The sequence below is a fragment of the Actinomadura sp. DC4 genome (assembly GCF_030406325.1).
Classification (GTDB): domain Bacteria; phylum Actinomycetota; class Actinomycetes; order Streptosporangiales; family Streptosporangiaceae; genus Actinoallomurus.
The window spans coordinates 112697-225625 of the sequence record NZ_JAUEQY010000002.1 but is presented as its reverse complement, the minus strand read 5'-3'; the positions used below and the strand labels follow the sequence as shown (position 1 = coordinate 225625).

Annotated in this window: 104 protein-coding genes, 3 pseudogenes and 1 riboswitch (2 of these 108 only partly in view); of the genes and pseudogenes, 53 read left to right on the top strand and 54 right to left on the bottom strand. The window is 70.8% G+C overall.

Features of this window, described 5'->3' with window-relative positions; translation table 11 throughout:
- The 9 genes from QWU11_RS03590 to QWU11_RS03550 form a co-directional block, all read left to right on the top strand.
- A protein-coding gene (locus tag QWU11_RS03590; RefSeq protein ID WP_290103537.1) for a M20 family metallopeptidase crosses the window boundary here: on the top strand, positions 1 to 963 show its 3' portion. Its footprint begins 231 nt before the window's first position; the window shows 963 of its 1194 coding nt (coding positions 232–1194); its start codon lies beyond the left edge, outside the window; its stop codon occupies positions 961 to 963.
- Positions 964 to 1074: 111 nt separating this feature from the next.
- Complete coding sequence (locus QWU11_RS03585) at positions 1075 to 1617, top strand: DUF4352 domain-containing protein (RefSeq protein WP_290103536.1); 543 nt, start codon at positions 1075 to 1077, stop codon at positions 1615 to 1617.
- 104 nt (positions 1618 to 1721) lie between these two features.
- Complete coding sequence (locus tag QWU11_RS03580) at positions 1722 to 2912, top strand: lipase (protein ID WP_290103535.1); 1191 nt, start codon at positions 1722 to 1724, stop codon at positions 2910 to 2912.
- Positions 2913 to 2985: 73 nt separating this feature from the next.
- A riboswitch (glycine riboswitch) is annotated at positions 2986 to 3083 on the top strand.
- Positions 3084 to 3258: 175 nt separating this feature from the next.
- Complete coding sequence (gene gcvT, locus QWU11_RS03575) at positions 3259 to 4365, top strand: glycine cleavage system aminomethyltransferase GcvT (RefSeq protein WP_290103534.1); 1107 nt, start codon at positions 3259 to 3261, stop codon at positions 4363 to 4365.
- Positions 4362 to 4745, top strand: a complete 384-nt coding sequence (gene gcvH / locus QWU11_RS03570) for a glycine cleavage system protein GcvH (RefSeq protein WP_290103533.1) — start codon at positions 4362 to 4364, stop codon at positions 4743 to 4745. The genes gcvT and gcvH overlap by 4 nt, the downstream gene beginning before the upstream one ends.
- 1 nt (position 4746) lies before the next feature.
- Positions 4747 to 6003 carry a serine hydroxymethyltransferase gene (glyA, locus tag QWU11_RS03565; protein WP_290103532.1) on the top strand — a complete coding sequence of 419 codons (1257 nt, stop codon included), beginning with the start codon at positions 4747 to 4749 and terminating at the stop codon, positions 6001 to 6003.
- A 10-nt stretch (positions 6004 to 6013) separates the two neighbouring features.
- Positions 6014 to 6946, top strand: a complete 933-nt coding sequence (gene lipA, locus QWU11_RS03560) for a lipoyl synthase (RefSeq protein WP_290103531.1) — start codon at positions 6014 to 6016, stop codon at positions 6944 to 6946.
- The gene (locus tag QWU11_RS03555; protein ID WP_290103530.1) at positions 6946 to 8319 is read left to right on the top strand and encodes an L-serine ammonia-lyase; all 1374 of its coding nucleotides are present in this window, start codon (positions 6946 to 6948) and stop codon (positions 8317 to 8319) included. Before lipA ends, QWU11_RS03555 begins: the two co-directional genes overlap by 1 nt.
- Before the next feature lie 107 nt (positions 8320 to 8426).
- Positions 8427 to 9209 carry a class I SAM-dependent methyltransferase gene (locus QWU11_RS03550; protein WP_290103529.1) on the top strand — a complete coding sequence of 261 codons (783 nt, stop codon included), beginning with the start codon at positions 8427 to 8429 and terminating at the stop codon, positions 9207 to 9209.
- Positions 9210 to 9622: 413 nt separating this feature from the next.
- Here QWU11_RS03550 and QWU11_RS03545 read toward each other — a convergent pair whose 3' ends face one another.
- Positions 9623 to 9778, bottom strand: a complete 156-nt coding sequence (locus tag QWU11_RS03545) for a hypothetical protein (RefSeq protein ID WP_290103528.1) — start codon at positions 9776 to 9778, stop codon at positions 9623 to 9625.
- Positions 9779 to 9885: 107 nt separating this feature from the next.
- Positions 9886 to 11274 (bottom strand): DUF222 domain-containing protein, encoded by a 1389-nt coding sequence (locus QWU11_RS03540; RefSeq protein ID WP_290103527.1) that lies wholly within the window; start codon positions 11272 to 11274, stop codon positions 9886 to 9888.
- Between the two features lie 885 nt (positions 11275 to 12159).
- Here QWU11_RS03540 and QWU11_RS03535 point away from each other — a divergent pair.
- Positions 12160 to 12924, top strand: coding sequence for an SDR family NAD(P)-dependent oxidoreductase (locus QWU11_RS03535; RefSeq protein ID WP_290103526.1), 765 nt, complete (start codon positions 12160 to 12162; stop codon positions 12922 to 12924).
- 55 nt (positions 12925 to 12979) lie between these two features.
- Here the strand turns inward: QWU11_RS03535 and QWU11_RS03530 are convergent.
- From QWU11_RS03530 to QWU11_RS03485, 10 genes and pseudogenes are all read right to left on the bottom strand, one after another.
- A pseudogene (locus QWU11_RS03530) lies at positions 12980 to 13599 on the bottom strand (gamma-glutamyl-gamma-aminobutyrate hydrolase family protein).
- Between the two features lie 135 nt (positions 13600 to 13734).
- Entirely contained in the window at positions 13735 to 14424 is a 690-nt protein-coding gene (locus tag QWU11_RS03525) for a gamma-glutamyl-gamma-aminobutyrate hydrolase family protein (RefSeq protein ID WP_290103525.1), read from the bottom strand.
- Positions 14421 to 15185 carry a 3-oxoacyl-ACP reductase gene (locus QWU11_RS03520; RefSeq protein ID WP_290103524.1) on the bottom strand — a complete coding sequence of 255 codons (765 nt, stop codon included), beginning with the start codon at positions 15183 to 15185 and terminating at the stop codon, positions 14421 to 14423. The genes QWU11_RS03525 and QWU11_RS03520 overlap by 4 nt, the downstream gene beginning before the upstream one ends.
- 22 nt (positions 15186 to 15207) lie before the next feature.
- On the bottom strand, positions 15208 to 16554 hold the full coding sequence (locus QWU11_RS03515) for an aldehyde dehydrogenase family protein (protein ID WP_354670805.1): 1347 nt from the start codon (positions 16552 to 16554) through the stop codon (positions 15208 to 15210).
- Entirely contained in the window at positions 16551 to 17918 is a 1368-nt protein-coding gene (locus QWU11_RS03510) for a glutamine synthetase family protein (protein ID WP_290103817.1), read from the bottom strand. Before QWU11_RS03510 ends, QWU11_RS03515 begins: the two co-directional genes overlap by 4 nt.
- 137 nt (positions 17919 to 18055) lie before the next feature.
- On the bottom strand, positions 18056 to 18442 hold the full coding sequence (locus tag QWU11_RS03505) for a hypothetical protein (RefSeq protein ID WP_290103522.1): 387 nt from the start codon (positions 18440 to 18442) through the stop codon (positions 18056 to 18058).
- Entirely contained in the window at positions 18439 to 21192 is a 2754-nt protein-coding gene (locus QWU11_RS03500; protein ID WP_290103521.1) for a hypothetical protein, read from the bottom strand. Before QWU11_RS03500 ends, QWU11_RS03505 begins: the two co-directional genes overlap by 4 nt.
- Positions 21193 to 21290: 98 nt before the next feature.
- Entirely contained in the window at positions 21291 to 22697 is a 1407-nt protein-coding gene (locus QWU11_RS03495) for a hypothetical protein (RefSeq protein ID WP_290103520.1), read from the bottom strand.
- A 200-nt stretch (positions 22698 to 22897) separates the two neighbouring features.
- Complete coding sequence (locus QWU11_RS03490; protein ID WP_290103519.1) at positions 22898 to 25339, bottom strand: FAD-dependent oxidoreductase; 2442 nt, start codon at positions 25337 to 25339, stop codon at positions 22898 to 22900.
- Positions 25336 to 26082 (bottom strand): GntR family transcriptional regulator, encoded by a 747-nt coding sequence (locus QWU11_RS03485; protein ID WP_290103518.1) that lies wholly within the window; start codon positions 26080 to 26082, stop codon positions 25336 to 25338. Before QWU11_RS03485 ends, QWU11_RS03490 begins: the two co-directional genes overlap by 4 nt.
- A 187-nt stretch (positions 26083 to 26269) precedes the next feature.
- Between QWU11_RS03485 and QWU11_RS03480 the strand changes: the two genes are divergently transcribed.
- The 5 genes from QWU11_RS03480 (at position 26270) to QWU11_RS03460 (ending at position 31970) form a co-directional block, all read left to right on the top strand.
- Positions 26270 to 27202 (top strand): choline/ethanolamine kinase family protein, encoded by a 933-nt coding sequence (locus QWU11_RS03480; RefSeq protein ID WP_290103517.1) that lies wholly within the window; start codon positions 26270 to 26272, stop codon positions 27200 to 27202.
- Positions 27203 to 27303: 101 nt separating this feature from the next.
- Positions 27304 to 28866: an amino acid permease gene (locus tag QWU11_RS03475; RefSeq protein ID WP_290103516.1), complete on the top strand. Its 1563-nt coding sequence runs from the start codon at positions 27304 to 27306 to the stop codon at positions 28864 to 28866.
- 83 nt (positions 28867 to 28949) lie between these two features.
- Complete coding sequence (locus QWU11_RS03470) at positions 28950 to 29681, top strand: FCD domain-containing protein (protein ID WP_290103515.1); 732 nt, start codon at positions 28950 to 28952, stop codon at positions 29679 to 29681.
- A 96-nt stretch (positions 29682 to 29777) separates the two neighbouring features.
- Positions 29778 to 31076, top strand: coding sequence for a site-2 protease family protein (locus QWU11_RS03465; RefSeq protein WP_290103514.1), 1299 nt, complete (start codon positions 29778 to 29780; stop codon positions 31074 to 31076).
- Positions 31077 to 31262: 186 nt separating this feature from the next.
- Positions 31263 to 31970 carry a hypothetical protein gene (locus QWU11_RS03460; RefSeq protein ID WP_290103513.1) on the top strand — a complete coding sequence of 236 codons (708 nt, stop codon included), beginning with the start codon at positions 31263 to 31265 and terminating at the stop codon, positions 31968 to 31970.
- A gap of 12 nt (positions 31971 to 31982) precedes the next feature.
- Here QWU11_RS03460 and QWU11_RS03455 read toward each other — a convergent pair whose 3' ends face one another.
- On the bottom strand, positions 31983 to 33494 hold the full coding sequence (locus tag QWU11_RS03455) for an ATP-dependent DNA ligase (RefSeq protein ID WP_290103512.1): 1512 nt from the start codon (positions 33492 to 33494) through the stop codon (positions 31983 to 31985).
- A 222-nt stretch (positions 33495 to 33716) separates the two neighbouring features.
- Here QWU11_RS03455 and QWU11_RS03450 point away from each other — a divergent pair, with 222 nt between their 5' ends.
- From QWU11_RS03450 to QWU11_RS03400, 11 genes are all read left to right on the top strand, one after another.
- On the top strand, positions 33717 to 34466 hold the full coding sequence (locus QWU11_RS03450; RefSeq protein ID WP_290103511.1) for a hypothetical protein: 750 nt from the start codon (positions 33717 to 33719) through the stop codon (positions 34464 to 34466).
- A gap of 48 nt (positions 34467 to 34514) precedes the next feature.
- Positions 34515 to 35714, top strand: a complete 1200-nt coding sequence (locus tag QWU11_RS03445; protein WP_290103510.1) for an acetyl-CoA C-acetyltransferase — start codon at positions 34515 to 34517, stop codon at positions 35712 to 35714.
- A gap of 85 nt (positions 35715 to 35799) precedes the next feature.
- Positions 35800 to 37053: an FUSC family protein gene (locus QWU11_RS03440; protein ID WP_290103509.1), complete on the top strand. Its 1254-nt coding sequence runs from the start codon at positions 35800 to 35802 to the stop codon at positions 37051 to 37053.
- Positions 37054 to 37133: 80 nt separating this feature from the next.
- Positions 37134 to 37325 (top strand): hypothetical protein, encoded by a 192-nt coding sequence (locus QWU11_RS03435; RefSeq protein WP_290103508.1) that lies wholly within the window; start codon positions 37134 to 37136, stop codon positions 37323 to 37325.
- 584 nt (positions 37326 to 37909) lie between these two features.
- Positions 37910 to 38536, top strand: coding sequence for a hypothetical protein (locus tag QWU11_RS03430; protein WP_290103507.1), 627 nt, complete (start codon positions 37910 to 37912; stop codon positions 38534 to 38536).
- On the top strand, positions 38523 to 39167 hold the full coding sequence (locus tag QWU11_RS03425) for a class F sortase (protein WP_290103506.1): 645 nt from the start codon (positions 38523 to 38525) through the stop codon (positions 39165 to 39167). The genes QWU11_RS03430 and QWU11_RS03425 overlap by 14 nt, the downstream gene beginning before the upstream one ends.
- Positions 39168 to 39248: 81 nt before the next feature.
- Positions 39249 to 39677, top strand: a complete 429-nt coding sequence (locus QWU11_RS03420) for a CBS domain-containing protein (protein WP_290103505.1) — start codon at positions 39249 to 39251, stop codon at positions 39675 to 39677.
- Positions 39678 to 39685: 8 nt separating this feature from the next.
- On the top strand, positions 39686 to 40456 hold the full coding sequence (locus QWU11_RS03415; protein ID WP_290103816.1) for an alpha/beta fold hydrolase: 771 nt from the start codon (positions 39686 to 39688) through the stop codon (positions 40454 to 40456).
- 133 nt (positions 40457 to 40589) lie between these two features.
- Entirely contained in the window at positions 40590 to 41198 is a 609-nt protein-coding gene (locus QWU11_RS03410) for a hypothetical protein (RefSeq protein WP_290103504.1), read from the top strand.
- A 48-nt stretch (positions 41199 to 41246) separates the two neighbouring features.
- Positions 41247 to 41849, top strand: coding sequence for a bifunctional 4-hydroxy-2-oxoglutarate aldolase/2-dehydro-3-deoxy-phosphogluconate aldolase (locus tag QWU11_RS03405; protein WP_290103503.1), 603 nt, complete (start codon positions 41247 to 41249; stop codon positions 41847 to 41849).
- Entirely contained in the window at positions 41849 to 42769 is a 921-nt protein-coding gene (locus QWU11_RS03400; protein ID WP_290103502.1) for a sugar kinase, read from the top strand. The genes QWU11_RS03405 and QWU11_RS03400 overlap by 1 nt, the downstream gene beginning before the upstream one ends.
- 3 nt (positions 42770 to 42772) lie before the next feature.
- Here QWU11_RS03400 and QWU11_RS03395 read toward each other — a convergent pair whose 3' ends face one another.
- Genes QWU11_RS03395 through QWU11_RS03370 form a run of 6 tightly spaced genes read right to left on the bottom strand, consistent with a single transcriptional unit; the run spans position 42773 to position 48489 of the window.
- Positions 42773 to 43525 carry an IclR family transcriptional regulator gene (locus QWU11_RS03395; RefSeq protein ID WP_290103501.1) on the bottom strand — a complete coding sequence of 251 codons (753 nt, stop codon included), beginning with the start codon at positions 43523 to 43525 and terminating at the stop codon, positions 42773 to 42775.
- Positions 43526 to 43567: 42 nt separating this feature from the next.
- The gene (locus tag QWU11_RS03390) at positions 43568 to 44338 is read right to left on the bottom strand and encodes a DUF1295 domain-containing protein (protein WP_290103500.1); all 771 of its coding nucleotides are present in this window, start codon (positions 44336 to 44338) and stop codon (positions 43568 to 43570) included.
- Positions 44335 to 45516 carry a cyclopropane-fatty-acyl-phospholipid synthase family protein gene (locus QWU11_RS03385; protein WP_290103499.1) on the bottom strand — a complete coding sequence of 394 codons (1182 nt, stop codon included), beginning with the start codon at positions 45514 to 45516 and terminating at the stop codon, positions 44335 to 44337. Before QWU11_RS03385 ends, QWU11_RS03390 begins: the two co-directional genes overlap by 4 nt.
- Positions 45513 to 46676, bottom strand: a complete 1164-nt coding sequence (locus QWU11_RS03380) for a cyclopropane-fatty-acyl-phospholipid synthase family protein (protein WP_290103498.1) — start codon at positions 46674 to 46676, stop codon at positions 45513 to 45515. Before QWU11_RS03380 ends, QWU11_RS03385 begins: the two co-directional genes overlap by 4 nt.
- Entirely contained in the window at positions 46673 to 47299 is a 627-nt protein-coding gene (locus QWU11_RS03375) for a DUF1365 domain-containing protein (RefSeq protein ID WP_290103497.1), read from the bottom strand. The genes QWU11_RS03380 and QWU11_RS03375 overlap by 4 nt, the downstream gene beginning before the upstream one ends.
- Positions 47296 to 48489 carry an FAD-dependent oxidoreductase gene (locus QWU11_RS03370; protein WP_290103496.1) on the bottom strand — a complete coding sequence of 398 codons (1194 nt, stop codon included), beginning with the start codon at positions 48487 to 48489 and terminating at the stop codon, positions 47296 to 47298. The genes QWU11_RS03375 and QWU11_RS03370 overlap by 4 nt, the downstream gene beginning before the upstream one ends.
- A 182-nt stretch (positions 48490 to 48671) precedes the next feature.
- Here QWU11_RS03370 and QWU11_RS03365 point away from each other — a divergent pair, with 182 nt between their 5' ends.
- A complete protein-coding gene (locus tag QWU11_RS03365; RefSeq protein ID WP_290103495.1) occupies positions 48672 to 49376 on the top strand; it encodes a hypothetical protein in 705 nt (234 codons plus the stop codon).
- A 14-nt stretch (positions 49377 to 49390) separates the two neighbouring features.
- Here QWU11_RS03365 and QWU11_RS03360 read toward each other — a convergent pair whose 3' ends face one another.
- Positions 49391 to 50179: an SAM-dependent methyltransferase gene (locus QWU11_RS03360; RefSeq protein ID WP_290103494.1), complete on the bottom strand. Its 789-nt coding sequence runs from the start codon at positions 50177 to 50179 to the stop codon at positions 49391 to 49393.
- A 171-nt stretch (positions 50180 to 50350) separates the two neighbouring features.
- On the bottom strand, positions 50351 to 50599 hold the full coding sequence (locus QWU11_RS03355) for a hypothetical protein (protein WP_290103493.1): 249 nt from the start codon (positions 50597 to 50599) through the stop codon (positions 50351 to 50353).
- Positions 50600 to 50927: 328 nt separating this feature from the next.
- Here QWU11_RS03355 and QWU11_RS03350 point away from each other — a divergent pair, with 328 nt between their 5' ends.
- Positions 50928 to 52577 carry an APC family permease gene (locus tag QWU11_RS03350; RefSeq protein ID WP_290103492.1) on the top strand — a complete coding sequence of 550 codons (1650 nt, stop codon included), beginning with the start codon at positions 50928 to 50930 and terminating at the stop codon, positions 52575 to 52577.
- A gap of 68 nt (positions 52578 to 52645) precedes the next feature.
- On the opposite strand, the gene serA is transcribed toward QWU11_RS03350, so the two are convergent.
- Together serA and QWU11_RS03340 are read right to left on the bottom strand one after the other, a co-directional pair.
- Positions 52646 to 53863 carry a phosphoglycerate dehydrogenase gene (gene serA, locus QWU11_RS03345; RefSeq protein WP_290103491.1) on the bottom strand — a complete coding sequence of 406 codons (1218 nt, stop codon included), beginning with the start codon at positions 53861 to 53863 and terminating at the stop codon, positions 52646 to 52648.
- Between the two features lie 76 nt (positions 53864 to 53939).
- Entirely contained in the window at positions 53940 to 54734 is a 795-nt protein-coding gene (locus tag QWU11_RS03340) for a helix-turn-helix domain-containing protein (protein ID WP_290103490.1), read from the bottom strand.
- An 82-nt stretch (positions 54735 to 54816) separates the two neighbouring features.
- Between QWU11_RS03340 and QWU11_RS03335 the strand changes: the two genes are divergently transcribed.
- Positions 54817 to 55398 carry a TIGR03086 family metal-binding protein gene (locus tag QWU11_RS03335; protein ID WP_290103489.1) on the top strand — a complete coding sequence of 194 codons (582 nt, stop codon included), beginning with the start codon at positions 54817 to 54819 and terminating at the stop codon, positions 55396 to 55398.
- A 24-nt stretch (positions 55399 to 55422) separates the two neighbouring features.
- Here QWU11_RS03335 and QWU11_RS03330 read toward each other — a convergent pair whose 3' ends face one another.
- A complete protein-coding gene (locus tag QWU11_RS03330; protein WP_290103488.1) occupies positions 55423 to 55569 on the bottom strand; it encodes a hypothetical protein in 147 nt (48 codons plus the stop codon).
- 205 nt (positions 55570 to 55774) lie between these two features.
- Between QWU11_RS03330 and QWU11_RS03325 the strand changes: the two genes are divergently transcribed.
- The 3 genes from QWU11_RS03325 to QWU11_RS03315 all read left to right on the top strand — a co-directional run bounded on the left by QWU11_RS03325 (position 55775) and on the right by QWU11_RS03315 (position 59188).
- Positions 55775 to 56728 (top strand): LLM class F420-dependent oxidoreductase, encoded by a 954-nt coding sequence (locus QWU11_RS03325; protein WP_290103487.1) that lies wholly within the window; start codon positions 55775 to 55777, stop codon positions 56726 to 56728.
- A 181-nt stretch (positions 56729 to 56909) separates the two neighbouring features.
- Positions 56910 to 58280, top strand: a complete 1371-nt coding sequence (locus QWU11_RS03320) for an APC family permease (RefSeq protein ID WP_290103486.1) — start codon at positions 56910 to 56912, stop codon at positions 58278 to 58280.
- A complete protein-coding gene (locus QWU11_RS03315) occupies positions 58280 to 59188 on the top strand; it encodes an acetamidase/formamidase family protein (RefSeq protein ID WP_290103485.1) in 909 nt (302 codons plus the stop codon). The genes QWU11_RS03320 and QWU11_RS03315 overlap by 1 nt, the downstream gene beginning before the upstream one ends.
- Before the next feature lie 85 nt (positions 59189 to 59273).
- Here QWU11_RS03315 and QWU11_RS03310 read toward each other — a convergent pair whose 3' ends face one another.
- The 3 genes from QWU11_RS03310 to QWU11_RS03300 form a co-directional block, all read right to left on the bottom strand.
- Positions 59274 to 60149, bottom strand: coding sequence for a DUF3037 domain-containing protein (locus QWU11_RS03310; protein ID WP_290103484.1), 876 nt, complete (start codon positions 60147 to 60149; stop codon positions 59274 to 59276).
- Between the two features lie 698 nt (positions 60150 to 60847).
- Positions 60848 to 61420 (bottom strand): TetR-like C-terminal domain-containing protein, encoded by a 573-nt coding sequence (locus tag QWU11_RS03305; protein ID WP_290103483.1) that lies wholly within the window; start codon positions 61418 to 61420, stop codon positions 60848 to 60850.
- Positions 61413 to 62249, bottom strand: coding sequence for an alpha/beta hydrolase (locus tag QWU11_RS03300; protein WP_290103482.1), 837 nt, complete (start codon positions 62247 to 62249; stop codon positions 61413 to 61415). Before QWU11_RS03300 ends, QWU11_RS03305 begins: the two co-directional genes overlap by 8 nt.
- A gap of 261 nt (positions 62250 to 62510) precedes the next feature.
- Here QWU11_RS03300 and QWU11_RS03295 point away from each other — a divergent pair, with 261 nt between their 5' ends.
- Positions 62511 to 62891, top strand: a complete 381-nt coding sequence (locus QWU11_RS03295; RefSeq protein WP_290103481.1) for a hypothetical protein — start codon at positions 62511 to 62513, stop codon at positions 62889 to 62891.
- Between the two features lie 67 nt (positions 62892 to 62958).
- Here the strand turns inward: QWU11_RS03295 and QWU11_RS03290 are convergent, their stop codons facing one another.
- From QWU11_RS03290 to QWU11_RS03280, 3 genes are all read right to left on the bottom strand, one after another.
- Positions 62959 to 64569: an AMP-binding protein gene (locus QWU11_RS03290; RefSeq protein ID WP_290103480.1), complete on the bottom strand. Its 1611-nt coding sequence runs from the start codon at positions 64567 to 64569 to the stop codon at positions 62959 to 62961.
- A gap of 142 nt (positions 64570 to 64711) precedes the next feature.
- Positions 64712 to 65110, bottom strand: a complete 399-nt coding sequence (locus QWU11_RS03285) for a hypothetical protein (RefSeq protein ID WP_290103479.1) — start codon at positions 65108 to 65110, stop codon at positions 64712 to 64714.
- Between the two features lie 253 nt (positions 65111 to 65363).
- Complete coding sequence (locus tag QWU11_RS03280; protein WP_290103478.1) at positions 65364 to 67691, bottom strand: bifunctional salicylyl-CoA 5-hydroxylase/oxidoreductase; 2328 nt, start codon at positions 67689 to 67691, stop codon at positions 65364 to 65366.
- Positions 67692 to 67800: 109 nt separating this feature from the next.
- Here QWU11_RS03280 and QWU11_RS03275 point away from each other — a divergent pair, with 109 nt between their 5' ends.
- Both QWU11_RS03275 and QWU11_RS03270 read left to right on the top strand, forming a co-directional pair.
- Positions 67801 to 68556 carry an SDR family NAD(P)-dependent oxidoreductase gene (locus tag QWU11_RS03275; RefSeq protein WP_290103477.1) on the top strand — a complete coding sequence of 252 codons (756 nt, stop codon included), beginning with the start codon at positions 67801 to 67803 and terminating at the stop codon, positions 68554 to 68556.
- Positions 68553 to 68963, top strand: a complete 411-nt coding sequence (locus tag QWU11_RS03270; RefSeq protein ID WP_290103476.1) for a RidA family protein — start codon at positions 68553 to 68555, stop codon at positions 68961 to 68963. Before QWU11_RS03275 ends, QWU11_RS03270 begins: the two co-directional genes overlap by 4 nt.
- Here the strand turns inward: QWU11_RS03270 and QWU11_RS03265 are convergent.
- The 3 genes from QWU11_RS03265 to QWU11_RS03255 form a co-directional block, all read right to left on the bottom strand.
- Positions 68941 to 69777 carry a PaaX family transcriptional regulator C-terminal domain-containing protein gene (locus tag QWU11_RS03265; protein ID WP_290103475.1) on the bottom strand — a complete coding sequence of 279 codons (837 nt, stop codon included), beginning with the start codon at positions 69775 to 69777 and terminating at the stop codon, positions 68941 to 68943. The genes QWU11_RS03270 and QWU11_RS03265 overlap by 23 nt on opposite strands.
- Positions 69778 to 69800: 23 nt before the next feature.
- A complete protein-coding gene (locus QWU11_RS03260; RefSeq protein WP_290103474.1) occupies positions 69801 to 70160 on the bottom strand; it encodes a hypothetical protein in 360 nt (119 codons plus the stop codon).
- A 99-nt stretch (positions 70161 to 70259) separates the two neighbouring features.
- Complete coding sequence (locus QWU11_RS03255; protein ID WP_354670804.1) at positions 70260 to 71711, bottom strand: sulfatase-like hydrolase/transferase; 1452 nt, start codon at positions 71709 to 71711, stop codon at positions 70260 to 70262.
- A 5-nt stretch (positions 71712 to 71716) separates the two neighbouring features.
- On the opposite strand from QWU11_RS03255, the pseudogene QWU11_RS47185 reads away from it, so the two are divergent.
- Positions 71717 to 71764: pseudogene (locus QWU11_RS47185) on the top strand (hypothetical protein); the annotation flags it as partial.
- 49 nt (positions 71765 to 71813) lie between these two features.
- Here the strand turns inward: QWU11_RS47185 and QWU11_RS03250 are convergent.
- Positions 71814 to 72881, bottom strand: a complete 1068-nt coding sequence (locus tag QWU11_RS03250) for a hypothetical protein (protein ID WP_290103472.1) — start codon at positions 72879 to 72881, stop codon at positions 71814 to 71816.
- 327 nt (positions 72882 to 73208) lie between these two features.
- Between QWU11_RS03250 and QWU11_RS03245 the strand changes: the two genes are divergently transcribed.
- Complete coding sequence (locus QWU11_RS03245) at positions 73209 to 74768, top strand: GMC oxidoreductase (protein ID WP_290103471.1); 1560 nt, start codon at positions 73209 to 73211, stop codon at positions 74766 to 74768.
- A 40-nt stretch (positions 74769 to 74808) separates the two neighbouring features.
- On the opposite strand, the gene QWU11_RS03240 is transcribed toward QWU11_RS03245, so the two are convergent.
- Positions 74809 to 76101, bottom strand: coding sequence for an RICIN domain-containing protein (locus tag QWU11_RS03240; protein WP_290103470.1), 1293 nt, complete (start codon positions 76099 to 76101; stop codon positions 74809 to 74811).
- A 197-nt stretch (positions 76102 to 76298) separates the two neighbouring features.
- On the opposite strand from QWU11_RS03240, the gene QWU11_RS03235 reads away from it, so the two are divergent.
- Positions 76299 to 77903, top strand: coding sequence for an amidohydrolase (locus tag QWU11_RS03235; protein WP_290103469.1), 1605 nt, complete (start codon positions 76299 to 76301; stop codon positions 77901 to 77903).
- A gap of 88 nt (positions 77904 to 77991) precedes the next feature.
- A complete protein-coding gene (locus QWU11_RS03230) occupies positions 77992 to 78144 on the top strand; it encodes a hypothetical protein (RefSeq protein ID WP_290103467.1) in 153 nt (50 codons plus the stop codon).
- A gap of 70 nt (positions 78145 to 78214) precedes the next feature.
- Here the strand turns inward: QWU11_RS03230 and QWU11_RS03225 are convergent, their stop codons facing one another.
- Together QWU11_RS03225 and QWU11_RS03220 are read right to left on the bottom strand one after the other, a co-directional pair.
- On the bottom strand, positions 78215 to 78610 hold the full coding sequence (locus tag QWU11_RS03225) for an HIT family protein (protein WP_290103466.1): 396 nt from the start codon (positions 78608 to 78610) through the stop codon (positions 78215 to 78217).
- 62 nt (positions 78611 to 78672) lie between these two features.
- Positions 78673 to 79659, bottom strand: coding sequence for a DUF2637 domain-containing protein (locus tag QWU11_RS03220; protein WP_290103465.1), 987 nt, complete (start codon positions 79657 to 79659; stop codon positions 78673 to 78675).
- A gap of 143 nt (positions 79660 to 79802) precedes the next feature.
- Here QWU11_RS03220 and QWU11_RS03215 point away from each other — a divergent pair, with 143 nt between their 5' ends.
- Positions 79803 to 82052 (top strand): penicillin acylase family protein, encoded by a 2250-nt coding sequence (locus tag QWU11_RS03215; RefSeq protein WP_290103464.1) that lies wholly within the window; start codon positions 79803 to 79805, stop codon positions 82050 to 82052.
- A 56-nt stretch (positions 82053 to 82108) separates the two neighbouring features.
- Here QWU11_RS03215 and QWU11_RS03210 read toward each other — a convergent pair whose 3' ends face one another.
- Together QWU11_RS03210 and QWU11_RS03205 are read right to left on the bottom strand one after the other, a co-directional pair.
- Positions 82109 to 82501, bottom strand: a complete 393-nt coding sequence (locus QWU11_RS03210; protein ID WP_290103463.1) for a hypothetical protein — start codon at positions 82499 to 82501, stop codon at positions 82109 to 82111.
- On the bottom strand, positions 82501 to 84345 hold the full coding sequence (locus tag QWU11_RS03205; RefSeq protein WP_290103462.1) for a DUF4132 domain-containing protein: 1845 nt from the start codon (positions 84343 to 84345) through the stop codon (positions 82501 to 82503). The genes QWU11_RS03210 and QWU11_RS03205 overlap by 1 nt, the downstream gene beginning before the upstream one ends.
- 222 nt (positions 84346 to 84567) lie before the next feature.
- Here QWU11_RS03205 and QWU11_RS03200 point away from each other — a divergent pair, with 222 nt between their 5' ends.
- The 7 genes from QWU11_RS03200 (at position 84568) to QWU11_RS03170 (ending at position 91999) form a co-directional block, all read left to right on the top strand.
- Positions 84568 to 84765 (top strand): hypothetical protein, encoded by a 198-nt coding sequence (locus tag QWU11_RS03200; protein WP_290103461.1) that lies wholly within the window; start codon positions 84568 to 84570, stop codon positions 84763 to 84765.
- A 155-nt stretch (positions 84766 to 84920) separates the two neighbouring features.
- Positions 84921 to 85964, top strand: a complete 1044-nt coding sequence (locus QWU11_RS03195; RefSeq protein ID WP_290103460.1) for a LacI family DNA-binding transcriptional regulator — start codon at positions 84921 to 84923, stop codon at positions 85962 to 85964.
- A complete protein-coding gene (locus QWU11_RS03190; RefSeq protein WP_290103459.1) occupies positions 85961 to 87247 on the top strand; it encodes an extracellular solute-binding protein in 1287 nt (428 codons plus the stop codon). The genes QWU11_RS03195 and QWU11_RS03190 overlap by 4 nt, the downstream gene beginning before the upstream one ends.
- Before the next feature lie 9 nt (positions 87248 to 87256).
- Positions 87257 to 88135 carry a sugar ABC transporter permease gene (locus QWU11_RS03185; protein WP_290103458.1) on the top strand — a complete coding sequence of 293 codons (879 nt, stop codon included), beginning with the start codon at positions 87257 to 87259 and terminating at the stop codon, positions 88133 to 88135.
- 1 nt (position 88136) lies between these two features.
- Positions 88137 to 88961 carry a carbohydrate ABC transporter permease gene (locus tag QWU11_RS03180; protein ID WP_290103457.1) on the top strand — a complete coding sequence of 275 codons (825 nt, stop codon included), beginning with the start codon at positions 88137 to 88139 and terminating at the stop codon, positions 88959 to 88961.
- Positions 88962 to 88967: 6 nt separating this feature from the next.
- Entirely contained in the window at positions 88968 to 90032 is a 1065-nt protein-coding gene (locus tag QWU11_RS03175) for a hypothetical protein (protein ID WP_290103456.1), read from the top strand.
- Positions 90032 to 91999 carry a hypothetical protein gene (locus QWU11_RS03170; RefSeq protein ID WP_290103455.1) on the top strand — a complete coding sequence of 656 codons (1968 nt, stop codon included), beginning with the start codon at positions 90032 to 90034 and terminating at the stop codon, positions 91997 to 91999. The genes QWU11_RS03175 and QWU11_RS03170 overlap by 1 nt, the downstream gene beginning before the upstream one ends.
- 28 nt (positions 92000 to 92027) lie before the next feature.
- On the opposite strand, the gene QWU11_RS03165 is transcribed toward QWU11_RS03170, so the two are convergent.
- From QWU11_RS03165 to QWU11_RS03125, 9 genes are all read right to left on the bottom strand, one after another.
- A complete protein-coding gene (locus QWU11_RS03165; RefSeq protein WP_290103454.1) occupies positions 92028 to 92663 on the bottom strand; it encodes an MBL fold metallo-hydrolase in 636 nt (211 codons plus the stop codon).
- A 23-nt stretch (positions 92664 to 92686) separates the two neighbouring features.
- Positions 92687 to 94564 carry a serine/threonine-protein kinase gene (locus QWU11_RS03160; RefSeq protein ID WP_290103815.1) on the bottom strand — a complete coding sequence of 626 codons (1878 nt, stop codon included), beginning with the start codon at positions 94562 to 94564 and terminating at the stop codon, positions 92687 to 92689.
- 90 nt (positions 94565 to 94654) lie between these two features.
- Positions 94655 to 95731 carry an ice-binding family protein gene (locus tag QWU11_RS03155; RefSeq protein ID WP_290103453.1) on the bottom strand — a complete coding sequence of 359 codons (1077 nt, stop codon included), beginning with the start codon at positions 95729 to 95731 and terminating at the stop codon, positions 94655 to 94657.
- Between the two features lie 185 nt (positions 95732 to 95916).
- On the bottom strand, positions 95917 to 97089 hold the full coding sequence (locus QWU11_RS03150) for an NADH:flavin oxidoreductase (RefSeq protein WP_290103452.1): 1173 nt from the start codon (positions 97087 to 97089) through the stop codon (positions 95917 to 95919).
- A gap of 42 nt (positions 97090 to 97131) precedes the next feature.
- A complete protein-coding gene (locus QWU11_RS03145) occupies positions 97132 to 97647 on the bottom strand; it encodes a GNAT family N-acetyltransferase (RefSeq protein WP_290103451.1) in 516 nt (171 codons plus the stop codon).
- 4 nt (positions 97648 to 97651) lie between these two features.
- On the bottom strand, positions 97652 to 98581 hold the full coding sequence (locus QWU11_RS03140) for a MerR family transcriptional regulator (RefSeq protein WP_290103450.1): 930 nt from the start codon (positions 98579 to 98581) through the stop codon (positions 97652 to 97654).
- Positions 98578 to 99318 (bottom strand): alpha/beta hydrolase, encoded by a 741-nt coding sequence (locus tag QWU11_RS03135; RefSeq protein ID WP_290103449.1) that lies wholly within the window; start codon positions 99316 to 99318, stop codon positions 98578 to 98580. The genes QWU11_RS03140 and QWU11_RS03135 overlap by 4 nt, the downstream gene beginning before the upstream one ends.
- 59 nt (positions 99319 to 99377) lie before the next feature.
- Positions 99378 to 99707 carry a helix-turn-helix domain-containing protein gene (locus QWU11_RS03130; protein WP_290103448.1) on the bottom strand — a complete coding sequence of 110 codons (330 nt, stop codon included), beginning with the start codon at positions 99705 to 99707 and terminating at the stop codon, positions 99378 to 99380.
- Positions 99691 to 100134: an ATP-binding protein gene (locus QWU11_RS03125; protein ID WP_290103447.1), complete on the bottom strand. Its 444-nt coding sequence runs from the start codon at positions 100132 to 100134 to the stop codon at positions 99691 to 99693. The genes QWU11_RS03130 and QWU11_RS03125 overlap by 17 nt, the downstream gene beginning before the upstream one ends.
- Between QWU11_RS03125 and QWU11_RS47180 the strand changes: the two are divergent.
- Both QWU11_RS47180 and QWU11_RS47175 read left to right on the top strand, forming a co-directional pair.
- Positions 100098 to 101059 (top strand): annotated as a pseudogene (locus QWU11_RS47180) (helix-turn-helix transcriptional regulator). The gene QWU11_RS03125 and the pseudogene QWU11_RS47180 sit on opposite strands and share 37 nt — an antisense overlap.
- Positions 101056 to 101154 carry a DUF397 domain-containing protein gene (locus QWU11_RS47175; protein WP_354670797.1) on the top strand — a complete coding sequence of 33 codons (99 nt, stop codon included), beginning with the start codon at positions 101056 to 101058 and terminating at the stop codon, positions 101152 to 101154. Before QWU11_RS47180 ends, QWU11_RS47175 begins: the two are co-directional and overlap by 4 nt.
- A 5-nt stretch (positions 101155 to 101159) precedes the next feature.
- Here the strand turns inward: QWU11_RS47175 and QWU11_RS03110 are convergent, their stop codons facing one another.
- Positions 101160 to 102005, bottom strand: coding sequence for an SAM-dependent methyltransferase (locus tag QWU11_RS03110; RefSeq protein WP_290103444.1), 846 nt, complete (start codon positions 102003 to 102005; stop codon positions 101160 to 101162).
- An 832-nt stretch (positions 102006 to 102837) separates the two neighbouring features.
- On the opposite strand from QWU11_RS03110, the gene QWU11_RS03105 reads away from it, so the two are divergent.
- A complete protein-coding gene (locus QWU11_RS03105; protein ID WP_290103443.1) occupies positions 102838 to 104631 on the top strand; it encodes a hypothetical protein in 1794 nt (597 codons plus the stop codon).
- Between the two features lie 280 nt (positions 104632 to 104911).
- On the opposite strand, the gene QWU11_RS03100 is transcribed toward QWU11_RS03105, so the two are convergent.
- A complete protein-coding gene (locus QWU11_RS03100; RefSeq protein WP_290103442.1) occupies positions 104912 to 105703 on the bottom strand; it encodes a polysaccharide deacetylase family protein in 792 nt (263 codons plus the stop codon).
- Between the two features lie 199 nt (positions 105704 to 105902).
- On the opposite strand from QWU11_RS03100, the gene QWU11_RS03095 reads away from it, so the two are divergent.
- From QWU11_RS03095 to QWU11_RS03085, 3 genes are all read left to right on the top strand, one after another.
- Complete coding sequence (locus QWU11_RS03095) at positions 105903 to 107120, top strand: hypothetical protein (protein WP_290103441.1); 1218 nt, start codon at positions 105903 to 105905, stop codon at positions 107118 to 107120.
- Between the two features lie 405 nt (positions 107121 to 107525).
- Positions 107526 to 108770, top strand: coding sequence for a molybdopterin-dependent oxidoreductase (locus tag QWU11_RS03090; RefSeq protein WP_354670796.1), 1245 nt, complete (start codon positions 107526 to 107528; stop codon positions 108768 to 108770).
- Between the two features lie 59 nt (positions 108771 to 108829).
- Positions 108830 to 109453, top strand: a complete 624-nt coding sequence (locus tag QWU11_RS03085) for a fasciclin domain-containing protein (protein WP_290103439.1) — start codon at positions 108830 to 108832, stop codon at positions 109451 to 109453.
- Positions 109454 to 109537: 84 nt separating this feature from the next.
- On the opposite strand, the gene QWU11_RS03080 is transcribed toward QWU11_RS03085, so the two are convergent.
- The 4 genes from QWU11_RS03080 to QWU11_RS03065 form a co-directional block, all read right to left on the bottom strand.
- Positions 109538 to 111592 carry a catalase gene (locus QWU11_RS03080; protein WP_290103438.1) on the bottom strand — a complete coding sequence of 685 codons (2055 nt, stop codon included), beginning with the start codon at positions 111590 to 111592 and terminating at the stop codon, positions 109538 to 109540.
- Positions 111593 to 111708: 116 nt separating this feature from the next.
- Positions 111709 to 111873 carry a hypothetical protein gene (locus QWU11_RS03075; RefSeq protein WP_290103437.1) on the bottom strand — a complete coding sequence of 55 codons (165 nt, stop codon included), beginning with the start codon at positions 111871 to 111873 and terminating at the stop codon, positions 111709 to 111711.
- A gap of 90 nt (positions 111874 to 111963) precedes the next feature.
- Positions 111964 to 112317, bottom strand: a complete 354-nt coding sequence (locus QWU11_RS03070; RefSeq protein ID WP_290103436.1) for a hypothetical protein — start codon at positions 112315 to 112317, stop codon at positions 111964 to 111966.
- Positions 112318 to 112342: 25 nt separating this feature from the next.
- A protein-coding gene (locus tag QWU11_RS03065; RefSeq protein WP_290103435.1) for a siderophore-interacting protein crosses the window boundary here: on the bottom strand, positions 112343 to 112929 show its 3' portion. Its footprint extends 100 nt past the window's final position; only the last 587 of its 687 coding nucleotides appear in the window; its start codon lies beyond the right edge, outside the window; it ends in the stop codon at positions 112343 to 112345.

Genomic DNA, 112929 nt, shown 5'->3' with positions numbered 1-112929 from the left:
ATGGACGCGCTGCCGCTCACCGAGCGCACCGGCCTCCCGTTCGCCTCCGAGACGCCCGGCACGATGCACGCGTGCGGTCATGACCTGCACACGGCGATGCTCGTGGGGGCGGCGCGCCTGCTGTCCTCGGCGGAGTTCGCGGGCAGCGTCGTCTTCATGTTCCAGCCGGGCGAGGAGGGCGAGGCCGGCGCGCGGTACATGATCGAGGAGGGCGTGCTGGACGCCGCCGGACAGCGGCCCGTCGCCGCGTACGCCCTGCACGTGGCCTCGTCGCTCGTACCGGCCGGCATGTTCGTCACCCGGCGCGGCCCGATCATGGCGGCGGCCGACGAGCTCCACATCCGGATCATCGGCGCGGGCGGCCACGGGTCCCAGCCGCACCGGGCCCAGGACCCGATCCCGGCCGCGAGCGCGGTGGTGACCGCGCTGCAGACCCTCGCGACGCGTGCCTTCGACGCCTTCGACCCGGTCGTGATCACGGTCGGCAGCTTCCACGCGGGCACGGCGGCCAACATCATCCCGGACGAGGCACGCCTCGGCGTGACCGTACGGTCCTTCTCGGCGGACGCGCGCACCCGGGTGCTCGACGGCATCCGCGCGCTGGTCGGCGGCATCGCCTCCGCCCACGGCCTGACGTCGGAGGTCGACTACGACATCGGCTACCCGGTGACGGTCAACGACGCGGGGGAGACCGAGTTCGTCGCCTCGACGGTGGGAGAGCTGTACGGCCCGGAGCGCTTCGTCTGGGCCCCGGACCCGATGACGACGGCGGAGGACTTCTCGTTCGTGCTGGAGGAGGTGCCGGGCTCGTTCGTCTTCCTGGGCGCCTGCCCGCCCGGCCGCGACCCGAACACCGCCCCGTTCAACCACGCCGCGACGGCGGTCTTCGACGACGCGGTCCTGTCCGACGGAGCCGCCCTGCTCGCCGAACTGGCGCTGCGCCGCCTCGCCGCGGCGACCTGACCGCCGCCGGGTTTTCCTCGGCCGACCGCGGCCATTCCGGTCGCCCGACCCGCCCGGCGGCCCTAACATGATCATCCGGTTCTGGCGGATCGGGTGATGGGGGACCGGGGCGTGCGGAGGCTGGTTCTCGCGGCCGGGATGGCGGCGTTGCTCACCGGGTGCGGAACGGCCGCCCAGACGGCCAAGAATCCCGAACCGACCACGACCCCCATCCACCTGCACGCCGCGAACGTCGGCGAGGCGATCACCCTGACCGGCGTGGACGACGCCGGTGTCACGGGAACCCTCACGCTCGCCGTCAAGGTCAAGAAGGTCATCTCCACCGCCGTAGGCCGGGGCACGTTCGAGAAGCCGCGCAAGGGCGAGCGGTTCGTGGCCGTACGGTTCGTGTTCAAGAACATCGGCTCCACGGCGTACCAGGACAGCCCGACCTTCGGCGCGAAGGTCATCGACGAGGCCGGGCACGGCTACGACCCGACCGTGGCGACCGTGACCGCGGGCCGGGGCTTCCCCCGCGTCGTGACCCTGCTGCACGACCAGATCGGGGCCGGTTTCATCGTCTTCGCGGTCCCGCGCACGGCCCGGATCGTCTCCGTCCAATACGCCCTCAACGCCGGATACGCCACCGAGCTCGGCCAGTGGCGCGTGCACTGAGCACGGTGGGGTGAACCGAACCCCGGCCGGCGTGGTGGCACGATCGCCCCGGCGGGCGCGGGCGACCAGCATGAATGACGTCCCCGAAACACGGAGGTCGTCACATGCGCAGGACCATCATCGCGGCCGGTCTGGTCGCGGCCGGCCTCGTCGCCCCCGGCCCGGCCCCCTCCGAGGCGGTGCCTCACAAGGCCGCCGCCCAACGGCTGCGGCTGCCCGCCCCGACCGGCCCGGACGCGGTCGGCGCCGTGTCCCTGCGGCTCGTCGACCGGTCGCGGCCCGACCCCTGGGTGCCCGCCCGGTCGTACCGCGAGCTGATGGTCAGCGTCTTCTACCCGGCGCACGACGCCGCCGCCCACCCGGTCGCCCCGCAGATGACCCCCGCGGCGGCGAGACACTTCGACGCATCCCTCGGCACACCCGTGCACCAGGGCTGGGGCATCCCCGTGGGCGCGGTCGACTGGGGCGCCACACCGACCCACGCGCACACCGGCGCGCCCGCGCTGCCCGGCCGGCGCCCCGTCCTGCTCTACTCACCCGGCCTGGGCGACCCTCGTACGCTCGGCACCACGCTCGCCGAGGAGTTCGCCTCCCGCGGCTACGCGGTCGTCACGATCGACCACACCTATGACGCCTCGGAGGTGGAGTTCCCCGGCGGCCGGGTCGAGCCGTTCGCGCTGCCGCTGGACGGCGACGTCCTCGCGACGCTGAAGAAGGTCATGACCGTAAGGGTGGCCGACACGCGCTTCGTCCTCGACCGGCTGCCGTCGGTCCTGCCACAGGGGCTGACCCCGGGCCGGATCGGCATGTACGGCCAGTCGGCCGGGGGGTTCACCGCCCTGCAGACGGCGCACGACGACCCGCGCGTCGTGGCGGCGGCGGATCTGGACGGCACGGTCGGCTTCGACCAGGACGACGGCGGCCCCGGCCTGTCGCCGCTCGCCGAGGAGGGCCTGCGGCGGCCGTTCCTGCTGATGGGCAGCCAGGTGAGCGACCACCACACCGTACGGTCGTGGGAGGCGCTGTGGTCCAACAGCAGCGGATGGCACCGCGACCTGCACCTGCGCGGCTCGAAGCACCACACCTACACCGACATGGAGTCCCTGGTGCCGCAGGTGACCGGGCTGCCGGCCGAGGCGAAGTACGAGGACATCGGCTGGATCGACCCGGCGAAGGCCGTCGCGGACCAGCGGGCGTACCTCACGTCCTTCTTCGACCACGAGCTGCGCGGCCACGACGACGGCCTGCTCGGCGGGCCCTCCCCGGGCCACCCGGACGTGACCTTCGTCCGCTGACCGGCTTCGCCGATCGTGCGCCGAGGCGGACCTACCGTGCCACGGCGGGCGCTGCTAGCCTGGCCGGAGCCATCGATCCCGCGCGGGAGAGCGCCCCGGCCGCCAGCCTGGGCCGCCGAAGGAGCAACTCCTCCCCGGAACCTCTCAGGCGAAAAGTACCGCGTGGGTCAGGCGACCTCTGGAAAGCGGAGCGAAGCTCCCGCCGAAGGTGCAAGCCCCCCAAGGGGGGTGAAGCTCTCAGGCACCGATGACAGAGGGGGAGGCGCCGAGACCGCACGCCCCGTGCCGGTGGGACGATATGACCCCGCCAGTGCGCGAGCGTCTGCGCGATAAGGAGCCTGCCGCGATGTCCGTCCCGGACACCAAGAAGACACCACTCCACGACGTCCACGACGACCTCGGCGCCACCGTCACCGAGTTCGCCGGCTACCGGATGCCGCTGCGCTACGGCAGCGAGACCGCCGAGCACCAGGCCGTCCGTACGAGCGCCGGGCTGTTCGACCTCTCCCACATGGGCGAGATCTTCCTCACCGGGCCTCAGGCCGGAGCCGCGCTCGACCACGCGCTCATCGGGCACCTGTCGGCGCTCGCGGTCGGCCGGGCGCGCTACACGATGATCTGTGACGCCGCCGGTGGCGTGCTGGACGACCTGATCGTCTACCGGCTCGCGGCCGAGACGTTCATGGTCGTGGCCAACGCCGCGAACGCCGCGACCGTACGCGCCGAGCTGACGAAGCGGTCCGAGGGCTTCGAGGAGGCCGTGGTCGACGACCGGTCCGACGCGTACGCGCTGATCGCCGTCCAGGGGCCGAAGGCCCAGGGGATCCTCGCCGCGCTGACCGACGCCGGGCTCGCCGGCCTGAAGTACTACGCGATCCTGCCCGGCACGGTGGCCGGGGTCGACGCGCTGATCGCCCGTACCGGCTACACCGGCGAGGACGGTTTCGAGCTGTTCGTCTCCGCGGGCGACGCCGTGCCGACCTGGGGGGCGCTGACCGACGCCGGCGGCGACGACCTGCGGCCCTGTGGGCTCTCCTCGCGCGACACGCTGCGCCTCGAGGCCGGCATGCCGTTGTACGGCAACGAGCTCACCACCGAGACGACGCCGTTCGACGCGGGCCTCGGCCGTACCGTGAAGTTCGACAAGCCCGGCGACTTCGTCGGGCGTACGGCGCTCGCCGCACTGGCCGACAAGGCCCCGGAGCGCACGCTCGTCGGACTCGTCGCCCGCGGACGCCGGGTGCCCCGGCACGGGTACGACATCGTGGGATCAGACGGCACGCCGTGCGGTGTGGTGACCAGCGGCGCGCCATCCCCGACACTGGGCAAGCCCATCGCCATGGGCTATATCGACGCGGGTCACACCGAAGACACCGATCTGTCAGTGGACATCCGCGGTAAACACGAGCCGGTCGACAAGGTCGCCCTGCCTTTCTATAGGAGGACCCCGTGAGCAACGTGCCCGAGACCCTTTCCTACACCGAAGAGCACGAGTGGATTACCGAGCCCGCCGACGGCGTTGTCACCATCGGGATCACGGAGTACGCCGCTGGGTCTCTTGGGGACATCGTCTACGTCTCGTTGCCCCAGGAGGGTGCCTCGGTGGAGGCCGGTGAGCCCTGTGGTGAGGCTGAGTCGACCAAGTCGGTGAGCGACATCTACGCGCCGGTGACGGGAGAGGTGGTGGCGGTCAATGGTTCGGTCGAGGAGGACCCTGCCGTGATCAACTCTGACCCGTACGGCGAGGGCTGGCTGTTCAAGATCCGCAAGGACGGCGACTCGCCCGATCTGCTCGACGCCCCGGCCTATTCCAAGCTGATCGAGGAGGCGTGAGATGAGCCTGACCAACGCGTCGCTCGCCGACGTCGATCCCGAGGTGGCGGCGGCCATCGCCGACGAGCTGCACCGTCAGCAGTCCACCCTGGAGATGATCGCCTCGGAGAACTTCGCGCCGGTCGGCGTGCTCGAGGCCCAGGGCTCGGTGATGACGAACAAGTACGCCGAGGGGTACCCGGGCCGGCGCTACTACGGCGGCTGTGAGTACGTCGACGTCACCGAGCAGCTCGCGATCGACCGCGCCAAGGCGTTGTTCGGCGCCGACCACGCCAACGTGCAGCCCCACTCGGGCGCACAGGCCAACATCGCGGTCTACTTCGCGCTGCTGCAGCCCGGCGACACCATCCTGGGCCTGGACCTGGCCCACGGCGGGCACCTGACCCACGGCATGAAGATCAACTACTCCGGCAAGATGTTCAACGTCGCCGCGTACCACGTCGGCGACGACGGCCTGGTGGACATGGACGAGGTCTCCCGGCTGGCCCACGAGCACCGGCCGCAGATGATCGTCGCCGGCTGGTCGGCGTACCCGCGCCGGCTCGACTTCGCCGCCTTCCGCCGCGTCGCCGACGAGACCGGCGCGCTGCTCATGGTCGACATGGCGCACTTCGCGGGCCTGGTCGCGGCCGGCCTGCACCCCTCGCCGGTACCGCACGCCGACATCGTCACGACGACGACGCACAAGACGCTGTGCGGGCCTCGCGGCGGGCTGATCCTGTGCCGCGAGGAGTTCGCCAAGAAGATCAACTCGGCGGTGTTCCCGGGCACGCAGGGCGGGCCGCTGGAGCACGTCATCGCCGCCAAGGCGGTCGCCCTGAAGATCGCCGCCTCCGAGGAGTTCGCCGAGCGCCAGACCCGTACGGTCGAGGGCGCGCGGATCCTCGCGGCGCGGCTGTCGCGGGAGGACTCCGCCAAGGCGGGCGTGAAGGTGCTGACAGGGGGCACGGACGTGCACCTCGTGCTGGTCGACCTGGTCGACTCCGAGCTGACGGGCCGCGACGCCGAGGACCGCCTGCACGGCATCGGCATCACGGTGAACCGCAACGCCGTACCCAACGACCCGCGCCCGCCGATGGTGACCTCGGGTCTGCGGATCGGCACCCCGGCGCTGGCCACCCGCGGTTTCCAGGAGGCCGACTTCACCGAGGTCGCCGACATCATCGCGCTCGCGCTCCAGCCGTCCTTCGACTCCACCGCGCTCTCGGCACGGGTCAGCGCCCTCGCCGAGAAGCACCCGCTCTACCCCAGTTTGTGAGATGTGACCGATGACCATCGCCCCGGAGGGCCGCAAGCTGCTACGGGTCGAGGCGCGTAACGCCGAGACCCCGATCGAGCGCAAGCCGCCCTGGATCAAGACCCGGATGAAGATGGGCCCGCAGTACCGCGAGCTGACCGATCTCGTGCGCAGTGAGGGCCTGCACACGGTCTGCCAGGAGGCCGGCTGCCCCAACATCTACGAGTGCTGGGAGGACCGCGAGGCCACCTTCCTCATCGGCGGTGACCAGTGCACGCGCCGGTGCGACTTCTGCCAGATCGACACCGGCAAGCCCGCCGCGTACGACCCGGACGAGCCGCGTCGCGTCGCCGAGTCCGTCGAGCAGATGGGCCTGAAGTACGCCACGATCACCGGCGTCGCCCGCGACGACCTGGCCGACGGCGGCGCCTGGCTGTACGCCGAGACCGTACGCCAGATCCACTCGCGCCTGCCCGGGTGCGGCGTCGAACTCCTCATCCCGGACTTCAACGCGATCCCGTCCCAGCTCGCCGAGGTCTTCTCCGCGCGCCCGGAGGTGCTCGCGCACAACCTGGAGACCGTGCCGCGGATCTTCAAGCGGATCCGCCCGGCGTTCCGGTACGAGCGGTCGCTCTCGGTCATCACACAGGCGCGTGCGGCCGGGCTGGTCACCAAGTCCAACCTCATCCTCGGCATGGGCGAGACCCGCGAGGAGGTCACGCAGGCCATGCGCGACCTGTACGACGCGGGCTGTGAGCTGCTCACGATCACGCAGTACCTCCGCCCCACGCCGCGCCACCACCCGGTCGACCGCTGGGTCAAGCCGGAGGAGTTCGTCGAGCTGAAGGCCGAGGCCGAGAGCATCGGCATGGTCGGCGTCATGTCCGGCCCGCTCGTACGCTCCAGCTATCGCGCCGGACGGTTGTACCAGCAGGCCATGGAGGCCCGGGCCGCGGCGAAGTAATGGCGATCAGTGTCTTCGACCTGTTCAAGATCGGCATCGGCCCGTCCAGCTCGCACACCGGCGGGCCGATGGCGGCCGCGCACCGTTTCGCCTCGAGTCTGGCCGCCGACGGCCTGCTGGAGAAGACCGCGTCCGTACGGACCGTGCTGTACGGCTCGCTCGGGCTGACCGGCAAGGGCCATGGCAGCGACAAGGCCGTTCTTCTCGGCCTGGAGGGCGACAAGCCGGAGTCGGTCGACGTCGCGGGAGTGGACGCGCGGGTGGCGGCGGCGCGTTCCAGCGGTGTCATCTGCCTGTTCGGCGACCACTCGGTGCCCTTCGTGGTCGGCACCGACCTCGTCTTCGAACGCAAGAAGTCACTGCCGCACCATCCGAACGGCATGCGCTTCACGGCCTCCGACGACTCGGGGACCGTACTCCGGGAGAAGGTCTACTACTCGGTCGGCGGCGGTTTCGTCGTGGACGAGGACGCCACCGGCGCGGACCGCATCAAACCGGACGACACCGTGGTGCCGTACCCGTTCTCCAGCGGCGCCGCCCTGCTCGCGCTGACCGAGGAGACCGGCCTGTCGGTGTCGGCGCTGATGATGGAGAACGAGAAGGCGTTCGGCCTCTCCTCAGAAGAGATCCGTACGCGCCTGCTGGAGCTGTGGCAGGTCATGCGGGAGAGCGTCGCGCGCGGCTGCACCCAGGAGGGCCTGCTGCCGGGTGGCCTGAAGGTCCGCCGCCGGGCCCACCACCTGCAGCGCAAGCTCGTGACGGAGCCCGCCGGAGACCCGCTGCAGGCGATGGACTGGGTGACGCTGTTCGCCCTGGCGGTCAACGAGGAGAACGCCGCCGGCGGCCGGATCGTGACGGCCCCCACCAACGGCGCCGCCGGCATCGTCCCCGCCGTGCTGCACTATTACGACAAGTTCGTCCCCGGCGCCTCGGACGAGGGCGTGGTCCGCTTCTTGCTGACGGCGGGCGCGATGGGCGTACTGATCAAGGAGAACGCCTCGATCTCAGGTGCCGAGGTGGGGTGCCAGGGAGAGGTGGGGTCGGCCTGCTCGATGGCCGCCGCGGGTCTGACCGAGGTCCTCGGCGGCACGCCGGAGCAGGTGGAGAACGCCGCGGAGATCGGCATCGAACACAATCTGGGCCTGACCTGCGACCCGGTCGGCGGCCTGGTCCAGGTGCCGTGCATCGAACGCAACGCGGTCGCCTCGATCAAGGCCATCAGCGCGGCGCGCCTGGCGTTGCGCGGCGACGGCCGGCACTTCGTGTCGCTGGACAAGGCGATCAAGACCATGCGGGACACGGGCCGCGACATGCTCGACAAGTACAAGGAGACGAGCCGCGGCGGCCTCGCCGTGAACGTCATCGAGTGCTGAGCATCGCCTGATCTGTCCCCATAGGTGGAGCGAGGTGTCGCTTTGCCTTTGCCGACGAGGTGCACCTTGTTGACGGCGGCCTGAGCGTGTCTGGTTACGGTGAGGGCATGGCCCCACCCTCGGAGAGTTCGCCGGAGCTCGTTGCGCGGCGGGCGGCGTCGTTCGGCGCGGAGGCGGCCGCCTACGCCGCCGAGCGGCCCGATTACCCGGAGACCGCGATCCGCTGGGCGCTGGAGCCCGTACGGATGCGGACGCCGTTGCGGGTTCTCGACCTGGCCGCCGGAACCGGAAAGCTGACCCAAGGGCTCGTACGCGCCGGCGCCGAGGTCGTCGCGGTCGAGCCGGACGAGGCCATGCTCGCCGAACTGCGCCGGCTCCTGCCCGGTGTGCCCGCGCTGGCCGGTACCGCCGAGAGCATTCCGCTCGGTGACGGAGCCGTGGACGCGATCCTCGTCGGCCAGGCGATGCACTGGTTCGACCTGGACCGTGCCATGCCCGAGATATCCCGCGTGCTGGCTCCCGGTGGTGTGCTCGCAGGGCTGTGGAACACCGACGACGACCGGGTGCCCTGGGTGGACGGGCTCAAGGAGGTGGCGCGCAGCAGCGTCTCCTACACCCGGTGGGAGGGGCACGCGAGGCTCCGCCCGACGCCGCACTTCCCCGAGCTCGAGGAGAAGTCCTTCCCGCACGCGCAGCGCCGTACGGCCGAGTCGCTCGTCGCCACCCTCGCCACCCACTCGCATGTCCTCGTCCTGCCCGACGACGAACGCGAAAAGCTCATGGGGCGCGTCCTCGCCTACCTGCGGGCGAACCCCGCGACGACGGACGGCGAGTTCGACATGCCCCTCGTCACCGTCACGGTACGGGCCGTCGCACAGAACCGGCTGTAACGCACGCCGACCCATACGCTGCGCGGCCGGCCCCGCAGCCCGCAGCCCGTACCCCGCAGTTCACCGTCCGCGTTCGGCGCTGGGCTGCGCTGCTGGGTACAGGGCCATGTAGTTTCGGGCCGCGCCGGACCTGGAGCCGTCGAGTCTTAAGCCATCGAGCGCTGACCGACAGGACCGACGGTCCGATGGCCATGCCTGTCCGGCGCAAGCCCATGAGTTGGTCGATCGCGCTCACCGAGCCCCGGCGTCGCCGCGGGCCCGCCGAGCCACCTCACCGTGCCCGCCGAGCCTCGGTGGGATGCCGCCGACCGCCGGCGTCGGGTGCGGGGCCACCTCACCGTGCCTGCTGAGTCGCCCCGCGGGGCGCCAGTCCCGCGACACTCAGCCGATACCCTCCCGCAGCGAGAGCCCCGTCACTCGCGATCCGCGGGTGCGGTGATCCGCCAGTGGCCGCTCGGGCCGATCCACAAGATGACGCCGGGCCAGATGTGCTCGATCCGCCAGCCTGGGGTCTGTTTGAGCCGGTGGTGGTGGCGGCAGAGCATCGCGAGGTTGCAGGGGCAGGTCACACCGCCACGATGAAACGGAATTGAATGGTCTGCGTCGCAGTGCCGGACCGGCCGGCGGCACCCCGGGAAACAGCACCTCCGGTCCCGGTGCTCGACCAACCGCCGAATCACCGCCGGTGGCCGATGGCCGGCCCGACTCTGATCAACATCACGTGCACCCGTACGACCGGGCGCCCCGCGAACGGAGACGTCTCGGCAGGAGTCATCGCGGCGGCGCCCGGATCCGTCGAGTCGGCCACGATCGAGGTTGTGCTGATCGAGCCGTGCTGATTTGGGTTGTGTTGGCCGGGAGGGCACCAGGGGGTGCGCAAGGTGGTGAGTGATTCGGTGATGCGGGCTCCGGCCTGGGCGATCAGGGCCGCGAGCCGGCGATGTCGTTCGGGCAGATCGGTCAGTTCGGGGTGGGCCTGCGTGAGTGCGTTCAGCTCTGCGCGGGCGGTCTCGGCGATGATGTCGGCGACCGCGTCATCGACGTGGTTCCAGTCCTGTTCCGGGCGGCGGGACGGTTCCCCGGTCGGCTCGGGGGGTGGCTCGGTCGTGCCGGCGGGGGGCTGGGTGGTGGTCAGGGTGCCGCGTAGCAGGGCCACGAACACATCGGCGCGGAGCTGATCTAGACCCCTCCGGTCGCCACCGCTCTTCAGGCCGGCGGCGATGGCCGAGATCCGCCCATAGGCGGCACTGGCGGCCTCGGCGGGCAGATCGTGGCCGATCAGGTCGGCCGTACCGGTATCGGTCTCGATCAGCTGTACGGCACGCTCCCCTTCCGCCTCCTCGCGGCGGCGTGCCAGGGCGTCGGGGTCCAGTCGCCGGATCAATCGCCGGATCAATCGCCGGATCTTTGCCCGGAGCTGACCGGTTGTCTGTTCCGGCGCTTTGGGGAGCACTTTCGTCTCGATCACCGCCGCGACGTTGGCGTCGACCTGGCCGGTGCAGTGCCAGATGGTGCGGGCTTTGTAATAGTCGACCTCGCCGCTGCTCAGCGCGGCGAATGTGCCGGGCAGCCGCCTGGTCAGCTCGGTTGCGAATCGGATCAGGCCATCGGCGGACGCCGACGTGAGTGTCAGCGCCTCCGCCACCTCGTCGATCAGGTACTCGTGAGGCGGCACCACCCAGATCGCCGGACCAGCGCCGCCGGAGCCGGCGCTAGTCGGAGCGGTGCTGCCGTCTGAGGCGGTACCGCTCGGAGCAGTGTTGTTCGGGCCGCCATCGTCCGGAGTGGCACCTTCACGCTCGGGGCTGCCGCTGCCGAAGACAGCGCCAGCGGCCTGGCCGTCGTCGGGGTCGCGGCGCCGCGCCAGCTCCGCGACCGCTGCCAGCTCGACCGCCTGTGCTCGTGAGGCCTGCCGCCGCGCCGCCACCATCGCCTCGATCAGGGCGTAATCGGACAAGGTGCCGAGATCAGGCCCCGGCGGACTCTCCAGAGACGTCCCCGTCACCTGCGCCTTTTCCGCAGGTGTCACGGCCTGCGGCATCGGCGTTCGCGTCAGAGTCTCCACCGACAGAACACCCCCCAATAATCCAGTCCACCTTCGAACATAATAGCGAATGAATTGGCTTCGAGGCAATGGAAGGGGGAGTCCGAAGAAGCTGGGCAATAATTAATCAATATTGCTATACATGTGAGCAATGTCGGTCTTAAGTCACGCACATGTCGGACGAAGCGGAATGGTGGGGCCTGTTTCCAAGCCGCTGGGCGCTCCGTCACTTTGGGATCGAGTAGAACCCGACGTCGAGGCGGTCCGGTCGGCCGCCTGGAGTGAGTCGCACCATCCCTGGCTACGGTGAGAGGCAGGCTTCTTTCCCCTGATGTGTAGTCGGAGGACGCGGTAGGCGGCGTCGTTCGGCGGGCAGTCTGAGATGTACGGGATCAGGCGAGAAGGGCCATTTAATAGGAGACTGTAAAGTGCGATCCTTCGGGGGTTCCGTGAGATGCGCGTCATCGCCAGGTGTCGTCCAAACATCGCATCCACGCCACCGGGGGGAAATTCCGGAGACGGTCGGCGAGGTCCGGGCCGTGGCGGTCGACAGGGACGACGTCGGCTTTGCGGAAGGCGTCGTGGTGTCGCGGAAGACCGCCCAGATGACCCCACTCCCTGCTTCCCGCGGCGAAGGTACGGACAGGCGTGGCGTCCCGTGCTCGCGGGCCGTCGTAGGCGGATGTCGCCGCGGTTCAGGCCGTGGGCTCCGGGTCGGTCTAGATCAGATACTTGCTTGACGTAGCAAGTATCTGTATTTTCGCAGGTAGGCGACGGACGCCAACGTCCGTGGCCGCTTCGCCGCACGAGGACGGCACGACGGCCGCTCGTGCGGAGGCCCGCCAGGAAGGCGTGGTCGTGCTTGGACCGGACGCAGCCACCGGGTCACGGATCAGGAGGATTCCCATGGCAATGCTGGACGACAAGGTCGTGCTCATCACCGGCACCGGAGGAGGCCAGGGGCGCGTCGCGGCGCTGGCCTTCGCGAGGGAGGGTGCGAAGGTCATCGGATGTGACGTCAAGGCCGACGGCAACGACGAGACGGTCGATCTCGTACGCCGGGCCGGCGGGCGGATGACGGGCATCGCGCCGGTCGACCTCACCGACCCCGATCAGGTGGAGCGGTTCGTCGAGAGGGCCGCGACCGCGTACGGCGGGCTCGACGTCGTCTACAACAACGCGGCCATGCAGTACTTCGGGCCGATGCCCGACTTCTCCATAGAAGCCTGGCGCGGGACCATCGCCGGTGAGCTCGACATCCCCTTCTTCGTGTCGAAGTTCGCCTGGCCGCACCTGGTCCGGCGCGGTGGTGGTGTCATCCTCAACGTCGCGTCCGTGGCCGGGATGATCGCCGGGGCGGTTCCGAAAATGGTCGCGCACAGTGCGGCGAACGCCGGCGTCATCGCCATGACGCGGCAGTTCGCGCTGGAAGGCGCGCCCCACGGGATCCGCGCGGTGGCGATCAGCCCCGGCCCCGTCCTCACCCCGGCCAGCGACCGCGACCTCGGCGACGACCAGGCGATGCGGGACGCGATCACCGGCAAGACGCTGCTGAAGCGGTTCGCCCGACCCGAGGAGATCGTCGAGCTGGCCGCCTTCCTCGCCTCCGACCGGGCCACGTACATCACGGGCGCCAACTACGCGGTCGACGGTGGCGCGAGCGCCTGGTGACACGGCGGAAGAGCGCGTCCGCAGGCGGAGCGCCCGGCGCAGCGGCCACGAAAGCTCACATGGCCGGGGACGGAATCGCGGCGGCCGACACCAGCGCGGCGAAGACGTCCAGGCCCTCGTCCGCCTCCGGGTGCCACTGCACCCCGACCGTGAACGGGTGGCCCTCCAGCTCCACCGCCTCGATCAGCCCGTCGTCCGCCCAGCCGCACGCGCTCAATCCGTCGCCGAGCTGGTCGATCGCCTGGTGGTGCAGGCTCGGCACGTCCAGCGTCGTACGGTTCAGCGCCCTGGCCAGCACGCAGCGCGGGTGCAGATGCACCTCGTGCCTCGTGAAGATCCCGTCGCCGCCCGAATGGCCCTCGTGGCCCACGACGTCCGGAATGTGCTGGTGGAGCGTCCCGCCCAGCACGACGTTCAGAAGCTGGAGCCCCCGGCAGATGCCCATTCCAGAAGGGCCGTCTCCGCCTCGTCCCGTACGGCGTTGACGTAGCCGTTCCGCGGATGCGGCACCGCCCCGTACCGAGCCGGATCCAGGTCGCCGCCGCCGACGAGCAGCAGCCCGTCGAGGCGGGCCAGGACCCGGGGGATGCGGGGGACCGCCGGGAGAATCACCGGGATGCCGCCCGCGGCGACGACCTTGTCGAGATAGCGCTGAGGCACGACGCTGGCGGGCATGTTCCACGCCGCCCAGCGGGCCATTTCGGCGTACGCGCTCACGCCGATCACCGGTTTGGTCACAGGATCCGATATAAGCGTGGCACTCCGTCACGCTCACCCCAGATGATTTTCGTGTGACCGAGACTTGACCGGTCAGTGACGTACCAGCGCGCGAAAGAGGGAGAGGTCCTCGTCCACCTCGGGGTGCCACTGCACGCCCAGCGCGAACGGATGGTCCTCGACCTCGGCCGCCTCGATCAGCCCGTCGTCCGCCCACGCGCACGCGGTCATCCCCGCGCCCAGCCGGTCGATGGCCTGGTGGTGGTAGTGCGCCACCGTGACGGCCGGCGCGCCCACCGCCGCGAAGAGACGCGAGGACACGGCCACCGTGACCGGAAACCGGTTGTAGCTCCCCGGGGTCAGGGAGTGCCGCTCGTCGCCCACGACGTCCGGTACGTGCTGGTGGAGCGTTCCGCCGAGCGCGACGTTGAGCACCTGGGCGCCCCGGCAGATGCCGAGGAACGGCAGGCCGCGGTCGAGCGCGGCGCGTACGAGGGCCAGCTCGGCCGTGTCCCGGAAGTCGCGGACATAGCCCGTACGGGGATGCGGCACGGCCCCGTACGACGCCGGGGAAACGTCGCCGCCGCCGACGAGTATCAGCCCGTCCAGCCGGGACAGCACCGAGGACGGGTCGCCGGCCGGCGGCAGCACGACCGGCTGCCCACCGGCCCGTACGACCTGCTCGACGTACGCGTGCGGCAGCAGCGTCGCCGGCATCTCCCAGACCGTGAACCGGGCGAGCTCGACATAGGAGGTGATCCCGATCAGCGGAGCGGCGGTCATGCGGGCGTGACGTACGCGCCCGAGATGCCGCCGTCCACCAGGAACTCCGCCGCCGTGATGAAGGAGGCGTCGTCGCTGGCCAGGAACGCCACCGCGGCGGCGATCTCGGTCGCCTCGGCGAACCGCCCCATCGGGATGTGCACGAGCCGCCGCGCCGCGCGCTCGGGGTCCTTCGCGAACAGTTCCTGCAGCAGCGGGGTGTTCACCGGCCCCGGGCACAGCGCGTTGACCCGGATGCCCTCGCGGGCGAACTGCACGCCCAGCTCCCGTGACATCGCCAGCACGCCGCCTTTGGAGGCGGTGTAGGAGATCTGCGAGGTCGCCGCGCCCATGACCGCGACGAACGAGGCCGTGTTGATGATCGAGCCGCGCCCCTGCGCCTGCATGTACGGGATGACGTACTTGCAGCACAGGTACACGCTGGTGAGGTTGACCTCCTGCACGCGCCGCCAGGCGTCCAGGCCGGTCGTCAGGATCGAGTCGTCCTCGGGCGGGGAGATGCCGGCGTTGTTGAACGCGATGTCGACCGAGCCGTACGTCTCGTGGGCGAAGGAGTACATCGCGCGCACGTCGACCTCGCTCGTCACGTCGGCGCGGACGAACGCCCCGCCGATCTCCGTGGCCACGCCCGATCCGGTCGTCTCGTCGAGATCGGCGATCACGACCTTGGCGCCCTCTTGGGCGAGACGCCGCGCCGTCGCGAGCCCGATGCCGCTGGCACCCCCGGTGACGACCGCGACGCGGTCCTGCAGGCGCAACATTGATCCTCCGATTCGGAAAACTTCAGTCCGTGGCGATGAAGACGTTCTTGGTCTCGGTGAACGCGCCGAGGGCGTCCGGGCCCAGCTCGCGGCCGAAGCCGGACTGCTTGAAGCCGCCGAACGGCGTCCAGTAGCGGACCGCGGAGTGGGAGTTGACGGACAGGTTGCCCGCCTCCACCGCCCGCGCCATCCGCAGCGCGCGCCCCACGTCGCGGGTCCAGATCGAACCCGCCAGCCCGTAGGAGGTGTCGTTGGCGAGGCGTACGGCGTCGGCCTCGTCCTCGAACGGCAGGACGCTCACCACCGGCCCGAAGATCTCCTCCTCCCAGGCACGCCCGTCCCCGGTCAGCACGGTCGGCGGGAACCAGTAGCCCGGACCCTCCGGGCAGCTCCCCTGGAACGCGACGTCGTCGCGGACGAAACCGCGGACCTTCTCCCGGTGCGCGGCGCTGATCAGCGGCCCGACCTCGGTCTCCGCCGCGTGCGGATCGCCCACGCGGACGCCGCGCACCGCGACTTCCAGCATTTCCATGAACTCGTCGTACGCGCCGCGCTGCACGAGCACGCGCGAGCGGGCGCAGCAGTCCTGCCCGGCGTTGTCGAAGACCGCGTACGGCGCGGACGCGGCGGCCTTGGGCAGGTCGGCGTCGGCGAAGACGATGTTGGCGCTCTTCCCGCCGAGTTCGAGCGTCAGCCGCTTCACCTGCGTGGCGCAGGCCGCCATGATCTCCTTGCCCACGCGCGTCGACCCGGTGAAGACGATCTTCCGTACGGCCGGGTGCTCGACCAGCCGCCGCCCGGCGACCGGCCCCTCACCGGGGACGACCTGCAGCACGCCCGGAGGCAGCCCGGCCTCCAGGGCGAGCTCGCCGATGCGGCGCGCGGTCAGCGGGGTCGCCTCGGCGGGCTTGACGATCACCGTGTTGCCGGCCGCGAGCGCCGGCGCCATGCCCCAGCCCAGGATGGGCATCGGGAAGTTCCACGGCACGATCATCCCGACCACGCCGAGCGGCTCCTGGAACGTCACGTCGAGCCCGCCCGGCGCCGGGATCTGCCGCCCGAACAATCGTTCCGGCGCCGCCGAGTAGTAGTTCAGGACGTCGCGGACGTTCCCGGCCTCCCAGCGCGCCTGGCCGATCGGGTGCCCGGCCGAGGTCACCTCCAGCCCGGCCAGCTCCTCGATGTGCGCGTCGACCACGGTGGCGAAGGCGCGCAGCAACCGGGCCCGGTCGCCCGGGGCCACGTGCCGCCAGGTCTCGTACGCCGCGGCGGCGCGGGCGACGGCGGCGTCGACCTCCCCGGCGTCCGCCATCGGCACCGACGTGATGACCTCCTCCGTCGCCGGATTGATCACCTGGTAGGCCATCAGGTGCGCTCGAAGTTACGGAACAGCTCCCAGTCGGTCACCGCGCGGTCGTAGGCCGCGAGCTCGACGCGAGCGTTGTTGGCGTAGTGGTCCACGACCTCGTCGCCGAAGGCCGTACGGGCGAGGGCGCTGCCGGTCCAGTCGGCGCAGGCCTCGCGCAGCGTCGCGCGTACCTGGTCGGCGCCGGAGTTGTAGGCGTTCCCGCCGTAGGCGTCCTCCAGCGACAGCTCGTTCTCGATGCCGTACAGGCCGGCGGCGATCAGCGCCGACACGGCGAGGTAGGGGTTCACGTCGCCGCCGGGGACGCGGTTCTCGATGCGCAGCGACGAGCCGGAGTGGCCGACGAGCCGCAGCGCGCAGGTGCGGTTGTCCAGCCCCCACTTGATCGCGGTCGGCGCGAACGAGCCCGGCGCGAATCGCTTGTAGGAGTTGACGTTCGGCGCGTACAGGAGGGTGAAGTCGCGCATGCAGGCGAGCTGCCCGGCGATGAAGTGCTCACCGATCGGCGAGAGCCCGTGCTCTCCGTCGCCGTACATCACCGGCGTGCCGTCGTCGGCCCGCAGCGAGATGTGGATGTGGCAGGAGTTGCCCTCCCGCTCGTTCGGCTTGGCCATGAAGGTGATCGACATGCCCTCCTGGGCCGCGATCTCCTTCGCGCCGGTCTTGTAGAGCACGTGGTTGTCGCAGGTGCTCAGCGCGTCGGCGTAGCGGAAGGCGATCTCGTGCTGGCCGAGGTTGCACTCGCCCTTGGCCGACTCGACGTACATCCCGGCGCGGTCCATGGAGTTGCGGATCCGGCGCAGCAGCGGCTCGACGCGCGACGTCCCCATGATCGAGTAGTCGACGTTGTACTGGTTGGCCGGCGTCAGGTCCTGGTAGTGCCGGTTCCACGCGTCTTCGTAGGAGTCCTGGAAGACCAGGAACTCCAGCTCGGTGCCGACGTACGCGCCCCAGCCGCGCTCGGCGAGCCGGGCGAGCTGGTGCCGCAGGATCTGCCGCGGCGACGCGACGACGTCCTTTCCGTCCTCCCACGAAAGATCGGCGAACACCAGCGCGGACCCGTCATGCCACGGCATCGCGCGCAGTGTGGACAGGTCGGGGCGCATGACGAAGTCGCCGTACCCGCGCTCCCACGACGACATGGCGTACCCGTCGACGGTGTTCATGTCGACGTCGACCGCGAGCAGGTAGTTGCACCCCTCCGACCCGTGCGCCGCCACCTCTTCCAGGAAGAATCGGGCGGACAGGCGTTTGCCCTGCAGCCTTCCTTGCATGTCGGTGACGACGATGAGGACCGTGTCGATCCGGTCCGCCTCCACCTCGACCCACAGTTGCTCCAGAGTGAGCAGACCTCGGTTCGGCACGATGCTCTCTTTCGGGGGACGGCGGGCACGGAGCGCCCGGAGAGCTGATCTTCGAAATTAATGGTGTGTTTTGCGACCATTGATGCGTCTGAGCTGTGCCGTGTCAAGGCTTCGGCGGGTCAAGATTCGGCGGGCCGGGATCAGATCACCAGGCGCGGGATGAGGAGGATCGCCAGCAGCACGGAGGCGGCCGTGAGGCTGACGAGCGACCAGAACTTACCGGAGATGCGCGCCGACTCCGTGCGGAAGATCCCGTTCTTCTCCTCGGCGGTGAGGTGCTCGTCCATCGCGAGATCGGCCCGGCGCTCCGCCCCGTTGGCGATGTGCGCGGCCCACGCGGCGAACACCGACGCCGCCACCCAGGCGGTGGAGTCCACCACGATCTTTCCCGACGGCACCTCGGTCGGCCCGGTCTCCACGGCCGTCAGCAGGTTGATGCCCGCGCCCGCGAGCAGACCGGCGAGGAAGTTCAGCAGGGAGGAGGGCAGGACCCGCTCGGTCAGCATCGGCGGGGGCGCGAGCTTCATGGTTCCCCTCGGGCGTTCGGATCGGGAATGCGGCGCCAGCCCGAACGAATGATCTCCTGTCCCAGAGTGTTGAGCTTCGAGACGAGCATCCCGGAGACGCCTCCGTGTGCCAGTTCGTGCTCGATCGCGTCCAGCGTCTGGCCGCGTGAGTTCCACAGGTCCAGCCTGCGCTGGAACGTCGCCTGTACGGAGGGAAGAAGGTCGTCGATCATGCTCGCGCGGGTGTTGATGTGCTCTTCGATCTCCCGTCGCAGCCGGGTGATCGCGCGGTTGACGTCGGCCTCGATCGCGCGGAGCGGCACCGCCGGCTCCCGTGAGCGGTCGGCGGCGGGCCGGCCGGTGTTGACGGGCCGCGGGGGAGGCAGGAGGTCTTCCATGCCCCACAGTTCGTGCAGCATGCGGCGGAGTTCGCGGTTGACGGTCGTCCAGATGATGATCCACAGCTGGACGGCGATGAAGGGAGCCTTGGCGCTCGCGCTCAGCGGCTCGCCGGGGCGGGTCGCCCGCAGCTCGGGGCCGCGCCGGTCGGCGCGGGTGGCCCAGCCGAGCAGGTGGATGATCGCGGGTTTGAGGTCCTCCCACTCGTCCCCGGTGCGGATCCGGGCCTCGACGATCAGGGACAGCTCGGTCTCCTGGTTGTTGGTCACCATGCTGTCCTGGGCCAGGCACAGACGCTCGTAGCTGGTGCGCACCTTCGCCGGCTGCGGGTACCCCGCGTGCAGGAGGGCGGACAGGCACAGGGCCGTCGACATCGCGTCGGAGGCGTCGCCGGCGACGCCGTTGTGCCAGCCCGACTCGTACGCGCCGCCCAGCCTCTTGTCCTGGCACAGCCACCTGCACGCCTGCTGGATCGCGTGGTCGGTCTCGTCGTAACCGGCCAGGCACAGGCCCAGGATCATCTGAGCGGTGATCCAGGGCATCTGCGCGGACCGGAACGTGCCCGCCTCGATCGCCTGCTGCGCGATATGCCGCAGGCGGTCGACCCGGGGCGGGTCGCGATCGATCGCCGTCGCCTCGAAGCTGAGGAGCACGCCGAGCATCCAGCCCTGGCACGCCGTCTCCGGGGCGAGGGACTGGGCCGTCGCCGAGGGCGCGCCCCCGTTGATGGCGGCGCTCTCGGCGGCCATCAGGTCGTGGATCCGTACGAAGCTGTCGAGGTCCGCGGACGGTTCGCCGACCCAGGTGGGCAGGTCACCGGACGTGTCGTAGCTCCACCGGCCACGGACGAAGTTCGCGCACTCGCGCCAAGCGTCCGCCTTGCCCAGGTAGGACAGGGCGATGCCGGCGAAGGCGGCCGACGCCACCTCGTCCCCCCACCCGGGATCGTCCAGCACACGCCCGGCGAGGGAGTCCCCGAGGAACCCCAGAGCGCTCCAGGCGCTCGCGAGCTGCTTGGGGTCGAACGGTCCCTCGTGCCCGAAGGGGAGGAGCTCGAGGCGGTTCAGCGTCGCCTTGATCTGCGCCGCGCCGGAGCGCTGGAGGTGCTCGTAGACGACCCTGTCCGGGCTCGGCAGGGCCTGGCGCTCCTGCCACGATCGCTTGATGTGACGGACCAGCAGCTTGGCCTGCGACCGCGGGCCGATGGTGTAGGACTCGTCGTTGAGGTGGACGAGCTCGGCCGACCGCAGCTCCTCCAGGCCCTCCAGCCCGTTGCTGACGCTCTGGCGCCGGGGCATCTCGATCTCGAACAGCGACAGGCATGCCAGGGTGTACAGCGTGCGCCGCGCCCCGGAGCTCACCCGGTCGACGCCGATGCTCTCGGCGACATAGTCCACCAGCTCCCCCATGTCCGGCACCCGGTGAAGGCGCTGCCGGAGTTCGAGGGCCTTGGTCGCGAGGAAGCAGTCGCCGTCGGCGAGGTCCTCGACGCACTGCCGGTCGCCGGGTGGCAGGTCCTCGGCGTCGTGAAGGATCGCCTGGACGACCCTCCGGTTGTTGATCGGCACCAGGACCAGATGCGTCGAGGACAGCGGCGGCTCGACCTGGGCCGTCAGCGGCGACCCGGTGGCCAGGACGACGAGCCCGAGCCGCATCTCGGCGCGCAGCTGGTTCACCAGGTCGAAGACTCCGCGCGCGGCCGAGACGTTGGCCTGCACGTTGTCGACGACGACCAGCGTCCTCGGCCACCGCTCCATGGTGAGCAGGCCGTAGGCGACCGACTCGTCGCAGTCGTACGGGTCGGTCAGGTCCAGCCACACCAGGCCGCCGTCCTCCTCCAGATGCCGGGAGGCGTGCCAGGTCGCCATCATCGTCTTGCCGACGCCGACCTTCCCGTACACCAGGACGTCGAGGTCGTTGCCGAGGTGCTGGTCGATCGTCTCGTTCTCCAGCAGGAGCCGGTAGCGACGGACGCGGTCGAGCATCGCCGAGGGTTCCGCGGGGTGCGCCCGGCCGAAGGCGTGCGGGTGCCAGCGCGACTCCGGCTGCCCCCGGTAGTGCGCCGCCAGCGCGTACGCCAGGATCCGCAGGACCGTCTCACCCGACGCGGCCGCCCTTCGCAGGTCCGACAAGGGCAGGCGCAGGTCGATCGCCTGGTCCGAGCGGGGTGCGGAGACACGCCACGACACCGACGGCCGGCCGTCGCCCGCGGCGAAGGTCGTACGCACGCGCAACAGCGGTTCCCGGCTCGGGCCGACCGCGGCGCCCCGCGCGGCGGCGACCATCTCGGCGAGGACCTCGACGGCACCGCGTTCGTCTTCGTCCGCCAGACGGTCTTGGAACTCTTTCCAGTCAGCGGGCTCCGTGGACATCGACCTCTTCTTCACCCAGAGAAGTGGATGAACGAGCCCCCCGCCGCCGAAATCCAAAATGATCTCGGCGACCTCGTTCCTCGACCGTGCGGTGGCGCTTAGAGCTTTCCGGCGATGATCTGAATGTAGGTCGCGGGACGAAGCTCGCCCGGGACGGAATTCAGGCTCGAATATCTGATCTTGAAACCCTGTTCGGCGAAGAGCCGGCCGATGGTCGCGGCGTCGCCGAGGTCCTGACTGCGCATCGAGAGGGCGTACTGCTGTGCCGCCGAGGTGATGTCGTTGACCCGCGACTTGAGATATCGGCGCCAGCGTTGTGCGCGGTCGCGGGCCCGCAGGGCGAAGTCGGACACCTCGTCGAGCACGCTTCCCCTGGGCGCGTCGAGCGGATGCACGCGCACGGTCGTGATCACCGTGCCGCCCGGCTCGAGCAGCTCGTGCCAGGACCGGATCACCTCTTTGGCGGTGCTCGTCTCCAGGCGGGTGAGGAAACCGTCGGTGGTGATCAGGTGATAGCGGACCGGATCGGGCGCGATCTCCAGCACGTCCGCCTCGCGTACGTCGACCGTGCAGGTACCGAGGGCTTCTTGCGTCGCCCACCGCTGGGAGTACCACTGGCACGACAGGAGCGCGGTACGGCAGCGGTCCACCACCGTGATCCCGGCGTCGGCCCGCGCGTTCGCGGCCGCCCGCAGGACGTACGCGAGGAGCGTGTAGTCGGCAGTCCCGGTGATCAGCACCCGCGGTTGCTTCTCCCCGGCCAGCCCGTGGAACGCCTGGTCGAGGGCGTGCTCGTAGAACGGGGAGTGCCAGTCCGGGCTGCTCACCATGTTGAACAGCCGCAGGTGCTGCCAGACGCCGTGGTACCACGAGCAGGTCGACCGCCCGTCCGTCGGCTGGATGCAGGAGAAGGGCGCGATGGTGGCCATCGTGTCGGCGCTGAGCACGAGCTGCTCGGTGAGGTCGAGGCCGGCCGGGACGCTCTCCCAGGTGGTCTCCGCGCGGCTCCAGAGCCTGTTCCACATCTCACGGAACCGCTCGACGTCGGCCGTTCGCGTGCTGACCTGCCAGAAGGGCGAGCCCTGCGGCTCCTGCGTGACGACCGTCGTGCCGTCGATCAGCCACACGTTGCTCAGCGGCAGGGCGGCCGGCTCCTCGTCGATGAGCTGCTGGATGGGCAGGCCGCGCACCTCGTACCGCGGGCTCTCGTCGCGCGGGTCGGCCAGGTCCTGGTCGCCTCTCCCGGAGGGCAATAAGTGCAGGCGCTTGACCTGCACGTTTCGCTCCTCGTCCTCCGCGAGCGAGCGCCAGACGGTGTCGGAGAACGCGTCGGCCGCCTCGAAGCGCGGGGCGAGCGGCACGATCTGGTGCACGCTGGACGTCACCGTGCTCGCGAGCTGCTGGATGAGCCGGGTCACGGCGGCCGGCGGCAGGCGGACGACGTCGGTGTCCTGACCGTCGAAGCTGAACCGATGCTGTGAGCGAACGCGGCGTGCGATTCGCAATGCCGACCATTCGTCCCCCGACGGCATATCGGTCGCGTTAATTGTCATAGTTCCGCCTTTTCCCAACCCTGCCCGTCAGTCGTGCTATCCCCGTGGGCGCGATAAGCGTTACCCATTCCCGTATGGTGTCCGGCCGAGTGGAATAATCGCTTGTCACTTGACACATACGGCGGATCGATCTCGCCACAGGACAGAGCGATTCAGGCCCGTACGCGCTCGCCGCGCGGGTCGTACAGCGGCTCCCGGGCGACCTCGGCCGTGACCCACGTGCCGAAGACGCCCACCTCGACCTCGGCGCCGATCTCGCCGGCCGCGACGGGCAGGTACGCGTACGCGATCGAGCGGCCCACCGTGTGCCCGTACCCGCCCGAGGTGACCCGCCCGACGACCTCGTCGCCCACCCGTACCGGCTCGTTGCCCAGGCACACCGCGCCCGGGTCGTCGAGCGTCAGGCAGCGCAGCCGCCGCGTGAGCCCGCGCTCCCGCGCCTCGGCGAGCGCCGCCGCGCCCAGGAACCCGCCCGGCTTGCCGGGCCGCACGCAGAAGCCGAGCCCCGCCTCGTACGGGGTGACGTCCGGTGACAGGTCCGCGCCCCAGACCCGGTAGCCCTTCTCCAGCCGCAGGCCGTCGATCGCGCGGTAGCCGCCGGGCACCGCCCCGGTGCCGGCGAGCGTCCGCCAGAGGGCCGCGCCGTACTCACTGGAGCAGTACAGCTCCCAGCCCAGCTCGCCGACGAAGGTCACCCGCAGGGCGCGGACCGGGACGTCGCCGACCGTGATCTCCCGCGAGGTCAGGTACGGGAAGTCCGCGTTGCCCAGGCCGTCCGGGGTCAGGCCGGCGAGCAGCGCGCGCGAGCGCGGTCCCCACAGCGCGAAGCAGGCGTACTGCCCGGTGACGTCCGCGACCCGCACCGACCCGTCGTGCGGCGCGTGCGCGCGGATCCAGGCCAGGTCGCGGGTGCCGAACGCGGTCCCGGTGACGACCAGGAAGGACTCGGCGCCGGTACGGGTGGCGGTGAAGTCGCACTCGATGCCACCGCGGACGTTGAGGCACTGCGTGTAGGTGACCGCGCCGACCTCGCGGGCGACCTCGTTGTCGCACAGCCATTCCATCAGGCCGGCCGCGCCCGGCCCGGTCACCTCGATCTTGGCGAACGACGACTCGTCGAACAGCCCGGCCGACTCGCGTGTGGCCGCGTGCTCCGCGGCGATCGCCGGAGACCAGCCGCGGCCCGCCCAGCCGCGGGGTCCTGGCCCAGAGCCCCCCGCGGCGTTGGACTCATAGAAATCGACCCGCTCCCAGCCGGCCTTCTCGCCGAAGACCGCGCCCAGCGCCGCGTGCATCCCGTACGCGGGGGAGACCCGCAGGGGACGCCCGGCCGCACGCTGCCGGTCGGGGTACGGGATGTCGTAGTAGGTCTCGTAGTTCTCCACGGTGCGCTTACGCGTGTACGACGGCGAGCGGTAGTGCGCGCCGAACCGCCGTACGTCCATGTGCCACACGTCCGCCGACGGCTCGCCGGCCACGATCCACTCGGCCATGACCCGGCCGATGCCGCCCGCGCCCGCGATGCCGTGCGCGCAGAACCCGGCCGCGACGAAGAACCCCGCCACCTCGGTCTCGCCGAGGCAGAACTCGTTGTCCGGAGTGAACGCCTCCGGGCCGTTGATCAGCTTGCGGATGCCCGCGTCGGCCATCGCGGGGACGCGCCGCTGGGAGCTGGCGGTGATCTCCTCGAACCGGTCCCAGTCCTCGGCCAGCAGCCGCCCGTTGAAGTCGGGCGGGACCGCGTCCCGGTCCGCCGGGCCCAGCGCCCAGGGCGCCGACTCGCGCTCGTACCCGCCCATGAGCAGGCCGTCCACCTCCTCGCGGAAGTAGACGAGGTTGTCGGGGTCGCGCAGGGTCGGCAGGCGCGTGCCGTCGTGCTCGCGGAGCGCCTCGGTGACGAGGTACTGGTGCGACATCGGCACGATCGGCACGCGGACGCCGGCCATCCGCCCGATCTCGGCCGCGAACATCCCGCCGGCGTCGACCACGACCTCGGCCTCCACCTCGCCCCGGTCCGTACGGACCCCGGTGACCCGGCCGTCCCGTACGCCGACGCCGAGCACGCGGGTGTGGGTGAACGTGCGCACGCCGCCCGCGCGGGCACCGGCCGCGAGCGCGTATGTGAGCTGGGAGGGGTCGACGTAACCGTCGGTGGGCAGGTACGCCCCGCCGAGCACGCCTTCGGTGCTCATCAGGGGGAACAGCCGCCGCGCCTCGGCCGCGGAGATCTCCTCCAACGGCAGCCCGTACGCCGCCGCCCAGCCGATCTGACGGCGGATCTCCTCCATCCGCTCGGGCGTGCCGGCGAGACGGATGCCCCCGCACTCGACCCAGCCCGGCGGGTTCTCACCCTCCTGGAGCCGGCGGTACAGCTCCACGGAGTACATGTTCATGCGAGTGAGGGCCGGGTCGGAGCGCAGCTGCCCGACCAGGCCGGCCGAGTGGAACGTCGAGCCGCTGGTCAGGTCCGCGCGGTCGACCAGGATCACGTCGCGTTCGCCCAGCTCGGCGAGGTGATAGGCGGTGCTCGTACCGCCGACGCCACCGCCGACGATCACGACGCGGGCGCGGCCGGGCAGGTTCTTCGACGTCACGGGGCGTCCTCCGCGGTCTCGGGGGCGGTCCAGACGACGACGCGTGTACGGTCGCCGCGGAACAGGTCGGTCGCGTGCTCGATGGGCTCGCCCGCGCGGTTGTACGCGACGCGCTCGACGGCCAGCAGCGGCGTGCCGGGCGGTACGTCGAGCAGGGCGGCCGGCTCGGCGCCCGCGGCCACGGGCTCGATGCGCTCGACCGCGCGCTCCGGCGCCTCGCCGTACCTCTCGCGCAGCAGGTCATAGAGCGAGCCGCCCAGCGCCTGCTCGGCCAGGCCGGGGAAGCGGCCGGCCGGAAATCGGGAGCGTTCGAGCGCGATCGGCTCGCCGTCCGCGAGCCGGACCCGGGCGATGGCCACGACCGGCTCGCCCGGCCCGAGACGCAGGGCCTCGGCCACGGCCGGCTCGGCCGGGGCGAGCGTCACCGCGATCACCCGCGCGCCCGCGACCAGGCCCTGCCGCCGGATGTACTCGCCCAGCCCGGCGAAGCTGCCGAGGTCGCGCTCGACCTTGGGCGCGGCCACGAACGTCCCGCCGCCACGGCCGGGCCGCCGGACGACGATTCCCGCCCGTTCGAGGTCGTGCAGGGCCAGCCGCAGCGTCGAGCGGCTCACGTCGAGCCGCTCGGCCAGCTCCCGTTCCGGAGGCAGGCGGCCGCCGGGCCCGTACCCGCCCTGCCGGATCGCGTCGGCGACGCCCTCCCACGCCTTGCGCCGGAGAGTGTCGTCCGGTTCGTCGGTCATGACCCGCTTCTAGCACTCCATTGGCCATACCAGAAGGGGTAAAGGTTGACCGAATAAAGTTCTGGTGCCCTCTTGACGCCGACCTTCCCTGCTCGCAGACTTCCGGAACAACATCTGGTCGCATACCCGCTCGTATGTTTCGAATGGGTTAAGGGCAGTCCATGCGACCGCAACCGTTGGACGGTCGATGGCGCTCAGCGTGGCGGAGATCATGGCGCGAGCCGGGCTGGGCTCCGGTGACGTCATCGCCTGCACGACGCTGACGGGCGGGCTCAGCCATCGCGTCCTCCGGGTCGAGACGGACGGCGGGACGTACGTCGTTCGTGTCCTGGACCCCGCGGTGAGCGAGGCCGGGCTCGGGGTCCCGGCCCGCCTGGAGATCGAGAACACCGTACGCGCCGCGGGCGTCGGCCCGGCCGTCCTGTACGCCGACGGCGACACGATGGTCCTGGAGTACATCGAGGGCGCCACGCTGGACCGCGACGACGTGCGGCGCCTGGAGACCATCCCCCGGCTCGCCGCGGCCTGCCGGCGGCTGCACGCCGGGCCGGCCTTCGCCGGCGACTTCAACATCTTCCGCAAGGCCGAGGAACTGCTCGACCGGTGCCGGCGGCACGACCTGCGGGTCCCCGACGGCTACGGCGACCACCTGCCGGTCATGACGGCGATCGAGGGCGCCGTGGAGCGCGCGCCGCTGCCCGCCGCGCCGTGCCACAACGACCTGCTGCCGGAGAACTTCATCGACGACGGCCACGACGTGCGCATCGTCGACTTCCAGCTCTCCGGCATGAACGACCCCGCCTTCGAGCTCGGCGACATCGCCGCCGAGGGCGACTTCGAGCCCGGACGGGTCGAGGCGCTGGCCGCGGCGTACTTCGGCGGCGAGATGTCCGCCGCGCTGCTCGCCCGCGTACGGCTCTACCTCCTGGTCTCCAATGTCACGTGGACGCTGTGGTTCGCGATCCACCACGGCCTGCTGGCGCACCGGGCGGCGGACGCCGCGTTCGACTACGACGCCGAGGCCGCCGACAAGTGGGGCCAGGCCCGGCGCGACCTCGCCGACCCGGACCTCGGGCGGCTGATCGACCTGACGGCCCATCGGGGGAGAGCCGTCACGTGAGCGCTTCGGCTCACCCGCAGACACCGGCGCCGTTGTCGTCGCCGGCCGCGGGACCCGTACCGGGCCCGCCACCCCCCCGCCCCTACTTCGAGGAGCCACTGATGGCCACTGACCTCGACGATGACGCCAAGAGACTCGCCGAGCTCGGCTATTCGCAAGAGCTGGAACGGTCCTGGAGCGGCTTCTCCAACTTCGCCATCTCCTTTTCCATCATCTCCATCCTGGCCGGCTGCTTCACGACGTTCGGGCAGGCCTGGAACAACGGCGGGCCGGTCGCCATCAGCTGGGGCTGGCCGTTCATCTCCGCGTTCATCCTGATCATCGGTTTCTGCATGTCCGAGCTGGTCTCGGCCTACCCGACCGCCGGCGGCATCTACTGGTGGGCGGCGACCATGGGCCGGCCGGTGCACGGCTGGTTCACCGGGTGGCTCAACCTGATCGGCCTGGTCGCGGTGACCGCGTCGGTCGACTACGGTGCCGCGACCTTCCTCAACGTGCTGCTCGGCATGCTGCACAAGGGCTGGGACGGCGGCCTGAGCTTCGTCTTCCTGCTGTTCCTGATCATCATCGCGCTGCACGCACTGATCAACATCTTCGGCCACCACCTCGTGGCGATCCTGCAGAACGTCTCGGTGTGGTGGCACGTGTTCGGCGTCGCGCTGATCGTGCTGATCCTGGTCTTCGGCCCGGACTCGCACCAGAGCCTGTCGTTCGTCTTCGGCCACCGGATCAACAACTCGGGCTTCTCCAACGGCTCGTACTGGTTCTACGTGCTGCCGCTCGGGTTCCTGCTGACCCAGTACACGATCACCGGGTTCGACGCGTGCGCGCACGTCTCGGAGGAGACCCGGGGCGCGGCGATGAGCGCGGCCAAGGGCCTGTGGCGCTCCATCGCCTACTCCGCGATCGGCGGCTGGATCCTGCTGCTGTCGTTCCTGTTCGCCGCCACCGACGTCAAGGGCATCAACGCCGGCGCCGGCGCGGTCACGACCATCTTCACCACCGCCCTGAGCCCGGCCCTCGCCAAGATCGTGATCGCCGTCTCGGTGATCGGCCAGTTCTACTGCGGCATGAGCTGCGTGACGAGCATGTCCCGCATGACGTACGCCTTCTCCCGCGACCGCGGCATCCCCGGCTCGCGGCTGTGGTCGAAGGTCGACCGCAACCGTACGCCGGTCAACGCGATCATCATGGGGACCATCGCGGCCGTCGTGCTCACCCTGCCCGCGCTCTACAAGAGCCCGACCGGCACGCCGGTGGCGTTCTACGCCGTCGTCTCGATCGCGGTGATCGGCCTGTACCTCGCCTTCCTCATCCCGATCTACCTGCGGCTGCGGATGGGTGACCGGTTCCGGCCGGGACCGTGGACGCTCGGTTCGAAGTACAAGGTGCTCGGCTGGATCGCGGTGATCGAGATCATCGTGATCTCGATCTACTTCATCATGCCGATCGCCCCGGCCGGTGTGCCCGGCAACAAGGCGTGGGACTGGACAGCGGTGAACTACGCGCCTCTCGCGCTCGGCGCGGTCCTGATCCTGGTCGGCGGCTGGTGGGCGATCTCGGCGCACACCTGGTTCACCGGCCCACGCCGTACGGTCGAAGGGGTGGCGGCCGAACCCGCCGCCGAACCCGGCGACCTGGACCCCGGCCCGGCCACGGCCTGACCCGCGGCGTCACCCATGGCGACCGGGCGAACGCACGTTCGCCCGGTCGCTACTCTGATCGGCATGGACGAAGGCGGCCCGCGTTGAGCGACAGGCGGGCCGATCTCACGGCCTCGGCGGTCTTCCGCCCCGTACGCGAGGGCAACGCCTTCGAGGAGACGGTCGAGCGGCTGCTGCAGGCGATCAAGCTCGGCGTGGTCGGCCTCGGCGAGCGGCTGCCGCCCGAACGCGAGCTCGCCCCCCGCCTGGGGATCAGCCGGGTGACGCTGCGCGAGGCGATCCGCGCCCTCCAGCACGAGGGGTACGTCGAGTCGCGGCGCGGCCGGTTCGGCGGGACGTTCGTCACGTACCAGCCGCCCGAACCCCGCCGCGGCGACCTCGAACGCGTCGCCGCCGGCATGGGCGACCAGCTCAGCGACGCCCTGGTGTTCCGCATGGCGGTCGAGACCGGCGCGGCGCAGGCGCTGGCCTCCCGGGCGCTCACCGACGAGGAGACCGAGCGGCTGACGCACTGCCTGCGCGAGGCCGACGTGGCCGAGCCCGTGGAGTACCGGCGGCTCGACACGCGCTTCCACCTGACCATCGGCGAGCTGACCGGCTCGCCGCTGCTGGCCGCGGCGTGCGCCGACGCGCGGATGCGCCTCAACGACCTGCTGGGCGCCATCCCCGTGCTCCAGCGCAACATCGAGCACTCCGAGGCGCAGCACGCCGCGATCGTGGACGCCGTCCTCGCGGGAGACCCGGACGGCGCGCGGCGCGCGGTGGCCGAGCACCTCGAAGGCACCGAGGCGCTGCTGCGCGGCTTCCTGACATGAGTTTGGTTTTACGGCATACGCTTATGCGACTGGGGATCCCGGGGCCGTCCGCTGCCCCGGTGCGCCTCCGGCACGACCGATCTGGAGCGTGAACGAATGAGCTTGCTGTTCGTGGTGGGCATCGTCGTCTTCTTCTTCGGGCTGCTCGCCTCGATCGCCCTGCACGAGCTGGGCCACATGTCGTTCGCGAAGCTGTTCGGCGTCCGCGTGCCGCAGTACATGGTCGGCTTCGGCCCGACGATGTGGTCGCGCAACAAGGGCGAGACCGAGTACGGCGTCAAGTGGATCCCGCTCGGCGGCTACATCCGGATGATCGGCATGCTGCCGCCGCGCCGCGACGACGCTCCCGGCAAGCTGCGCGGCTCGTCGACCGGCCCGTTCCAGTCCCTGATCGAGTCCGCCCGCGGCGCCGCCCTCGAGGAGGTCGGCCCCGGCGACGAGGACCGCGTCTTCTACCGCAAGAAGTGGTGGCAGAAGGTCATCATCATGTTCGCCGGGCCGTTCATGAACCTCGTGCTGGCGTTCCTGTTCATCAGCATCGTGGTGATGGGCATCGGCGTGGCGACCTACAAGCCGACCATCGGCGCGGTGTCCAAGTGCGCGATCCCGGCCGCCCAGGCCGGCCGCGACTGCACCGCGAGCGACCCGATGACCCCGGCCGTCAGGGCCGGGCTGAAGCCGGGCGACCGGATCGTGTCCTACGAGGGCCAGAAGATCAAGTCGTACGAGAAGCTCCAGGAGCTGATCCGTGCCTCCGGCGGCCGTACGGTCGCGATGGTCGTGCACCGCGGCGACCAGGACCTCACGCTGAGCGTCCCGGTCACCACGAACCAGATGCAGTCACTCACCGACCCGGACAAGACGGAGAAGGTCGGCTTCCTGGGCATCACCCCGACCAGCGGGCGCGAGCGCCAGGGGCCGGGCACCGTGGTCAGCGCGATGTCGGACCTGACGACCCGTACGGTCGGCTCGCTGCTCAACATGCCGAAGAAGATGGTCGGCGTCTGGAACGCCGCCTTCAGCGACAGGAAACGCGACCCCAACGGCCCGATCGGCGTGGTCGGCGCGAGCCGCATCGGCGGCGAGATCGCGGCGTCCCATGAGCCCGGTCTGGACAAGCTCGCGTTCTTTCTGATGATGCTGGGTACGGTCAACTTCGCGATCGGGATGTTCAACCTGGTACCACTGCTGCCACTCGACGGCGGTCACATCGCGGGCGCACTGTGGGAGGGCCTGAAGCGCCTGCTCGCCAAGGTGGCCCGCCGGCCCGACCCGGGTCACGTGGACGTCGCGAAGGCGCTTCCGCTGACCTACGCGATGGCGGCCGTGATCATCACGATGGGTGCGTTGCTGATCTACGCCGACCTGGTGAACCCAGTGCGGCTTAATGGCTGATCCGGAGTTTTAAGCATCACTGACCTGGTATTTCCCCCAGTGTCAATCGCCGCAGACGGCCGGTATGGGTCATGATGAGGGCGTACGAACTCGGGGGCGAACGTGGGGGAGTTCTTCGCGCAACGGATTATTGACACCGGCCGATTGCCACTGTTCTGCTTCTTTGTCGCGTTCATCGTCACCTTCGTGGCGGTGCGCATCAACGTACGGCTGATCAGGGCGAAGGTCCGCTGGTGGTTCAAGAACGTCCAGGTCGGTGACCTGCACATTCACCACGTGGTGTTCGGCGTCGTGCTGATGCTCGTCGGTGGCGTGTCCGCGCTGTCCATCCCGGACTCCTTCACGATCTGGTACGCGGTCGCGGCGAGCGTCTTCGGCGTGGGCGCGGCTCTGGTCTTGGACGAGTTCGCGCTGATCCTGCACCTGCGGGACGTGTACTGGATGGAGGAGGGCCGCGCGTCGATCGACGCGGTCTTCATCGCCCTGGCGGTGACGGGCCTGATCCTGTGCGGCGTGCGGCCGATCGGCTTCAGCGACGTCCACGACCTGGGACCGGACCGTACGGTCCCGGTCGGGGTGTTCCTGCTGGTGCTGGCCAACCTGCTGCTCAACCTGGCCCTGGCGATCGTGACGTTGTTCAAGGGCAAGATCTGGACGGGCCTGCTGGGGCTGTTCCTGCCCCTCATCCTGATCGTCAGCGCCTTCCGCCTGGCCAGGCCGGGCTCCCCATGGGCCCGGTGGAGGTACGGCGCGGAGACGCGCAAACTGCGGCGGGCACTACGCCGCGAGGACCGCCTGCGAAGGCCGCTGATCCGGGTGAAGATCTGGGTCCAGGAGTTCATCGCCGGCCGCCACGACCTGATCGCCCAGGACCGCTGGCGCCACCGCCGCTGACCGGGCCGTCCGTCAGAACGTCGCCGTGGCGCGGACGCTTTCGATCGTGTCGGCCTCCGAGGCGGGCTTGTCCGGGCGGTGGCGCAGGACGCGGGCGAAGCGGAGGGCCAGGCCGCCCGGATAGCGAGGGCTGCGCTGTACGCCGTCGAAGGCGATCTCCACCACCAGCTCGGGCCGGACATGGACCGTGTGGTCGTCGCGCCGGTCCTCCAGCGCCAGGAGCCGTTCGGTCTGCCAGTCGAGCATCTCGTCGGTCAGGCCCTTGAACGTCTTGCCCAGCATCACGAAACCGCCCGTCTCCGGGTCGCGGGCGCCCAGGTGCAGGTTGGACAGCTTGCCCTGCCGCCGACCGTGGCCCCACTCGACCGCGAGAACCACCAGGTCGAGCGTGTGCCGGGGCTTCACCTTGATCCAGCCCGCGCCGCGCCGGCCCGCGGTGTACGGCGTGTCCAGGGACTTCACGAGCACGCCCTCGTGGCCGTGGGCCAGCGCGTCCCGGAAGAACGCGGTCGCGTCCTCCACCGAGCCGGTGACGAGCCGGGGCATGCGCAGGTCCTCGGGGACCCGCTCGGCCAGTGCGGTGCTGCGTTCGGAGCCCGGCCGGTCGATCAGGTCGGCGCCGTCGAGGTGCAGCACGTCGAACAGGAACACCGACAGCGGCACCTCCTGTCCGGCGCCCTGGCGTGCCACCCGCGCCGACGTCACCTGGAACGGGTGCGGCCGCCCGTCCCCGCGCAGCGCGATGAGCTCGCCGTCGAAGACCGCGGAGCGTACGGGCAGGGCCCCGAGCGCGGCCACCGCCTCCGGCAGGCGTGCCGTGATGTCGTCCAGCGTGCGGGTGAACAGCCGGACCTCTCCGTCGCGTACGTGCGCCTGCACGCGGATGCCGTCGAGCTTCCACTCGACCGCCGCCGGGGTGACCTTCTCCATCGCGGCCTCGACGGACGGGGCGCTGGCGGCGAGCATCGGCTTGACCGGGCGGCCCACCTCCAGGCCGAAGCCGCGCAGGCCCTCGCTGCCGGTCGTGAGCGCCGCGGCGGCCACCGCGCCCAGCGAGCCGCGGAACATCACCGCGCGGCGTACCTCCGCCGCCGGCACCGTCGCCGCGGCGGCGATGGCGTCGGCCATGACGCCGTCGAGCGCGCCCTGGCGTAGCTCGCCGGAGAGCAGCCGGAGGAGAAAGTCGTGTTCGCCGGGGGTCGCGCGGGCGAACAGGTCGTCCAGAAGGGCTTTCCGCGCGGCCACGGAACCCTTACCCGAAACCCGGCCGATCGCGGTGAAAGCGGCGTCGATCTCGGCCAGCGACAGGGTGGCGTCCGGCGCCGGAGAAGGGCGCTCGCGCAGGGCCGCCCAGCCCACGCCGATCTGGCGTTGTGGCAGCTCACCCGACAGGTAGGCGACCGCGATCGCCACCTCCTCCGGGGCGGCGCGGCGGAGGCGATCGGCGAGCAGGTCGCGCTTGGCGAGCCGCGCCGACGTCGCCGCCACCGCGCGCGAGGTCGCGGCGATCTCTGTGAGCAGCACATTCGAATTGTCGCTCCTGGGACCGACAATCGACGGGACCCCCTGCCCAGGGCGTGCCGGAGCCCGCCTCCGACGCCCCCGGACGAACCAAGGAGCGGCATGCCTCCCCGTCACAGACAGGCGGCAGCAACCGAGAGGGAGTCTGGATTCGCGGCCCCGCCCCCGGTTACCTTCGTAGGCGGCGAGCCTCACGGCTCGGCCCGGGAGAGGGGGAACGACGGAGTGGGTCTGCCGCGGCTACCGGAGCCCTTCCACCGGGTGTACTCCCCTCCGGAGGCACCGAAGGTCAAGGCGCGCCGGTCGGGCGTCGCCGGCGTGGTCTTCGCCGTGTGCGCGGCGGTCGCCCTGGTGGCCGTCGGGATCTTCGCCTTCGGGCGTGGCGGCGCGCGGCCCAGGTCGGCCTCCACCGCCGCCCACCCGCCGCTCCAGCCGCGTACGACGGCGCCGCAGGAGAGCGCCCAGCCGCTGACGTTCGCCACGATCCCGAACGCCTGCGCCGTGCTGCCCGCGTCGGCCGTACGCCGGTTCGTGCCGACCGACAGCCCCCACGTCGACAAGATGGGCGCCGAGACGGCCAGCGTCTGCAAGTACTCCCTGTCCGAGGGTCGCCGCTACCGCGCCGTACAGGTCGACGCCCGTGCCTTCCTGCCCAAGTACATGCACGGCCAGGCCACGGGCATGACGGTCTGGTCGTACGAGGCGCAGTGGAAGCAGGCCGTCAAGGACCTCACGCCCGACACCCACTCGCTGCGGCGCATCGGCGGGCTGGGCGACGCGGCGTTCGAGCGCTACTGGATCGACCGGGACGTGCACGTCGCGGTGGGCGAGGCGACCGTGCGCTATCGCAACGTGGTCCTGCGGATGCAGTACACCGAGGAGCAGCCCTCGGCGAGCGGCCGCGCGGCCAGCGAGCGGCGCTGCCTGTCCTCGGCGATCGCCGCCGCACGTGCGGGCCTGCCCGCCTTCCACTAGCCGGAAGGCACCGGGGCGTACGGGCGAACGTCAATTAAGGTGCGAATCATGCGCGATGTAGTGGTGTGCTCCCCGGTCCGTACGCCCGTCGGCCGATTCGGCGGTGTCTTCCGCGACGTCAGCGCCGCCGAACTCGCCGCGACGGTGATCCGCGCCCTGGTCGAACGTACGGGCGTCGAACCGTCAGAGGTGAGCGACGTCATCCTCGGGCAGTGCTACCCGAGCGGGGAGGCGCCCGCCATCGGCCGCGTCGCCGCGCTCGACGCGGGGCTGCCGGTCGAGGTCGGCGGCGCCCAGATCGACCGGCGCTGCGGTTCGGGGCTGCAGGCGGTGATCAACGCGGTCATGCAGGTGGCGACCGGCGCGAGCGACGCGGTGATCGCGGGCGGCGCCGAGAGCATGAGCGGCGTGGAGTTCTACGCCGACGACCTGCGCTGGGGCCGCCCCGGAGCGGAGATCAAGTTCGTCGACCGGCTGGCGCGCGCACGGGTGACCGCCGGCGGCCGCGACTACCCGGTACCCGGCGGGATGCTGGAGACGGCGGAGAACGTACGGGCGCAGTACGGCATCGGCAGGGACGAACAGGACGAACTCGCCCTCCGCTCCCACCGGCTCGCGGTCGCGGCGCAGGAGGAGGGCCGGTTCGCCGACGAGATCGTGCCGGTCGAGGTGAGCGACCGCAAGGGCACGCAGGTCATCGACCGCGACGAGCACCCGCGCGCCGACACGAGCCTCGAACGCCTCGCGGGCCTGCGGCCGGTGATGCGCGTCGGCGGCGCGACCGTCACGGCGGGCAACTCCAGCGGCCAGAACGACGGCGCCGCCGCCTGCCTCGTCACGACACGCGAGAGGGCGGACGCGCTCGGCCTCACCCCGCAGGCACGCCTGGTGTCCTGGGCCGTCGCCGGGGTGCCGCCGCACCTGATGGGCCTCGGCCCCGTGCCGGCCACGGCCGAGGCACTGCGCCGCGCCGGGCTCAGCCTGGACGACATCGACCTCATCGAGCTGAACGAGGCGTTCGCCGCCCAGGTCCTCGGCGTCCTGCGCGAGTGGAAGCTGCCCGATCTCGACCAGCTCAACGTCAACGGCTCGGGCATCTCGCTCGGCCACCCGGTCGGCGCGACCGGCACCCGCATCCTCGCCACGCTGCTGCACGAGCTGCGCCGGCGCGAGGCGCGGTACGGCCTGGAGACGATGTGCATCGGCGGCGGCCAGGGTCTGGCGGCCGTCTTCGAACGCGTGGCCTGAGATCGGAATACCGGCGCGCGCCGAAGCGATGTCGTGAGGGTCCTGTTTCTTCGACCCTCCCTGATGCCTCATGACGCTTCAGCCCGTGTCCGCCATCACCGAACCGCTCAAGGTCGTACGCCGGAAGGCCCAGTCGAAGGCGGCGCTCGTCGCCCGGCTGACCACGACGGCCACCGCGTCGTACCTCATCGCCCTGCTCGTCCCGGGCACCACCGCCCGCCCGACGCTGGCGCCGCTGACCGCGCTGCTGGTGCTGCAGTTCAGCCTGTACCGGACGCTGCGCAGCGCCGTACAGCGCGTCGGGAGCGTGGCCGGTGGCGTGCTGGTCGCGGTCGTGCTGGCCTGGGCCCTCGGCTTCACGTGGTGGAGCCTGGGCCTGGCCGTCGGGGCCGCGCTCGTCCTCGGCCACCTGCTGCGCCTGGGTGAGCATGTGCTCGAGGCGCCGATCAGCGCGATGCTGATCCTGTCCCTGCCGACCGGCATGAACGCCGCCGACCGGGTGCTGGAGACCCTGATCGGCGCCGCCGCGGGCCTGGCCGCCGGCCTGGTGTTCTCGCCCCTGCGCGTCCAGCCCGCGGAGGAGGCGATCGAGGAGCTGGGCCGCGATCTGGGCGGCCTCCTGGACACGATGGCCGAGGGCCTGCGCCGTACGCCGACCCACGAGGAGACGGTCGACTGGCTCAGCCGGGCCAGGACGCTGGGCAAGGAACTGGGCCGGGTGGACCGCGCCCTGAGCGACGCGGAGGACAGCATCCGCCTGAACCCGCGGGCGACGGGCCTTCCGCACGCGTCTGTGGCGCTTCGTACGGGCCTGGAGGCGTTGGAGCACGTGTGGATGACGCTCCGGGGTCTGGCGCGCTCTGTGGCGGACAGCACGCGCGGGCCGGAGGACCCGGCGTTCGGCCGGGCGGCCCAGGACGAGCTGGCGCGGACGCTGGAGGACCTCGCCGCGAGCCTGAGAATGTACGGACGCATGCTGGGCGCGGAGGTGGGCGGCGACACGGGACCGGCCGAGAGCGAGCTCCGCAAGAGCCTGACCTGCGCCGAAGCCCACCGCGACCGTGTCGCGGAGACGCTGCTGAACCTGCCGGCGGACGAGCCCCCGGGCTGGCCGCTCCGGGGCGAACTCCTGGTCCACCTGGACCGCCTGCTGGACCAGCTGCGCGTCGAGCACCGGGCGACGGCCCGCGAGACCTGGCCGAGCCGCCGCCCATCCCGCCGCCGAGCGGGCCCGCCCCGGCCGAGCCGAATCCGCCCTCGCCACCCGGCCCGCCGGGAGCCTCCCCACGGCCGGCGTGCTCGCGAGCGTGCCCGGTCCCGGGGTCGCGGTACGAGGTAGGGCCGTCGCGCCGCGGAGTTTCGGGGGACCGGCGCGTGTGCCGCGCTCGGATGCGGGGTCGGCATATCGGGCGCTCGGGAATGGACCTTGGCCGCGATCCCCTCCGGTTCCAGAGCCGGCAGTCGCTGGTCGGTCTGGTCACCTCGGCCACCGCGATCATGTACGCCTTCGCGCCGGTCTCGCTCCGCGCCCTGCGGCTGCGCGACCCCGACCGCCCGCGGCCGTACCGCCTGCCCGCCCCCCAGATGCGGACCGGCCACGCGGGCAGGTGACAAAACCCCCCGAGACCCCAAGCGAGAGAGCCGGAGACACGCGGCCGGAATGCCGGCCGAGGCTACCGCCGCGAGAACACCGGGCAAGGCGCCGCGCGGCCCACCCGAGCACGCCGCTTCGTGCGGCGATCGACCTCTACGAGCGGCGATTTCCCCAACGCCAGCAGTCGAGCGTTTAAAAGGCGGAAAGCGACACCTGCCCATTATCAACCGCGCCGCCACCGACGCCCCCGAACGCGCTCCCAAACACGAGACAAGCAATTGTCGCAAAATGTCGTCCCCCGTCGCAATGGCGACCGGCCGAAAGCGGCTCCCACGCCCTCGTCTCCCCGTCTACCAGGCCACAACCACCCGCAACGTAACGACCCTCTGACGTCGGAACAAAAGGGGCAACAAACGCGAACCCCCGTCTCGCGCCGGACGAAATCGGCGGTTTTCCTAAGGCGCATGATCTGCACCGTAATCATTAGCTCAAGAGGATAGTGATCTTGGTCGTACTGCCCGCATTGCGGGAATGAGGGGGCTGGTGGCGATGCCGGCAGCCGGGAGGAGTCCGGGCTGCCGCTGACATCAAGGGGGGACCCATGAGGGTCAAGACTCTGACCCTGACAACCGCTTCAGCGGCCGCACTGACCATCGGCTTGGCCTCACCTGCGTTCGCCCTGGCGACAACGGCCGGCGAGATCGGGGCAGTGCACTACCAGACGGTATACGGGGCGCACCACCAGGGTGTGCTCTACAACGGGATGCACCAGGTGGCGCTCCCCAAGGGTGACGATGACGACGACGATGAGGGCGACGACGATGACGGTGGCGACGCCGAGATCGGCGGCAGTCACCGTTCGCACCACTCCGGCCGGGGCGGCCTCTGTGGTATCGGCGGTCACATCGGCGGCTTGGCCCACGGCTGTGGCGAGGAGGCCGGCGACGACGACGATGACGACGACGGCGACGGCCAGGGCGGCGGCGACTCCGCCTCCGAGCGCACGAGTGCCTGCTGTGGGCACGAGCACGTGACGGTGTCGCGTCCGCCTGCGCCTGCGCCTGCGCCGCGTCGTTACTACGTTCCGACGGGTGCGGTGCGGAGCGGCTTCGGCGGCACTCAGGGGATGAACGCTCCTCTGGGTCTGGCCGGTCTGTCGTTGCTGGTCGGCGGTGCGGGTCTTCTCCCGCTGGCCCGCCGGCGTCTCCAGGCCAGTGCCCGTTCCTGATTCACCGGCACGACCGCGTGGCGGCCGTCTCCTCACCGGGACGGCCGCCGCCCTGATCGCGGCGGGCTCGGCGGTCCTGGGGTTCGACGCTTGTCAGAACTCCGGGCCGCCGCGGCCTGCGCCGGAAGCGGCCCGGCCGCGGGCCGCGAACCGGCCGCCGGGGCTCGCGCTGAAGGCGTCCACGCCCGTACGTGTCGACATCCCGAAGATCGGGGTGCACTCGAAGCTGATGGCGCTCGGGGTCGAGCACGACGGCACCCTCTCCGTACCTCCGCTGGCCGAGGCGCAACAGGCCGGCTGGTACGACAAGGGGCCCACACCCGGCGAGCGCGGGCCGGCCGTGATCGTCGGGCACGTCGACACGAAGAAGGGCGCCGCCGTCTTCTTCAGCCTCGCCAAGCTGCGCCCCGGGGACGGGGTCGACGTCACCCGCAAGGACGGCAAGGTCGCCGTCTTCACGGTCGACTCCGTCGAGCACGTCCCGAAGGCGCACTTCCCATCGCAACGGGTCTACGGCCCGGTCGGCTTCGCCGGGTTGCGCCTGATCACCTGTGGCGGCGACTTCGTGGGCCACCACTACACCGGCAACACCATCGTGTTCGGCCACCTCACCGGCCACCGGAACCGCTGAACCAGACCCCGTCCGGACTTGTCACCGAGGCGGGGATGGCTAACGTAAGTGATGGCGGTCACAGCGAGTCGGGAGGGCTACATGCGCATCACAGAGATCCTTCGCCGCAAGGGCGAGGACGTCGCGACCATCAAGCCGGAGGCCGAGGTGCGGGCGCTGCTCGCGCTCCTGGCCGAGCACAACATCGGCGCGGTCGTCGTCTCCACGGACGGGACGACGATCGAGGGCATCGCGTCCGAGCGCGACGTCGTACGGCGCCTGCACGACCGTGGTGCGGGCCTGCTCGACGAGCCCGTCTCGTCGATCATGACGGCGACCGTACGGACGTGCGCGCCGAGCGACAACGTCGAGGACCTGCGCGCCACGATGACCGAGCACCGCATCCGGCACGTGCCCGTCGTGCGCGACGGCGCCCTCGTCGGCATCGTCAGCATCGGCGACGTCGTCAAGTCCGCGATCGCCGAACTCGAGACCGAGCGCGAACAGCTGGTCGACTACATCAACCGTTGACCTGCACCATGGAGGGTGTGAGCACTCAACCGCTGACTCTCTACTCCATGGACGGCGTACGGATCGACGCCGGCCACTCACCGGGCGACCGCGCGCTGTGCGTCGTCCTCGTCCACGGCTTCACCGGCAGCCGGCAGCAGCCGGCCACGTTGCGGATCGGCGCCGAGCTGAACGAGGTCGGCGGCGTGATCGCCATCGACCTTCGCGGGCACGGCCGGTCTGGAGGCCTGTCCACGGTCGGCGACCGCGAGGTGATGGACGTCGACGCCGCCGTACGCCACGCGCGCCATCTCGGGTACGAACGCGTGGCCCTCGTCGGCTTCTCGATGGGCGGCATGATCGTCATCCGCCACGCGGCCCTGATCGGCGGCGTCGACGCGGTGGTCTCGGTCAGCGCGCCCGCCCGCTGGTACTACCGCGACACCAAGCCGATGCGCCGTGCGCACTGGGCGGTCGAGCGCCGGGCCGGCCGTCTCGCCGTACGCCTCGCGCGCAAGACGCGCGTCACCTCGCGAGGATGGCCACGGGAGCCCGAGCCGCCCTACCTCGTCACCGGGCGCATCGCGCCGGTGCCGCTCCTGGTCGTCCACGGCGATCTCGACCCGTTCCTGCCGACCGACCACGCCGAGCAGCTGTACGACGGCGCGGGTGAGCCGCGTGAGCTGTGGATCGAGCCGGGGTTCGGCCACGCGGAGGGTGCCGCGCCACCGGAACTGATCCGGCGGATCGCCGCGTGGGCCGCCGCGCACACCCGCGAGGACGCGTCGCGCAGCGGTTGACCAGGGCGGTGACAAAGAGCAGTTCCCGGAGTCAGTGAGAGCGCCGCCCGCGCTTGCCCGCATCGGCTAGCGTACGAACGGATGGCGGCGCGGGGTCGCGCGGTACGCGTCCGCTCATCGTTGGGAGGCGGCGGTGAAGAGGCTGCTGGTGGTGGCCCTGGTCTTAGTCGCCGGATGCGGCGGCGCCCGGGAGCGGACCCCGGCGCACCCCACCGCGGTGCAGACCTCCGCGACGGCGATGCCGGCGCTCCTGCGGGTGACCGGACGGCCGAGCGGCTCGCTGGTCGCCGTGGTCCGGCGCAACGGCACCACGACGATCAGCAGCAGGCTCAGTGGCACGCGGGTCACGATCGGGGGCAGGTCCGGTCGCTTCACCCGCCACGGCCATCTGGTGGCCGTGGCGAAGACCTACCGCGACGGCGTACGGCTCAAGACCGCGCGCGGCCGCACGCTGTGGCGCGTCAAGATCTTTCGTAACCGGGTGCAGGTCCGCCGGGGTGAGGCGAACGTACGGTATGAGTTCCGGCCGTACGGCGACGACCGGATCATCGTCCGGCAGGGGCTCGCCGTGGTCGGCAGCGTCCGCGCCCTCGAAGACGGCGCCGAGGTGGTCGACGCGCGAGGTGTCAGGCTGGGCCGGTCCTCCTCGCCGCCGGGCAACGACATGGCCGTGCTCCTGTGCCGCGAGATGCCCCCGGACCTGCGCGCCGTCCTGACCGCCGCCATGCTCCGCCGCCGCTGACCGATAATGGGGACGACGTCCCGTACGGCGGAACGAGGGGGCTCGGAAATGGAACACCACGACATCGAGCGGGCGATCGGCGCCGCGCGGCTGCTGCCCGTCCTGCGGACGCCGGACGCGGCCGGCGCCGTGCGCGCGGCGCGGACCCTCCTCGACGCCGGGCTCGGCGTCGTCGAGCTCACTGCGACCACACCGGGCTGGTCGGACGCCCTGCGCGACGTGCGCCGCGCGCACCCCGGCGCGGTGCTCGGCGCCGGCACCGTGACGACGGCCGGCGACGCGCGCCTGGCGCTGGAGTCCGGGGCCGACTTCCTCGTCAGCCCGTACCCCTCTGAGGACGTGCGCTTCTTCGCCGAGACCACGGACACGGTGTTCCTCGAAGGAGGTCTCACCCCGGCCGAGATCGCCGGCGCGTCCGAGCGCGGCATCGCCAAGCTGTTCCCCGCCCACGTCGGCGGCCCGGCCTACCTGCGCTCGGTGCTCGCCGTGCTGCCGGGCGCGCGCATCGTCCCGACCGGCGGGATCGGCCTGGCCGAGGTCCGCGACTACCTCGCCGCCGGGGCGTACGCGGTGGGCGTCGGGTCGGGCCTGGTGAAGGCGCCCGACCCGGCGAAGGCCGTACGCGAAGCGATCGAGGGGCCGGACCTGTGATGGACCCGGAGGTCGTCATCATCGGCGAGCCGCTGGTGGAGTTCTCCGCGGCCGAGCCGCTGACCAGCGCGAACACGTTCCAGCTGTCGTTCTCCGGCGACGCGCTCAACGCCGCCGTCGCCGCCGCGGCCACCGGCGTGCGCGTGGCCCTGGTCACGCGCACGGGAGAGGACGAGTTCGGCGAGCGCCTGATCGCCTTCGCCGCCGGACGTGGCGTCGACACCCGCTGGATGCGGCGTGGCCCGGGACACACGGGCGCGTACGCGGTGGGCGCGGACCCGGCCGGCGACCGCGCGTTCGCGTACATGCGCGCGGGCAGCGCGGCCTCGCGGCTGTCCCCGGCCGACGTGGCGGACGCCCCGGTCGCGGCGGCGGGCGCGGTCCTGCTGAGCGGGATCACCGCCGCGCTGTCGGACTCCTGCGCCGCCGCCGTCGTGGCCGCCGCCGAGGCGGCCCGGGGCGCGGTCGTCTACGACCCCAACTTCCGGGCCCGTCTCACGACCGCCCCGGCCGCGCGGGAGACGCTGGCGAAGGTGGCCCCGCACGCCGCGCTCGTCACGCCCTCGTGCCCGGCCGACACCGGCGCGTTGCTCGGCACCGACGACCCGGAGCGCGCCGCGGTGGCCTGCCTGGAGCTCGGCGCGGCCGCCGCCGCCGTGACCCGCGGCCCGGACGGCGTCCACGTCGCCACGCGTACGGGCCGGCGGCAGGTCCCGCCGTTCCCGGCCTCGGCCGTGGTCGACGCGACGGGGGCGGGTGACGCCTTCGCGGGCGTCCTCACCGCCCGCCTGGCGCGGGGCGTGCCGCTGACCGAGGCCGTACGGGCCGGCTGCGCCGCGGCGTCGGTGTCCCTGAGCGGCCAGGGCGGCACCGGCCGCGTGGCCACGGCGGAGGAGATCGACGGACTGCTGGGGGCGTGACGGTCAGGCCGGCGCGCCGAGGGCGGCGGACACGTCGCGGGCGGCGCTGACGACCTCCGCGCCGAGCGTCTCGTCGTCCGAGGCGACCTCGAAGGCCAGACCGGAGACGGAGATGCCGCCCATCACGGCGCCGGTGTGGTCGAAGACGGGCGCGCCGACACAGCGGATGCCGTCCTCGTTCTCCTCGTCGTCGACGGAGTAGCCGCGCCGGCGTACGTCGGCGAGGTGGCTCAGCAGCACGCCGGGCTCGGTGATCGTCCGCTCGGTGAGCCGGTCGAGGCCGGTACGCGAGGTGATCGCGGCGACCTCCGTGTCGCGCAGCTGGGCGAGGACGGCCTTCCCGATCGCGGTCGAGTGCAGGCTCATGCTCATGCCGACCCGCGAGGCCATCTGGTACGGCCCGAGCCCTTCGAGTTTGCGCACGTAGACGGCCTCGTCGCCGCTGCGGATGGCGAAGTGCACGGTGAAGCCGGTCCGGTCGCGCAGGCTCTGCAGCGCCGCGTCCGCGTGCTGGGCGGGGTCGAACCGGCTCATCACCTTGCCGGCGAGGGTGAGGATGCGCGGCCCGGGAACGTACCCGCCGCTGCCGTCGGTACGGGCGAACCCCCACCCGACGAGCGACTGCAGGATGCGGTGCACCGTCGACTTCGGCAGCCCCGTGCCGGCGGCGATGTCGGTCACCCGGTGGTGCTCGGCCAGCGCCTCGAGCACCGTGAGTGCCTTGTCGATGGAGCCCCCGCCGGTCCACGTCACCACAGGGAGAGCCTATCCTCAGCCGATCACCCGCGACCGCCCAGGTCAGCGGCGGCGTGGGGGCAGGGGGAGGAAGCCGCTCGTCCGCGCGGCGTACTCCTCATAGCCCGGCCGGGTGCTCTTCATGCCCTCCTCCAGCAGCGGCTTGCCCGTCCCCTTCACCAGGAAGAACGTCATGAGCACCGGGGACAGTACGGTCAGCGCGCCGGTCCAGTGGTCGCAGGCGATGAGGAACAGGCCCCACCACACGCACGCGTCGCCGAAGTAGTTCGGGTGGCGGGTGTACCGCCACAGCCCGCGGTCCATCACCTGCCCGCGGCCGGCCGGGTCGGCGCGGAAGCGGGCGAGCTGGAGGTCACCGACCGACTCGAAGACGAACCCGACCAGCCACACCGCGGTCCCGATCCACGCCATGACCCCGAGCGGCCCCCGCGACAGCTGGGCGACCTGCACCGGCAGCGACACGAACCAGAGCACCGGCCCCTGCGTCAGGTAGATCTTGCGCAGCGCGTACGCGTCGCGGCTCCCCGGCGCGTCCGCCAGCAACCGCTCGTAGCGCGGGTCCTCGCCTCCGCCGCGCGACCGCCAGGCGATGTGCGCCGCCAGCCGTACGCCCCAGACCACGGTCAGCGCGGCGACCAGCAGGCGGCGTCCCGGAGAACCCCCGCCCACCGCCGCGCCCACCACGGACACGACGGCGAAGCCGAGCCCCCACGCCACGTCCACCACACTGTGCCGGCCCACCACGCGCGCGACCGCGAACGTCACCGCCAGCACCGCCACCACGGCCACGAGTGTCCAGATGAAGATCATCATGCCTCCGAGGGCCGGGTCGCGAGGATCTGGTCGACGCCCATGCGGTCCTGCTCGAAGGCGAGCGCGCCGCCCGCGAGGTACAGCCGCCACACCCGGGCGCCCTCCTCGCCGATCAGCGCCACCGCCTCGTCCCAGCGGGACTCCAGGTTCCGCGACCACGCCTCGGCGGTCCGTACGTAGTCCTCGCGCAGACCGTGCAGGTCGCGGACCTCGAGTCCGGCGCCCTGCAGCAGCCCGACGGTCTCCTCGACCGGCCGCATGTGCATGTCGGGCGCGATGTAGGTCTCGATGAACGGGCCGCCGCCCGGCGCCGACCCGCTCCGCCGCGACATCTGCTGGATCAGCACCGGCCCGCCCGGCCGTACGAGCGAGTGCAGCCGCGCGGCGAACACCGGGTAGTTCGCGGCGCCGACGTGCTCGCCCATCTCGATCGAGGCGATCGCGTCGTAGGGCCCGTCGCCGGTCTCCCGATAGTCCTCGACCCGGATCTCCACCGGCAGCCCCTTCACCCGGGAGCGCGCGTACGCGGCCTGCTCCTCCGACAGCGTGATCCCCGTGACGCGCACCCCGTACTCGGCGGCGGCGTGCACCGCCAGCGAACCCCAGCCGCAGCCGACGTCGAGCAGCCGCATGCCCGGCCGGAGCCCGAGCTTGCGGCAGACCAGGCCGAGCTTGGCGCGCTGGGCCTTGGCCAGGTCGTCATCGTCGAAGTACGCGCAGGAGTAGGCCATCGACTCGTCGAGCAGCAGTTCGTAGAAGGCCGCGGGCACGTCGTAGTGGTGCGCGATCGCGGCACGGTCGCGCCGCAGGGTGTGCTCGCGGCCGGACAGCCGGGCCTCCGAGCGCGGCGCACGCGGCGGCGGCCCCAGCACGCCGAGCCGTACGGCGAGCCAGGCCGCCCGCGCCCACGGAACGCCCGCGGGCCGGGACGCCCACACCGCCCGCAGGCCCTCGGCGAGGTCGCCGTCCACGTCGAGGTCGCCGGTCACGTACGCGCGGGCGAACCCGAGCTCGCCGGGCCGCCACAGGACGCGCCGCAGCGCACGGCGCGAGCGCAGGACCAGCACCGGGCCGCCGGAGGGCCCGGTCTCGCTGCCGTCCCACGCGCGGATCCGCACCGGCGGCTCGCCGTCGAACAGCCGGTGGAGCAGGGGTTCCATCGTGGCCGCGACCGTCATGCGGATCTCTCCAAGAGCAGTTGCCGGACGTTCAGGTAGCCGGAGCGGAACCCGGCCTCGGAGTAGGCCAGGTAGAAGCGCCACATGCGGCGGAAGACCCCGTCGAAGCCGAGCGCCTCGACGTCGGCTCGCTCGAACCGCTCCCGCCACATCCGGAGCGTCCGCGCGTAGTCCGGGCCGAACGCGAACCGGCCGGTGACCCGGAGCGCCGTCGCCGACTCGATCGCCTCGACCGAGGGAAGCAGGCCGCCGGGGAAGATGTACTTCTGCACCCAGGTGTAGGTGGTGCGGGTGGCGAGCATCCGGTCGTGCGGCATCGTGATCGCCTGCAGGGCGATCCGGCCGCCGGGGGCGAGCGCGCGGTCGAGGCTCTCGAAGAAGACCGGCCAGTACCGCTCGCCGACCGCCTCGATCATCTCGACGCTGACGATCGCGTCGTAGACGCCCTCCACCTCGCGGTAGTCGCGCAGGTCGACGTCGACGCTGCCGGCGTACCCGGCCTCGGCGACCCGGTCGAGGGCGAGCTTGCGCTGCTCCTCGGAGATGGTGATCGAGGTGACCCGGGCGCCGCGCGCGGCGGCCCGGATGGCGAGCTCGCCCCACCCGGTGCCGATCTCCAGCACCCGGCTGCCCGGCCTCACCCCGGCCAGGTCGAGCAGCCGGTCGATCTTGCGCCGCTGCGCGTCCGCGAGGGTGTCGTCGTGCTCGAACAGCGCGCTGGAGTACGTCATCGTCTCGTCCAGGAACGCCGCGAACAGCGCGTTGGACAGGTCGTAGTGCCGGTGGATGTTCTCCCGCGCCGCCGAGATCGAGCCGTCGTCGGGCGAGCGCCGCGCGTACCAGCGGCGCACCCACTGCAGCCGCGGCGGCACCAGCGTGCTCACCCGTGAGGCGAACTCCGTGAGTAGCCCGGCCAGGTCGGGGGCGTCCCAGTCGCCGGCCATGTACGCCTCGCCGAGGCCGATCAGCCCGTACGCGCCGACGCGGTGGAAGAACGCGTCGGGCCGGTGCAGGACGATGCGGGGTCCGGTGCCCGGCCGTACGCCATCGGGGAGTTCGACCTCCAGCGACAGGCGGGAGGCGGCGCGGGCGAAGAGCCGCCGCGCCACGGCCGCACGCACGGCCGACCGCGGCACCCGCTCGATGTCGGGCCAGTTCATCCAGGGTGCTCCTTTCGGGGAAGTCCACGCAGGTAGAGGCCGATGCCCTGGCGGCGGATGCGCACGGGTACGGCGAGGGTCGCCAGCGCACGCCGCACGGCACGCCCGCGCGTGCGCTCGCCGCGTACGGTGGCCACGAACGGGCGGTCGCCGGGGCGGTGCAGCGTGACCGAGACCGCCAGCCGCTCGCCGGGCTCGGGCAGGCTCATCCGGTACGTCCCGTCGACCGGGTAGAAGGGGGAGACGAAGAACTCCTTGTCGAGCCGGTCCTGCCCCGGCCGCAGCAGGTACCCATGGCGCTCGCCGTACGTGTTGTGAACCTCGGCGACGACGTGCGTGCCACCGGGCGCCTCGCACCAGTAGAGGCTGAGCGGGTTGAAGACGTGGCCGAGCACACGCGGCTGGGCGAGCATCCGGATCCGCCCGACCGCCTCGACGCCGCGCTCGCGCAGGAAGTCCGTGACGCCCTGGCGGAGCGTGCCCCCGCCGAAGTGGTCACGGGCCAGGAAGCCGCGTGGCGGCCGGTCGACGTCGACCAGCCACAGGTAGACCGGATAGGTGAAGGCGTTGCGCAGCGGGGCCGTACGGACGTGTGTGACGCGGCAGGCGTACAGGGCCGTCACCACGTGCCGCCCAGCGCGCGGGCCGCCTCGACGCCGGAGCGGCAGCCGTCCTCGTGGAAGCCCCAGCCGTGGTACGCGCCGGCGAAGGCGATCCGCCGGTCGTTCAGGGCCGGCAGCCGCTCCTGCGCGGCCACGGCCTCGGGCGTGTAGACCGGGTGCTCGTAGACCATCCGGGCGAGCACGTGCTCCTCGGGCACCGTGCCGCCGAGGGTGACCACGTACGGCCGCGGCGCGCCGAGCCGCTGCAGGCGGTTCATGTCGTAGCTGACCCGCACCCGGTCGGCGGTGGCCGCGCAGGAGGGCATCGTGTAGTTCCACGCGGCGTGCGCGCGCTCGGGCAGCGCCGAGCCGTCGGTGTGCAGCACGGCCTCGTTGCGGGAGTACCGGAAGGCGCCCAGCGTCTCCCGCTCGGCCCGCGTCGGCTCGGCGAGCAGCCGTAGCGCCTGGCCGGGATGGGCGGCGACGACGGCGGCGTCGAACTCCGCGGCGCCGAGCGGCGTATGCAGCGCGACGCCGTCCGGGGTGCGGCGCAGGTCGCGCACCGGCGCGCCGGTGCGGACCGAGGTCAGGCCCTTGGCGATCCGGTCGACGTACGCGCGGCTGCCGCCGGCGACCGTACGCCAGGGCGGGGCCCCGGTCACCGAGAGCATGCCGTGGTTGTCCAGGAACGCGAACAGGTACCGGGCCGGATAGCGCATGGCGTCGGCGGCCGAGCACGACCAGACCGCGGCGACCAGCGGCGTGACGAAGTGCGCGACGAAGTAGGGGGAGTAGCCGGCGACGAACTCCCCGAGGGTCGGGTCGCCGGTCAGGGCGCGCGCGGCGCGGTGGAAGCGCGGGACGTCCGCGAGCATCCGCAGGTAGCGCAGACTTGGCCGGCGGGCGAGGAGCCCCGGTATCCCCCGCCCGCCGGCATATTCGAGGCCGCATCCGCGACAGCGGACCGACATGCTCATCTCGGTCTCCCGCGTCTCCACCCCGAGCTCGCGGAAGAGACGGGTGAGCAGGGGATAGGTCCGGTGGTTGTGCACGATGAACCCCGAGTCGACGGCCATGCCGCCGACGTCGTGGGTGTGCGCGTGCCCGCCGAGGCGCTCGTCGGCCTCGAACAGCGTCACCTCTGAGTTCCTGGCCAGCACGTACGCGGCGGTGAGCCCCGCCACGCCACTACCGATGACCGCGATCCGCATGTGCTCCCAATCGACGTGCCTCGCGGGTACTTCGGAGCGATCGTGGAAGCGGATTGGTACGAATTCTGCGATATGTCCCGGATCGGGATGATCTTTGTGTCTAGGGTGTGCGGCGAACGAGTGCGGTGCGTCCCGGGTACCCTCGCGGCGGCCGCGCGCCCCGTCCGTTCAGGAGGTAGGACATGCGTACACCGCGCATCGTCATCGCCGGAGCGGTGGCCCTGGTCGCCGGATCCAGCATGGCGGCCTACGGCTACACCATGGGTCCGGCACAGCAGGCCGCCGACTCCAGTGCCGCGGCGTCGTCGGCCGCGAAGCCGGAGATTCCGCCGGCCGTCAAGCCGGTGACCCCGCACGCCGCGCCGCCGACCGGCCCGACGGCCGTGCCGCCGGCCGTCAAGGCGGTGGCCAAGCCGTCCGCGAGCAAGTCGCCGAAGCCGTCCGCCACGCCCAGCGCCCCGCCGCCGGGAACGATCACGCGCGCCCAGGTGCTCTCCCGCGCGACGCTCTGGCACCCGCACACCGACCAGCGCGTCCCGTACAGCCAGCTCACCACCCACGACGGATACCGGACGGACTGCTCCGGGTACGTCTCGATGGCGCTGGCGCTCGGCAAGCCGGGCCCGATCACCGTGGGGCTGGCCTCGAGCTCGGTCTCGACGCCGATCTCCATGTCCCAGCTCCAGCCGGGCGACCTGGTGGTCGACGCGAGTGGGAACAACAACACCCGGCACGCGCTGATCTTCGTGAGGTGGACCGACAGCCACCACTCGGCGTACTGGGAGTACGAGCAGCGCGGGAGCTACGGCACCGACTACCGCACGCGCACGTACGGGCTCGTGTCAGGCAGCGAATATCACGCGTACCGCCCGAAGAAGATCCGCTGAGACGGGCCCGTCAGTCAGGGCTTGCGGCCGACCCCGGCGAGCACCCAGCCGGTCGGGTCGCGGTACGGCCGGTCCGGGCGCCACTCCGGCGCCGCGACCACGCCGGGGTCGAGCAGCTCGAAGCCGTCGAACAGCTCGGTGACCTGGGCGCGGCCGCGTAGCGTCACGGGTTCGCGCAGCTCCTCGAACGCCAAGCCGGCGGCCTCGATCTCGGCCGGCGAGAGCATCTCGAGAGTGGCGTGGCTGAGCACCAGGTGGCTGCCGGCCGCCAGCGGCTCACGGAACTCACCCACGATCCGCCGCGGATCGTCCGCGTCGGACACGAGCTGGAGCATGTACGTCATCATCAAGGCGACCGGCCGATCGAAGTCGATCATCCCGGTGACCACGGGATCGGCGAGGATCGTGCCGGGTTTCGTGGCGTCGCCCCGGATGGCCGCCGCGGAGGAGTTCGCGGACAGCACCGCCTGGAAGTGGCTGACCGCCACGGGGTCGTAGTCGACGTAGACGACGGTCGCGTCCGGGCCGGCGACCTCGTGCACGTTGCCCCGGCGCGGCAGGCCGCTCCCGATCTCCAGGAACTGCCGGACGCCGAGAGCGCGGAGGTGGCGGACCGCCCGCCGTACGAACCTGGCGTTCTCCACGATCGGGCGGCCGCTCCCGGGGAGCAGGGACGCCAGTTTGTGCGCGTACGCGCGGTCGATCGCGTAGTTGTCCTTGCCACCGAGCGCGTAGTCGTGCACCCTGGCGTCGGTCGGCCGATGCGCGTCAACACCCTGTGGCAGCCAGGCCTGTTCGGTCACCCGCGCCTCCAGGGTCCCGGTAGATCAGCGTCCATCTACGCAGGAAACGCACGTCTCGCCTCTTGCGTTCCAACCGAAAAAGGCCGGTCTTTTTCGCTTTGCCAAGGTATCAGGACGCATCACACCGACGTGAGCATGTTCCCCTTTCGTTGCCGTCTTTTCAGCGTGCTCTCAGCACCACATGGCTGTCATGCGCCAGCGGCCGTGATCGCACTCGAGCTCGTACGTCCGCTCGGGACTGTCATCCGACCGGGCGCGCACCTGCCAGAGCTGGGTGTCGACGTCGTCCTGCGGACGACGGAGGGCGAGCATCTTGAGGAAGGTGATGACCTCGTAGTCGCAGTCGTCCTGGCGGAAGCCGGACGGACTGTCGCCGCGGATCTCGACCTGGACCGGGTGATCGCACGTTCGCCGCCTCATGCCATGAAGTCTATCGAACACGCGTTCGAATGTCTCGTACCGTACGCAACGGGCCGAACTATCAGGCATTCCCGTCTCGCGGGGGGCTCAAGCTTGCTTTACTTGGACTTTGCCAAGACTTGACAGTGTTTGATCTCGGATTGACCAAATAGCCGCTGGCCAGGGCTTTCATCCATTGCGCAGGGTTTCGGATGGGCCTAGTCTCCCCCCAGTGTTCGCGCTCTGCGGCCTGTAGATGGCCGTCGGTCACGCCTGTCCGGCGGACGACACGACGGGTCGTACGGCGTCTCGCGCCCCAAAAATGTGAAACCTGCTCAATGGAGGCGGTATGGCCACCACCACCCCGACAGGCGCAGTCGGCTCAGAGAACCATCTGCGCAGAGACGTCGGGTTCTGGGGACTCATGTTCGTGTCCCTGGGTTCGATCATCGGGTCAGGCTGGCTCCTCGGGGCACTGACGGCGGCGAAGCTCGCCGGCCCCGCGTCTTTGCTCTCCTGGATCCTCGCGGCGTTCATGCTGGCCGTGCTCGCGCTCGTGCACGCCGAGCTCGGCGCCGCGTATCCGATCGCCGGTGGCACCGCCCGTTTCCCGGCCTTCGTCTTCGGCCCGCTGGCCGGTTTCAGCGCGGGCTGGATGGCGTGGCTGCAGGCCGTCTCGATCGCCCCCATCGAGGTCGAGGCGACACTGTCCTACTCGGACCACATCAGCTGGGTGCACAACAACGTCACGATGCTGCACGACGACGGCACGCTGACCGGCACCGGGCTGATCATCGCGAGCGTCTTCATGCTCCTGTTCATCGTGATCAACATCGTCGGGGTCAAGCTCCTGTCGGAGTCCAACTCGATCACGGTGGTCTGGAAGACCGCGATCCCGCTGCTGACGATCGTCGTCCTGATGCTGCTGACGTTCCACTCGGGCAACTTCACGGCCGGCGGCGGGTTCATGCCGTTCGGCGCGCACGGGGTGTTCGCCGCGCTCCCGGCGGGTGTCGTCTTCGCCCTCCAGGGCTTCGAACAGGCGATCCAGATGGCCGGTGAGGCGAAGAAGCCGCAGCAGGACGTCTCCCGCGCGGTCATCACCGCGACCGCGATCGGCACCGTCGTCTACATCCTGCTGGAGATCGCCTTCATCGGCGCGCTGGACCCGAGTCACCTCGCGCACGGCTGGGCCAACCCGATCGGCAAGGGAGACTTCGGCCCGTACGCCACGCTCGCGACCGGCGCCGGCGCCGCCTGGCTGGCCTGGATGCTCTACGCGGACGCGGTGATCTCCCCGGCGGGCACCGGCCTGGTCTACACCGCGACCTCCTCCCGCCTGTCCTACGCGCTCGGCCGGGAGAAGGCGCTGCCCAAGCCGGTCGCGCAGGTCAGCAAGAAGGGCGTGCCGCTCGTCTCGATCCTCATCGCCTTCGTCGTCGGCGAGATCGCGTTCCTGCCCTTCCCGAGCTGGCAGTCGCTGGTCGGCCTGGTCACCTCGGCCACCGCGATCATGTACGCCTTCGCGCCGGTCTCGCTCCGCGCCCTGCGGCTGCGCGACCCCGACCGCCCGCGGCCGTACCGCCTGCCCGCCCCCCAGGTGCTCGCGCCGCTGGCCTTCGTCTCGGCCAACCTCATCATCTACTGGTCGAGCTTCCAGGCCGAGTGGAAGCTGGGCCTGGCGTCCGTCCTGGGCCTGATCATCTTCGCCATCACCCGGCTGACGACCCCGGCGGCCGAGCGCGCCTCGCTGAACTGGAAGGCCTCGTCCTGGGTGTGGCCGTGGTTCGTCGGCCTCCTGGTGATCGGCGCCCTGGGCCGGTACGGCGGCAACAACACGATCCCCGACTGGTGGGACATCGTGATCGTCGCCGTGTGGTCCCTGCTCGTCTTCTACGTCGCGGCGGCGCTCGCCGTGACCAGCGGCGAGGTCGACGCGGCCGTGGCGGCGGAGGAGGCCGAGCTCCAGGCGGCGCCCGACCTCAACCTCGCCGACTGACCGTTCCCTGCGACGACGACGCCCGCCGGCCCATGTACGGGGCCGGCGGGCGTTCGTCGTGCTGGGTCTCAGGACAGCAGGCGCAGCCGTACGGTCGTCGGCAGCCCGCGGAGCTTCTCGATCACGTCCGGGGTGTACTGGCTGCCGATGTCGGTGATCACATAGCCCAGCTCGCCGCGCGTACCGAGCAGCTGGCCCTCGATGTTGACGTCATGGTCGGCGAGCACGCTGTTGATCGTGGCGAGCACGCCGGGCGTGTTGCGGTGCAGGTGGGTCAGGCGGTGCACACCGGACTGCGAGGTCAGCGACACGGCCGGGAGGTTCACGCTGAGCGCGGTGTTGCCGGTGGAGACGAAGTCGTGCAGCTTGCCGGCGACGAACTGGCCGATGTCCTGCTGCGCCTCCTCCGTCGACCCGCCGATGTGCGGCGTCATGATGACGTTGGGCAGCCCGCGCAGCGCCGAGACGAACTCGTCGCCGCGCGCCTTCGGCTCGTTGGGGAACACGTCGATGGCCGCGCCGGCCAGGTGCCCGGACTCGATGTGGCGGCGCAGCGCGCCGTGGTCCACGACGAAGCCGCGCGAGAGGTTCAGGAACAGGCTGCCGGGCCGCATCCGGGCGAACTCCGCCTCGCCGAACATGTCGCTGTTGCCCGGCCGGCCGTCCACGTGGAGCGTCACGACGTCGACGGTGGCGAGCAGCTCCTCCATGCTCCCGCAGCGGCGCGCGTTGCCCAGCGTGAGCTTGTCGGAGGTGTCGTAGAAGAACACCGACATGCCGAGGGCCTCGGCGAGCACCGAGAGCTGGCTGCCGATGTTGCCGTACCCGACGATGCCGAGCCGCCGCCCGCGTACCTCGTGGCTGCCCTCGGCCGACTTGTCCCACACCCCGGCGTGCATGCCGGTGTTCTTGTCGAACAGGCGGCGGGTCAGCGCGATGATCTCGGACACGACCAGCTCGACGACGCTGCGCGTGTTGGAGAACGGCGCGTTGAAAACGGCGACGCCCCGTGTGGAGGCGGACGCCACGTCGATCTGGTTGGTGCCGATGCAGAACGCGCCGACGGCGAGCAGGTCCGTCGCCGCCGCCAGCACCGCCTCGGTCACGCTGGTCTTGGATCGGATGCCGAGCAGCTCGACGCCCGCGATGCGGGCGATCAGCTCGTCCTCGTCGAGCGCTCGCGCCACGGTCTCGACGGCGTAGCCGTTCTTCTCCAGACCGGCGACCGCGTCGGGATGAATGCCTTCCAACAGCAGCGCGCGACTGGGTGCACTAGCGGGGCTCACCTGGAGGTCCTCCTGCCGGATTTTGGTCGGTCTTCATGCTATGTGAGGCCGCCCAGGGGGCGCTCACCGCCGCGGGTCAGCAGTCCCGAGCGTACTGGGCCGGGGAGACTCCGATCGCACGGCTGAAGTCGCGGGTGAAGTGGGCCTGGTCGGCGTAGCCCAGCTCGGCGGCGAGGGCGGCCCAGTCGACGCCCGTGCCCTCGCCCGCACGGTCCGCGGCCTCCTGCATCCGGTACCGGCGGATCACCCGTTTGGGGCTCACCCCGACGTACTCGGCGAAGATCCGCTGGAGCCGCCGGGTCCCGGTGCCCAGCGCCTCGGCGAGCCCGTCCACCCGGAGCAGGCCGGGGTCGGCGGCGATGCGGTCCACGATGCCGTTGACCTCGGCGATCGTAGGGTCGGCACGGTCCGGCAGGCGGGAGCGCAGGAAGCCCTCCAGCAGCGCGACGGCCTCATCCGTCCCGGGCGTAACGATGATCTCGTCCGCGACCGTGCGCGCCTCCGGGCCGAAGATCTCCTCGACCGGTATGAACCGGCCGGTGATCGCGGAGACCGGGCCCTTCAGGAAGGGCCGGAAGCCGCCCGCCTTGAAGTTCACGCCGACGACCCGGCCCCGGCCCGCGATCGTCTCGGTGAACACGTCCCGTACGACGCCGACGACCCGGGCCCGGCCGCCGGTCGTGAAGGTCATGTTCACCGAGGGCCGCGTGATCACCTGCTGGGTGTGCGGCTCGTCTTCGGGCAGGTCCCACGTGAGGATCCACAGATAGCCGGCGACGTCCGCGAGGTCCGGCGAGGGCGGCCGGCGGTCGACGTGGAACCGCTCCCGCGCCGTACGGCGGTGGAGGATGCCGCGGCCGGTGTCCGTCACCTGATCAGTGTCGCATTTGTTCAATACAGGGGCTGGGGCGCGTATCTACGTTGGCTGCCCTGCCCCCGGAACGGAGAGAGTCATGGAACTGCGGACGCTGATGGTACGGGCCGCCGACACCGCGATCGCCGTGGTCCAGGGCGTCGGGCCCGCGACGCTGGACCGGCCCACGCCGTGCCCGTCGTACGACGTGCGCGGGCTGGCCGGCCACATGGCGGGCTGGATGACGGACCGGGCGCGGGGCGCCGCGACCAAGCAGACGGTCGAGGGCGCGCCCGACGAGAGCCGCGACGTCACCGCCTCGCCGGGCTGGGCGGACCGGTTCGCGGACGGGGTGCGCGGCGCGGCCGAGGCCTGGTCGTCGCCGGCCGCCTGGGAGGGGACGAGCAGCCTTTCCGGGGCGATGCGGATGCCCGCCGAGGTGCTCGGCGGCATGATGTTCGCGGAGCTCCTGCTGCACGGCTGGGACCTGGCCGCGGCGACCGGCCAGAAGTTCGCCCTCGACGACGACCTGGCCCGGGCGCTGTTCGACCAGGTGTCGTCGATGGCCGGCATGGCGCGGGAGTACGGGGCGTTCGGCCCGGAGGTGGAGGTCCCGGCGTCGGCTTCGTTCACCGACCGCGCACTGGGCCTCGCGGGCCGCGACCCGGGCTGGGCTCCCTAGACCTTTATTAGCAGGCCTTTGTTCTCAGGCCTTGGTGCGAGTGGCGGCCTTGCGTGCCCGGTGCTTGAACGCCTTCGCCCGGCCGTGCCCGTCGGCCTTGCGGTCCATGGACTGGCGCTTGCCCGCCGCGTAGGCGAGAGCCGCGGTCATCGCCCAGACGGCGAGGGGCATTATCGGACGGCGCGCGCGCAAAAATCCCATCGTGGTGCTCCTAGGTACGGGACCGCTCCGAGCGGGCGGTCGTGATGAACCCGGTATGCCCGGACATCGGTCACGACCAAATCTTGGCCACGTCAATTTCTCGGTCACGGCGCTCTCCGCGCGCCCGTTTCGGAGGCGGCCGGGACCCACCTGCGGAAGACGCTAGCCTCCCGTAATGATCACCGGACGAGAGGGGACGAGCCGCGTGCGCGTGGGCTTGGCGCTGAGTCAGTACGGGGCGTTCGCGAACCGCGAGGCCGTGATCGAGGTGGCACGCACCGCCGAGAGTCTCGGTTTCCACAGCCTGTGGACAGGCGATCGCCTCCTCGACCCGGTGCATCCGCGCGACCGCTATCCGGGCCGCGCGGACGGCCGGGTGCCGCCGGAGCAGACGACGTTCCTGGACCCGCTGACGGTGCTCACCGTGGCCGCCGGCGTCACCGAGCGGATCCGGCTGGGCACGAGCACGCTGAACGCCCCGTGGCACTCCCCGATCTTGCTGGCTCGCACGCTGACCAGCATCGATGTGCTGAGCGAGGGCCGCCTTTCCGTGGGCTTCGGCCTGGGCTGGTCCTCGGACGAGTACGCCGCCGCGGGCGTGCCGTGGAACGGCCGGGGCGCGCGGCTGGAGGAGATCCTCGACATGCTGGAGCAGATCTGGGGCGAGGACCCGGTCACGTACGAGGGCCCGCTGTTCGCCGTACCGGAGTCGAGGATCCAGCCGAAGCCGGTCCAGCGCCCGCACCCGCCCGTCTATCTGGGCGGCTACTCACCCGCCGCCATCGATCGCATCGGCCGCCGCGCCGACGGCTGGATGGCCCCGGGCGCGCCTGCGGGGTTCCTGACCGCGACGTGGGAGAAGATACGCCGCGCGGCCGAGAAGGCGGACCGCGACCCGGACGCGCTGAAGATGGTCGTCCGGATGAACCCCCGGGTCACGCCGGAGCCGGTCAAGGCGGACGAAGTGCCGTTCGCGGGCACGGTCGACCAACTGGCGGAGTACGCCCACGAGGTCACCGAGGCCGGCGCCGCGGAGGTCTTCGCCGACCTGCAGCAGACCACGTCGGAGACCGGCCCCATGCTGGACCTGGCCGACCGGCTCCTGGTCGCGATCGGCACCCGCCTCTAAGCAAGCGCGGCACGGGCGAACTTCGCGAAGCGGACGGCGTCGCGTACGGCGGCGCCGCCTGTCGTTCTTCACCGTCGCGAAGCCCTCGGCGTACCGCCGCCGGCGGATCGTTTCTGGATTTCGGACGAGTCCCCTGTGAATCTGGGAGGGCGTTCACCGGTACGACCGAGAGAGGCGCCCCATGACCTCTTCCGAATCGACGCTCCGCTCCTTCGGGTACGAGCAGGAGCTCAAGAGATCGCTCAGCCTGGCCGACCTGATGATCTACGGCCTCGTCTTCATGGTGCCGATCGCGCCGTTCGCCATCTTCGGCGTGGTCTTCAACAGTGCCAAGGGCATGGTGCCGCTGACGTACGTGATCGGGCTGGTAGCGATGCTGTTCACCGCGCTCAGCTACCGCGAGATGTCGCGGGCATTCCCCATCGCCGGGTCGGTGTACTCCTACGCGGGCCGCGGCATCAACGACAAGGTCGGCTTCATGGCCGGCTGGGCGATCCTGCTCGACTACCTCCTGGTGCCCACGCTGCTGTACGTCGTGAGCGCCGCCGCCCTGACCTCGCTGCTGCCGGGCGTGCCGCAGTGGATCTGGGTCGTGGCGTTCGTCCTGGTCAACACGGTCGTCAACTACCTCGGAATCGAGTCGACGGCCCGGCTCAACCGGCTGTTCCTGTTCGGCGAGCTCGTCGTGCTCGCGCTGTTCACGGTCTTCGGCGTCGCCGCGATCGTGGCGCACAAGAACGGCGCGCACTTCTCGGTCGACCCGCTGCTCGAACCGGACCTGGTGACTCCCGGGCTGATCTTCGGGGCGCTGTCCGTCGCGGTGCTGAGCTTCCTCGGCTTCGACGGCATCTCCACGCTGTCGGAGGAGGTCAAGGACGGCGACCGCGGGCTGGTCGGCAAGGCCACGGTGCTGTCGCTGTGCGCGGTGGCGGCGCTGTTCATCATCCAGACGTACGTCGCGTGCCTGCTCGTCCCGGCCCAGACGTCGTTCGCCGACGGCGACGCGACCAACAGTGCCTTCTACGACGTGGCGCGGATCGCGAGCGGCGCCTGGCTGAAGACGACGGTCGCGGTGGCGTCGGCGCTGGCCGCCGGCATCGCCAACTCCCTCGTCGCGCAGGCGGCCACGTCGCGCCTGCTCTACAGCATGGCGAGGGACCGCAGGCTCCCGGCGTTCCTCGCGCACGTCCATCCCGTACGGAAGATCCCCGAGCGCGCCATCCTGTTCGTCTCGGTCCTGTCGCTGATCCTCGGGCTGACGTTCGTCGGCCAGGTCGACCTGCTGTCGTCCTTGGTGAACTTCGGCGCGCTGTTCTCGTTCTTGCTGCTGCACCTGTCGGTGTTCGTGCACTTCGTCCTGAGAAACCACAGCCGCCGCTGGCACCTGCACGTGATCGCGCCCCTGCTCGGCTTCGTGATCATCGGCTACGTCCTTCTCAACGCGGACACACGCGCCAAGGTCGGTGGCATCATCTGGCTGGCCGTCGGCGCGGCCCTGCTGGTCTTCTACCGGCTGACCGGCCGTGGCACCGAACTCTCCCTGGAGGACTGATGCACTTCAAGCGCACCGAGACCCACGCCGCCTGGGACCGTACGCTGCCGCCGCTAGCGGTGATCACGCCAGGCGAGGAGTTCACGGTCGACACCGCCGACGCGAGCGCGGGCCAGCTGACCGCCGCCTCGGTGTCCGCGGACGTCCCCGGCCTGGACTTCACACAGGTCAACCCGGTCACCGGTCCGTTCGCGATCGAAGGCGCCCGCCCCGGAGACGCGCTGGTCATCGACATCCTGGACGTGTCGGTGGCCTCGTGGGGCTGGACGGCGAACATCCCGGGCTTCGGCCTGCTCGCCGAGGACTTCCCGGACCCGCACCTGCGCGTCTCCTCGATCGCGGACGGCCGCGCCGAACTGCTACCGGGCGTATTCGTGCCGGTGGTCCCGATGATCGGCACGATCGGCGTGGCACCCCCTGAGCCGGGCCCGCACCCGATGGTCCCGCCGAGCCGCTGGGGCGGAAACATGGACATCCGCCATGTCGGCCCGGGTGCGCGTCTCGTACTGCCGGTCGGCGTCGAGGGCGCGTTGCTGTCGCTGGGCGACGCCCACGCCGCGATGGGCGACGGCGAGGTCGCCGGCACGGGCGTGGAAACGGAGTCGACCGTACGCCTGAGGGTGACGGTCCTTCAGGACGCGGCCCCGGTAACGCCGATCGTGGAGACCGACGCCCGTACGCAGCGGACGGGCGCGGCCTTGGCGACGACGGGCGTCGGCCCAGACCTGATGGCCGCCGCCGTCGAGGCGACCCGGGCCCTGGTGGGGGAGATCTCCCGCCGTACGGGCCTGCCCGCGGAAGACGCGTATCTGCTGGCCAGCGTCGCCGCCGACCTGAAGATCTCCGAGGTCGTCGACATGCCCAACTGGGTGGTCTCGGCGCACCTGGCGCTGTCCTATTTCGACTGACCTATCCGGACCAGGATCGCCGAGGTGCGTGCCCCACATTTGTGGAGTCACGCGCCCTGACGGTGGCTGCCGGTCATGTGCCGCGCTAGTCGGCCGTCTGGAGAAGTTCGGCCGCGCGTGTTCCCACGACTTCCGCATTCTCCACGGTGTTCACCTGCGCCCCGACCTGGCCGAACACTTGCTGGGCCTCTTCGTAGACGCGTTGTTGCGCGTTGGTCTTTGGAGACGCCACGACCACTTCGAGATCAACGCCGCGGTCGATGCCGCAGGCGCGGCTCTGCGCATCGACGATACGGGCGTCATCGGTGCCCGCACGAAGACGCCCGAGCGCATAACCCCAGGCCTTGACCTCAGTGGAGATCTCATCAGGGGTGGTCCGCTGAAATGACCACCCTTGGGTCAACTGCACGATACGACCATTACCAATAGCGAAGTCAATCAGTGTGTGCACATGGCCGCCCACATAAAGCTCTGGCTTCTCGCGCAAGAACTGCCGCCCTATGCTGGCATTTCGATAGACATCGCGCAATTCCGCCAGCACGCGGGTTTTGGTCATCTGGCTACGAGGCTCGGACACGGGGTCGATGATCATCTGTTGGAACAGGAAGTCGAGAGCCTGTTCCGCGTTGTCCGCGATAACCGGTGTTGGAGGTGTCAGCTGCACAACATTGCGGTGGTCGTGATGGAGGGCTTTCAGCCAGGATTCTGACAATCCCGATTCGCCGGAGGTTTCGGCCAGTGCCCGGTCCTCTTCGATTTGCTCACTGAGGGTGGACAAGAAATTATGCACCGCATTGCGTGTTGCGCGATCCGCGAGTTTTTGAACGTGTCTTTCACTGCTGACCTGCCGAACGGACCAATCCCCAGTGGACGGATCGCCCACGATGGCGCCGTAGTTGACAAACTCTCCAGTCCGCGGATTAGGGACACACCGGACCAAGCAGTATAGGTAGCGGCTCATTCCACCCTCAGCCCCTTCCGGTCGGCGTTCTCACCCTGGCGGCGACGGCCGGTGCCCGGACTTGCAGGAACCAGCCGAGATCCTCGAGATCCTCGTCGCTCACCAGGGCATATATGCCGACATGGCGACGCCGGTTATCGTCCTGAGTCCGATACTCCAGTCGGGGGCGGCCCTCTTCGGCTCGATTAAGGGCCAGACTCGCGTGTGCCAGGCCGGCGTGTAACGGCTTACCGGGACGGCACTCCCATCCCGCGATCTCCTCAGGGATACGGATGAGGCTGGTGGAGCAGACGGGCGCATTGATCAGGGTCCCGACTCGCGCCACGATCAACTCGATGGCGAGCGAGGCTTGTTCCCCCTGTGGGCAGGCGCTGAGACACTTGACGAAATAATCATTTCCATCACTTGCAACCGCCCGAAACGGCCCGCCCCAACTGCGTCCGGCCTCGTTGACCGGAGCGACGATGCTCAGCCCGTTGAAGTCATCTGTGCGTCGACCGGAGACGAGTCCAGTCCAATTCGTCCGGGCTACCACGCGACCCCGTCGGTATCTGCTCACTATGTGGCAGCCTAGACGATCGAGATAAGGGAAGAGGTCGTCTCTGGGCTTGAGCTTTACCCGCGCGTTCGTGCAACCGTTGGAACGATGCGCATCGTCAAGACCCGCCTACCTCACGCGAGGGTGCGTTGACCCCGACCTACTCCGAGGAGGCGCGGCGCAGGCCGCGGTCGACGAGCTCGATGAGCCACTCGAAGCTCTCGTCGACGTCGGCGGACCACTGGAAGCCGTGTGCGGACTGCAGGGTGGCGAAGCCGTGGAAGAAGCTGCGCAGCGCGCGCAGCGCATGGTCCGTTTCGTCCGGTCCGATGGAGTACGCCCGGAGTACCGCTCTGAACGAGTCCAGCGCGCGTGCCCCCTCGACCGCGAGCGGGTCGTCCGGGCCGGTCGGCTCGACGCCGATAGTGGCCGCGTACCGGCCCGGATGGGTGAGCACGAAGTCGCGGAACGCGTGGGCGGCGGCGGCGAGCGCGTCGCGGCCCGCGTATCCCTGCACGGCCGCCCCCACCGCGTCGGCCGCCTCGGTGAGGGCGAGTGTCGCGATCCGGCGGTTCAGGTCGTCCTGGCTCGCGATGTGCTTGTAGAGCGACGGCGTCCGTACGCCGACCCGTTCGGCCAGCAGGCCCATGGTCAGGTTCGCGAAGCCGACCTCGTCGGCGAGCGCCGCGCCGGCCGCGACGACCGCGGCCGGGTCGAGACCGGCCCTAGGCACGGACGGAGTCCAGGAACGACAGCATCATGGTGACCACCTGAGAGGGGAACTGGACGTGCGGGTAGTGTCCCGCACCGGCGATCATCTCAAGGCGTCCCAGGCCGTGCGGCAGCGCGGCCACGATCGCCTCGCCCTCGGTCTGCGGTGAGGCCCAGTCGGGGTCGAGGGTGCCCTCCACGATCAGCACCGGGCAACCGACGTTGCCCAGCTGGGCGCCGGCGTCCGCGGGAGTGGACCGGCCCATCCGCTGCATGACCTTCATCCGGCCCGGCTCGCGCATCATCGCCTCGATCCGATCGAGGCGCACGTCCCAGTCCGCCGGCCTCGGCCCGGGGTAGGCGATCTCCAGGTACCTCTTCCAGAGCCCGACGCTGCCGAACAGAGCAGTGCCGGACAGGCGGAACATACTGCGGCGGAAGCGGGTCACCCGCAGGTCGCGGAGCGCGATCTTCTGCTTGCGGGTGAACGGCGCCAGCTCGACCACCGCGCTGACCAGAGGCGGCGCCTTCGCCGCGGCGATCGTGGCGGCGCCGCCCGAGATGGAGTGCCCGACCAGCACCGCCGGACCGCCGCCCAGGTGGTTCAGCAGGGCGATCAGATCATCCGCGATGTCCGTACGCGTGTAGGAGGGCCACTCCGCGCTGGACTCACCACACCCGCGCAGGTCCACGGCGGCGACCCGGTATCCGGCCGCCACCAGTTCCGGCACGACGAAGCGGTACGCCTCGCGGCTGTCGCCCATGCCGTGAGCGAGCACGACGAGCGGCCCGGACTCACCGGTCACCTCGTACGCGAGTGTCCCGCCGTCGACGGTCAGGTATTCGGTCATGACAACCTCCGTTGGCTAATATCGTTAGCTTTAAGCTAATGGTGTTAGTTAACACTGTCAAGGCCGGATGCCGCGAACTGTGTTGGACCACGCCGCGTGCGCGGAGGGTGGTGTGCTCCTTGACGCTTCGCGGCCACCTGCCGGACGGTCCAGCCCCGCTCGTACAGGCGTACGGCGTCCTCGACCACGACCGGGTCCTATTCGGCGGGGGCGAGCAGAGTACGGACATGGGCCAGGCGGTAGTGGCGATGACCGCCGGGGGTGAGCATCGGGGTGAGCCGTCCCTCGCGCGCCCAGCACGCACAACTGGACCGGGTGGCCGCGCTGGCCGGGAACCTGCCGACGCCGGACCGGCCGGAGCACCACTACCGCTACGACCCGGCCAAGGCCGACGCCTACACCGCCACGACGCTGGCCTGGCTGGGGGACCCGGAGGCCGAGCTGTACGCCCGGGAGATCCTCGCGCGGTTGGAGACACCGGTCAACGGCCGCCGACGGGCGCGGAGATCGCGTCCGCCAGGCTGGACCTGTCTCTCGCTCTGGTCGCCGCCGGCCGGCCCGAGGAGGCGGTGCAAGAGACGCTTGCGGCCGTTACGAGCGGCGTGCTCGTGCCGTCGAACCACTGGCGCGCCGGAGAGGTGATCGACGCCGTCGCGCACGTGCCCGAAGCGGCCGAGTTGCGCGAGGCGTACCGGGAACTCCGCGGGCGTTAGACGTCGGTCAGGCGGCGGGCGGCGGTTTCCCGGAGGCGGTAGCGCTGGATCTTTCCGCTGTTCGTCTTCGGCAGGGCCTCGACGAACTCCACCACGCGCGGGTACTTGTACGGGGCGATCGCGGCCTTGGTGAACTCCTGCAGCTCCACCGCCTTCACAGCAGACGCCGGCACCCCCTCGCGCAAGACCACGAACGCCTGGACGATCGAGCCGCGCTGGGCGTCCGGGGCCGCGACCACCGCCGTCTCCAGTACGTCCGGATGGCCCAGCAGCGCCTGCTCCACCTCCGGGCCCGCGATGTTGTACCCCGCAGAGATGATCATGTCGTCGCTGCGGGCCTGGAACCAGAAGTAACCGTCGGCGTCGCGGATGTACGTGTCGCCGGTGATGTTCCAGCCGCCCTGAACGTAGATCTCCTGGCGGTCGCCGGACAGATAGCGGCAGCCCGTCGGGCCGGTGACCGCGAGCCGGCCCGGCACACCGTCCGGCACGGGCAGGCCTGCCTCGTCCAGCACCGCCGCGCGGTATCCGGGGACGACCCGGCCCGTCGCGCCCGGGCGGATGTCGTCGTCGGCGGCCGAGATGAACACGTGCAGCATCTCCGTGCCGCCGATTCCGTCGATGATGCGGATCCCGGTGGCCTGGTGGAACGACTCCCACACCGTACGAGGCAGGTGTTCACCGGCGGAGACGCATCGCCGCAACCCCCGCAGCGAGGACGCCTTGCCCGCCGCCAGCATCGCGCGGTACGCGGTGGGGGCGGTGAACAGCACGGTCACGCCGAAAGAGGCGATCGCGTCGGCCAGTTCCCCGGCGGGGGCGCGCTCCAGCAGCAGTGACGACGCGCCCACCCGGAGCGGGAAGACCACGAGGCCGCCCAGGCCGAACGTGAAACCGATCGGCGGCGTGCCGGTGAAGACGTCGTCCGGTGAAGGCCGGACCACGTACTTGGCGAAGGTGTCGGCGTTGGCCAGCACGTCACGGTGGAAGTGCATCGTGGCCTTCGGCCGGCCGGTGGTGCCGGAGGTCGGGGCGAGCAGCGCCACGTCGTCGGCGGCCGTCGCCACGGCGGGAAACGGCTCGGGCCTCGCCGGGCGCGAGTCCAGATCTCCGTACGTCAGCAGGGGCAGCGAGGGCGCCGCCTTCACCAGGTCCTCGGTGTAGCGGTGATCGCACACGGCCAGGTTCGGGGCGGTGATCTCTACCAGGGTGGCGATCTCCACCGGCCGCAGCAGGGGCATGGTCGTCACAACGACTCCGCCGGCCTTCAGCACGGCCAGCCACGACGCCACCAGCCATGGGTTGTTCGGCCCGCGGAGCAGCACGCGGTTCCCCGGCACCAGGCCGTGGTCCTCGACCAGGGTCCAGGCCAGCCGGTCCACCCGCCGCAGCAGGTCGCCGTACGTCCAGGTCTCCGTCGGCGTGCGCAGGCACGGGCGATCCGGGCCGAGGCGGCGCACGGTCGCGTCCAGGAGTTCCTCGGCGCAGTTCAGACGCTCGGGGTACGCGAGTTCCGGCAGGTCGAAGTGCAGATCCGGCCACCGGTCCAGGGGAGGAAGGCGATCACGGCAGAAGGTGTCGACGTGCGCCGATGGGGACAGCGGCATCGCGAGCATCTCTTTCCTGGAATGCACAGACTTCCGGAATGTCCGACGATGCGTACCAGTATTCACTTTCTCTGACGACAGTCAATAGGCCGCAATATGCGGCGTAATCTGCGACGACGCGACCGAGCAGCGCCCGCGAAGGTCAAAGCGCCTCGAACCACTTCCGCGCGTCGCCCCCGGCCCCGAGCGCGACCATCAGGGCGACGCGGACCTTCGGCGCGGCGAGGCCACGCGCGCCGATCGCGCCCACCGAGGCCGCCAGCCCGTACGCCCCAGAGCGCATCTCCTCCAGCGCGACCTCGCGCGTACGGCACCGGGACGCGATGACCACCGGGATGCCCCAGCCCGTCAGTTCGCTGATCGCCGTGAACAGGCTCACCGGCACGTTGCCCGTCCCCGTGCCCTCCAGTACGACGCCGCGCGCCCCGGCGTCCACGACCGCCGTCAGCAGCGTGCCGTCCATGCCCGGATAGGTCTTGATGAGAGCGACGTCGGACTCGGGCTCGCCCGGCGGCGAAGGCGGCCGGGGCGGCGGTGCCACGGTCAGCGTCTCCACCCGGCCGTACGCGCCGTGCCAGGGCCAGCATGGTCGACGGCGAGATGTCCCAGCTCGGCTCCGCGTCGACGTCCTCGGCCGTCACGTCGGTGGAGAGCCGGAGGCCGTCCAGCAGCTCCGCGCCGGAGGCGATCGCGGGCCGCCCGTCACGCCGCGTGTAGGCGATCGTGTCCTTGGTCGCCAGCAGCAGAACGGTCATGACCTCGAATATAACCCTGCTAGGCCCCCATAAATAACCCTAAGAGCGCCAGCGGGCGTGGGCCGTCCCCAAGGCCCCCCGGCGGATCAGGTCCAGGCGGGGCCGGGGCCCGTCCGTACGGCCGCCCTGCGGCGGGCGGCTGCCGGCCGCGTACGGGGCCGGCCAGCGGACCCCCGCGTACCTCTGCTCCGCCGCCGCGTGCAGCGTCCACTGCGGGTCGTACAGGTGCGTACGGCCCAGCGCGCACAGGTCCGCGCGGCCCGCCAGGATGACGGAGTTCACGTCGTCATAGGAGGAGATCGCGCCGACCGCGATCACCGCGACGCCGTACTTGAGGCCGATCTCGTTACGGATCCGGTCGGCGTACGGTGTCTGGTAACTGCGCCCGAACGCCGGGGTCTCCTCGCTGACGACCTGCCCGGTCGAGACGTCGATGCCGTTCGCGCCGTGCTCGGCGAAGGCGCGCGCGATCTCCACGGAGTCCTCCGCGCCGATGCCGCCCTCGTGCCAGTCGGTGGCCGAGATGCGTACGGTCAACGGCCCGGGCCAGACCGCGCGTACGGCGTCGAAGACCTCCAGCGGATAGCGGAGCCGGGCGGCGAGCGAGCCGCCGTACGCGTCCGTGCGCCGGTTCGTCAGCGGCGACAGGAACGACGACAGCAGGTACCCATGGGCGCAGTGGAGTTCGAGCAGGTCGAAGCCGGCCCGTACGCCGGCCCGCGCCGAGGCGACGAACTGCTCCCTGATCGCGCGAAGCGAGGCGAGGTCCAGCTCGCGCGGCGTCTGGTTCGCCGCCGCGTACGGGATCGGCGACGGGCCGCAGACCTCCCAGTTGCCCGACGGCAGCGGCCGGTCGATGCCCTCCCACATGAGCCGCGTCGACCCCTTGCGCCCGGAATGCCCGAGCTGCAGGCCGATCTTGGCATCCGTCCGGTCGTGCACGAACTCCACGATCCGCCGCCAGGAGGACTCGTGCTCGGCGGTGTACATGCCCGTACATCCCGGCGTGATCCGCCCTTCCGGCGACACGCACACCATCTCGGTCATCACCAGCCCGGCGCCGCCGAGCGCCTTGCCGCCCAGGTGCACGAGGTGGAAGTCGCCGGGCACGCCGTCGCGCGCGGAGTACATGTCCATCGGCGAGACGATCACGCGGTTGGCCAGCTCCAGGCCGCCCAGCCGGAACGGCTGGAACATCGGCGGCCGCACCTCCCCGCCGGCCGCGAACCAGCGGTCGATGTCCGCGACGAACTCCGGGTCGCGGACGCGCAGGTTGTCGTAGGTGACGCGGCGGCTGCGCGTGACGATGTTGAACGCGAACTGGTGCGGATCCTGCCCGGTGTACTGGCCGATGTTCTCGAACCACTCCAGGCTCGCCTGGGCCGCCCGCTGTGTCGAGGCGACCACGGGCCGCCGCTCCTCCTCGTACGCCGTCAGCGCCTCGTCCACCCCGGGCCGCTCGTGCAGGCACGCGGCCAGCGCGAGCGCGTCCTCCATGGCCAGCTTCGTGCCCGAGCCGATGGAGAAGTGCGCGGTGTGGGCGGCGTCCCCGAGCAGGACGACGTTGCCGTGGTGCCAGTTCTCGCAGCGTACGGTCGTGAAGCTCGTCCAGCGGGAGTTGTTGGCGAACACCCGGTGCCCGCCGAGCACCTCCGCGCACAGCGAGCGGATCAGCTCGATGGAGGGCTCGTCGCTCTCGCCCGGCGCCAGGCCCTCGGCGGCGCGGAAGCCGGCCCGCCGCCAGACGTCCTCGTGCAGCTCCAGGATGAAGGTGCTCGCGTCGCGCCCGTACGGGTAGCCGTGGATCTGCATGACCCCGGCGGGAGTGTCGAGGATGTGGAACGTGAAGGCGTCGAAGACCAGGTCCGTGCCCAGCCAGATGTACTTGCAGCGCCGCGTCTCCAGGCGGGGCCCGAAGGTCTCGGCGAACCTCGTCCGCAGGCCCGAGTTGACCCCGTCGGCGGCGACCACCAGGTCGTACGCGGAGGAGAGCCGCGCGACGTCGGGCGCCTCGGCGCGGAAGTGGACGCTCACGCCGAGCGCGGCGCACCGCGCCTGGAGGATGCCCAGCAGCCGCTTGCGGCTCATCGCGGCGAACCCGTGGCCGCCGGAGGTGAGCACGGTGTCCCGGTAGTGCACGTCGATGTCGTCCCAGCGGGCGAACTCCCGCTGCATGGCCTGGTAGATCTCCGTGTCGGCGTGCTCGATGCCGCCGAGTGTCTCGTCGGAGAAGACCACGCCGAAACCGAAGGTGTCGTCGGGCGCGTTGCGCTCCCAGACGGTGACCTCGTGCCGGGGGTCGAGCCGCTTGGTCAGGGCCGCGAAGTAGAGCCCGCCGGGGCCGCCGCCGACGATCGCGATGCGCACGCCGCCCACCTCCTACCGCGTCGAGCGTATGTCGCAATTTGTACGGTCGTCAACAAGACGATATGGCGAACCGTTGACGGCCGTAACCGCGATTTGCGACGCTGTGATCATGACACCCCGAACGTGTCTCGTCACCGGCGCGGGCCGGGGCATCGGCGGCGTCATCGCCGCCCGGCTGTCCGCCGCCGGTCACCGGGTCGCGCTGAACGCCCGCGACCGCGACCGGCTGGAGGCGGTGGCCGCCGCGCTGCCCGGTCCCGCGCTGACCGTGCCCGCCGACGTCACCGATCCGGGCGCCGCCGACGCGGTGTTCGAGGCGGTCGAGCGAGAGTGGGGACGGGTCGAGGTGCTCGTGCTGAACGCCGGCGCCGGCACGTCCGCGTCCCTCGCCCGTACGACCGATGAGGACTGGCAGCGCATGCTCGACCTCAACCTCACCGCGCCGTTCCGGTTCCTGCGTCGTGCGACGCCGTCGATGACGGAGGGCGGCTGGGGCCGGGTCGTGCTCATCGCCTCGGTCGCCGCCAAGCAGGGCGCGCCGTACATCAGCGCGTACGCCGCCGCCAAGCACGGCGCACTCGGCCTCGTACGCTCCGCCGCGGCCGAGCTCGCCGGCACGGGCGTCACGGTCAACGCCGTGTGTCCCGGCTACGTCGACACCCCGATGACCGCGCGTACGGTGGCCGACATCGCGGACAAGACGGGCCGTACGGAGGAGCAGGCGCTCAAGGCGCTGACGCGGCAGCAGCCGATCGGCCGGCTGATCACGCCGGAGGAGGTCGCGGACGCGGTCGAGCTGTGTGTGCTCAGCGCCGCGATCACCGGCCAGGGCATCAACGTCGACGGAGGCGCGGTCCAGTCATGATCGAGCGAATCAACCCGCCTGAGCTGGGCAGACCCTCGGGCTTCTCGCACGCCGTGGCGACCGGCGCGGACCGGCTGATCTTCCTGGCCGGGCAGACCGCGCTGGACGCCGACGGCCGGATCACCGGCGACGGCGTGGTCGGGCAGTTCGAGCGGGCGCTGGGCAACCTGCTGACCGCGCTGGCCGCGGCCGGCGGCGCGCCGGGCGACCTGGTCAGCATGACCGTCTACATCGTCGACATGGACGACTACCGCGCCCACGCACGGGAGATCGGCGCGGTCTGGCGCCGGCTCGCCGGCACCGACTACCCGGCCATGGCCGGCATCGGCGTGCACCGGCTCTGGGACGCCGAGGCGCTGGTCGAGGTGCAGGGCGTCGCCGCGGTCAACCCGCGATCGTCTTCCTGACGTACGCGCGGGCCGGCTCCTCCAGCCGCGACCGCAGGTCGAAGAACAGATCGGCCGCGCGGATCCCGATCCAGTCCTCGGGCAGGAGCTCCACGGGCAGGCCGGGGTCGAGGTAGGGCAGCCGCCGCCAGTCGGTGAGCACGCGGACGTAGCCGGCGAAGGCCGTACGGTCGTCCGGGGCGCGGTGCCGGGCCGGGGCGTGCGCGTCGAGGAACTCCCGGTAGTGCCGTTCGAGCTCCTCCAGATCCCACCAGCCGCGCACCTTCGCGGCGAGGTCGCCGAAGGCGAGGTGGTCGCCGCGGAACAGGTCGGCGTAGGGGTCGAGTTCGAGGCGGCGCAGCATGTCGGCGGTCGCGCCGTGCAGGTGCGCCGGCGCGATCCACACGCCCGGTGCGGCGGTGCCGAACCCGAGCCGGGTGAGCTGCGAGCGCAGGATGTGCCGCTTGTGCCGCTCGGCCTCGGGCACCGAGAACACCGCCAGCATCCAGCCGTCGGCCGGCGTCGCCCGCTCGCGCCGGAAGATGCGGTCGTCGCCCTCGCGCAGGATGGCCAGGCCGTCGGCGGACAGCTCGTACCCGGCCGCTCCGCCGTGCCGCCGGGCGACGAGGATGCCGCGCCGCTTGAGCCGCGAGATCGAGGAGCGTACGGCGGGCTCGTCGACGGACAGGACGCCGAGCAGCTCGATCAGGGAGGCGACCGACAGCCACCCGCCGTCGGAGCGCGCGTACAGGCCGTAGACCGTCACGATCAGATGCCGGGGCTGCGCCGCGCGCGGTGCCGTCCCGGCCTCATCCGTATCGGGCACCGTCGTCACGCCGCCACAATATCCGGTAAGCGTCAGCCGAGGAGGAGGCTGCCGGAGTCGTACGCCTCCACGCTGTAGCCGGTCTCGCGCAGCAGGGCCGTGAACCGGCCGGGGGCCTCGCCCGGCAGCTCGACCAGGGCGCGCGCCGCCGGGGAGTGGCGGCGGCGGATCGTCGTCCCGTCGTAGTGGTACAGCCCCCACTGCGCCCACGGGACGTCCGGGGCCGGATCCTCGTGCTGCATCCAGGCCATCCAGTCGTCGCCGTGGACGTACCAGCAGTGGATCGCGCCCTTGCGCCACGCGCCCTTGTGGTGGATCCAGACCCAGGGGTTCTGGGCCTCGACCCGATGGGAGCCGGACGGATAATGATCAAGCTGACGGGCATCGTGCATGATCAGGCATTCTCGAACAAGAGTTCGAGTGATCACAAGTTCTCGCTGGTCAAGACCTGATCTGTGCCGCCTGACGGAACGCCGATCAGTCCTAGCCGATCAGTCCTCCGCCGCGATGCAGGCCCTGCCGGCGCAGGTGCGCAGCTTCGCCAGCCGGGCCGAGAACGACGCGATCAGCGATCGTATCGGCGGCGAGCGGTCCGACGCGAGGTTGTGCGTCTCATACGGATCGGCCGCCACGTCGTACAGCTCGCGTTCCTTGGTGGAGTACTCCACGTAGAAGTATCGCCCGGTATCAAGCCCCTCGTACGGCGCGATGTAGAACTTCTCCCGCGTCGAGGGCGACAGGAGCTCGGGTGGTTCGAGCACGCCGTTCTTGGGCGGTTTGAGCGGTGGCTGCGTCCCCGGGCCGTGCCCGTGTTCGAGCAGGAACGCCTGCCTCCAGGTCCTGGGCGTGCCGGGCCGCATGAGCGGGACCAGCGACCGGCCGTTCACGAACCCCGGCGTCCTGGCCCCGGCCAGCTCGGCGACCGTCGGAGCGACGTCGACGTTGCCGGCGAGCTGCCCGACGGTACGCCCGGCGGGCACCCCCGGCCCGCGTACGACGAACGGGACGCGGGTGTCCTCCACGTACGCGGTGTTCTTCCCCGGCGGCATCCGGTGCTGGCCGATGTGGAAGCCGTTGTCGGAGGTGAAGACGAAGTAGGTGTTGTCGAGCCGCCCCGACTGCCGCAGCGTGCCGACCAGGTCGCCGATCATGTCGTCGACGGACTGCAGGGAGCGCAGGCGGTCGCGGTAGAGCGCGTCCCAGGTCGCCGCCTCCTTCTTCGAGACGGGCGGCAGCCGGCGTACCTCGGTTGGCTTCCCGGTGAGGTCCTTCTCGTTGTAGGAGGGCGTGCGCGGGGCCTTGAGGCCCTTGAACAGCTTGGCGTGCCGGGGCGCCGGGGTGGCCGGGGCGTGCGGGTTGTAGACGCCGAGATAGGCGAAGAACGGTTTTTTCGACGGCGCGCCGATGAACGTGCGTGCCTTCAGGTTGAGCACGTCGGTCAGGTAGTCGCGCGCCTTGTGCCCGTGCGACTCCAGCCTGCCGTTGTCGTTGAGCGTGTAGTTGAACTGGTGGTACGGCGAGCCTGACGCCGGGACGTCCCACGTGGTCCAGCCGGGCGGGATGTAGGTCTTCTTGACCGGCGCCTGCTCGGGATAGCCGTTGAGGTACTTCCCGAACAATCCGGTCCGGTATCCCGCGCTCTTCAGCCAGGTGGCGATGGTGGAGTCCTCAAGGCCCTTGCCGTAGAAGCGCCCGAAGCCCCCGTTCGGGGCGGTGTTGCTCCACACCGTGGTGTTGTGCGCGTACTGGCCGCGCAGGGTCGTGGACCGCGACGGGCAGCACCACGACACGCTCACGTTGTAGTCGGTGAAGGTCGTGCCCTGGTCGGCCAGCAGCGACTTCAGCCGCGGCATCACCGAGATCTCACTGGAGTCGAGGTCGTCGGTGAGCAGGAAGACGAAGTTGGGACGCGTGACCGGCCCCTGCTTCGCCGGGAGGCGCATGGGCATCCGCCGGGGCGGCGGCGTACGGGAACCGGAGGCGGCGCAGGCCGTGACGGCCAGCAGCGCGACGAGGACGGCGGCGAGCGGACGACTGCGTGTCACCTACGCGCCCATCGCCTTCCCGGCGCCCACCGCCAGGACCGCCGCCGCGCTCGCGGCGGCGACCTCCTCGATCGTCGGTGGCTGCACGTCATCTCGGTCCGACCTCAGATCCGCGGTGTCGCCGATCACGGTCACCCCGCTCTCCAGCAGTTCGGATACGTCTTGGGCGCTCCACTCGGCGACGCACGAACGCCAGTGCGGAGGTACGGCGATGCGCGGCCCGCGCTCGACGCGCGGCTGGAAGCCGTCGGCGAGGACGGCCTCGCGCAGCCGCCGTGCCGTGTCCGGGGTCCAGCCGGCCTTGGCGAGGGCGGAGTTGAGCGAGGTGAGCACGACGGCCTCGGGTGCGGTCAGCCCGGTGTGCACGGGCCGGGCCGCGGCGTCGCCGGTGGGGAAGGTGAAGCCGGGCACCCCGATCGCCTCGGCGAAGCGGGCCCACAGGAGCTGCGGCGGCCGGCCCGGGCTGGTCACCACGCGAACGCGGGACTGGCCGACCTCACGCGCCCAGCGCCGCGCGAGGCGGCCGATCGCGAACGCCCGCCACAGATGCAGCTCGCCGTCCTCCTCGATCCGCGCCGCCGGCAGCCGCCGTTGCTCTCCCAGCATGTCGAGGTAGCGCTCGAATCCCAAGCGGCGTCCGTTGCGTACGTGCTGCTGCCACAGCGAGGGCAGCGACCGGCCCAGGCTCCGCGCGGTCACCACGACCTCGACGTCGCCGACGCCCAGCCGCGCGAGCAGGGTGCGGATCGCCGGCGTGCGAATCACCGAAAGCGCCTCGGCGGACAGCAACACCGTTCCCTTCTCGCGCGAGACCTGGCGTTCGAGGTCCTTCCACGCGCTCTTCTCGGTGGCCGCCCGCTCTTCGGACACCCACGGGTACTCCTGGCCGAGCAGGCCGTATGAGGCCCATTCGTGGTTGTCGGTACGGCGGCGCCGCTTGCCGGCGGGGGCCACCGGATAGACGATGCCCGCTTCGGCCAGTTCGCCGGCGCTGCCGGCGATGAGTTCCTGAAGGTACGTAGTGCCGGATTTCTGCAGGCCTATATGCAAGATCAGCCGGGATGCCATCCGCCACCGTTCTCCGCAAAAGAGTTGCCAAGGGATGGCAAAAGACCCTAGAGGTCCTGCCCCGCGTAGGTCGTAGCTGTGCAGAGAGCAGGCAGTGAACAGATCGTGACGAACGACGGGCCTGCCGATGGCCCGCGGCTTGACGTCCGCTGCACGATGTTACCCATCAGTAGGTGCTGACACGCCCCGGCGGTGAATGTATAACAAGTTCACTTTTCATCTCCGGGAGACGGCGCCATGGGTGACTACAGAGCTTCGCGGACACGCCCAACACGACAATCTGGGGGTGTCACGCGTCGGCGCTTCATTGTTGGAACAGGTTCTACTTTGGGGGCGCTCGCGCTGCCCTCGTGGTGGACCGCCGCCGTCGCCACGCCACGGAAGGCGCTCGCCGCCGGGGACCACGTGCCGGCCCTGGTCATCGGCAGCGGTTACGGAGGGGCCGTCGCGGCGCTGCGCCTCACGCAGGCCGGCATCGCCACCCACATCGTGGAGATGGGTCAGAGCTGGACCACACCGGGCTCCGACGGAAAGATCTTCTGCGACATGCTCAACCCTGACGGCCGGTCGTACTGGCTGCGGACCAAGACGGACCAGCCGCTCGGCTACTTCCTGGGCATCCCGGTCAACAAGACCATCCCGAAGTACGCCGGAGTGCTCGACTCCGAGAGTTTCGCCGCGACCCGGATCTACCAGGGGCGGGGCGTGGGCGGCGGCTCGCTCGTCAACGGCGGAATGGCCGTCACGCCCAAGCGCGCGTACTTCGAGGAAGTGCTGCCCTCGGTCAACTCCGACGAGATGTACACGACGTACTTCCCGCGCGCGAACGCCGGCCTCGGGGTCAACACCATCGACCAGGCGTGGTTCGAGACGACCGACTGCTACCAGTACACCCGGGTCAGCCGGATGCGGGCGAACAACGCCGGGTACGCGACGACGTTCCTGCCCAACGTCTACGACTTCGACTACATGAAGCGTGAGGCCGCGAACCAGGCGGTGCGCTCGGCGCTGGCCTCCGAGGTGATCTACGGCAACAACTACGGCAAGAGGTCGCTGGACAAGACCTACCTCGCGGCGGCGGCCGCCACGGGCCGGCTCACGATCACGACGCTGCACACGGTGACCTCCGTGTCCCCGGCCACGGGCGGCGGCTACACCGTCGCGATGAACCAGCTCGACACCTCGGGCAACACCGTCGCCACCAAGACGGTCACCGCCGACCGGGTGTTCTTCGCCGCCGGCAGCGTGGGCACGAGCAAGCTGCTCGTCTCCATGAAGGCCCAGGGCAAGCTGCCGAACCTTCCCGCGGCGGTCGGCCAGGGCTGGGGGAACAACGGCAACGTGATGGTCGCGCGGGCGGGCCTGGACCTGACCGGCTCCCTGGAGTCGGGCATGCCCTCCATGGGCATCGACAACTGGTCCGACCCGAACGGCCCGGTGTTCGCCGAGATCGCCCCGTTCCCGGCCGGCATCGAGACCTGGATCAACCTCTACCTGGCGATCACCAAGAACCCGAACCGTGCCGCGTTCACGTTCAACTCCTCCACCGGCAAGGTCGACCTGTCCTGGCAGGCGTCGTACACGCAGCCGTCGATCGACGCCGCGAAACGGGTGTTCGACGCCATCAACAAGAAGGCCGGCACGATCTACCGGACCGACCTGTTCGGCGTCTACAAGACCTGGGGTGACGACTTCGTCTACCACCCGCTCGGCGGGTGCGTGCTCGGCAAGGCGACGGACAACTACGGCCGGGTGCCGGGCTACAGCGGCCTGTACGTCGTGGACGGGTCGCTCGTCCCGGGCAGCATCGGCGTGAACCCGTTCGTGACGATCACGGCGCTGGCCGAGCGGAACATGGCGAAGATCATCTCGACCGACCTGGCGTGAAGCCGGTCTTCCGGCGCTCGCGCGCCGGAAGACCGTTCGCTCACTGGAGCCGGAAGGACTGCGCGGCGGCACCGTTGCACGCCGACTGCTGGAGCTGGACGCTGTCCGCCGAGCTCGGGGAGGTCAGGCACTTCATGTGGCCCTGACCTGCGGCGCTGTTACGGTTGACGATCCGGTAGGTGGTGCCGCTCGCCTCCGGGACCAGCTGCCACTGCTGGTTCTTCCCGCTGCTGTAGGTCCACAGCTGGATCGGCGCGTTGTCGGCCGTGGACTTGCCGGTCACGTCGAGCACCTCGGCCGGGGCGTTCCGGTTGTTGATCCTCGTGTACGGCCCGTCGACGTACTGGAACTGGAACTGCTGCGCCGTCGTGCCGTTGCAGGCGTACTGCTGGATCACGGTGCCGCTCGCCGTCCCCGCCGCGCGGGCGTCCACGCACTTGCCGTTGCCGGCGTTGACCAGCGTGTACCACTGGCTCTGCGACACCGGGTCGGTGGACTGGTCGGTCGCCGGCGCCCCGGCGAGCGACAGCAGGCCGTCGAGGATGAACGCGTCCTGGGCCGGGTCGGCGAAGGTGGAGGAGGTCGCGATGTCGGCGGAGTAGTTCATGTCGTTGTGGCCGAAGTTCGCGTAGAGCATTTTGTACTTCTTGTTGCTCCACATGATCGGGTAGTAGCCGCTCGTCCAGGACTGGCTCGCGTTCGTGCCGAGGGGGAAGCTCGCGGGGTCCACCGAGGCGAGAACGTCGATGTTCGGGTTCTGCCGCAGGTCGTGCTGCCAGCTGTACCACTCGCTGACGCCGGAGGTGAACTTCGCCGGTACGCGCCGCATCGCCGGATGGCTCGGATCGCCGTTGTCGAGAATGGCCGCCGACGGGCCCCAGGTGTTCGTCTCGAAGGCGCCGGTGCCGAGGAACTGGTTGTAGTACCAGTCCCAGTCCGCTCCGTTGGTGGTGAACGCGGAGACGTGGAAGCCGAAGAACGCCCCGCCATTGTTCATGTAGTTCTGGAAACCGGTCCGCTCGGCGGAGGTGTGCGGCGCGTCGTCGAGGAACATCACCACCTGGTACTGCGACGCGGTCAGTGAGTTGAGCTGGTCCCAGTTGGTCGTGGCGGTGAAGGTGAAGCCGTTCTGCGCGCCGACCTTGGGGAACCACGTCCGCGCCTCGGTCTCGAAGCTCACGTGCGCGGCGTCGCCCTCGGCGGGGCCGGTGTAGAAGGCGAGGACCTTGAAGGGGGTGGCCGCGTGGGCGGCCGGCGTGGTGAGCAGGGCCGCGGTGACCAGCGCCGAAAAGACCAGCGCGAGTGTTTTCACCAGCTTTTTCGCAGCGTTCATCCAGGCCTGTCCTTTCCTTGGTGTTCGTTTCCACTGGCGGGTGGAGGAAGGGCGGGTGGGGCGTTCTCTTAATGGTTAGTTAAGTTTCCTTACTGTTGTCAACAAATAAAGCACAGGGGGATCGCCTGGTTCAAGTACCGGAGTGCCAGTGGGTCTCCTGCCGTACGCGGCCGGGTTACCGTGCTGGGGGAGGTGCCATGCTCACCGAGACCTCACCCGTGCTGTACCGGGCCGCCCACGTGATCGCGCAGACCTCCGGCCCGGACCCGGAGGCGTTCGCCGTCGAGGGCGGCCGGATCCGGGCGACGGGGGACGTGGCGTCGTTGCGCGCCCGGTTCCCCGGCGCCCGGGAGGTGGATTTCGGCACGTCGACGGTCATCCCGGGCCTGCACGACGCGCACATCCACCTTGCCAACGCCGCCGACGCCCTGCTGCACCTCGACCTGTCGGCCGCGGCCGTACGGGACGTGGACGCCTTGCTGGCGCGGGTCGGCGAGGCGGCCGTCGAGCCCGGTTCCTGGGTGCGCGGCGGCCGGTACGACGACGTCAAGACCGGGCCGCTCACCCGCTGGGACCTGGACCGGGTCGCGCCGGACAATCCGGTCATCGTCCTCCAGGTCGCGGGCCACTGGGGCGTGGCGAACTCATCCGCGCTGCGTGAGCTGGGCGTCTCGGAGTCGTCCGAGCCGCCGCCGGGCGGGGACTACGGCCGGTCCGCGGACGGTTCGCTGGACGGCCGCCTGATCGAGCGCGCCCTGATGAACGTCGTGTACGCGGCGACGGCGCGCGGCGCGTCGCCGCTGCCGGTGTCCTCGCCGGAGGACCGGCTGCGGGGCCTGACCCGAGCCCAGGAGATGTGGCACGCGGCCGGCCTGACGTCGATCTGCGACGCGCTGATCGACCCGTCGGACGTCGCACTGCTGGGGCGGGCCCGCTCTGCGGGCCTGCTCACGATGCGGGTCGGCATGCTCCTGTCCATCGACCACTATCCGAAGGCGCGCGCTTTGGGGGTGGGCAGCGGTTTCGGCGACGACCTGCTTCGGTTCGTGGGCGTGAAGGCGTTCGTGGACGGCGCGATCGGCGGCCGTACGTGCCTGCTGTCCGAGCCGTACGCGGACGTGGGCGGGCACGGGCTGCAGACGACGCCGACGTCGGAGCTGTTCGACGCCGTACGCACCGTGCACCGGGACGGCAACCGCATCGGCGTCCACGCGAACGGCGACGCGGCCATCCGCCTGGTCCTGGACGCGTTCGAGTCGGCCCACCGCGAACTGCCCCGGCCGGTGCGCCACCGCATCGAGCACTGCTCGGTGATCGACGACGACATCCTGAAGCGGATGAGGGCGCTGAACGCGATCGCCGTCCCGTTCGCGGGTTATGTGGCCTACCACGGCGGCGCGCTGAACCGCTGGTACGGCCCGGAACGCACGTCCCGGATGTTCGCCCACCGCTCTTTCCTGGACGCGGGCGTGACGGTGGCGGGCTCGTCGGACTATCCGTGCGGCCCGTACGAGCCGCTGCTGGGCATCCAGTCCATGGTGACCCGGGAGGGCGTCGACGACGGCGAGCAGGTCGGCCCGTCGCAACGGGTGACCGCGGAGGAGGCATTGCGCGTCTTCACCCTGGGTTCCGCGGAGGCAGAGGGAGCCGAAACCACCCGCGGCCGCCTCGCGCCGGGCTATCTGGCCGACTTCGTCGTCCTGGCGGACGACCCCCTGACCGTCGACCCCCACGGCCTGTCCTCCATCCAGATCCAGTCGACGTACGTGGGCGGCGAACGCGTGTGCGGAATGACGTGCTAAAAGGCGTGAAAGCGGCGTTTCGGACTGGGTATTCACCCTTGTTTGAACGTGCATTTTGGACATCCCTTACTGGGTCGTTTGTTCTTTGGTGGTCCGCGACACCTCCGGCGGTGCCCCCGCGCGTGAGAAGGACGACTACATCGACGAGCAGAGCTGGTACTCACGCGCAGAGCTCCTGTCGCTCAATGTGATCCACTCACAGCTGGCCGCGGTCAAACTGATAGCCGAACACCAGAGCTGACCGGCATGGCCCCCTCCCGGCTCATTCTGGTCTCGGGCTTCCATGCTCGACCGGGAGATGGACCGCCGGATCAAGGCCCACTTCGAGCGGGTACGACGCCGCGTACGCCCCCACGCGGGTCCGGGGTGTCTCCGACCCGGCGGGGGATGAGATGGATGTGCGCGTGGAACACGGTCTGGCCCGCGGCGATGCCGGAGTTCGTGCCCACGTTGAAGCCGGCGATCTCCGGGTCGGCGGCCCGCAGCCGTCCACGCAGGTCGTGCAGTGCCGCGTACGCCTCGCGGACCTCCAGGGCCGTCATCTCGAAGAAGTCCGCCACGTGCCGTGCGGGCACGATGAGGTGGTGTCCCTCGGTGACCGGGTGGGCGTCCGCGATGACGGCGACGAGGCCCTGCTCGGTCCGTTGTCCTCGGCCGTTCGTCATGGCCGCGCAGAAGGTGCAGTCACCGTCGCGGATCGCCGCCATCTCTGCTCGCCTCCCTGCCGAGGCCACGGTGCCTCTGCCGAGGATTGTGCCGTGCCCGCGGCTCAGCGGTAGCCGCTTGAGGTGTTGAGGAGTTCGGAGCGGAGGCGGCGGCCGTAGCCGGTGGTGACGCCCAGGCGGCGGGCGAGTTCGGTGCCCGGGAGGTCCGGTTCGGTGGCCAGCAGGGCGGCGGCGCGCTGGCGGGCGCTGCCACTCGGGGGCGGCTCGGTCAGTTGCTCGAGTTTCGGCTCCAGGGCGCGCAGGTCCGGGAGGCGGTCCGGCCTGGTCGTCTCCGCCTCCGACTCCACCAACGGCTCGGGTTCCAGAGTGATCGGTGCCGGGCTGAGGGCGGCCGTGAGCGACGGCAACAGCTCCGCCGGCGCGACCGCGCTCAGTTTCAGGGCCAGGCGGTCCGGGGCCGGGGCGTCGCGGCGCCACTTGCGGCCGTACTCCATCTCCAGGCGGGCGATCTCCGCGCGGCGTTCGGCCTCGATCTCCAGGGCGCGGCGATACGAGGTGATCTCCCAGAGGATCATGCGGCGGCGCAGGCGGGCCGTCGACAGCGGGGCCAGGAGCCACCGGGACCTGCGGACCTTCTCCATGCGGCCGCCGGTCACCAGGCCCACTCGCGCGGCGAGGACATGGCGGGCGTACTCGCAGAAGAGCACCCACAGTGCCGGCATCGCGGCGTGGGCGATGCGGATCGGGACCGGGCCTCCGGCCTGCCAGTTCAGCCAGATCGTGGCGGCGGTGAAGGCCCACGGGATCATGCGCATCGACGGCTTGGCCATCCGCCAGTACGAGAGGAGCAGGTCGGCGGCCGAGAAGACCAGGATGGCGACGTCGATGGCGACCGGTACGGCCCACGCCGTGTCGCGGAACCACGGCCGCACGTACTCGTACACCGTCTGGAACGAGACGTACATGCCGATCAGGGCGAGTGTCAGCATGGCGGCGCCGATCAGGCATACGGCCGCGCGTTCGCCGGTGCTGTCGCCGAGCGCGCGGACCGGTTGTCCGCGGCGTTCCGCTTCCTGGTCGCAGTAAGTCACGACGGGAGCCACCTCTCGTCTTCGGGTTCCGGACACTGCGTCCAGGGCACAATACGCACATATCACCCTCTTGATCGCCCGATTTGCCGGGGCGACACAGGTGACCATTGCGACATCCCGGTCCGGTCGGATAGTCAGGCCAGGTGACCACCACGTACGTTGTCCCGGGACTGTCAGAGTCCGTAGAGATACTTGTCGACCGGTGGGGCGTGCCGCATCTGTACGCGGGCTCGGCCGACGACGTGTTCGTCGCGCAGGGTTTCAACGCCGCGCGTGACCGGCTGTTCCAGATCGACCTCTGGCGGCGGCGCGGGCTCGGGCTGATGTCGGAGGTGTTCGGCGAGACGCATCTCGAACGCGACCGCGCGGCCCGGCTGTTCCTCTACCGCGGCGACATGCACGCCGAATGGCTCGCGTACGGCTCGGACACCAAGCGTGTGACCAGCGCGTTCGTCCGTGGGGTCAACGCGTTCGTCGCCCTGTGCCATGAGGATCGGCGCCATCTGCCGCCGGAGTTCACCGAGCTGGACTACCTGCCCGCCTACTGGGACCCGGCGGACGTCGCGCGGATCCGCGGCCACGGGCTCTTCTACAACCTGGAGCAGGAGGTCGCGCGGGCGCTGACCCTCCGCGACTTCGGTCCCGAGGTGGAGGACCTGCGGCGCGTACGGGAGCCGGCGCACCGGCTGCGCGTGCCGGACGGGCTCGACCTCGACGTGGTCCCGGACGACGTGCTGCGGGTCTACCACCTGGCGACCACGACGTCCGAGGAGCGGCCGCGCGGCGGGCTCGACGGCAGCAACAACTGGGTGATCGGCCCCTCCCGTACGGCCTCGGGCCGCCCGCTGCTCGCCAACGACCCGCACCGCGCCGTCTCACGCCCGGCACTGCGCTACATCGCGCACCTGTCCGCGCCGGGCCTGGACATCATCGGCGCCGGCGAGCCCGCGCTGCCCGGCATCTCCATCGGGCACAACGGGAAGATCGCCTTTGGACTCACCATCTTCCCGATCGACCAGGAGGATCTATACGTCTACCGGACCAATCCGGCCGACCGCCGCGAGTACGCCTATGGCGGGCGGTGGGAGCCGATGGAGCGCGTACGCGAGGTGATCCCGGTGCGCGGCGGCGAGCCGGTCGAGGCCGACCTCTGGTTCACGCGGCACGGCCCGGTGATCTACTCGCGCGCCGACCGGAACGCCGCCTTCGCCGTACGGGCCGCGTGGCTCGAACCCGGCATGGCGCCGTACCTGGGCAGCATGGACTACATGCGCGCGAGCGGCCCGGACGATTTCGTCGCCGCGATGAACCGCTGGGGCTCGCCGGGCGAGAACCAGGTGTACGCCACGCCGGACGGCACCATCGGCTGGCGTCCCGCCGGTCTCATCCCCAGACGCCCGAACTGGGACGGCACCCTGCCCGTGCCCGGCGACGGCCGGTACGAATGGGACGGTTTCCACGACGTGGACGAACTCCCGTCCGTACGGGACCCGGAGTCCGGCTGGTTCGCGACCGCCAACCAGCGCAACCTGCCCGAGGACCACCCCTTCGCCGTGACGTTCGACTGGTACGCCCCGTTCCGTCACCAGCGGGTCGCCGAGGAGCTCGGGTCCCGTACGGGCTGGACCGTACAGGACTGCGTCCGGCTCCAGACCGACTACGTGAGCCTGCCCGCGCGGCGGATCGTCGCGCTGCTCAAGGGCCTGACCAGCGAGGACGTACGGGTCGAGGCGGCGCGGCGGCTCTTGGGCGCCTGGGACGCGACGTTGCGCCCCGGCGACGGCGCGGCGGCGCTGTTCGAGGTCTGGTACCGGCGGCACCTGCGGCCGGCGCTGCTCGAGACGGCGCTGCGCGGGGTGGTGTCCTCGGAGAAGCGGCGAGCCGAGGCACTCGCCCGCGTCCTGCCCGCCGAGGAGGACGGTTCGGACGCCCGGGTGGACCTGAGCCTGCTGCCGTCGGTCGATCCGGCGCTGCTCCTGCGGACGCTCGCGGACGCGGTGACCGAGGTCGAGGGGCTCCTCGGACAGGACATGGCGTCGTGGACGTGGGGCGCGCTGCACCAGGCCGAACCCCGGCACCCGCTGCTCACCGGCCGCGACTGGACGTCGGCTGGCCCGGCGCCGCGCGGGGGCAGCGGCGACACGGTCGGCGCGACGCTGTACGGCCCGGACTTCCGTCAGACGGGCGGCGCGACGTTCCGGCTGGTGGTCGACGTGGGGGCGTGGGACGAGTCGGTGGCCATGAACGCCCCGGGCCAGTCCGGCGTCCCGGACAGCCCCCACTACGACGACCTCTTCGAGCCGTGGGCCGCCGACGAGGCGTTCCCGCTCCTCTACAGCCGCGCGGCGATCGAACGAAACCTCGGCGAACGCATCGTCCTCCGCCCGGAGTGAGACCGCGATCGGGTCAGAGGACGAGGAACGCGGCGAGCGCGTTTCGCCCCGGCTGCTCAGCCGCCGACGAGCTGGACCAGTTTGATGAACACCACCTCCTGGTCCACGTTCAGGTCCACCGTCTCGTCCAGGGACTCCACCTGGCGGTCGCCGATCAGCAGGATGAAGCCGTTGCCCGCGAAGGCGCGTTCGGCGATGTCGGCCTGGCGTTCCCAGTCGAGGCGGCGGGGGGAGCGCAGGCGGTAGCCGCCCGGGGCGAGTTCCGCGTCGTCCGGTTTCACCAGGCCGGCGAAGTGCCGTGACGGGGCCGCGTTGTGCCGGGCGACCTCCTCGCGGACCCGCAGCCGCAGCAGCTCGCGTACGGTCAGGCTGTCCGGCAGGTCGGTCAGCCGGAGTGACGCCAGAGAGCCGCCGGCCGCGGTCTCGTCGCGCAGGGCCAGAACGGCCATCAGCGTCCCCTCTTGATCTGTCGCATGATGCTCTCGTCCTCGATGGCGGCGTCGTCGGCCAGCAGGAACGCCTTGCTGAGGATCAGCGCGAGCCGGTCGTCCTCGAACGGCAGGTGGACGGTCTCGCCGCCGCGTCCCCGCACGATGCACAGGTAGACGTCGTCCGGCTCCATCAAGATGTTCGCCGAGCCCAGATGGATCTTGTACGTGCGCAGCGAGCCGCGGACCACCAGGAACCGTTCGTCCAGGGACGTGCACGAGGCGATCTTCGTACGCGGCAGCAGGCGGGCCAGGGTGTCGCGGCGGACCTCGGCCGCGGCGGTGAGTTCGCCGAAGCCGTGGGAGTACCAGTACGTCCGGTGGCGGTCCTCTCCGCGGTCGGCCCATTCGGGATCGGCGGCGATCGAGGTGACGCCGACGAACAGGTCGACGTCGCGCATGAGCTCGCTGAACACGACCGGTGGCACGTCCGCCAAGGCCGCCTCGTGCCACTCGCCGCCCTCGCGGCGGTCGAACCGGACCTGGTCCGTACCGGCCAGCGCGGTCTCGGCGTACCCCTCGACGTAGGAGTGGAAGAACCGCGCGCGCCACCGCCGCCCGGCCACCTCGCGGGTCGCCTCGGCCTCGTCGCCCCCGTCCCACGGCCCGAGCATGTGCGTCGACCAGGCCCGCGTCTTGAGCAGCGCGTACAGCCGCTGGTAGCGCAGGATGTGCGCGGCGAAGCGGTTGGAGTAGACGCGTGTCTCCAGCTCGGCCGGGGTCAGGGGGTAGATCTCCCGGAACGCCTGCCGGAACGGCTGCCGGATGTCGCGGTCCGTGAGCAGGTCACGCCAGGCGCGGATCTCCTCGACACGCGAGCGAATGGGATGCCAGAGCCGGACCGCCGAACCGGTGACGGGCCGCCCGTCCACGTCCACCAGCGCGTCGTCCACCGGCAGGGCAGCCCGCCACTCACCGCGGGCGACCTCGACCTCCCAGATCAGCCGCTCGGCGATCGGCCGCCCGACCGGATGCGTGGCGAACGCCTCGCGCCAGTGGTCATAGGCGTATGAGGTCGAGGTGACCAGGCCGCCCTCCAGCGCACGGGTCAGCGTCGCGACGTGCGCCCGCGTCCGCCGCACGAGGTCGCGCAGCTCGCCCAGCTCCTCCGGATGATCGCGTCGGACCGCGGCCGGCACGCCGCGCAGCGACGCGCCCCCGGCTCGCCGCCAGGTCATCAGTACCTCGTCGGAGACGGTCACGAGCCCCTCGTACGCCCCGGCCGTACGGCGGAAGACGCCGTCGGGGCCGAAGCCGAGGTCCGGCTGGCGGAACGCGGTCTCGGGCCGGTCGGCGAGCGCGGCGTCGATCTGTTTGAGGTTGCGGTCGAGCTGTCTGGGCACGCCGCGGTGCCGGATGACGCCACGGACCGAGCGCAGCGCCGTCACCACCTCGGGCGTCGGGAACTCGCGCGCCGCGCGCGTGACCTCGAAGAGCAGCGCCTGCGAGGGCAGGGTCCTGGCGGCCGTGGGCGCGACCGCGACGGCGGGTAGCAGCCGCCCGAGCAGCTCCGGCAGCCACGGCTCGTCGCGCAGCAGCGCCACCCGCGCCGACCGGCCGAGCACGCCGACCTCGTCGGAGGTGAAGGCATGGTCCGCGACGTAGCACTCCTTGCCCGCCTGGATGGCGGCGGCGCGAACGGCGGCGGCCTCGAGCGCCTCCCGTGCGAAGGCGGCGTACGGGGAGTCGGCGAGCGCCTCCCAGTCGTCCGGACCAGGGGGCGCGTTGTAGAGGTGGGCGCGGATCCGTGAGAGCGCTTTTTCGGCGGCGCGACCGAGGGGGAGGGCGTCATCGGCGATGGCCATGGACCGCATCCTGGCAGCCGTCACTGATAAACCACATCGGTGGATCCGCACACCCCGCCAGAAACACCGTTTGCGATTCGTAAGGACAAGTGACCTACTTCGCAAAAATTTGGGTATCAAGGCCGCGTCCACGACAACAACCGTTGATTATTGGCCGAATCTGACGCCCGCCCGCTGGCGTCGAGCGCCTCAACCAGCGGACACCCTCCTTGGAGGTAAGCAATGAAGATCACCACCGCCGTGATCCTCTTGTGGCTCATCATCGGCGCCATCGCCGCAGGCCAGCGCCACTACTACAGCCACGGGCCGAACAACTGCTCCCAGGCGGGCACGCTGCTCGTGACGATCGTCGCCGGGCCGCTCAACTACACGGGCGTCAACCCGAAGATCTCCTGCAAGACCCCTGAGCCCAGCAAGTGACGGCTCCCGGCTGAGGCGGCCGGGGGCCGCCTCAGCCGGTGTGCGCGGGGACGACTCGCCGAACCCAAGATCCGCAGGTGACCTCTTGACGCCCGGCAACTAAAGCGCTTTAGTTGCACGCCATCAGGTAAAACGCGTCAGCGAGGAGGCGACCTGTGGCCGAGCGGCGTCCGACGATCGCCGATGTGGCGGCACACGCGGGGGTCTCCCTCGGCGCCGTGTCGTTCGCGCTCAACGGCCGGCCCGGCGTCGGCGAGGAGACCAGGAAACGGATCCTCGCCTCGGCGCGGGAGCTGGGCTGGCAGCCCAGCCACCGGGCCCGTTCGCTGTCCACCTCACGCGCCTTCGCCCTCGGGCTGGTGCTCGCCCGCAGCCCCGAGCTGTTCGGCGCGGACCCGTTCTTCCCCTCATTCATCGGCGGCGTCGAGACCGTGCTGTCCCCGCGCGGGCAGTCGCTGGTGCTGCAGGTCGTGCCCGGCCTGGAGGCCGAGGCCAAGGGCTACCGGCGGCTGGCCGGAGAGACGCGGGTCGACGGCGTCTTCCTGTCCGACCTGCGGCACGGCGACACGCGCATCGGCCTGCTCGCCGAGCTCGGCCTGCCCGCCGTCACGCTCAACCGGCCCGACGTGGAGTCGCCGTTCCCCGCCGTCTGCCTGGACGACCGGCCCGGCGTCGCGGCCGCCACCCGGCACCTCATCGAGCTGGGCCACACGCGCATCGCCCACGTCGCCGGCACCGCCGAGTTCCTGCACGGCACCGGCCGCCGTACGGCCTGGGAGGAGACGCTCACCGCCGCCGGGCTGCGGCCCTGCGCGGTCGTCGAGTCCGACTTCACCGCGGCCGGCGGCGCCGCCGCCACCCGTGACCTGCTGGAGCGCGAAGAACCGCCCACCGCGATCGTCTACGCCAGCGACCTGATGGCCGTGGCGGGGATGGCCGTCGCGCAGGAGCGCGGCTTCGCGGTCCCGGGCGACCTGTCCATCACCGGCTTCGACGACACCGAACTGGCCGCCTACACCCATCCCGCGCTGACCACCGTACGGACGAACGCCTTCGGCTGGGGGCAGGCGGCGGCCCGGGTCCTCCTCGACCTCGTCGCCGGAGAACCGGCCGGCGACACCGAACTCGCCCCCGGCGAGCTCGTGCTCCGCGGCTCCACCGCGCCACCCCCCGCCGCACGACCAGGAGACGATCGATGAAACGTCTGACCCTTCCCGTCGCAGTGCTGTCCCTCGCCGCCCTGACCGCCTGCGGCGGCAACCATGGCGGCGCCGACCAGAGCAAGGCCGCCCAGGCGCACGGGCCGATCAAGATCTGGTACTCCAACAACCCGGAGGAGGTCGCGTGGGGCGAGCAGGCGGTCGCGGCCTGGAACGCCGCGCACCCGAGTGAGCAGGTCAGCGGGCAGGAGATCCCGGCCGGCAAGTCCTCCGAAGAGGTGATCAGCGCGGCGGTGACGGCGGGCACCGAGCCGTGTCTGATCTTCAACACCTCGCCGGCGTCCGTACCGGGACTCCAGGCGCAGGGCGGGCTCGTGCCGCTGGACGACTTCCCCGACGGCAAGTCCTACGTCGAGGCGCGGACCGGCGCGAAGAGCGCGCAGTACCGCTCGCCGGACGGCAAGTACTACCAGATGCCGTGGAAGTCGAACCCGGTGATGATCTTCTACAACAAGAAGCTCTTCAAGAAGGCCGGCATCGACGTCGACAAGCCGCCGCTGGCGACCGACGCGCAGTTCCTGGAGACCGCGCGCAAGCTGGTCTCCTCCAAGGCCGCCAAGTACGCCATCAACCCGGCGCCGTCGAGCGAGTTCTTCCAGTCCTGGTTCGACTTCTACCCGATGTACGCCGCCGAGTCGGGCGGCAAGTCGCTGGTGGAGAACAAGAAGGCGACGTTCGACGGCCCGGCCGGGCAGTCCGTCGCGCAGTTCTGGCACTCGATCTACGCGGGCGGCCTGGCCGGCAAGGAGGCCTACAAGGGCGACGCCTTCGCCGACGGCGTCGCGGCGATGGCCACGGTGGGCCCGTGGGCGATCAGCGTCTACAAGGGTAAGGTCGACTGGGGCGTGGTGCCGGTGCCGACCTCGCAGGGTACGCCCGCGTCTTCGATCCACACCTTCAGCGACGCGAAGAACATCGGGATGTTCGTCTCCTGCAAGAACCGCGGCACCGCCTGGGACTTCACGAAGTTCGTCACCGGCTCGGACCAGGACGGCAAGCTGCTCCAGACGACCGGCCAGATGCCGATGCGCACCGGCCTTCCGCAGGCCTACGCGGACTACTTCGCCAAGAACCCCGCCTACAAGCAGTTCGCCGACCAGGCCGACCGTACGGTCGAGGTGCCCAGCGTGCCGAACTCCGTCGCCGCCTGGCAGGCCTTCCGCGACTCCTGGACCAAGTCCGTCGTCTTCGGCGGAGCCGACCCGAACCAGGCGCTGCACCAGGTCGCAGGGAAGATCGACGGCCTGGTCGAGCACGGCTGAGCGGCCGTCATGACGCGCCTGCTCCTCGGCCGCCGCCCGATCGGCATCGTCTTCGCCGCGCCGTACGCGATCTTCCTCGCCGCCGTCTTCGCCTACCCGCTCGGCCTCGCGGTGTGGATGTCGTTCCACCGCTACATCTTCACCGCGCCGGGCGTCTCGGTGCCGCGGCCGTTCGTCGGCCTGGACAACTACCGCGACGTGCTGACCGACCCGGCCGTACGGCAGGCGTTCGGCAACATCCTCGTCTTCCTGGTGATCAACGTGCCGCTCACGGTGGTGCTGTCGCTGGGCCTGGCGAGCGCGCTGAACGGCGCGATCCGGTTCCGTACGTTCTTCCGGCTCAGCTACTACGTGCCGTACGTCACCGCGAGTGTCGCGGTGGTCGGCGTGTGGCTGTTCCTGTTCACCACGAACGGGTTCGTCAACGGGGTGCTCGGGCCGCTCGCGCCGCGCCCGTCGTGGCTGGTCAACACGCATCTGGCGATGCCGTCGATCGCGGTGTACGTCACGTGGAAACAGCTCGGCTTCTTCATCCTGCTCTACCTCGCCGCGCTGCAGAACGTGCCCAAGGAGCTGTACGAGGCGGCGGCCGTCGACGGCGCGTCGCGCTGGCGGGCGTTCCGCGCGGTCACCGTGCCCGGCGTACGCCCGGCCACCGTCCTGGTCGTGATCGTCTCGCTCATCACCGGCGCGAACCTGTTCACCGAGCCGTACCTGCTCACCGGCGGGGGCGGCCCGGACGGAGCGTCCAGCTCGCCCGTCCTGGTGATGTACCAGCGCGGCATCGAACAGGGCCATCCGGACGTCGGCGCCGCGATCGGCGTGCTGCTCGTCGTCGCGGTCCTGGTCATCGCGTTGATCAACCGTCGCCTGCTGGAGAGGGACTGACATGCGGAGGTACGGACGGCTGACGGTGCTGATCGTCGGCGCGCTGGTGTTCCTGTTCCCCTTCTACTACATGCTGGTCGGCTCGCTGCAGACGCACCTGGACAGCGCCCCGTCGGGCGCGGTGCCGAATCCGGGCAACCTGTCGCTGCAGAACTACCGGCAGATCGACGGCGCGGTCGACCTGCTGCGCGCCCTGGTCAACTCCGGCGTCTTCACCGGCGGCGTCATCCTGGGCACGGTCGTCTTCGGCACGCTCGCCGGGTACGCCCTGGCGCAGCTGCACTTCCGCGGTCGCGGCGTGCTCTTCGCCGCGCTCCTGCTCGTGCAGGTCGTGCCCTTCCAACTGCTCACCATCCCGCTGTACGTCCTGATCGTCCGCGACTACGGCCTGGGCGACTCCTACCTCGGGATGATCGCCCCGTACGCCATCAACTCCACCGCCGTCTTCGTCTTCCGGCAGTACTTCCTGCAGTTGCCGCGCGACCTGTTCGACGCCGCCCGCATCGACGGCGCCGGGGAGCTGCGCATCCTGCTGCGGATCGCGTTGCCGCTGGTCAAACCGGCACTGATCACCGCGCTGCTGCTGACGTTCATCGGCCCCTGGAACGAGTTCCTGTGGCCGTTCCTGATCACCAAGCAGCAGAACATGCAGCCGCTCGCGGTGTCCCTCGCCAACTACATCAACACGACCGCCGGGCGGGCGGCCAACCCGTTCGGCGCGATCCTCGCGGGCGCCTGCGTGCTCGCGGCGCCCGCCGTGGCGCTCTTTCTGGTCTTCCAGCGGCATTTCGTCTCCACCGACCTCGGCTCCGGCGTGAAGGGTTAGAGCTTGTTGACTTCCACCGATGTCCCGTACGCACTCACCCGGCAGGGCGTCGTCATGGCGCCGCTGCCCGGCGACCCGAACGAGGCCGAGGGCGTGCTGAACCCGGCCAGCGGGCGCACCCCCGACGGCCGGCTGTACCTTCTGCCCCGGCTCGTCGCCGAGGGCAACGTCTCGCGGGTCGGCCTCGCCAAGGTCATGCTGGACGACGGAGTCCCGACGGGGGTGCTGCGCCGGGGGATCGTGTTCGCCCCCGACGCCGGGTTCGAACGCGGCACGTCCAACGCCGGCGTCGAGGACCCGCGCGTGACCTGGGTGCCCTCGCTCGGCCTGCACCTGATGACCTACGTCGCGTACGGCCCGCTCGGCCCGCGGCTCGCGCTGGCCGTCTCGGAGGACCTGAGCACGTGGCTGCGGCTCGGCCCCGTCCACTTCGAGTACCAGCCGGACCTGGACATCGACCTGAACCTGTTCCCGAACAAGGACGCGGTCTTCTTCCCCGAACCCGTGCCCGGCCCCGACGGCGAACTCGCGTACGCGATGCTGCACCGGCCCATGTGGGACCTCGGCTGGATCCGCGACGGCGAGGGCACCCACCTGCCCGCGGGCGTCACCGACGACCGGCCGGGCATCTGGATCTCCTACGCCCCCGCCGCGCTGGTGGAACGGGACGTCGCCGCGCTGACCCACCAGGCGCGGCACCGGCTCGTCGCGATGAGCGAGTACCCGTTCGAGGAGCTGAAGATCGGTGCCGGACCCGCGCCGATCCGCGTCGACGAGGGCTGGCTGCTGATCCACCACGGCGTCTCCGGGGCGATGGCGGAGGGCTGGGAGCCGCAGCAGCGGGTCAACTACGCGGCCGGCGCGATGCTGCTCGACCCGGCCGACCCCGCCCGGGTGCTGGCCCGTACGCCGGAGCCGCTCATGTCGCCCGAGACCGCCGACGAGCGGGAGGGGCTCGTCCCGAACGTGGTGTTCCCGACCGCGATCGAGGAGGTCGACGGCGTCCGCTACGTGTTCTACGGAATGGCCGACTCCAAGATCGGTGTCGCCCGCCTGGACCGGCTCGGCTGATGCGCCGTCTCGCTCCCGTCATCGCGCTGCTGTGCCTGGTCACCGGGATTTCCGCGCCGGCCTCCGCGGCGGCGCCGCTGGCGAACCTCGCCCACCTGGACGCCCTCACCACGCGTGTCTCTCCGCCCGCCGTGGCCGGCCATTCGACCTACCGGCAGGACTCCGACCCGCGGCTCGGGGCGCTGTGGGTGTACGCGGACCGGCTCGCGGACGGCGGCTACAAGCCCACCGGCGGCGGGACGTACGACGCCGCGACGAACACCTACGGGCAGGGCGCGTACGACGCCGATGACATCTCCCGCGCCGCCGTCGTCTACCTGCGGCACTGGCGGGCCGGCGGCGACGGGCACAGCCGCGAGCAGGCGTACGCCCTGCTCCGCGGCCTGACGTATCTGCAGACGACGACCGGCCCGCACGCCGGCGACGTCGTGCTGTGGATGCAGCCGGACGGCACGCTGAACCCCAGCGCACTCCCGAAGGAGGACCCGGACCCCTCCGACTCCGGTCCGTCGTACTGGCTCGCCCGTACGGTGTGGGCGCTCGGCGAGGGGTACGCGGCGTTCCGCCACAGCGACCCAGGATTCGCCTCGTTCCTGCGCGAACGCCTCGATCTGGCCATCAAGGCGCTCGACCGCGACGTTCTCGCTCACTATGGCTCGTTTCAGACGGTGCACGGCGTGAAGGTGCCGTCCTGGCTCATCGCGGACGGCGCGGACGCGACCTCGGAGGCGGTCCTCGGCCTGAGCGCGTACGTGGTGGCCGGCGGGCCGCCCGCCGCACGCACCGCCCTGGACCGGTTCGCGACCGGAATCGCGGCGATGAGCGCCGGAAACCCCGGAAACTGGCCGTATGGGGCCATCCTGCCGTGGGCTTTGTCACGTTCGGACTGGCATGCCTGGGGTACACAGATGCCCTCCGCGTTGGCGAGGGCGACACCCCCGCTCGGCCGCCCTCGCCTCCTCGGAGCCGCGGTCGCGGACGCGGCGGTCTTCACGCCGCATCTGCTGACCGCGACCGGCCCGGACAACGGGCTGCTGCCCACGCCGATCGACGGCAGCCAGATCGCGTACGGTGCGGACGCGCGGTTCGAGGGACTGCTCGCGGTCGCCTCGGCCGCGCGGTCGGACGGCCTGCGTCGCCTGGCGGGCGTCGCCGCGGGCTGGTTCTTCGGCCAGAATCCCGCCGGCGCCGCGATGTACGACCCGGCGACGGGCGTGACGTTCGACGGCGTCAGCGCCGACGGCGTGGTCAACCGCAACTCCGGCGCCGAGTCGACCGTCCACGGCCTGCTCACGATGGAGGCGCTGGACGCGGCGCCGGACCTGGCCGCGCTCGCCCGCGCGTCCGCCCACGTCGTACGCCGCGACGGGCAGCGCACCGTCGAGGCGGAGTCCGCGACGCTGACCGGCGGCGCGCACGTCGTACGGCCGGACTCGCCGTGGACGGGTGATTCGCAGTGGAGCGGCGGCGCTTACGTCACGGGCGGCGGCCGGCTGGCCTGGACGCTGCCGGCGAGCCCGCAGCCGCGCCTGGTCGAGCCGGTCGCCTACCTGCTGCCGGGCGCGAGGGACCGTGCGGAGTTCCGGTCGGGGAACGCCCTCCTGGGCCGGGTACGGTTCGGCGCGACCGGGCCGCAGGGCGTGGCCCCCGCGCCGGGCGCCCTCCTGCCCGTCGCGCTGCCGGGCTCCCTTCCGCCCGGCGCCGTCACCCTGACCGCGGACGGTTCCGGCGACCTGGACGCGGTCGAGCTGACCCCGCTGGTCTCCTCACTGGTCACGGGTGGAACGGCCCTGCTGAGCAGCGTGGCCCGCACCCCGAGGACCGTGACGGTCACCGTTCCCGGCGACGGACGCCTGAGGGCCGCGACGTACGACACCGAGGGCCGTACGAAGGAGGCCCGGACGACCGCCGGCCGGACGGTCACGGTCACCGTCCCCCCGGGCGGCTTCGCCCTGATCACGCCGTGACCAGGACGGAGATGTCTGAGGGGGTCCGTTAGAGCTCCACGGTCTCGCCGGGGGCGAACACCCGGATGTCGGTGCCGGCTCGCTCGCGCTCCCAGGTGAGGAAGCTGTCGACCACTCCCATGCCCGTCGTCGACACATAGGCGTCGTGAATGGAGTACGCCCGGTCCGGCGCGATCTCCCTGAGGTAGTCGATCATCTCGGCGGCCTTGAGCCACGGCGCGTCACACGGAGTCAGCAGGGTCGGTACCGGCTGCCCGGGGACCGTGAACGAGTCGCCCGGGTGGAACACCTCGCCCTCCACCAGGAAGCCGCTGTTGGCGACGACCGGAAGGTCCGGATGGACCACGGAGTGCAGGTCCCCGTACACCTGGACGTCGAACCCCGCCACCGTGAACCGGTCCTCATGCCCGACCTGCTGAATCCCGAGGTCGGGGAACTGTTCGGCGACCGCGCGGTTGGCGAGGATCCGCAGGGCCGGATCGCCGGCCCGCGCCCGGCGTACGCGGTCGATGTCGAGGTGGTCGGGGTGCTCATGCGTGATCAGGATCGCCTCGGCCCCGGCCAGTGCGTCCTCCTCCGGAGTGAACACCCCGGGATCGATCACGATCGCGCGGCCGTCCTTCTCCAGACGCACGCAGGCATGGCCCAGCTTGGTGAGTTTCACAGCCGGGATCCTGCCACGCCGGGTCAGCGGGTGAGGTCCCAGAGGCGTACGGACCGGTCCTCGGCGCCCGTGGCCAGCGTGCGGCCGTCCGGGCTGAAGGCGACGGAGTCGACCTGGGCCCTGTGGCCGTCCAGGGTGGCGATCGTGGTGTTGGCGGCGACGTCGTAGAGCAGGACCTTGTGGTCCTCGCCGCCGCTGGCCAGCGTGCGGCCGTCCGGGCTGAACGCCACCGAGTCGACCATGCCCGTGTGGCCGGTGAAGACGCCCGTGCCGAGGCGGGTGGCGACGTCCCACAGCAGCACCTTCTGGTCGCCGCCGCTGCTGGCCAGCGTACGGCCGTCACGGCTGAAGGCGATCGAGTGGACGGCGTCGGTGTGCCCGTTGAGGACGGCGAGCCGGGCCCAGGTCGTGGTGCTCCACAGGAGCACCGACTTGTTCGCGGACGCGCCGGCCAGGGTCGCTCCGTCCGGGCTGAAGCGTACGGCCGTGACGGCGTCGCGGGCCTCGCGCAGGACGCGGACCTGGCGGTGGGAGCGGACGTCCCAGAGCCGTACGGTGCCGTCCTTCGAACCGCTCGCCAGCAGCGCCCCGTCCGGGCTGAAGTCGACCGTCCAGACCTCCGAGCGGTGCCCGGTCAGCTCGGCGACCTGGGTGTTCGACCGCAGGTCCCACAGACGTACGGTGTCGTCGTCGCCCGCGGTGGCGAGAAGCGTGCCGTCCGGGCTGAACCGGACGTCCTCGATCGGGTCGCTGTGGCCCGGAAGCTGGGCGAGCTGGACCCGCCGGCGTACGTCCCACAGGCGGATCGTGCCGTCGGAGCCCGCGCCGGCCAGCCGTGAACCGTCCGGGCTGAACGCCACCGAGAAGACGTTGGTGTCCGACTTGAGGCGTACGGACGGGAAGTGGATGCCGATGTGCACGGGTGGCGGGCCGGCGGGGGCGGGGCGGGGGCGGTTCTCGGGGTGGGAGCGCCGGGGCAGCCAGACCGCGGTCGCCGTGGTCAGCGCGATCGCGACGGCGAGGACGGCGAGAAGGACACGGAACCGCCGGCGAGGCGGCGGTCCGGCGGGAACGGCGGCGGCCGGTGGGGGGACGCCGGCGACGCGGGCCAGTTCACCGGCGAGGTCGTCGGCGGACAGGCGTAAGCCGGGCTCCTTGGCCAGCAGACCGGCGATCACCGGGGCGAGCGGGCCGGCCCGCTGGGGCGGCGGCGGGTCGGCGGTCAGCAGCGTGATGAGCACGGTGGCGACGGTCTCGCCCTCGAACGGCCGCGTCCCCTCGACCGCCGCGTACATCGTCGCGCCGAGCGACCACAGGTCCGACGCCGGTGTCGCGAACATGCCCCGCGCCTGTTCGGGCGCCATGAAGGCGGGTGTGCCCAGCATCGCCCCGGTCTGGGTGAGCACGGTGCCGCCGTCGAGCGCGGCGATGCCGAAGTCGGTCAGCACCGTACGGTCGCCGTCGAGCATCACGTTGCTCGGTTTCACGTCCCGGTGGACGACGCCGGCCCGGTGCGCCGCCCGTAACCCGTCGAGGATCTGGGCGCCGATCTCGGCCACCCGCCGCGGTGACAGCGGCCCGTCGGCCTTGACGACCTGCGCGAGAGTACGGCCGCGGATGAGTTCCATGACGATCCACGGCCGGTCGTCCTGGCGTACGACCTCGTGCACGGTGACGATGCCCGGGTGGCTCAGCCGTGCGGCGGCGCGCGCCTCGCGCAGGGTGCGGACGCGCAGGGACTCGACCTGGTCCTCGTCGAGGCCGGCCGGGAACCTGATCTCCTTGATCGCCACGTCCCGGCCGAGCGACTCGTCGTGGGCGCGCCACACGACGCCGATGGCGCCTTCGCCCAGGATCTCGATCAGGCGGTACTTCCCGCCGACGAGCTCGCCGCTCCCCATCGTCACGGTAAGAGCGTAACCGGATGCGGAGTGTGCATCAGGGAATCGTCCGATAGACGGACGCTCTTCCGAATTATCCAGTAGCGAGACTCATGCCACCGAATGTGTCAGTACCCCGGTGTAGGTGCCCGCCGGCGCGGTGAAGGGAACCGCGATGCTGAGGAGCGGGTTCCAGCTGAGTCGGTTGCTGCCGGTTCCGTCCGTATGGGAGTAGGCGGTCCGCGGAGTCGGACTCAGGCTTCCGGCTGTTCCCGGGGTGAAAACGCCATCGCCGGTACCGCTGACCGGTGCCCCCGGAGTGTAAGTCATCGCGGCGGCCGGGATGTGGGGTGCTCCGGGTTCGGTGAAGTCGGTGGCCGCCACGGTTGCGACCCAGTCGGATGGGCCGGCACCACGCTGGTCGTCCACTGTCACGACGCCAAGGTCGTTGGTGATCGTCGTGTCGGCCGAGCCGGAGCCGAGACTCCGTGCCTCTGGCACCGAGATCGACAGGGATCCGGGCTCACAGGCGGTGCCGTTGACGGCGTTGGTGTCGAGGGTGACCGCTCCGTTGTGGGCGAGGACCCGCCCGGCGATGTTGACGCCGGTGGTGACCGTGATCGAGGTCAGGGCGAGGACGGTGCCGTTGAACGTGGAACCGGTGCCCAGCGTGGCTGAGCTGCCCACCTGCCAGAACACGTTGCACGCCTGCGCGCCGTTGATGAGGTTCACCGTGCTGTTCGACCCGGTGGTGAGGGTGGAGCCCATCTGGATGATGAACACGGCGCCGGGGTCGCCCTGACCGTCGAGAGTGAGTGTCCCGGTGATTCCGAGGGAGGAGGTGGAGCCGTAGACCCCGGGCGCGAGTGTCGTCCCGCCGATGTCGCCCGCGAGGGTGGTGGCCGGGCTGCGCCCGGCGGCGTCGTTGTAGGCGGCGGCCATGTCGGTCTGGGCCTGGGCGGCGGCGGCATCGGCGGCGTGGATCGTGCCCCCGACCGTGCCGGGGGGAAAGCCGGTCACCGCGGTGCCCGGGCTCAGGCCCAGATCCGTGGAGATGACGGTGGGTCCGGTACTGGTGACCGTCGAGGCGCCCAGAACCGAGAAGGCGGCGGCCGTTCCGAGGTCCACCGGAGCCGTCGCCGCATGCGCGCTCGACGGCGTGATGGAGAAGACGGGAAGGAGCGCCATCGCCATCCCCATCGCGAGAACGGAAGCCCGAGCCCGTCCGCGGAAAGCTCGAACGATGTCAGCTGCCATCTACTGGGTCTCCTCGACAGGGGATTTCGCCTGTTCAGGACCCTCATGCAAGCCACTGATCGTAGTGCGGTCAATCGACACGCCACGGGATCGAGGTCACTTGTTGGGTCTTTGAATCACCCGGGCTGGTTCAGCACGCAACGCGTACCGCTGTAGATGGTCGGCATGCACTCGTTGCAGTGAGTGCACAGGGAGGACGTCGTCGCGTCCCGCGCGATCCGCCGCAGGAGGTCCGGCTCGCGCAGCAGCGCCCGCGCCATCGCCACGAACGGGAAGCCCTCGGCCATCGCCAGGTCCATCGTCGCGCGGTCGGTGATGCCGCCGAGCAGGATCAGCGGCAGGTCGAGGGCCGCGCGGAACCGCCGGGCGTGCTCCAGCAGGAAGGCAGGCTCGTACGGGTAGGCGTGCAGGAACCGGCCGCCGAACATTCGCAGACCCAGCCGCTGCGGCCACGGGAACGCGGCGGCGAACGAGGCGACCGGGGCGTCCCCGCGGAAGAGGTACATCGGGTTGAGCAGCGAACTCCCGGCGGTGAGCTCGATGGCGTCGACCGAGCCGTCACGCTCCAGCCACCGCGCGACCTCGATGCTCTCCTCGACCTCCAGGCCGCCGCGCACGCCGTCTCTCATGTTGAGCTTGGCGACGATCGCGAGCTCGCCCCCGATCTCGTCGCGTACGGCGCGGGCGATGCCGAGGGCGACCTTGGCCCGGTTGGCGAGCGTGCCTCCGTACTCGTCATCGCGCCGGTTGAGACGCGGGCTGAGGAACGCCGAGGCCAGGTAGTTGTGCCCGAAGTGGATCTCCACCGCGTCGAACCCGGACTCGGCGGCGATCCGCGCGGCCGAGGCGTGCGCGGCGGTGACGCGGGCGATGTCCTCGGCGGTCGCGGCCCGGTCGCGGCGCATGGAGAGCAGGTTGAACGAACGGCCGGGCGCCAGGCTCGGCGCCCCGTTGGAGCGCGCGTCGGCCACCGGACCGGCGTGCCCGAGCTGCGCCGACACGGCCGCGCCCTCCGCGTGCACCGCGTCGGTCAGGCGCCGCAGGCCGGGAACGGCCTCGGGACGCATCCAGAGCTGCCGGCGTTCCGTACGCCCCTCTGGAGAGACCGCGCAGTACGCGACCGTGCTCATGCCGACGCCGCCGGCGGCCGGGCGCCGGTGGTATTCGATCAGCTCGTCGGTGACCAGCGCGTCCGGTGTCGCGCCCTCGAACGTCGCGGCCTTGATGACGCGGTTGCGCAGGGAGACAGGGCCCAGCCGTGCGGGCGCCAGGACGTCGGGTGCGGCCATTGGGCACCTCCTGGCGTCACGATAACCGGCGCGCGTCCCGGCTTACAGGTCCCGGCGCATGCACACCCGCGGCCAGCGGTCGAGGCCGTGCGCGGCCTCGTGGTCGCGGACCGCGCGCAGCCCCGGCGTCAGCTCGGCCTCCTCCAGGGACCGGAACCCGCACCGCTCGTAGTAGGGGGCGTTCCACGGCACGTCGGTGAAGGTCGTCAGCGTCAGCGCGGGCATGCCGTCGGCGGCGGCCCGGCTCGCGGCGTGGTCGAGGAGCGTACGGCCGATGCCGCGCCGCGCGCTGTCCGGGTGCACCGACACCTGCTCGATGTGGAGGTTGCCGTCGACGAGATCGGCGATGAGGTACGCGACGGGCCGGTCGTCGGTCGGCCCGTCGTCCGCCGCGACCCAGGCGCGGCCGGCCCGGCGGTAGGCCTCGAGCACCTCCAGCGGGAAGTCCTCGTCGTCGGCGATCTCCGCCATGCCGATGTCGCGGAAGGACTCGCCGGCCGCACGCTCGATCTGTTGCAGGATCGGCAGTTCGTCACCCCGTACCGCTCTGATGCGCACGGCCCTATTGTCGCGGGCTTTCCAGCGCGGCGAGGAGCCATCGGGCGGCCGGGACAGGGTCGTCCTTGGCCGGGCCGCCGTTGATCGCGGCCAGCAGCCGCCAGTACCGCGCCACGCGTTCGTCGGCGCCGGCGCGGAGCCGTTCGGCGAGCCACGTACGGAACTCCGCGTCGTCCGTGCGGCGGTGCGCCCTGGCGAAGACGGCCACCAGTTCGTCGACGATGGGCCGGGCTTGGGGAGAGGCGGGGTCCACTTCCTGCGCGAGGGCGCCGCCGGCCAGGTCGAGCACGGCCTCCTCGGCCCGGCGCCAGCTCTCCTGATCGCCCTCGTCGGCGCCGGACGCGCGGTCGGCGGCGTGACGTTCGAACGCCTCACGCACGCCCGCGCGGAAGTCCGGGTCGCCGACGAGGTGCGCGAGTTCGATCCAGGCCTGGAGCTGCTCGGGCTCGCGCGGCTGGTCGGGCAGCATCCGGCTGAGCAGATCGGCGAAGTCGGGGTCGAGGTCGAGCCCGCCCGCGGCCTCTTCGACGAGCCCGGCGACCAGGGCGCGGCGCTGCTCGTGGGACAGCCGGGCGAGCCGGTTGACCTGCGCGATCCCGACGGCGTCGGCGTCGCGCGCGGCGGCGTACCGGAGCACCGCCTGGCGTACCCGCAACGTCTGGATCTGGGCCTCCAGCGCCTCGGCCTCCCGCGCGGCGACCTCGGCGACCGTACGGGCCCCGCTGAGGACCCGCGTGATCGTGGTGAGGTCGATGCCGAGGTCGCGGAGCGTACGGATGAGTTCGAGCCGGCTGAGCGACTCCTCGTCGTAGAGGCGGTAGCCGGCCGTCGTACGGTCCGCGGGCGGTACGAGGCCCGCGTCGGAGTAGAAGCGGACCGTCGCCACCGTCAGGCCGGTGAGCCGGGCGACCTGGCCGATCGCGTACAGGTTCACGTCATCCTCTCCAGGACGAGCCGGGCGACCGTTTCGGGCGCCTCAAGGTGGACGTTGTGACCGGTCGGAACGTCGACGAGGGTCAGCAGAGGCGTGTCGATCGCCTCGAGCGCACGCCCGAACCCGCGACGGTACGCGGTCAGCGCCTCGTTGATCTCCTGGGGGAGGAACTCCTCGCCGCCCAGGTGGGCTGCCGAGACGACCACGAGCGGGCAGCGCGTCGCGCGGTAGGTGGCGAGGAGGTCGAGCGCGTCGAGTTCCTCGGAGAGTTTGGTCAGCGCGGGGTCGTTCCGTTGCTCCAGGGAGTTGTCGAGGAACTCGCGCATCGCATGCCGGGCGGCGTCCGGGTCCACGCCCTCGAACGGGCCGGTCGGGTTGGTGTGCCCGTCCAGGTTGATCGCGAGCGGGCACTCCTCGTGCTCTGTCGCCCAGACGGCCGCGACCATCCCGCCGAGTGAGTGCCCGACGATCGCCGGGCGGTCCAGGTCTCTGTCTTTGACGACCGCCGTGAGGTCGTCGATCGCCCCTGGCCAGGACCAGAGGGCGTGCCCGGACTCTCCGTGGCCGCGCAGGTCGGCGGCGACCACCCGTAGACCTGCGCCGGTCAGCAGCGGGGTGACGGTCTCCCAGTCGTCCATGGTGCGGCCGCCGCCGTGCAGCAGGACGACCGGCCGCCCGTCCCCTCCGTGGTCACTGATGGCGATGTCGATGCCGTTGGCGGACACGATTCCATTCATGACGGCTCCCTGTTTTTCTCGGTGTGGTCCGCACTATGAAGCCTCATGTCACTTGAGACTCAAGTCCGTAAGGCACCGCCACGGTTTCGCAGGGTGGTGTGCTTCTTGAGGACGCGGCGCATGGCGCCGTAGCCGCATTCGAATCGCTCCGCGACCTGCCGGATGGTCCAACCTTCGTCATAGAGGCGTACGGCGTCTTCGGTGAAATGTGCGGATGGTTCTTCCTGGATCGCCTCCTGGATCGCCGACCGGGCGTACCTCCGATGTCCGCCGGGCGTCAGCAGAGGCGCCAGCCGTCCTTCGCGGGCCCACCGGGCGATGGTGGTCGTACGGACGCCGAAGAGCTCGGCCACCTCTCGTGGTCTGAGCAGGTCATCGTCGTTGTGCATCTCCGTGCCCTTCTGGGGCCGCGTCGATGACGGCCCAGATCGTCTTGCCGCCCTGGTCCTCCAGGCGCCAGCCCCAGTCCTTCGCACACGCCTCGACGAGGAGAAGCCCGCGTCCGTCGACCCGCTCGGAGGAGGGCCGCCGGCGGTCGGGCGGGGCCTCGCTGCTGTCCCGTACCTCGATCAGTACGCCGCCGCCCTGCTGGGAAAGGCTGAGATGAAAGACGTCACCGAGCTTTAGTGCATTTGCGACAAGCTCGGTGGTAATGATGAGGGCGCTGTCGATTATGTCGGCAATGGTCCAGTCGGTGAGGGTGATCCTCGTGATGATCCGAGCCTGTTCCGCCGCGATGGGATGCGGAGGAAGAGGAAACCGGATGCGTCTCTCCGGCGGTGGTTCCGTCTCTTCTTCGTGGCGTCGCGTGTGCAATCCTCTGTCCTCCTTGCTTTTCGTCCGGGAACTGCGAACAAGAATGCAAGGGGCGGGTTAATCTGTCGCCGTTCCCCGAAATCCCCGGAAGAAAATGGAAGCCCCGGAGGTGTGCCGTGCTCCCCAAGCCGTCACCGGACCCGAAGTCCTCGATCTGGGCGTGGCTGGCCCACGACCTGCGCCTCTACCGAGTCCAGCGCGGCCTGTCCGGCGACGCGCTGGCCAAGCTGATCAACTGCGCCCGCTCCAGCATTTCCCGCCTGGAGAACAACGAGGCCAAGCTCGACGAACGCCAGGCGGCGATCCTGGACGAGCGCTGGGACACCGGCGGCCACTTCGCCACCATGCTCTGGTACGCCCGCCTCGGCCACGACCCGGACTGGCTGAAGCAACATCAGGACATCGAGTCCGACGCGTCCGTGATCAAGGTCTACGAGAGCCAAGTCGTTCCAGGGTTACTCCAGCTCTCCGAGTACGCGCACGCGCTGGTCGTGGAGAGCGGTGCGCCGAACGTAGATGACATAGTGGCGAGACGCATGGCCCGTCAGGAGATCTTGACCCGCGAATCCCCGCCCGTACTATTGGTGTTGCTGACCGAAAATGTGATCGACTGGCCCGTGGGAGGCCCCAGTCTGATGCGGAAGCAGCTCGCCTACCTGCTAGAGGTGTCGGATCGGCCGAACATCGGCGTACGTGTCGTCCCCGATCGGCGGGCGCTCATTTCGGGATGAACGGCAGTTTCAAAGTAATGACCGGAGCTTCCGGCGACGTTGCGTTCACGGAGGCCACCGGTGGAGGGAGATTAGTGCCCTCCGCGACCGAGGTGCGCGACTATGTCCTGCGCTATGACCGTATTGGGCAGAAGGCGCTGCCAGAAGATCAATCCCGCGAGTTGATCAGAAAGATCATGGAGGCAATGCAGTGAGTACCCCCGTGTGGCGCAAGAGCTCCCACAGCGGAAACCAGGAAGGTGACTGTGTCGAGGTGGCCGTTACGGAACACGGTGAACGGTCCGCCTGACGGCGTTACGGCTTGCGGGCTACTCCGCCGTAGTTGCTGACCTCGATCGCGGTCGGGCGGGGACCGGTGCTGTCCGGGCGCCAGTCGGAGACGATTTCGACGCCCGGGTCGACGATCTCCAGGCCCTCGAAGACCAGCTGGACGAAGTCCTCCATCGGGCGGGCCTGGGCCGGGACGCCGGCGGTGCAGTACGACTCTTCCAGGCCGTGTACGGACTCCGGGTCGTGTTCCGGTGTGACGTGCGAGGAGACCACGTAGCTGCCCGACGGCAGGGCGTCCACCAGCGTACGGACGACGGTGGCCGGGTCGTCCGCGTCCGGGATGAAGTGGAGTACGGCGACCAGTAGCAGGGCCATCGGCTGGTCGAAGTCCAGCACCTCGCGTGTGGTCGGGTGGGAGAGGATCTTCTCCGGGTCGCGCAGGTCGGCCTGGATGAACGCGGTGCGTCCCTCCGGCGTGCCCGTCAGCAGGGCCTTGGCGTGGGCCAGAACGATCGGGTCGTTGTCGACGTACACCACGCGTGACTCCGGGGCGACCGACTGGGCCACCTCGTGCACGTTGTTCGCGCTCGGCAGGCCCGTGCCGATGTCCAGGAACTGGCGGATGCCCGCCTCTTCGACCAGGTAGCGCACGGCGCGACCGAGGAACGAACGGTTCTCGCGCACTCCCGTACGCACCGCGTTCCAGCTCTCCAGAGCCTTCTCCGCGGTCACCCGATCGGCCTCGAAGTGGTCCTTCCCGCCGAGGTAGTAGTCGTACATGCGAGCGGCGTGGGGACGGCTGACGTCGATCTCCGAAGGGGGCCGGTCCCACGGGTCCGTGTCATCGGGTACCGGCTCATACCTGGGCATGATCGCCAGAATACCCATCCCACCTGCAGGTGTGAGGGTGACCCTCATCTCGGGGGAGAACGGGCTCTTACCGCAAAGCCCGAAATAAATCTGAATAGTCGCAGGTCGGAAGGCATGATAAGGCGCGCTCGCGTTGTGGCCGCCGCCCCGTGCGACGGAACCGCCGATGGGCATTCTCCGGGCCCTTCGACACCCCGGATTGACGGTGTGTAATCGAGTCAACGCCGAGGGTGATGCCTTTAGCAACGCGAACAATCGCGGGTGCCCTAAAGGGGGCTTGATGACGTTCGGTGAGCGCTGACGGGAGTCCGGTGGGGGGTATGTGCGGCTATGGAGCCCCATTTATCCGTCTCTGCTCCGTCTGTGGCGCCACAGAGAGTGACCGATAAAGTGTGTACGAAGAAGCTGACCGCGATTAATTTTCCGAAGCCGAGTAATGGCGCCTGGATTTCCTTTGTCGTTTTCGAGGCAGGAATCCGTGGGAGAGAGCGAGTCGACACACCACAACAGAAAACCCGACGTCCGTACTCGTCATGACGCCGCAGCCGGCGACGGTGCGGACGGAAACCCTTGTCGACCAGACTTGCCCGATTCGCTCTTGCAGACTAGGCCCGATGCAGGAGTTGTGATGAAATGGCAATGATGACCATTACGCCGTGGTTCATGGAATTTCGCGGCGACTGCAAAGCCCACCCAGACCCGACCGTACGTCATATTCCGTCGACCGGTGGGCGGTATGCGCCCGAGTCCGGACCGGACGCCGGCGGCGGCCGTGGATGAGCGAGCGCCACGGTCGCGGCGCTGCGAGACGACGGAGAACACCAGGGAGCATGTGGCTCGTCGCGGCCCGCGGCGCTGCCGCGTCATCCTCATCATCGCCGGAGGCCTGCTCGGCCCCGGCTACTGGCTGTGCGGTTCGGTGGGGGAGGGGAAGGTCCTCGGCAAGACCCCGACCGAGGTCCACTTCGCGGAGTTCGTCCTGGCGTCGGCCGTCGTGGTGGTCGCGTCCTGGGGACTGCTGCTCATCCTCGGCGAGGCGATGCTGTTCGCCCTGGCCGTCTTGAGAGCCGACGACGACGAACGCTACGACGTCTACCGGAACCTCATGATCTTGTGGGGGTACGTGCTGACGCTGGGCATCCCACGCCACTTCCGCCGCCTGCCGGCCCAGTTCGGCGCCCGCCCGGACGACGACGACCGCCATCAGACGGCGAACGGTCCGCTGCGCAACGACGAACGCCGCAGTCCCGGAGACCCGCAACTTCACGACCGCGCCCGCCCGGGTGCTGACAGGCAGCGCCCCCGGGCAGAGGTCCGCAGAACGGGAGCCCAGGACCCGCCCACCCGCGACCGCATGCCGTCACGGAACCGCGACAAAGCCCACACGAACGCCGCCATACCGTCCCGCGACCGTGGGGAGACCGCACCACGAGACCGCGACCGTACGGCCCAGGAGGGCCGCGACAAGACTCGGGTCGGCTCTCCTCGGCAGACCGCGACCGCACGAGAAGACGCACGAGACCGAACGGCCACCCGTGATGAGAGGCGGGAGCGGACGGTTCCTCGGGAGGACGCACGAGATCGCCGGGTGTCCGGGAACCGCCAGGACGTACGGGACCCGAAGACGCCACGCGAGGTCACGAGCGCACGAGAGGTCACGAGCGCACGAGAGGTACGGGACCGTCAGACGAGCCGCGCCCCCGCGGGTTCACGGGGGCGCCCCGGCTCACGGGGCCGTGCGCCCGCGCGGGAGGACGCGCCGGAGGGCGTGGCGTCGCGCGAACGGGCGGCTCCGCGGGAGGGCGCGCCGAAGGGCGTGGCGCCGAACGGTCCGGCGCCGCGCGAACGGACGGCCTCGCGGGAGGACGGAGCCGAGAACCGGAGAGCGGCGCGAGTCAGGCGGCCGTCGCCGGAGGTGGCCGCGCCGAGGAAGCCGACGTCGGGCGGGCCCGCGTCCAGGGGGCCGGCGTCCGAGGGGCCGGCGTCCGAAGGGCGGGCGGCGGGACGGCCGGTGAACGAGCGGTCAGTACGGGAGCGGCCGGCGAGCGAACGTCCGGCTCGGGATCGACCTGCGAAGGGGCGGCCGACGGGCGAGCGACAGGTGCTAGAGCGACCGATAGGTGAACCACCAGTGCAGGAGCGGCCGATGCGGGAGTCGCTGCCGGAGCCGTCCGCGCCGGAGCGGTCGGTGCGAGAGCGATCGGTAAGTGAACGGCCGGTGCAGGAGCGGCCGGTGCAGGAGCGGCTGGGGAGTGAACGGTCAGTGCAAGAGCGGCCGATGCAGAAGCTGCCAGCGCAGGAGCGATCGGTGCAGGAGAGGTCCGCGCGGGAGCGGTCGGGGCGGGGGCGGTCGGCGCGGAGGCGGGCGGCGGCCGGGCAGCGTCAGAGGCCGCTGGGGCCGATCTTTCCGCCTCGGCCGGCCGCTGAGAGCGAGGTGGCGCCGATGGGGGACCCGGTCAAGGACGCGGCGGCATCCGCCGGGGTCGCAGCGGGCGTGGTGGACTTCTCGCCGGCTGGGGCGATCCCGCCGGGCGAGTTACGGAACGCGCTGGACCTGCTTCTCAGGTACGCCGCATCCGTCGAGAACCCCGCCGCAGGTCGCGACCCCGGAACCGAAGATCTGTGAGGGCGAACCGTTCGGCGTCACCGCCGAGGCCGGCGGCGACCCATGACCCCATGACCTCCCCCGTACCACCCGACGGTCCGACGACCGCGCGTGCGGCTGAGCGGCCCATGACGACAGGGTCCACGGCCCACAACCGCGCGCCCGACGGCCACACGGCCCGCGACCGCATGACCCGCGACCGCATGACCCGCGACCGTAGGCCGCAAAGGTCTATGACCACACGCCCCCGTGAAGGCGTCCGCGACCGTACGACGTGTGGTCTGCGGCCGAGGAGGCGAGGTCAGAGGGCGACGAACGTGAGGCCGCGTTTCTGCAGGGCCGGGATGACATTGCGCAGGGCCCGGATCGTCTCCGCCCGGTCGCCGCCGCCATCGTGGCAGAGCAGAATGTCCCCCGCCTTGGCGGCCAGCAGCGTGTTGGTGATCTGACCGGTACCCGGGCGCGCCCAGTCGCGTGGATCCACCGCCCAGTCGATGCTGATCATTCCGTGCTCCGTGGCCGTGTCCAGGACCTGCGTCGACCAGTTGCCGCCCGGCGCGCGGAAGAACTTCGGGGCCACGCCCGTCGTCTGGGCGATGCGGTCGTGCGCGTCGCCGATCTCCTCCTTGATCCGTGCGGCCGACAGATCCGGCAGGTTGATCGGATGGCTCACGGTGTGGTCCGACACCTGATGCCCACCCGCGACGATGCGTTTCACGAGCTCGGGAAACTCCTGAACCTGCTGGCCGATCAGCGAGAACGTCGCCGGCACGTGGAACTCCGCCAGCAGGTCCAGCATCTGCGGCGTCCACGTCGGATGCGGACCGTCGTCGACCGTCAGGGCCACGGCGGTCGGGGGCGCGGCGGGGCTCAGGTCCTTCAGGCCGTGCACCGGGCGCTGGAGCGCCTGTATCGGGCCGTGCGCGTACCCCGGGTCCGGCGGCGGGCCGTGCGCGGCCGTCTTGCGCGCCTTCAGCGTCTTGTCGTCCCGATCCGACAGGCTCCGGGCCAGTACGGGCCCGCCACCGGCCAAGAGCCCGACAGCGCCCGCCGCCACCGTCAGCAACGCCTGGCGCCTGTCGACTCCGCTCATACCGCCCCCTGAACGACCGGTCCTAATCCGTCATCTGCCCGGTCATTAGAACGCCGATACGCACCCGCTGGTTCATCAATAGGTACGGAGAGGTTATTGCCGCCTCCATCCCCGTACGCCCCGTTTCGCGAAGCCCCAGCGCAAAGCTCGATACGGAGCCGCCGTACCAGGACGGCGGCGGCAGAGACATAATCGTGACGTGTTCGGTAACGGACCGCGTTTCCCGGTGATCGAGTCCAAGTGCGGCTGGTCGGCGGCGCCCGTGGTGAGCGATGACCTGATCCTGCTCGCGGGTGGCGCGAGCGGTCAGGCGATCGGTGAGGCGCCGATCCTGCAGGCGATCGACGAAGACGGCGAGCGCTTCCGGCTGAGCCGTAAGGCCAGTGGCCGGGACATCGAGCCCGGGGAGATCAGTACGACGCCGAGCGGCGACATCATCCTGCCCGTCTACGAACACGACACCTCTCTCAAGATCTTGCGCGTCGGCCGCGACGGCGTCGTGCGCATGGCCGACGAGCTGCCCGACGACGACCCGTACGACGTCGTGGCCTACGACACGAGCAGCAAGCTCCGCGTCGCCGTACGCGCGGTGGACGACGACGGCTACCTGTGCTCGTGGCTGTACCGCCAGGGCCGCAGGCAGGGGATCACCTACCGCCGATGGGGAGAGCCGCTTTACCTGTGGACCAGCGAGGAGTGGCTGCTCCACGCGAGCGGCGGCACGGTCGTCGGCGCCACCTCGCCCGACTACGCCCGGCCCGGCCCGGCGCAGAGCTGGGTGGGCCGCGACGTGGCGACCGGCGCCGCCCTGTGGCTGAGAGACACCGGCGGGTACGTCCTGGCGGGCACGGCCGGCGACGCGCTCATCGCCGTGGACCTGGCCGCCTTCGACCGTACGGACCGGACCGATCGCGCAGACCGGACCGAGCGCGACGAGCACGACCACTCCAAGGCCGCACGCGACACCGGCGTCCACGCCATCGACCTCACCACCGGCGAACCCACCTGGAGCAGCCTCGTCCCCGGCCGCGCGCACAGCGCCGCCGTCGGCCCCGACGGCGTCTCGGTGTGCGCCGAGTCCACCGAGGACGGCACCTGGCGCGTCCACCACCTCGGCCTCGACGGCGCCTACGAGGGCGTCACACCGCTCGGCGGGCACGCCTGTGTGGTCGCGCGTACGCCGGAGTTCACCCTCGCGCTGGTCGAGGGGCAGTGGCTCATGGCTCTCGACAACCCCGGTGGGGGCCGCCGGCCCGGGCCGGCCGAGCCGTGGACGATCCCGATCCCGCTCGGGGGACTCGCGCCGAGCTACGCCGCGCGGGTGGCCGACATGCGTCTCGACACCGTCCCGATCACCCTCGCCGGGTCGCGCTGTCACCTGCGCGGCACCGAAAGCCTGCAGATCATCGAGGTCTGAGGCCGCCCGGAGAAAATAAAACGAGATCGCACCAAACCACCCGGTCCACGTCCCCGAATAAGGGATGTGAATGCGAAGTGGATCGGTCGTCCGGTAGGCGGTTTCGTCGGCGTTCTCGCCGGGGCCGCCGCCCTTGGCGTCGCCGAGATCTTCGCGGCCTTCACCGGGGGTGCGCAGGCATCGCCGGTGATCGCGGTGGGTTCGGCGGGGATCACGCTGACCCCGGAGTGGCTCAAAGAGTTCGCGATCCGGCATTTTGGGACGAATGACAAGCTTGCCCTTCTGGTCGGTCTTGGAGCCACCGTAGCCGTACTCGCGGTAGTAATCGGAATTGTCGCGAGATGGCGTCTAAAGCCTGGTCTAACCGGGTTTATCGCGTTCGGCGTCATAGGCGCCGTAGCGGCCGTGACCCGCCCGACGGGCGGCTGGACCACGGCGGTCCCGTCGATCGCCGGCTGCCTGGCCGGCATGGCCGCCCTGACCCTCCTCGTACGAGCCATGGCCCGCGCCGGCCTCACGAGCCGGCCGAGCCCGCGGACCCAGGCTGAGCCGGAGACCGCGGCCGGCATCCGGACAGACCCGAAGCCGGGCCGGCGCGGTCTGCTCATCGCCGGCGCCGGAACGCTCGTGGTCGCCGGCGCCACCGGCCTCGGCGGCCGCCTCCTGCTCGACCGCAAGAACGTCGGCGCGGTCCGTAAGGCGGTCCGCCTGCCCCGCCCGGCCTCCCCGGCCAAGGCCGTACCGGCCGGCGCGCAGATCCGCATCCCCGGCATGACCCCGTTCGTCACCCCGAACAACGACTTCTACCGCGTCGACACCGCCCTGACCCTGCCGCAGGTCTCGCCGCACGACTGGATGCTGCGGATCCACGGCATGGTCGACCGCCCGGTCGAGCTCTCCTTCGACGACCTGCTCAAGCAGCCGATGCTCGAACGCGACATCACCCTGAGCTGCGTCTCCAACCAGGTCGGCGGCAGGTACGCCGGCAACTCCCGCTGGCTCGGCGCCTCGTTGGCCGGCCTGCTGCGCCGGGCGGGCGTACGGTCCGGCGCGGACCAGGTCCTCAGCCGATCGTCCGACGGCTTCACGGTCAGCACGCCGATCGAGACGATCATGGACGGCCGCGACGCCCTGCTGGCCGTCGGCATGAACGGCGAGGCGCTCCCGGTCGCCCACGGCTTCCCGGCCCGGATGATCGTGCCCGGCCTGTACGGCTACGTCTCGGCGACCAAGTGGGTGGTCGACCTCAAGGTCACCCGGTTCGCCACCGACAGGGCGTACTGGACCAAGCGCGGCTACGCCGAGAACGCCCCGGTCAAGACGCTGTCCCGCATCGACGTGCCGCAGTCGTTCGCCCAGGTCAAGGCCGGGCGGGTGGCGGTCGCGGGCACGGCGTGGGCGCAGCACCGGGGGATCGACCTGGTCGAGGTGCGGGCGGACGGCGGGCCGTGGCGGAAGGCCCGTCTCGCGCCCGTACCCGGCCTGGACACCTGGCGGCAGTGGGTCATCGAGTGGGACGCCGCGCCGGGCTCACACCGGCTGGAGGTCCGGGCCACCGACGGCACCGGCGCCGTCCAGCCCCAGAAACGCGTGCCGGTCATCCCCGACGGGGCGACGGGCTGGCACTCGGTCGTGGTCACGGTCGCCTGACGGCCTGACCTGTTCGAAAGCCCCTGCATGGAAACCGACGAACAAAGAGGAGAAGTCACGTGAACACCCGCGTACTCGCAGCAAGTCTGGTCGCCGGCGGTCTGCTGGTCAGCGCCGCGGCCTGTGGCAGCGACGACAAGACCGACGACAAGGGCGCCTCGGCCTCCGCCCCGGCCGGGGCCGGGACGACGAGCTCCGCCGCGATGCCGGACAAGCCGTTCGGCGCCGGCTGCTCGGCCGTGCCGACCAGCGGCAAGGGCAGCTTCTCGGGCATGTCCGCCGACCCCGTGGCCACCGCCGCGTCCAACAACCCGGCCCTGTCCACGCTCGTCACCGCGGTCAAGAAGGCCGGCCTGGTCGACACCCTCAACTCCGCGCCGAACCTCACGGTCTTCGCGCCGAGCAACGACGCGTTCAAGAAGATCCCGCCGAAGACCCTGAAGAAGGTCCTCGCCGACAAGAAGCAGCTCTCCAGCATCCTGACCTACCACGTGATCGGCCAGCGGGTCGCGCCGACCGCGATGGCGAGCGGCAGCTTCAAGAGCCTCCAGGGCGGCATGGTCACCACGAGCGGCTCCGGCGAGTCGTACAAGGTCAACGACGCCAACGTGGTCTGCGGCAACGTGCAGACCGCCAACGCGACCGTCTACATCATCGACACGGTGCTGATGCCCAAGATGTAACAAGAACCGGATGGCCTCGGCCTGGTGGGGGCCGGGGCCATCCTCCTGCCCGGACCATCCTCACGCCGGGGACCGTGCTCGAACTCAGGCCGGTACGGCGGCGGTCTCCCGGCCGAAGTGCCGGTGCGCCGCCACCGCGTCGCCGAGCGCGGAAACGAAGGCGCCGTCCGCCCGGCCCGCGACCACCATCCCCTCGCCGTCGTCCGGCACCCGCGCGGCGGAGAGCAGCTCGCCGCCCTCGCCGAGCGCGCCGATGGCCTTGTAGTGCTTGTACGCCTCGATGAGGAAGTACAGCGCGCCCCCGTCTCCGGACAGTGTCCGTACCGATTCCGTACCACCCGGCACCACCACCGCGTCGTACAGCACCGAGTCGACCGTCGGCAGCGCCCGGGTGACCTGCACGGCGGCCCCGTCGGCGGCCCGTACGGTGCCGTCGCGCGGGGCGAGGATCTCCGGCAGCGCACCCAGCTCGCGCAGGCCGTCCCAGACCGTCTCGACGTCGTCGGCGTTCACTCCGTCGGCGACCAGGATCGCGACCTTGCGGGTCGCGGGGCTGTGGGCGCTGTCGGCCTGGCTCAGCGCGGGCGAACCGCGGCCGTGGTTGTCCGTCACCGCCTTCTCCGGCGGGACGACGCCGATGCCCTCGGCGACGGCGGTGGCGAGGTCGTGGTCGACGTGGTTGAGGTGGTCCACCACGCCCTCGCGTACGTGGTGGTGCTCGACCTTGCCCAGCTCGAACCGGAACGCCGCGACGATGTGCTCCCGCTCCCAGTCCGCCATGCTGTTCCAGAACAGCGTCGCCTGGGAGTAGTGGTCGGCGAAGCTGCCGCTGCGCTTGCGGATCTTCTGGCCGGCGACGTAGGCCGGATAGTGCGTGTACGCACGCTCTCCGGACAGGGCCGGGCAGCCGCCGCCGAGGGAGTTCGGGTGGTACGTCGCGCGGGTCTCGGGGATCCGCATCTGGTGCGGTCCGTCCATCTGATGGTTGTTCACCCGTGCGATCGGCCGGTTCACCGGGAGCTGGCTGAAGTTCGGCCCGCCGAGCCGTAGCAACTGGGTGTCGAGGTAGGAGAACAGCCGCGCCTGCAGCAGCGGGTCGTCGGTGAAGTCGATGCCCGGCACCGCGTTGCCCAGGTGGTACGCCACCTGCTCGACCTCGGCGAAGTAGTTGTCCGGGTTGCGGTCCAGCACCATGCGCCCGATCGGCCGTACGGGGACGTCCTCCTCGGGAATGATCTTGGTCGCGTCGAGCAGGTCGAAGCCGAACCGGCCCTCCTCGCCCTCGGGCACGAGCTGCACGCCGAGCTCCCATTCGGGGTACCGGCCGGCCGCGATCGACTCCCAGAGGTCGCGGCGATTGAAGTCCGGGTCCTTGCCGGCGACCTTCTGCGTCTCGTCCCACACGAGCGAGTGCGTGCCGAGCGCGGGCTTCCAGTGGAACTTCACGAAGGTGCCCGTGCCGGCCTCGTCGACGAGCCGGAACGTGTGCACGCCGAAGCCCTGCATCATCCGGTAGCTGCGCGGCAGCGCGCGGTCCGACATCAGCCACATCATCATGTGCATGGTCTCGGGCTGAAGCTGCACGAAGTCCCACAGAGTGTCGTGGGCCGAGGACGCCTGCGGGATCTCGTTGTGCGGTTCAGGCTTCACGGCGTGGACGAAGTCGGGGAACTTGATCCCGTCCTGGATGAAGAAGACGGGCATGTTGTTGCCGACGAGGTCGAAGTTGCCCTCCTTCGTGTAGAACCGGGTGGCGAAGCCGCGGACGTCCCGTACGGTGTCGGCCGACCCGCGTGACCCGCCGACCGTCGAGAAGCGCACGAACATCGGCGTGCTCGCCGAGGTGTCGCACAGGAAGTCGGCGCGGGTGTACTCGGCGAGGGACTCATAGAGCTGGAAGTGGCCGTACGCTCCCGCGCCCCGGGCGTGCACGACCCGCTCCGGGATGCGTTCGTGGTCGAAGCGCGTGATCTTCTCGCGGAAGTGGAAGTCCTCCAGCAGCGTCGGCCCGCGCTCGCCCACCGTGAGCGAGTTGTCGGTCTCACCGATCGGAATCCCCTGGTCCGTGGTCATCTCCGAGGAACAGGGATCGACCCGGTACGCGTCGAGCTGACGTTGTTTGTCGTCCGGCGATGTCATGTATCTCCCCCCGATCAGCCGTGCACGGGCAGGGGCCGGGGACGCGAGTGGCCCCTCACCTTCAGACTAAACCGCAGGTCACGGTCGCCTTCGGGGAGAGGGGCCACAGGGCGTGGTCAGGCGGAGTTCAGCGCGGCGTGCACCATCGCGAGCACGTTGGCGGCGATGAGCACCCCCAGCCCGGCCATTCCCAGCCGGGAGTCGTCCCGGCGGAACATCCAGGCGAGCAGGGCGACGCCGCCGGCCGCGATGGCCACGACGCAGACGAAGAGTACGGACATCGGTTTCTCCACAGAGTCACCACGGACGGCGCGTGGCCGCCCGCGTCACGGGCATCCGGGCATGGCCGCCGGGGGACGGGCGGCCCGTCCCTATGCCGGCGTGGTGGAGAGACCGGGTGGCGCGCGGCTGCCGCACGCCGGCCGCCCGGGGGCGGAGAGCGTCGCGACAGGCCGGAACGACCGTCGCCGCCGGCCGATGAGGAGGGCGACGACCAGGGCGGACAGCGGCCCGGCGGCCTTGCCGGACGAGCGGTGCTCGCCGAGCCGGGGGTGGGAGTGGAGATCGAGTACGGCTTGCGGGCCCTGGCCTCCGGACGCCGCGGCCACGACCGCGTGACCGTCGCCGGCCGAGGCCCCGGTACGGGCGGCTCCGCCGAGCCCGAGCGCGAGGACCAGCGCGACCAGCAGGCACGCCAACGGCGACCGGCGCGTGCGGTCAGCCATCGAACCCCCTGGTCACTCCCTGAAACTACTCCATACCCTTCTTGCCGGGAGTCCAGAACGGTTTCGTGACGACCGACCGCCGTGGCCAGCCGCGGTCGCGGACGAGATGGGCCCGCACGGCCTGGACGGTACGGGCCTCGCCGGCGACGTAGGCGGTGCCCGGCTCGTCGGGAAGGTCCAGATCGCGTACGGCCTGGACGAGAGAGTCCGACGAGGCGGCGGACGTGCCTTCGCGGAAGCGCCAGGTGAGGTCGACCGGGAGCCGGTCCCCGGGTGTGTCCGCCTCGACCACGCCGTACACGGGGACCTCGCCGAGCGCCCGCAGCATCGGCCCGAACGCCACCGCCGCGGTCTCCTCGCCGGCGAACAGGTGGTACGCGGACGGGCGGGTGACCAGGTTGCCCTCGGGCTTGCCGAAGACGACCTCCTGCCCAGGGCGTACGGACCGGGCCCACCGGGCGCCGGGGCCCTCGCCGTGGTCGAGGACGTACAGCTCCAGGGAGGTGCCGTCGTAGTCCCAGACCGAGTAGGTGCGGCGTGTCATCACACCGTCGGCGGCGACGCGGACGTGCTGGCCGGGGGTCCACTCCAGCCCGGGCGCGTCGAGCACGA

What these genes read in the sequence shown, in the direction of transcription:
- QWU11_RS03580 (WP_290103535.1), top strand. Translation starts at nt 1,722, where the DNA reads ATGCGCAGGACCATCATCGCGGCCGGTCTGGTCGCGGCCGGCCTCGTC.
- gcvT (WP_290103534.1), top strand. Translation starts at nt 3,259, where the DNA reads ATGTCCGTCCCGGACACCAAGAAGACACCACTCCACGACGTCCACGAC.
- glyA (WP_290103532.1), top strand. Translation starts at nt 4,747, where the DNA reads ATGAGCCTGACCAACGCGTCGCTCGCCGACGTCGATCCCGAGGTGGCG.
- lipA (WP_290103531.1), top strand. Translation starts at nt 6,014, where the DNA reads ATGACCATCGCCCCGGAGGGCCGCAAGCTGCTACGGGTCGAGGCGCGT.
- QWU11_RS03555 (WP_290103530.1), top strand. Translation starts at nt 6,946, where the DNA reads ATGGCGATCAGTGTCTTCGACCTGTTCAAGATCGGCATCGGCCCGTCC.
- QWU11_RS03550 (WP_290103529.1), top strand. Translation starts at nt 8,427, where the DNA reads ATGGCCCCACCCTCGGAGAGTTCGCCGGAGCTCGTTGCGCGGCGGGCG.
- QWU11_RS03535 (WP_290103526.1), top strand. Translation starts at nt 12,160, where the DNA reads ATGGCAATGCTGGACGACAAGGTCGTGCTCATCACCGGCACCGGAGGA.
- QWU11_RS03525 (WP_290103525.1), bottom strand. Translation starts at nt 14,424, where the DNA reads ATGACCGCCGCTCCGCTGATCGGGATCACCTCCTATGTCGAGCTCGCC.
- QWU11_RS03520 (WP_290103524.1), bottom strand. Translation starts at nt 15,185, where the DNA reads ATGTTGCGCCTGCAGGACCGCGTCGCGGTCGTCACCGGGGGTGCCAGC.
- QWU11_RS03505 (WP_290103522.1), bottom strand. Translation starts at nt 18,442, where the DNA reads ATGAAGCTCGCGCCCCCGCCGATGCTGACCGAGCGGGTCCTGCCCTCC.
- QWU11_RS03500 (WP_290103521.1), bottom strand. Translation starts at nt 21,192, where the DNA reads ATGTCCACGGAGCCCGCTGACTGGAAAGAGTTCCAAGACCGTCTGGCG.
- QWU11_RS03485 (WP_290103518.1), bottom strand. Translation starts at nt 26,082, where the DNA reads ATGACCGACGAACCGGACGACACTCTCCGGCGCAAGGCGTGGGAGGGC.
- QWU11_RS03480 (WP_290103517.1), top strand. Translation starts at nt 26,270, where the DNA reads ATGGCGCTCAGCGTGGCGGAGATCATGGCGCGAGCCGGGCTGGGCTCC.
- QWU11_RS03475 (WP_290103516.1), top strand. Translation starts at nt 27,304, where the DNA reads ATGGCCACTGACCTCGACGATGACGCCAAGAGACTCGCCGAGCTCGGC.
- QWU11_RS03465 (WP_290103514.1), top strand. Translation starts at nt 29,778, where the DNA reads ATGAGCTTGCTGTTCGTGGTGGGCATCGTCGTCTTCTTCTTCGGGCTG.
- QWU11_RS03445 (WP_290103510.1), top strand. Translation starts at nt 34,515, where the DNA reads ATGCGCGATGTAGTGGTGTGCTCCCCGGTCCGTACGCCCGTCGGCCGA.
- QWU11_RS03435 (WP_290103508.1), top strand. Translation starts at nt 37,134, where the DNA reads ATGGACCTTGGCCGCGATCCCCTCCGGTTCCAGAGCCGGCAGTCGCTG.
- QWU11_RS03430 (WP_290103507.1), top strand. Translation starts at nt 37,910, where the DNA reads ATGAGGGTCAAGACTCTGACCCTGACAACCGCTTCAGCGGCCGCACTG.
- QWU11_RS03420 (WP_290103505.1), top strand. Translation starts at nt 39,249, where the DNA reads ATGCGCATCACAGAGATCCTTCGCCGCAAGGGCGAGGACGTCGCGACC.
- QWU11_RS03415 (WP_290103816.1), top strand. Translation starts at nt 39,686, where the DNA reads ATGGAGGGTGTGAGCACTCAACCGCTGACTCTCTACTCCATGGACGGC.
- QWU11_RS03405 (WP_290103503.1), top strand. Translation starts at nt 41,247, where the DNA reads ATGGAACACCACGACATCGAGCGGGCGATCGGCGCCGCGCGGCTGCTG.
- QWU11_RS03400 (WP_290103502.1), top strand. Translation starts at nt 41,849, where the DNA reads ATGGACCCGGAGGTCGTCATCATCGGCGAGCCGCTGGTGGAGTTCTCC.
- QWU11_RS03390 (WP_290103500.1), bottom strand. Translation starts at nt 44,338, where the DNA reads ATGATGATCTTCATCTGGACACTCGTGGCCGTGGTGGCGGTGCTGGCG.
- QWU11_RS03385 (WP_290103499.1), bottom strand. Translation starts at nt 45,516, where the DNA reads ATGACGGTCGCGGCCACGATGGAACCCCTGCTCCACCGGCTGTTCGAC.
- QWU11_RS03380 (WP_290103498.1), bottom strand. Translation starts at nt 46,676, where the DNA reads ATGAACTGGCCCGACATCGAGCGGGTGCCGCGGTCGGCCGTGCGTGCG.
- QWU11_RS03370 (WP_290103496.1), bottom strand. Translation starts at nt 48,489, where the DNA reads ATGCGGATCGCGGTCATCGGTAGTGGCGTGGCGGGGCTCACCGCCGCG.
- QWU11_RS03365 (WP_290103495.1), top strand. Translation starts at nt 48,672, where the DNA reads ATGCGTACACCGCGCATCGTCATCGCCGGAGCGGTGGCCCTGGTCGCC.
- QWU11_RS03355 (WP_290103493.1), bottom strand. Translation starts at nt 50,599, where the DNA reads ATGAGGCGGCGAACGTGCGATCACCCGGTCCAGGTCGAGATCCGCGGC.
- QWU11_RS03350 (WP_290103492.1), top strand. Translation starts at nt 50,928, where the DNA reads ATGGCCACCACCACCCCGACAGGCGCAGTCGGCTCAGAGAACCATCTG.
- QWU11_RS03335 (WP_290103489.1), top strand. Translation starts at nt 54,817, where the DNA reads ATGGAACTGCGGACGCTGATGGTACGGGCCGCCGACACCGCGATCGCC.
- QWU11_RS03330 (WP_290103488.1), bottom strand. Translation starts at nt 55,569, where the DNA reads ATGCCCCTCGCCGTCTGGGCGATGACCGCGGCTCTCGCCTACGCGGCG.
- QWU11_RS03325 (WP_290103487.1), top strand. Translation starts at nt 55,775, where the DNA reads ATGATCACCGGACGAGAGGGGACGAGCCGCGTGCGCGTGGGCTTGGCG.
- QWU11_RS03320 (WP_290103486.1), top strand. Translation starts at nt 56,910, where the DNA reads ATGACCTCTTCCGAATCGACGCTCCGCTCCTTCGGGTACGAGCAGGAG.
- QWU11_RS03315 (WP_290103485.1), top strand. Translation starts at nt 58,280, where the DNA reads ATGCACTTCAAGCGCACCGAGACCCACGCCGCCTGGGACCGTACGCTG.
- QWU11_RS03310 (WP_290103484.1), bottom strand. Translation starts at nt 60,149, where the DNA reads ATGAGCCGCTACCTATACTGCTTGGTCCGGTGTGTCCCTAATCCGCGG.
- QWU11_RS03300 (WP_290103482.1), bottom strand. Translation starts at nt 62,249, where the DNA reads ATGACCGAATACCTGACCGTCGACGGCGGGACACTCGCGTACGAGGTG.
- QWU11_RS03290 (WP_290103480.1), bottom strand. Translation starts at nt 64,569, where the DNA reads ATGCCGCTGTCCCCATCGGCGCACGTCGACACCTTCTGCCGTGATCGC.
- QWU11_RS03275 (WP_290103477.1), top strand. Translation starts at nt 67,801, where the DNA reads ATGACACCCCGAACGTGTCTCGTCACCGGCGCGGGCCGGGGCATCGGC.
- QWU11_RS03270 (WP_290103476.1), top strand. Translation starts at nt 68,553, where the DNA reads ATGATCGAGCGAATCAACCCGCCTGAGCTGGGCAGACCCTCGGGCTTC.
- QWU11_RS03260 (WP_290103474.1), bottom strand. Translation starts at nt 70,160, where the DNA reads ATGCACGATGCCCGTCAGCTTGATCATTATCCGTCCGGCTCCCATCGG.
- QWU11_RS03255 (WP_354670804.1), bottom strand. Translation starts at nt 71,711, where the DNA reads ATGCGCCTCCCGGCGAAGCAGGGGCCGGTCACGCGTCCCAACTTCGTC.
- QWU11_RS03250 (WP_290103472.1), bottom strand. Translation starts at nt 72,881, where the DNA reads ATGGCATCCCGGCTGATCTTGCATATAGGCCTGCAGAAATCCGGCACT.
- QWU11_RS03240 (WP_290103470.1), bottom strand. Translation starts at nt 76,101, where the DNA reads ATGAACGCTGCGAAAAAGCTGGTGAAAACACTCGCGCTGGTCTTTTCG.
- QWU11_RS03235 (WP_290103469.1), top strand. Translation starts at nt 76,299, where the DNA reads ATGCTCACCGAGACCTCACCCGTGCTGTACCGGGCCGCCCACGTGATC.
- QWU11_RS03225 (WP_290103466.1), bottom strand. Translation starts at nt 78,610, where the DNA reads ATGGCGGCGATCCGCGACGGTGACTGCACCTTCTGCGCGGCCATGACG.
- QWU11_RS03210 (WP_290103463.1), bottom strand. Translation starts at nt 82,501, where the DNA reads ATGGCCGTTCTGGCCCTGCGCGACGAGACCGCGGCCGGCGGCTCTCTG.
- QWU11_RS03205 (WP_290103462.1), bottom strand. Translation starts at nt 84,345, where the DNA reads ATGGCCATCGCCGATGACGCCCTCCCCCTCGGTCGCGCCGCCGAAAAA.
- QWU11_RS03200 (WP_290103461.1), top strand. Translation starts at nt 84,568, where the DNA reads ATGAAGATCACCACCGCCGTGATCCTCTTGTGGCTCATCATCGGCGCC.
- QWU11_RS03190 (WP_290103459.1), top strand. Translation starts at nt 85,961, where the DNA reads ATGAAACGTCTGACCCTTCCCGTCGCAGTGCTGTCCCTCGCCGCCCTG.
- QWU11_RS03185 (WP_290103458.1), top strand. Translation starts at nt 87,257, where the DNA reads ATGACGCGCCTGCTCCTCGGCCGCCGCCCGATCGGCATCGTCTTCGCC.
- QWU11_RS03180 (WP_290103457.1), top strand. Translation starts at nt 88,137, where the DNA reads ATGCGGAGGTACGGACGGCTGACGGTGCTGATCGTCGGCGCGCTGGTG.
- QWU11_RS03170 (WP_290103455.1), top strand. Translation starts at nt 90,032, where the DNA reads ATGCGCCGTCTCGCTCCCGTCATCGCGCTGCTGTGCCTGGTCACCGGG.
- QWU11_RS03160 (WP_290103815.1), bottom strand. Translation starts at nt 94,564, where the DNA reads ATGGGGAGCGGCGAGCTCGTCGGCGGGAAGTACCGCCTGATCGAGATC.
- QWU11_RS03155 (WP_290103453.1), bottom strand. Translation starts at nt 95,731, where the DNA reads ATGGCGCTCCTTCCCGTCTTCTCCATCACGCCGTCGAGCGCGCATGCG.
- QWU11_RS03150 (WP_290103452.1), bottom strand. Translation starts at nt 97,089, where the DNA reads ATGGCCGCACCCGACGTCCTGGCGCCCGCACGGCTGGGCCCTGTCTCC.
- QWU11_RS03135 (WP_290103449.1), bottom strand. Translation starts at nt 99,318, where the DNA reads ATGAATGGAATCGTGTCCGCCAACGGCATCGACATCGCCATCAGTGAC.
- QWU11_RS03130 (WP_290103448.1), bottom strand. Translation starts at nt 99,707, where the DNA reads ATGCACAACGACGATGACCTGCTCAGACCACGAGAGGTGGCCGAGCTC.
- QWU11_RS03110 (WP_290103444.1), bottom strand. Translation starts at nt 102,005, where the DNA reads ATGCCCAGGTATGAGCCGGTACCCGATGACACGGACCCGTGGGACCGG.
- QWU11_RS03100 (WP_290103442.1), bottom strand. Translation starts at nt 105,703, where the DNA reads ATGAGCGGAGTCGACAGGCGCCAGGCGTTGCTGACGGTGGCGGCGGGC.
- QWU11_RS03080 (WP_290103438.1), bottom strand. Translation starts at nt 111,592, where the DNA reads ATGACATCGCCGGACGACAAACAACGTCAGCTCGACGCGTACCGGGTC.
- QWU11_RS03075 (WP_290103437.1), bottom strand. Translation starts at nt 111,873, where the DNA reads ATGTCCGTACTCTTCGTCTGCGTCGTGGCCATCGCGGCCGGCGGCGTC.
- QWU11_RS03070 (WP_290103436.1), bottom strand. Translation starts at nt 112,317, where the DNA reads ATGGCTGACCGCACGCGCCGGTCGCCGTTGGCGTGCCTGCTGGTCGCG.